This window comes from Gammaproteobacteria bacterium (assembly GCA_032250735.1).
Taxonomy (GTDB): Bacteria; Pseudomonadota; Gammaproteobacteria; order SZUA-152; family SZUA-152; genus SZUA-152.
In genome coordinates this window covers 56615-168384 of the sequence record JAVVEP010000005.1, presented here as the reverse complement: position 1 = coordinate 168384, position 111770 = coordinate 56615, and the positions used below count along the sequence as shown (strand labels likewise).

Sequence of the window (111770 nt, the reverse complement as noted above, 5' to 3'; positions counted from 1 at the left end):
CGCTTGGAATGATATGGGAAGAGCGAATGCTCTTGAGAAGTTACGGATTCAGGTTTCACTTATAGCGGCGGTTTTGGCCATCTAGGTTATTGGGGCGTGTGGACTGAAAATGGCGACGCACTTGCCGACGGCACCACAATCACCAAAGAAACCTTCGGCAACAGTGCGGCAGCCGAAAACTACACCGTGAATGTCTCGCCGGGTAAATTGTGGCGTCGTACACGCGTAGCCTCCAGCTTCGCTAACTTTATCGGCATGGAACTCAACTGGTGGGGAGATCCAAGTGATCCCTTCTGCATGAGTGGTTGCGCAAGCCAGGGTGACTACCGTGTAACAGTGTTGGACGAAACATCAGTCGGTGCCGGCGATTACAAGGTCGTTGCCACCAATTCCCTGACGTGGGGAGAGAGTGGTCCGCAGCTTGGAACGGCTTTATCACCGCAACCCAATATCACGCCAGCGAACAACTGGGAACAACTCTGGATGAACTCCGATGCCCTGGGCGGCAGTGTCGTGGTGAAAACCGCAGAGGTGGTCTTCTTCAAGGAAGAAATGGTTTCACCCAGCGAGACCACTCTTAACGGCCTCAACCTGACCTGTTTTGAACGCTGCCCACGCGGCGACATTGCCAGCTCTGCCACCCAGGAAACTGACCTGTTTCATGACCTGGACAGTGGGGCCGGCACCAATATCCAAAACCCCGATAGCAGCGGTACCGCAAGCAATCGTACGTACACCTTAGCGGTGGCAAACGGCAAGATGACCCTTACCGACGATACGCTCGCCGACCAATCTGTTGACGTGCCTGCCGACGTGGTTTGGACGAGTTTCACCGAAGACTGGTACCAGTGGGGCGTGCAAAGTGGTGACATGGTCACCACCACCGTTGCCGCTGGACTCACCGATTGGTATGAGGTGTACAACGCGACAACGACTTATCGTTGGGAAACCGGCAGCAACAACTGGAACCAGAATATTTCGGTATCAGGTACCGGCGGCATCGTCAGCTTTGATAAGCCACTACAAATGACCTATCAATATGTCCTGGGCGATGACCCCAATGGCGATAGCTTTCCCGCCGGCAGCACGTTCCTGCTGGAATACGGCGGTCCTGGTGAACTGTGGGGTTTCCCGTGGCAGGATGACGGTACTGGTCGCTGGTACTCAGCCCTGGCGCTGAAAGATGGCATCACCCTGACTGACGGCACCAACAGCTTCAAGCTACGCGGCATGGAAAAAGAGAAGACGATGCGTGATGTTGCCCTTACCCCTGATTGCGACGCGCTGAATGTTGATACCGTGCTTAGTCTGGAACTGCCTAGCGCGGTAGCCGCCTCACCCAGCTTTGCCTGGAGCGAGAAGCCAACGGTAACTGACGCGCCAGCTGTAATCGAAGGCGAACTTCAGTAATAGTGACTGTTAAGTAAAGCAACGAGGCCTCATCCCACATGGATGAGGCCTTTTTTTTAGGCGCAAACAAGCCTAGCCGACACAACTCAAAATATATCGCTTATAGTCCGGCATTAAACCCACCATATTCGATGCCCGTGAGTGCAGCCATATGCTGACTTTAGGTCGCCAGATTTGTGCGATTAACCTGCTGCAAGTGATCGTGTCCGCAGGCGCGGGCCATCACCTGCATCAGTTCGGTGGCGGCCTCGAAAAAGCGCGCCAGTTGCATGGCGGGTTTTTCCACGTCAAGCCTGGCGCGCAGATCCGATTTTTGTGTGACACATAGCGCAGACATCCCACCTGCGCTATGGTTGTAAGTGAGTCAAATCTTCTTACTGGAAAAACACTGGAACAATTCCTGCACCAAAAGGACAACGTATGCGACTACTCCACACCATGCTGCGCGTTGGCGACCTGGAACGCTCCATCGCCTTCTATACCGAAATTCTCGGCATGACATTATTACGCCGCAAAGACTACCCTGACGGGAAATTCACCCTGGCCTTTCTCGGCTACGGTGACGAAGCCACAAACACCGCGCTGGAACTGACCTACAACTGGGACACCGATCACTACCAGCTGGGCACCGGTTACGGCCACATCGCCATTGAAGTCGATGACGTCTACCAGGCCACGGATGCCATCAAACAACACGGCGGAAAAATTTTGCGTGAGGCAGGCCCGATGAACGCCGGCAGCACCATCATCGCCTTTGTCGCCGATCCCGATGGTTATCCCATTGAATTAATCGGCAGCCAATAACGCCGAGTTACCACGCAAATCATGCTAACCAAACTAGCTGCATTTCCCAAACCACAGAAGGTGCATGACAAGGAGAACGTCATGAACAGATCATCTTTCCCTCACCTGCCTCTTATCCTGCTAACGGCTTGGCTGATGATATGTACCACTGCCAGCGCGGATCACAGCTGCACGGATTGCCATACCAGCAACACCCCCAACAACACCGACCTCATCAAACCACTTTCCGCCCTCTGTGCTGACTGCCATGCCGAGCGCATCGCCGCCGGGGAACACGTGGTGGATGTCCCGGTGTTCGCCGCAAACACCCGCTTGCCGTTGCACAACGGGACAATAAGTTGTGCCACCTGTCATGACCCTCACCAGCCCTTCGCGGCATTGCGGATGGTGGATCCGGAGTTGTGTAGGCAATGCCATACCCGTTAAAACGTATCGCACCCGCCAACTCAGCCATGAACAACAAGCGAATCATGGAAACCAATGCCTTAGCCCACTACGACACAAGCGACAATCCAGCCAACTGCTGCCCAGGATTCAATCCCGAAGGTTGGGGTGAACAATAGACCGGCAATACCCTGCGCGCAGTAACGGGTAGTGATGTATGCGCTAGCGGTGTTTATCCCGCTGCTCGGTGCCGGCCGTGCCGTCCTGCGGCTCTAACCGTAAGTGCAAGGCCGCCTTGGCCAGCAGGTGGGCGCTGACCGGTGCGGTGATGAACAGGAACAGGGTTACCAGGATCTCGTGCAGGCTGATGCCGTCGTCCTGGGCGGAAAAGTACACTGCCGAGGCGATGAGGATGCAACCGACGCCCAGGGTGGTGGCCTTGGTCGGGCCGTGCAGGCGGGTATAGAAATCCCGCAGCCGCACCAGCCCCAGGGAACCGATGAAGGTGAACACCGCGCCGGTGATGATGAGTGTCGAAAGCAGAATATCCATGGGTCAGAGCCTGTGAAAAAATCGACGGCCGTAGCGAGGGCGTCGATTTGCGAGCGAAACAAGGCGCGCGACGTGAAAACAAGGGAGTTTGGTGAACCAAATGACCGCCGTTTTCATGGTGCGCAACGCCGTTGCAGCCGAAAAGTGACGTTCACAGTAGGTCGACGATTTTTTCACAGGCTCTCTGTCCTCATTCGATGATGTCGCCGCGCAACAGGTATTTGCACAACGCCACGGTGCCGACGAAGCCCATCAGGGCAATCAGCAGCGCGGCCTCGAAGTAGATGTTGTTGCCGAGATAGATGCCGAACAGCACCAGCAGGGCGATGGTGTTTACGTACAGGGTGTCGAGGGCGAGGATGCGGTCCGGCGCGCTGGGGCCGCGCAACAGCCGCCAGAAGGCGAACACCACGGCCAGCCCGACCAGGCTGAAGGCGATCAGCAGTGCGTTGTCGATCATGGCTCGAACACCTCCTTCAGTGGCGCCTCGTAACGCTGCTTGATGGTGCGCAGCACCGCCTCGGGATCATCGGTGCTGAGGGCGTGGATCAGTAGGTAGCGGCGATCGGCCGACAGCTCGGCCGAGACCGTGCCGGGGGTCAGACAGATGGTGTTAGACAGCAGGCTGATGGCCAGATCGGATTGCAGCTCCAGCGGCAGGCGCAGGAAGCACGGTCGCAGCCGCCGCGGGCCGCGCAGGATCAGGCCGGCGACAATAAAGTTGGCAGTGACGATATCGCTCAGCACCACGGCGATTAAGCGCAGCAGGGTCAGGGGGCGGCGGATCACCACCCGCTCGGGCCAAAATTGCCGCGTGAACAGCGGGATCAGCCAGCCCAGCAACAGCCCGAGGATGATGCTGGCGGCGGACAGCGCATTGCTCAGCAGCACCCACACCAGGACGAGGATCAGGCTCAGCAGCGGATGGGGTAACAGTCGTTTCATGGCCGGGACTCCAGCGCAAGCCCGGCGGCCGGACCCAGCACGGCGCGCACATAGTCGGCGGGTTGCAGCAGCTGGGCGGCGGTGGCGCGGGCGAATTCATCCACCGGCCCGGCGCCGATCACCAGCGCGCCGCACAGCAGGACCAGGGCCGTCGCCGGCAGCAGTTCGCCCACCGGCGATGCGCCGCGCTCGACGGCGGGACTCCCCTCCCCGGCCCGATAGAACAGCACGCTGCCGGACCGCGCCAGGGCGATGATGGCCAGCAGGCTGGTGACCAGGGTTACGCCGATGACCCAGGGCATCCACTGATGGTCGACCGCGGCCTGCAGGGTCAGCCACTTGCCGATGAAGCCCGACAGCGGCGGCAGCCCGGCGATGAGCAGGGCCACCACAAAAAACAGGCTGCCGATCAGCTGCCGATCGGCCAGGGCGACGCCCGGCTCGAGGCGGTCATCCGCCGCACCGCGCCGCCGGGTGATGGCGTCGGCCAGCAGGAAGAAGGCCCCGGCGGCGAAGGTGGCGTGCGGCAGATAATAGAGCCCGGCGGCGATGCCGGCGCTGGAGCCGAGCCCAAAGGCGGTCAGCAACGAGCCGACCGAGGCCACCACCAGGTAGGCGATCTGCTGGCGCAGGGCGGTGGACGCGAGCACGCCGAGCATGCCCACCAGCAGGGTAAGCAGGGCCAGCGGCAGCAGCCAGGCGGTGATCATGCCGGCCAGCGGACCGGCGCCGCCACCGAAGATCAGGGTATCCAGGCGCAGGATGCTGTAGGCCCCGACCTTGGTCATGATGGCGAACAGCGCCGCCACCGGGGCGCTGGTGTTGGCATAGGCGGCCGGCAGCCACAGGTGCAGCGGTAACAGCGCACCCTTCAGCGCAAACACCCCGAACAGCAGCAGCCCGGCGGCCTTCACCGGCCCCAGGTGTTCCGCCGGCAGCAGCGCCACCTGGCGGGCCAGGTCGGCCATGTTGAGGGTGCCCAGCACGCCATAGAGGGTGCCGGCGGCGAACAGGAACAGGGTCGAGCCGGCCAGGTTGATGACCACGAAGTGCAGCCCGGCGCGGGTCCGCAGGCGGCCGCCGCCGTGCAGCAACAGGCCATAGGAGGCCAGCAGCAGGACCTCGAAGAACACGAACAGGTTGAACAGGTCACCGGTCAGGAAGGCGCCGTTGAGGCCGAACAGCTGCAGCTGAAACAGCACGTGGAAATGCCGGCCCCGGGTGTCGTCGCCGCGCAGCGCGTGCAGCAGGGCGAAGCAGGCCAGCAGGCTGGTGATCAGCAGCATCCACACCGCCAGCCGATCCGCCACCAGCACGATGCCGAACGGCGGCGCCCAGCCGCCCAGGGCGTAGGTCAGGATCTCGCCGCCCTCGACCCGGGACAGTAGGGCCACGGCCAGGCCGATCTGGCCGAGTATCGCCAGCAGGCTCAGCAGCCGGCGCAGCTCGATGGCGAAGGGGCGCAGCAGCAACAGCAACACCCCGGCCAGCAGCGGCAGCAGCACGGGGGCGATCAGCAGGTGGCTCATGCGTCCTCCCGCCCGTCGACGTGGTCGTTACCCAGCTCGGCGCGGGCCTTCAGCGCCAGCATGATGACGAAGGCGGTCATGGCGAAGCCGATCACGATGGCGGTGAGCACCAGCGCCTGCGGCAGGGGGTCGGCATAGCCGGCGGCGGTCTGGGTGATGATGGGGGGCCGGCCGATGGTCAGCCGCCCCATGCTGAACAGGAACAGGTTCACCGCATAGGACAGAAAGGTCAGCCCCAGCACCACCGGAAAGGTGCGCGCGCGCAGGGTCAGGTAGACGCCGCAGGCGGTCAGCACGCCGATGATCAGGGCGATCAGGGCCTCCATCAGCGCGCCTCCTCGCCATCGGCCGGATCATGGCTGGCGCTGTGCATCAGCCCGAGGTGGATGAGGATCAGCAGGGTCGCGCCGACCACCACCAGGTAGACGCCGAGGTCGAAGGCCATGGCCGAGGCGACCTCGAATTTGCCGATCAGCGGCCAGTGGAGATAGGTAAAGGTGGAGGTCAAAAAGGGGTGGCCCACCAGCCAGCTGCCCAGCCCGGTGAGCGTGGCGATCAGCAGACCACTAGCGATCAGCGGGTGCATATTGGCCGGCAGGCGCGACTGGGTCCAGGCCACGCCGTTGGCCAGGTACTGCATGATCAGCGCCACGGCGGTGATCAGCCCGGCGATAAAGCCGCCGCCGGGCTGGTTGTGGCCGCGCAGCAGGATGAAGATCGACACCAGCAGGGCCAGCGGCAGCAGCAGCCGGGTCAGCGAGGCCATCACCGTCGGGTGCATATCCCAGTTCCAGGGGCGCCGGCCGTCGCTGTCCGGGCCCGGCAGCTGGAGCTGCTCCAGCAGGGCGAAGATGCCCAGCGCCGCCAGCGCCAGCACCGCAATCTCGCCGAGGGTGTCGTAGCCGCGAAAGTCCACCAGGATCACGTTCACCACGTTGTAGCCACCGCCGCCGGGCTTGGCGTTGTCGATGAAAAAATCGGCAATGCTCTGATAGGGCCGGCTCAGCACCGACCAGGCCAGCAGCGCCGCGCCCGCCCCGGCCACGCCGGCCAGCAGGCCGTCACGCCATACCCGCGCGTGGCTGGACTCGCGCTCGGGACGCTGGGGCATAAAGTACAGCGCCAGCAGCAACAGGACGATGGTGACGATCTCCACCGACAGCTGGGTCAGGGCCAGGTCCGGGGCGGAGAACTTGACGAAGATCAGCGCCACCACCAGCCCCACCGCGCCGATCAGCACCAGGGCGGTGAAACGCTGCCGGTGCAGCGCCACGGTGGCGATGGCGGCGAGCATCAGGCCGATGGCGGCGATCAGGCTGATGCCGTCCAGCGGCAGCGAGGCGCGCCCGCCGCTCAGAGGGCTGCCGCTGCTCAGAAAGCCGGCCACGCCCAGCACCAGGGCGGCGACAAACAGGCTCAGCATCAGGCGTTGCAGGCGGCCGGTGTCGAGCAGGCGGGTGACGCCACGCGCGGTGGCGAACAGCGCCTCCATCAGGGCATCGAACAGCGCCCTGCCCTGCAGGCGCTCGCCGTATTTCTCATGCAGGGCGTACAGCGGTGTGCGCATCGCGTACAGCGCGCCGCCGCCCAGCAGGGCCACCACGCTCATCAACAGCGCCGGGCTGAGGCCGTGCCAGATCGCCAGATCGAAGGCGGGCGGCGCGGTCTGCAACAGTCCGGCCGCCGCGATCCGCAGCATGGGCTCGACGGTGAGCGACGGCAGGATGCCCACCAGCAGGCACAGCGCCACCAGCACCTCCACCGGAATCTTCATCCAGCGCGGCGGTTCGTGCGGGATCCTGGGCAGGTCGATGGGCTCGCCGTTGAAAAACACGTCATGGATAAAGCGGAACGAATAGGCCACCGCGAAGATGCCGCCGAGGGTGATCAGGGTCGGCAGCAGCCAGCCCAACTGGAAATAGGTGCCGGCGCTGACCGCCTCGGCAAAGAACATCTCCTTGGAGAGAAAGCCGTTGAGCAGCGGCACCCCGGCCATGGAGGCGGCGGCCACCATCGCCAGCAGCGCGGTGTGCGGCATGTATTTCCACAGGCCGTTGAGCTTGCGCATATCGCGGCTACCGCTCTCGTGGTCGATGATGCCGGCGGCCATGAACAGCGAGGCCTTGAAGATGGCGTGGTTGATGATGTGGAACACGCCGGCCACCGCGGCCAGCGGCGTGCCGATGCCGAACAGCACGGTGATCAGGCCCAGGTGGCTGATGGTGGAATAGGCCAATAGGCCCTTGAGGTCATGCTGGAACAGGGCATAAAAGGCGCCCACCAGAAAGGTTACCAGGCCGACGCTGCCCACCAGCCACGACCACTCCGGCGTGCCCGACAGGGCCGGAAACAGCCGCGCCAGCAGGAACACCCCCGCCTTCACCATGGTGGCCGAGTGCAGGTAGGCGGACACCGGGGTGGGCGCGGCCATGGCGTTGGGTAGCCAGAAGTGGAACGGGAACTGCGCGGATTTGGTGAAGGCCCCCAGCAGCACCAGCACCAGCATGGGCAAATAAAGCGGGTGGGCGCGGATCAGGTCGCCGGCGTTGAGGATCACCGACAGCTCGTAGCTGCCGGCGATATGGCCCAGCAGGATGAAACCGCCGAGCAGGGCCAGCCCGCCGGCGCCGGTAATGGCCAGCGCCATGCGCGCCCCCTGACGGGCATCGGCGCGATGCTGCCAGTAGCTGATGAGCAGGAAGGAGGCGAGGCTGGTCAGCTCCCAGAAGATCAACAGCTGGATGATGTTTTCCGACAGCGCGATACCCAGCATCGCGCCCATGAACAACAGAAGGTAGCTGTAAAAGCGCCCCATGGAATCCTGCGCCGACAGGTAATAGCGGGCGTAGAAGATCACCAGCAGGCCGATGCCCAGAATCAGCAGGGCGAACAACAGCCCCAGACCATCGAGCCGGAATACCAGATCCATGCCTGCGCCCGGTATCCAGGTCCAGCGCTCGATCAGGGTCTCGCCGGCGAACACCGCCGGAATCTGTACCGCCAGTTGTAGCAGGGCCAACAGCGCCACCGCACCAGCGGTCCAGGCCGCGTACAGGCGGCCGAGGCGTGAAATCCAGGCGGTAAAGGCGCTGCCGGCGAACACCGTAAGCAGAAGGGATAGGGTCATCCCGCAAGCTTAACCGGCTTGGGTGTTTTGTGAAACCGGCGTAGCACGGGAAGATGCCGGGTTGACCCCCAATGGCCAGCAAAAGATCCGTGGCACTCATCCCGGCGGTTTGGGTACGGCTGTTGTGTCCCATAGTTGCAGTTATTGTTGTACGCCATTGCGGTAAGCCACCGACGCATAAAGCGACAGAATAACCGTCGAAAATAATGGTTGAATGGGAGAATAAATATTGCATTAATGCACTGAATTTTTGCCGCCGGACCGCTTCTTGCCGGCAGACCGACAGCTCACCCGCACACCCCTCGCGCACATGGACGCATCGACACCACGATCGACACCACAAGGAATGGACGTGAACAAGCCACCACACACTGAACCGGCCGACCTCGACGCGCTGGCCCCCGAGGTGTTCCGCCGCCTCACCGAGACCTCGGCCGACGGTATCGGTATCGCCCGGCTCGACAGCCACCTGCTGTATGCCAACGCCAGCCTACGACGGCTATTTGGGCTAACCGACCCGGCCACGCTGCACGAACAGCGCTTTTTTGACCATTACCCGCCGGCGGAGGCCGAGCGGCTGCGCTATGAGATCCTCCCCCAGGTGCTGGCCACGGGGGCGTGGGTTGGGCCGCTGGGGCTGATGCCGAAGAGTGGCGCGAGCCGGACCTTCATCCAGAGCCTCAGCCTGCTCCGCAGCGCGCACGGCGCGGCGGTGGGGTACACCACGGTCATCACCGACCTCAGCGAACGCGCCGCCACGGAGGCGAAGCTGGCCGGGTACCGCGAGTACCTCGAACAGCAGATGCAGGCACGCACCCAGGCGCTGGAACAACAGAGTCAGCGCAACCGTATGATCGTCAATGCCGCCTTCGACGGCTTCTTTGCCGCCGACCTGAAGGGTCGGCTATGCGACTGCAATCACGCCTATTGCGAGATGCTCGGCTACTCCCGGGAGGAGTTGTTGCAGCTGTCCGTCACCGATATCGAGGCCAATGAACAGCCTGCGGAGGTGGCCGCCCATATCCAGAAGGTCATCAAAACGGGGACGGACCGGTTCGACACCCGGCACCGGCGCAAGGACGGTAGCCTGATCGAGGTCAATATCAATGTGAGCCTGGAGACGGTGGGCGAGGCGGCGCAGTTTTTTGCCTTTGTGCACGACATCACCCCGCGCAAGCAGGTCGAGGCGGAGATCCTCAGGCGTCGCGACGAGGCCGAGCACGCCAACGCCGCCAAGTCCGACTTTCTGTCGCGCATGAGCCACGAGCTGCGCACCCCCCTGAATGCCATCCTCGGCTTTGGAGAGCTGCTGGAGACCGATCCGGAATCGCCGCTGAGCGCGACCCAGCTCGACAATGTGCGCGAGATCCGCCAGGCCGGAGACCATCTGCTGGCCCTGGTCAACGAGGTGCTGGATCTGTCCCGCGTCGAGAGCGGCCAGCTGCAGATCTGCCTGCAGGCGGTGGCCATCACCCCGATGATCGAGTCCTGTCTGGCCCAGCTACAGCCACAGGCCATGCAGCGCGGCCTGCGCATGACAGCCCTGCCTCTGGACACCCCCTGCGCGGTGCAGGCGGACCCTACCCGGCTCCGCGAGGTGTTGTTCAACCTGCTCACCAATGCCATCAAGTACAACCGGCCGGGCGGCGATATCCAGGTCAGCTGTACTCTTGAACCCATCCTCGCTCCCACCGTCGGTCCCGCTCTTAGTTCCACCGCCCGCTCCGGTCCGGCCGGAGAACAACGCCTGCGGATCTGCGTGCGCGACAGCGGTCGCGGCATCCCGGCCGAGGCCCTGCCCCGCCTGTTCCGGCCCTTTGAACGGCTGGAATCGGCCTACGAAGGGATCGAGGGCGCCGGCGTCGGGCTGGCCCTCAGCAAACAGCTGGTGGAGACCATGCAGGGCAGGATCGGGGTGGACAGCGTGCCGGGGGAGGGCAGCAACTTCTGGTTTGAATTGCCCATGGCCGATGCAGCCCCTGCCGCACCCGCTGTGGACCCCGCCCAGCTGACACCGCCGCGCGATGGCCAACGCAGGGTGCTGTGCATCGAGGACAATGCGGCCAACCTGCGCCTGATACGCAAGATCGTCGCCCCCCGCACGGACCTCGAACTGCTCGCCGCCACCAGCGCCGAGGCGGGACTGGAGATCGCCGTCACCCAGCGCCCGGCGCTGATCCTGCTGGACATCAACCTGCCGGGGATGGACGGTTTCGCGGCCCTCAGGCGGCTGCGCGAAAACCCCGCCACCCGGGACATCCCGGTGGTCGCCGTGACCGCCAACGCCATGACCACGGACATCGAACGCGGTCGGGCGGCCGGTTTTGCGGACTACCTCACCAAGCCGCTGGACCTGATGGCCTTCAACGCCGTGCTGGATCGATTGCTGGGCTAATGGAAACCGTCCTCAATCAAGAAGGGGGTATCGACCCACTGGCCGTCGACCTTGCCGGCCAGTGCCGCGCCAAACCTGCGCCAATGCTGGCGACCACTTCGGCAACGGTGACGGGCTGCTCGAATCTGCATTCGGAGCCATCGGGTAAACGGACAACAGGTATTGTGAGAACAAAAAAATATCAGCACCCGACCGGGTGCTGATATTAATGCGGTAGGCACGATTGGACTCGAACCAGCGACGACCCCTACCATGTCAGGCTAATGTTCTAATCAGCTGAGCAACCAGTTGAGCTATTAGTTGATCGATTAGTTGAGCTATGCGCCCCAAAGAGCCGGCATTGTAAGTAGTCGAAAATTCGGACGGTTCAATTTTTGCTCACGGCAGGGCCGTGCTGCCCAAACGTGCCACCCAAGAAAAAGGGGCGGAAACCGCCCCTTTTTCTTCGTTTCTTAAACTAAACAACTAAACGACCAAACTAGACACGACGCGCCATCTTGCGCTGACCGAAGACCATGCCCATGAGCCCCATACCGAACAGGAGAATGCTGCCGGGTTCGGGGACGGCTACTGCAAAGGTATCGGTGGTGTTGTTTAGGACACCATCCGCGCCGGCCACAAACGTTTCGTTGACACTAATATACTGGCCTGAGAGAGGGCTCGGGCCGTCTGGAGCGCCGGCCATGCTCTGCAGCGTGACAACAGTCCCATCACTTAGGGTAATTTCCTTGGTGACGTTGATATCAGAGGTATCTGCGGGAACATCGCTGTCCAGGCTGGCATGGATGAAACTTTCGTCATTCGGAAGGACGGCATTCGCGACATAATTCCAGAAGGAACTTTGGTTCGGGCCAAACCCGCTGAATGGCGATGCCACAAAGTTGAGCGAAACCTTATAGATGTCTTCACCGCCTACCTCATCTTCTGATAGCGTAACGACCGCCCAGCCAATGTCATCATAACCTCCAGTTCCATCACCATAGCTACCGAGATCCCACGTTGTGTCGCCATCAGCGTCTAATACCGGTCCAGCCGCCAGCCAGTTAGCGACAGTGTCCTGATAAAACACCACAGCCTGCGCCTGCCCCGCCATACCTAACCCCAACCCCAATGTAACGACGGATGTCGCCGCAAATTTTGTAAGCTTGTTCATGATTACTTTCTCCTTAGTTTCCATACAGTTGCAAAGTGGGCGAATCTATTCTTTTCACCGGCTTGCAATGCCCGTGATTACCACTCTGAGAAACAAACCGGCAAAATTCCGTGTTTCTGTGATTGCGTAAAGCACAAACTGAGCCACAATATCTTTATGCTTTAATATCAATATGTTACAAACTTCCCCTATCCGCAAATCCGCCTTTCTGTAAATTAATCCGACAAATCGCTGGACCTCACCGCGCCCTTGGCCGCGCGTTCTCACTGCCAGCGCTAAAATGGCGCCGAATATTCCATACATTATCTTTACAAACAAATAGTTATCATTAACGTAAAAATTCCCGACAACCCTGTTTCAGAAACCAGCTGAGCAATCAACTGAGCAATCAACTGAGCGATTAGTTGAGCGATTAGTTGAATTATCAGTTGAACTATCGCACCCAATTGAACCGGCATTGTAAGTAGCCGAAAATTCGGGACGGTTCAATTTTTGCTCACGGCAGGGCCGTGCTGCCCAATCGTGCTACCCAAACATGCCACCCAAGAAAAAGGGGCGGAAACCGCCCCTTTTTCTTCGTTTTTTAAACTAAACAACTAAGCGACCAAACTAGACACGACGCGCCATCTTGCGCTGACCGAAGACCATGCCCATGAGCCCGATGCCGAACAGGAGAATACTGCCGGGTTCGGGGATTGCTGCGAGTACAAAGGTATTGGTGGTGCTGTTGAGGATACCATCCTCACCGGCCACAAACGTTTCGTTCATGCTAATAGATTGGCCTGAGAGAGGACTCGGGCCGTCTGGAGCGCCGGCCATGCTCTGCAGCGTGACAACAGTCCCGTCACTGAGAGTAATTTCCTTGGTGACGTTGACAATAGAGGTATCTGCAGGAACATCGCTGTCCATACTGACATGGAGGAAATTTTCGTCACTCGGAAGGACGACATTCGCGACATAATTCCAGAAGGAACTTTGGCTCGGGCCAAACCCGCTGATTGGCGATTCCACAAAATTGAGCGAGACTTTATAGATGTCTTCACCGCCCACATCATCTTCTGATAGCGTGACGACCGCCCAGCCAATATCATCATAAGCTCCAGTCCCATCACTATAGCTGGCGAGATCCCACGTTGTGTCGCCATCAGCGTCTAGTACTGATCCAGCCGCCAGCCAGTTAGCGACAGTGTCCTGATAAAACACCACTGCCTGCGCCTGCCCCGCCATGCCTAATCCCAATCCTAGTGTAACGACAGATGCCGCCGCAATTTTTGTAAGCTTGTTCATGATTACTTTCTCCTAGTTTCCATACAGTTGCAAAGTGGGCGTATCCGCTTTCCATTGGCTTGCATTGCCCGTGATCACCACTCTGAGAAACAAACCGGCAAAATTCCGTGTTTCTGTAATTACATAAGGCATAAATTGGGCCACAATATCTTTCTATTTCAATATCAATATGTTATGGATTCAGCCTATCTGTAAATCCGCCATTCTGTAAACTAATCCGACGAATCGCTGGTTAATCCGATAAATCGCTAGTTAATCCGACAAATCGCTGGACCTCACCGCGCCCTTGGCCGCGAGCTCCTCAGTGCCGGCGCTAAATTGACGCCGAATATTCCATACATTATCTTTATAAACAAATAGTTATAACTAACGTAAAAATTCCCGACAACCCTGTTTCAGAGCCGCCTTGTTCAAGGCCTTGTTCAAGAAAGGTCCTCTCGGCCGCATAGCCCCGTTGCTTGCCGTCATTTCTCACGTACACCGAGCGTGGGATATTTAGGCTTTCGCCAGTTGTGGCGGACAGCCGACAGGATGATGTACTAGCAATTTTAAACCGCCCGCATATAATGGGAGTTGCTTGGGAAACTGCCGGTATCATTTGGTCTGGCACGGAAACTGCCTTAAGCCCTTCAAGCACATTCAACCATTCTGAAATTAAGGATGCTCATGACACAGCTCGATACTGAAAACCTTTACGATGCCAGGCGCGCCAGCGTCGCGGCGAAGTCGGCCAAAATCAAGCGCCTGACCCTGGACCTGTCCGAGGATCTGCATCGCGCCATCAAGAAGAACGCGGCAGATGAAGGCGTAACCATGGCCGAAAAGCTGCGGGCGCTGCTCATGGACTACTACGACCATAACAGCCGCGACCACGCCAGATAGACCGATTTACCCACCCCCGCCTAGCCCTCGCGCCCAGGCATGCCATTGTAGCGAAGGGTGGAATGCGCTCCCCGCATCTACTTGCTTTGTGGACAACTGCACCCGATATCCAGACTCATGTTCCCGCCTCGCGCGCCTCACGCCCCAACGTACTTCAGGCGCAGAAACGCCATGCCAAGGGCGACTACAAGGCCTCCATCATCCAGCTTAAGAATGCCTTGCAGGCAAGCCGCCAAGGTTTTATGAAATGGCTTATAGCACCCAAAAAAGCGGGGCGCTGGACCTGGTGGCCTTCAACGCCGCACTGGATCGACTGCCGGGGTCGCGGGCCCATTAAAGTTGTCGCCCCGCGCAACCGCAACATTACTGGGCTATAAGCGTCCGAATGGGAGATAGATCCCTGTCACATACCGAGAGGAACGAAGCATGAATCTGCTGGAACAACTAAAAACCATCACCACGGTCGTGGCGGACACCGGCGATATCGAGGCCATCGAGCGCTATCACCCCATCGACGCCACCACCAATCCCTCCCTGCTGCTGAAGGCGGCGCAGATGCCACAATACCGCGAGCACGTGGAATCGGCCATCCACTACGGCAAGACCCATGCCCACAACGAGCAGGAGCAAATCCGCCTGATCCTGGACAAAATCGCCGTCAACTTCGGCACCGAGATTTTGAAGATCGTCCCCGGCCGCGTCTCCACCGAGGTGGACGCGCGCCTGTCGTTCAACACCGAGGCCACCCTGCTGCGCGCCCAGCACCTCATCGACCTCTACGAGGAGGCCGGGGTGGACCGCGATCGCATCCTGATCAAGATCGCCTCCACCTGGGAGGGCATCCAGGCCGCCAAGCAACTGGAGCTGGACGGCATCCACTGCAACTGCACCCTGCTGTTCGATATGGCCCAGGCCGTGGCCGCCGCCGAGGCCGGCGTGACGCTGATCTCGCCCTTCGTGGGCCGCATCCTGGATTGGTATAAGAAGGTCGAGCACGTGGAAGGCTATGTGCCGATGGACGACCCGGGCGTGAAGTCCGTCACCGCCATCTACAACTACTTCAAGCACTTCGGCTACAAGACCCAGGTGATGGGCGCCAGCTTCCGCAACAAGGAAGAGATCCTGGAACTCGCCGGCTGCGACCTGCTCACCATCGCCCCGGACCTCATGGAACAACTGCAAAACCTCGACGGCGTGCTCACCCCCAGGCTCTCGGTGCAAGGCGCCAAGGGCCACAGCGTCGCGCCCATCGATGTCTCCGAACCCGGCTTCCGCTGGCTCATGAACAGCGACGCCATGGCCACGGAAAAACTCGCCGAAGGCATCCGCAACTTCACCGCCGACACCATCAAGCTGGAAGACTACGTGCGGGAACAGGCGCGGGCCGCCGCGGCATAGCGCCTGGGCTATACGCAAAGGGAGGACACACAGGTCCGCCCCTACATTCTTATCACCATCTCGAACCGGTAGGGGCAGGCCTGGGGGTCTGCCCACCTGACAACGCCGTTGTTTTTCGTGTGTAGATGTGTATCATCGGCGACGTGAACAGCAGGGAACTGATCAAAATATTGGAAGCCAACGGATGGTGCTTAACCCGAGTTCGCGGCAGCCATCATCAGTTCTCGCATCCGCACAAGCCGGGGAGCGTTACTGTTCCGCATCCGCGCAAAGACCTCGGTAAAGGTTTGGTCGCCGCCATCCTGCGGCAGACCGGTTTAAAATGAGGCAACCCACCATGCGTTTTCCCATCGCCATCGAACCCGGTAACGACACCCATGCGTATGGGGTGATCGTCCCCGATCTGCCCGGCTGCTACTCCGCGGGCGACACCCTTGACGAGGCCATCGCCAACGCCCCTGAGGCCATCCTCCTGTACCTGGAAGGTCTGCTTGAGGAAGATGCACCGCTGCCGGAGGCCCGCCCGCTGGAAGAACACCGCAAGAACCCTGACTTCGACGGCTGGCTTTGGGCCGTCGTTGACGTCGATCTTAACGCCCTTTCCGACAAGGTCGAGCGCGTCAACATCACCTTGCCGCATCGCGTGCTGCGCGCCCTGGATGTATTCGCCAAACGCCACGGTGAGAGTCGCTCGGGATTTCTGGCGCGGGCGGCGTTAATGGCGATGCGAGAAGACACCAATCACAAGGCATGAACCCGCCGCCCCTCCGCCCTTAGCAACCCAGCCCCGGGCATCGTGCGTTTAGCGCCCTTTGTTGATCTGTCGAGGCTGGTGCCCTGTTCGGTCCGGGCTATCAGCCCTTGCCGATTCCCCAGGGAGACTCTTGCAGCCACGCCTCTACCTGCGCCACCGGCATCGGCCTGCCCATGTAGTAGCCCTGTGCGGCGTCACAACCGTGCGCCCGCAGTCGCGCCCACACGGCCGCGTCCTCCACGCCTTCGGCCACCACGCTCAGGCCCAGCTCATGGGCCAGGGTGATGGTGGAGCGGACGATGCTCTCCGATTCGGCGTCGTCCAGCATGTCGTCGATAAAGGATTTGTCGATCTTCAGCGCCGTGACCGGCAGCTTCTTGAGATAACTCAGGGACGAATAACCGGTGCCGAAGTCGTCGATGTACAGCGGTATGCCCAGCGCCCTGAGGCGTAGCAGCACCGCCAGCGCCCCGGCTGGATCGGCCATCATGGCGCTCTCGGTGATCTCCATCTCCAGCAGGCCCGGCTCCAGCGCCCAGCTCGCACACAGGGCCTCGACCTTGTCGAGCAGCAGCGGGTCCTGCAGGTTATGGGCGGACAGATTGACCGCCACCGGCAGGCGGATACCCGCCTGTCCCCAGGCATGCAGCTGGCGCAGGGTGGTCTCCAGCACCCAGTCACTGAGGGCGCGGATCATGCCGGTGCGCTCCGCCAGGGGGATGAATTCATCCGGCGAGATCCAGCCATGCGTGGGGTGCGACCAGCGGGTCAGGGCCTCGAAACCAATCACGCGCCCTCTGACCATGGAGACCTTGGGCTGAAAATACAGCTCCAGGCCGCCGTCCTCCAGGGCACGGTTCAGGTCGGCGGCCAGCGCCAGATGCCGCTTCTTGTCGGCATCCAGCGCCGGGGAATAGACGGCATAACCGTTGCCGGTGGTCTTGGCCAGCTGCATCGCCACATCCGCGTGACGCAACAGATGTTCCGCATCACGGGCGTGCTCGGGGCAGAGCACAATCCCCGCATTCACCCTCAGCACCAGTGAAAAGCCGTCGATGCTAAACGGCTGGTTCAACAGTTTCAGGATACTCTGCGTCATCTGCTCGGCCTGCGCCAGATCGGCGCCCGGCAGCAGCATGGCGAATTCATCGCCGCGCATGCGGGCCACGTAACCCCCCTCGGGGCAGGCCCGGGTAAGGCGCGACGCGGTCTCCTGCATCACCTGGTTGCCGGCCTCAAAGCCCAGCGTGTCATTGATGTCACGCAACCGCGCCAGGTCAAACAACAGCAGCGCGAGCCGTTGCTGTGGCAGGGATTCCCGCGCCGCACAGCGCTCCAAAAATTCCTCCAGCGAGGTGTGGTTCGGCAGATCGGTCAGCTCGTCATAGTAGGCCATACGCTGGATGGTGGCCTGGGCCGCGGCATGCTGAATGCCGGTACGCAGGGTGCAGATGCCATAGGCCAGGTCACCTGCCATCTCCGACAGCAGGTCAAGCTCCGGGGCGTCAAAGGCCTGTCGATCCTCGGAGTACAGGGTGAAGGCCCCTATCACCGCATCATCCACCTGCAGGGGCAGGGACACGGCGGAGTCGATACCCTGCTCCCGCGCCAGCGCATGCCAGGGCTGGTAACGGGGATCGGTCTGCAGACCATGCACCGTGCAGGGCTGGCCTGTGCGGATCGCGATACCGGTGGGGCCAAGGCCGCGTTCGGTGTCGTCCCAGCTGATGCGTAGCCTGTCGGCCACGGCGCCGTCCATGCCCGCCCAGGCCATCGGCAGGACGGTCTTTTCGGCATCGTCCTGGGCGAAGCCGACCCAGACCATGCGATAGCCGCCGAGCTCCACCGCCACCCTGCACATCTCCTGCAGCAGCGCGGCCTCATCCTGGGTGCGCACCAGGGCATGGTTGCCGCCACTCAGGGTCTGCAGGGCCCGGTTGATGCGCTTCAGTTCCTGGTCCTGGCGCTGTGTCGCCTGCTCCCGCTGCTGCAGCGAGGCGGCCATCCGGTCAAAGGTCTGCGCCAGCTGCGAGAACTCTTTCGACCGATGCCGCAGCTCGGTGCGGGCGCCGAGATCGCCCCGCCCCAGGCGTTCGCTGGTGAGGGTCAGCACACTAAGCGGACGCAACACAAAGGCATTGCTGCCCGTCCAGCCCACGCTGATCACTACCAGCACGATCAGGCTCAGGGCCAGCAGATCCTGTTTGAAGCGGGCATCCACCTCGGCATAGGCGACGTTACGGGGGATGCCCACGCTGACATAGGCCCGCCTGCTTGCGTCCAGGGGGGTGAAGGCAAATAGCCGCTGCACGCCTTCGACATCGGTCGATTCGGCGATGCCCTCCGCGCCCCGTTCGAGGATCAGGCGTACAAAAGGCACATCGGCGATCGACCGGCCAAACCACTCCGCCGGATTGGGAATATGCGTCAGCACCGTACCGCGGACATCGAAGATGGTGATGGTGGTGCCGGCGGGCAGGGCGACGTCCCGCAGCTTGCGGCCCAGCCAGGCCAGGTCCAGCGCCGCGAAGATCACGCCATCGACACGGCCCTTCGCATCCCGTAGCGGGTAGCCCAGGTTGATCGCGCTCTTGCCGGTGATGCGGCCGATCTGATAGCCGCCGATGGTGAATTCATCGTTATTGATGGCGCCACGGAAATAGTCCCGATCCTCGATATGCACCGGCGAAGGCATGGGCAGGCCGCTGCAACGCATCACCCCGTCACGGCCGCTGACGCCAAAATTGGCATAGTAGGGATACTGTTCCAGCTGACGCACCAGCTCCCGCTGACAGGCGGGGCCGCCGTCCGTGGCCCGCACGCTTGGCAGCTGCGCCAGACTGGGCAACAGCTGCCGCGCCCCGGCGATGAGCTCGCGCTGCTCCAGCATCACCAGCCGGGCCAGTCTCAGGGCCAGGGCCTGGGTATGCAGGGTCTGGGTCTTGCGGGTCTCCACGGCATTGTGCAGCAGCAATGCAAATACCGGGACAATGATCAGGGCGAGCAGCAGCACGAGCCTTGCGCGCAGGCCAAAAAACCGATTTGAACTCATAAAAAAATTCCCTTTCCCGGCCCACTCCCCGCCTGTCGATGGGGATACGCCGAAGCACACACACTTTGCTAAAGATCCTTGCTGTGCGTATCAATATCTGACGATAGATAGCGGCGGCGGACATTTGCGGATGACGTACAGCACCCGGCATGTGCAGGTTACCTGTGACAGTAATTTGCGACCGATTCACCAGAAACTTGAATAGAACCTGTGGGTTGCATAGGCATTATCCACCCATCCTGGGTCGGCATGGCGCCCCAAGGATGTCCCGGACTTACCCAGCCCTGCCGCGCGCGCTTCTATTCGCCCGCCCATCGATCCTGCCCCAGGCAGAGGCCCTTGATCCATGGAAGAGATTAACCGGCGTGCGGCTGACGAGGCGGACGCGACAGGCCCGCATCGTGGGGTACAATCAGCGCCTTTCCACCGAAGGACACCCTTACTGATGAGCAACATGAGCAACGAGCTGGATCGGCTGCGACAGCAGCTGCGGGACTTCGCCGCCGAGCGGGACTGGGAGCAGTTCCATTCCCCCAAGAACCTGTCCATGGCGCTGATCGTCGAGGCCGCGGAGCTGGTGGAGCATTTCCAGTGGCTCACCGAGGCGCAGAGCAAGGCGCTGCCGGACGAGACGCGTGACAAGGTCGAGCAGGAGCTGGCGGACATCTTTCTCTATCTGATCCGCATCGCGGACATGCTCGACATGGATCTGCCCAGCGCCGCCCAGCGCAAGATCGAGATCAACCAGCAGAAATACCCCGCAAGCCAGGTACGCGGGCAGTCCAAGAAATACACCGAGTACTGACCGAGCACTGAAAGAACCGGCCATGAAAAAACCACCATGCTGAGCTATCGCCACGGCTTCCATGCCGGCAATTTTGCGGACGTGCAAAAACACGCCGTACTGACCCTGCTGGTGCAGGCACTGCTGCGCAAGGAGGCCCCCTTCTGTTATCTGGACACCCACGCCGGGGCCGCGGTCTACGACCTGCAATCGGCGCTGGCGCGCAAGACCGATGAGTATCAGGCGGGCATCGGCCGTCTCTGGGAACGCGACGACACGCCGCCCGAGGCGGCCGCCTACCTCGCGGCGGTGCGCGCCCTCAACCATGAACGCGGGGAAAACGGTCTGCGCTATTATCCCGGCTCGCCCTGGCTGGTAGACCATCTGCGCCGCGCCCAGGACCGCATGGTGCTCTCGGAGCTGCACACCACCGAGGCGCCGCTGCTGCAAGAGGCCTTCGCCAAACACCGGCGTCTTGCCGTGCATCACATGGACGGCTATCAGGCGCTCAGGGCCTTCCTGCCACCACAGGAGCGGCGCGGGCTGGTGCTGATCGACCCCGCCTATGAACGGGCCGACGAATTCCGGCGCGCGACCGAGGCCCTGGTCGCGGCCTGGCAGCGCTGGCCGACGGGGATCTTTGCGCTGTGGTATCCGATCGCCCGGCGCGACGCGCTGGCGGACTTTTACCGCCGGCTCACCGACAGCGGCATGCGCAAGGTGCTGCGCGCCGAGCTGGTCATCGCCCGCGACGACGTGCCCCACCGGCTCAACGGCTCGGGGCTGATCATCATCAACCCGCCCTGGCAGGTGGATGGGCAGATACGGGCATTGCAGGATTGGCTATGGAAGGTGCTGGCCGTGGACGGCGCGGGTGGACCGCGCCTCGACTGGCTGGTGCCGGAGTAACCTGTTCCGGTTAGCTGCGGCCAACCCGCGGCGGTTGCACGCACGGGCAACGCGCGCCCGGATCGGTTTATACAAACAGATACAGCAGCAGTGCGCCCAGGGCCAGGCGATAGATCACAAACGGCAGCATGCCGATGCGCTCCAGCAGTTGCAGAAACACGTGGATGCAGAGATAGGCGGCGATCGCCGAGGTGACCGTGCCGATGATGATTGCCCGCCAGTCCACCAGCGCCGGATCCTGCACCAGGTCAATCATCAACAGGCCGCCCGCCAGGGTGATGACCGGGATCGACAGCAGAAAAGAGAACCGGGCGGCGGCCTGGCGCGACAGCCCCAGCATCAGGCCGGCGGTCATGGTCACGCCGGAGCGGGAGGTGCCGGGGATCAGCGCCAGCGCCTGCGCCACGCCAATGATAAAGATGTCGCTGATGCGCAGGCTGTATTCATCGCGCTGGCCGCGACCCCTGGCATCCGCCCACCACAGCAGCAGACCAAAAAGGATCGTGGTCGCGGCGATCACCAGCTCCGAGCGCAGATGACCCTCGATAAGGCCCTTCAGCAACAGCCCGGCCAGCCCCACCGGCACCGTGCCCCACAACACCGCCCAGGCCAGCCGGCTGTTGACCGTATTCCTGCGGGTCCGCAGCGAGCCCAGCCAGTCCCGCGCCATCGGCACCAGCTCGCGGCGAAAATACAGTACCACCGCACTCAGGGTGCCCACGTGCACGGCCACATCGAAGGCCAGGCCCTGATCCTCCCAACCCAGCAGACGCGGCAACAGGATCAGGTGGGCCGAGCTGGAGATCGGCAGAAACTCGGTGAAGCCCTGTAACAGGGCGAGAAGAATCGCGTTCAGTGCGTCCATGTGCGGTTACTTTTTCCCGTTATGTTTGTGGTTATTTTTATCGGTTTTTGTCCGGCTTTCATGCCCGTCTAGACGGCGATCTTTTCCGCCACCAGCCGCGCCATCTGGCCGTTTTTCAGGGCGGTCTTTTCCACCACCCGAAAGCCGGTGTTCTCCAGCATGAAGGCCAGGTCATCGATACTGAAGCGATTGTGTTCGATGAAATGGATAAACAGGTCTTCCAGTTCATCGACCTTCGTTTGCCGGTCAAACACCGCCAGCTCGGTGTTTTGCAGATACTGCGCCAGGGGTGCGCGCACCCAGTCCAGCACATAGAAGATACCGCCGGGCTTCAGGCAGCGCTGCACCTCCTGCAGGGCGCGCACCGGCTGATGCATCTCGTGCAGCACCACCGAGGCCACCGCCGCATCGACACTGGCATCGGCTAACGGCAAATGGGGGTCATGCAGATCCGCCTCGATGATCTCACAGTTGTCCGGCAGGTCCTTGGTGGCATTCAGCATATATTCCGCACACTCGACGCCGATGGCCCTGATGTGCGGATGACGCTGCGCCACCTCCCGGAGAAACAGCGCCGGGCCGGTACCCAGATCGAGAATTAGCGGCTGCGCCGACAGGATCGGCTCAACCCGTTCGGCCCACACCGCCCAGAAATCATCATTAAACCGTCCGGCATGGGTATCTTTCATCGTCTGCACAAAGGCCTCGCCATCGCGATGATGTTTGGCCAGCATGGCCTGGGTCTGCTGTATCTTTTCGCTCATAATTTCATCTCCATAATTTCTAACTCAAAGCTGATGACGCAGATCCTGCAGGGCAAAGCCCCGCAGGGGATGGTCATAATTCCGGCTCAGGGCGATCACCTTGAAGCGCTCCCCCATCTCCCCGGGCAGGGTCAGGCGGCGGATCTGCTGCGCCTGGAGGATCTGCTGTCGTTCATTGTGTTCTGCGGTGGGGTCCTCGGAGCGCTGCGCCAGTTCCGCCAGCCCGCAGCCGAGTAGGAACAGCCCCTGGGTATTATACCCGCGCACCTCCAGCCCGGCCGCCACGGCGGCCTCGGCGATGGCGGTGAAGTCCACGTGGGCGGTGATGTCCTGCAGGCCGGGATAGACGAAGGGGTCGTCGTGGGCGCGATGCCGGTAGTGACACATCAGGGTGCCGCGACTGCGCTGCGGATGGTAATACTCATGGCGGGGGAAGCCGTAGTCGATGAGCAGCACCACACCGGCCGCCAGCCGCTCGGCGAGCGCCTCGACCCAGGCGCCGGCCGCCAGGTTCACTTCCGATTCATAGCCGTCGGGCAGGCCGCTGAGCTGGTCCAGCAGCGCGAGAGGCAGCTGTTGTTGTAGCACCGGCGCGGGTGCCAAGTCGTCACTGCGCCACTGAAAACGGCCCTGCTCAAAACCGACCCAGCGTTCCCGCAGGCCCGCCTCGCCCATGCCCCGCTTGTGCACCCGGAAGCAGTGCACGGGCAGCGCATCCAGCAGCTCGTTGGCCACCACCACCCCGCGAAAGCCCGACGCCGGCAGGGCGTTCAGCCACTGCACCCGGGGCAGCAGGTGGGGCACCCGTTCGCTGAGGGTCTGGTGTTGGCGGGCCTGCAGATCGGCGCTCAGCTCCAGGATGCTGTAGCGAGCCGGCAGGACGCCCAGGGTCTCCAGCTCGGCCAGCATGTCGGCGGCCATGCAGCCGGTGCCGCCACCGACCTCCAGCACCTCGCCACTGCCGGTCGCCTTCCCTGTTGGTTCCAGCGCCGTCAGCACCTCCGCCACCTGTTGCGCCAGGGCCCGCGAGAACAGCGGGGAGATCTCCGGGGCGGTGACAAAATCCCCCTGCTCGCCAAACTTGCTGGCCCCCGCCGAGTAATAGCCCAGCCCCGGCGCGAACAGCGCCAGCTCCATGTAACGGGCAAAGCTGATGCCACCACCCGCCGCGGCGATCTCGTCGGTGATCAGGCTGATGAGCCTTTCGCTGTGGGCCTGCGCCTCGGCATCGGGCGTGGGTAGCTGCAACAGGCTTTCGGGAGGACGTACGGGTGACATGACGAATCGACGCTCGGGTCAGGCCGGCATTGGACTATCGTCACCAATGGCGGGCAATAAATACAGAGTTACGTTACAGTGTGAGCACCCGTGTGGCGGGTGACTCGACCACCGGCGATTATTCGCTGACAGACTGGAAACAACGGCTTGAAGGATACCACACAACCCACTGACGACACGCCTGCCGCCGCCCCAGGGAGCCTGCAGGATCGTGTGATCCTGATCACCGGCGGCGTGCATCGCATCGGCGCCGTGATCGCCCGCACCCTGCATAAAGAGGGCGCGCGACTGGTGCTGCACTATCGCGCCTCGCGCAGCGCCGCCCAGGCCCTGCAGAAAGAGCTCAACGCCCTGCGCGCCGATTCCGTGGTGCTGGTGCGCGCCGACCTGCTGGACCAGGCCGCGCTGCCCGCGGTGATCGGCGATGCCCTCGCCACCTGGGGGCGGCTTGACGTGCTGATCAATAACGCCTCCAGCTTTTATCCCACCCCGCTGGGCTCGGTGAGCGAGACCGAATGGGACGACCTCATCGGCACCAATCTCAAGGCACCCTTCTTTCTGTCCCAGGCGGCGGCGCCGCACATCAAGCAGCAGCGCGGCTGCATTGTTAACATCGCCGACATCCATGCCGAGCGACCGCTGAAACGCTTTCCGGTCTATAGTATCGCCAAGGCCGGGCTGGTGATGCTGACCAAGTCGCTGGCCTGCGAGCTGGGCCCCGAGGTGCGCGTCAACGCCATCGCCCCCGGCGCCATCCTCTGGCCGGAACGGGAGCTTGATGAGGTCACCCAGCAACGCATCGTCTCGCGCACCTTCCTCAAGCGCCAGGGCAGCCCGCGCGACATTGCCCGCGCCGCGCTGTTCCTGATCCGCGATGCCGACTACACCAGCGGCCAGGTCATCACCGTCGATGGCGGCCGTTCACTCAACAGCTAGCCGGTAGCGAGGTCAGCATGAAACCCTACGCCGAATCCTGCGAGCAGAACAAGCACGCCATCCTGGCGGTGTTACGTCAGGAGCTGATGCACGCCCGGGAGCTGCTGGAGATCGGCAGCGGCACCGGCCAGCATGCAGTCTTTTTCGCCGTCGAGCTGCCCCACCTGCGCTGGCAGACCAGCGATGTGCGCGCACACCACGCCGGCATCGAGGCCTGGATCAGCGAACAGGGGCCGGACAATGTGCTCCCCCCGCTGGCGCTGGACGTGGCCACCGATCCCTGGCCCGACACCGACTACGACGCCGTGTTCAGCGCCAACACCGTGCACATCATGGGCTGGCCGGAGGTGGAAAGGCTATTTGCGGGTATCGGGCGGATATTGCGTCCGGGCGGGCGCTTCTGCCTCTACGGGCCATTCAACGTCGACGGCAGATTCACCTCGCCCAGCAATGCCGCATTCGAGCGCTGGCTGAAGTCGCGGGATGCCAGGAGCGGGATTCGGGACAAGGCCGAGCTGGATACGCTGGCGGCGCAGGCCGGACTCGAGCGCGCGGCCGATTACACCATGCCGGCCAACAACAATATTCTGGTGTGGGTGAAAGCCGGAGACTGAGACCGGACGCCCGTGAACATACCGGCCGACTGCGGTTGTTGTTATTTTTCCTGCCCAGGAGACTGTCGGGCATAGGGAGAACCGTCAAGAATAGTGTGTCCGCTTTAGTATCAAAAAGTCATTCACAGGGAATCTGGTTACTTCTGCAATGCAGCGTTTGCGGACCTTGGCGTTTTGTAACAACAAACGAGTAAATTTCCCGGTAGCAGACATTCAAGAACGTTTAGCATAAACGGTCGCCGTTTTTTGACGGCCCGAGTGAGTGATAGCGAACGATTTGATGCGTTTGTTAGGCATTTTACCAGCTCACCTTCCTGGGGTCTGTGACCTCAAGGAATTCACTTGAAAGCTTTTTAAGCAACTCTTGATCAGCTAAATTCTCTCCTCGTATAGCCAGCAGCTGTAAAGTGGCTTTTGATCTGCTGTGACTATCAAATAGTAGTGACATTTGTTTGTCTCTATTTATTACTATTCTGTAAAGTAGAGTATAGGCTTCTTCTGGTTTTGAATTTTTGTCTTTTATGATTTCATTGAATTCTTCTAATGCACGACTGCAAAAAAGCTTAATTGCTTTTTCTTTTATTTCTTTGAATATTTTCCAGTCTGATTCTTTCATTAGCTTTTTTGCGACTACCGTCGTCGTAAGACCGCCAGTTACCCGGCGGCCCCGACACAGATCCGGACGTGCGGAATTACCGCATCCGGCTCCTCAATCAAATTATTCGCCCGTGCAAGCACGACCCTAGTACCAATCCACTACTACGTGGGTACGCCTCCAGACGCGCAGAGGTTGAATACCGAAGTAATCCAACGCTGCTTGAGTCCTGCCCAGTTGTAGCTGTGACGTTGACTCCTGCGATTCAACCACTTATAGAGACTCCTGACAACATGGCCGTAGAGTCGCAAGGGGTCTGGGGTCATTGCTTGACTTTGGAGGGTCTGGGGTCATTGCTTGGAGGGTCTGGGGTCATTGCTTGACTTTGCACTCATCTGAAATGGAGGGTCTGCAGGGTCTGGGGTCATTGCTTGACTTTACACATCCACAATTCAGTATTTCAGAGGAGTGTAAAGTCAAGTGACCCCACTCCCGTCACTCATCGAGCAACCGGCAGAGTTAGCGTAAAACAAGACCCTTTACCGAACTCGCTCTCCACATCGATATCGCCCCCCATCAGTCGCGAAAGGCGCCGGCTGATGGCTAGACCAAGTCCCGTTCCGCCGTATTGATGGGTAATTGACGCGTCGGCTTGGGAGAAGGTTTCGAACAGGCGGCCCATCTGTTCTCGGGTCATGCCGATGCCGGTATCGAAAACGCAAAAACAGATGTGATCATCGAGGCGCTCGACCTCAAGACGGACTCTGCCCTGTTGCGTGAATTTGGCGCTGTTGCCGAGCAGATTGAGCAGTGTCTGTCGCAGGCGCATGGCATCGGCCTTGATATCTCCAATGTCGACGGGACAGTGGATTTCCAGACGATTATTGTTTTTTTCCACCAACGGGAGGGTCGTTGCGGCGACGCTGGCGATGAGCGTGCCAACTTCGACATCAGCTTCGACGAGTTCGAACTTACCCGCCTCGATTTTGGAGATGTCAAGAATGTCGTTGATCAGCGCCAACAGATGTTTGCCCGCGTTGGCGATTTTATCCAGGTCTTCCACGGCGCCCAGATAACCCTCGGCCTCCATGTCTTCCTTGAGTATTTCGCTGTAGCCCAAGATGGCATTGAGCGGCGTGCGCAACTCGTGGCTCATGCTGGCGAGAAACGCGCTCTTGGCGTGATTGGCCTGTTGCGATTGTTCTTTTGATACTTCGAGTTCTACTGTGCGATCCCGCACGAGTTTTTCAAGATTGTCGTGGTGTTTTTTGAGTTCATCTTCCACGCGTTTGCGTTCGCTCACGTCGCGTAGGCTCCCGATGAACACAGGCTGTTCCTTCTGTTCCATGTAGGTGACGGCAAGTTCGGCGGGAAAGACCGTGCCGTCCTTGCGCATCACCGGGACTTCACGGATGGTGCCCATAATTCGCGATGTGCGGCTTTGTTTAAACTGTTGCATGTTGCCATCGTGCTCCTCGGCGAGGTGCGCGGGCATAAGCATATTGATACTGCGTCCCAGAACTTCGGCACGAGTATAGCCGGTCATGCGCTCGGCGGCGGGATTGAAGATTTCGATAATACCGTAGGCATTGATGGAGATAATCCCATCCAGAACGTGTTCGAGTACGGTGCGCAGGTACGTCTCTTGGTTACGTGCGCCCTCTGTGCCGTGACATGCGGTGTTGGCCAAGTAGTAAGGACATTTAGCGGGTTGCATGGAAAACACAGATAATTCCTCATTGTTATTGTTATACAATCCATGTGGGTATCGGCCTGGTTTTTATTTTTCTTAAATTCCTTTTTGGGTAGGCACCTCATAAGCAATTTAGGGTCAGGATTCGGGTAGAGTAGCATCGACAGGGGGTCATCATCGACAGGGGGTCATTGCTTGACTTTACACTCCTCTGAAATGCTGAATTGTGGATGTGCAAAGTCAGGCAATGACCCCAATCCCCTGCAAGTATGATCAGTCTTTGACTTCTAACGCGGCGGTAGAAAAACCGGTGAATTCATGGAGCGGTCATTTTATGGTTTCGTCCACACTCTCTCTGCCATAACCAGCTCATCCTCAATCCGACACACCCTTGGCCTTCAGCGCGATGATCGCCGCGCGCACCTGATCCACATCGATCTCCACCGGCGACTCCTCGTTCACCAGCTCAAACAGGGGGATCAGCCTCTCCAGCAGGGTCGGCAGGTGCGGTATCAGCCGCTGCAGGTTGCCGTGACGGATCATGGAGACGGCCTCGTCCAGTTGCGGGCAGAGCATATCCACCCCCACAGCCGGCTCGCTGTGCTGTTTGTCGGCCGCACAGAATCGATTGCGGCCGGCATTTTTCGCCAGGTACAGGCGCTCGTCGGCGGCCGCCAGCAGGGTATCCAGGGCATCGCCATCCTGCGGCTGCAGGGCAATGCCGATGCTGATGGTGACCGGGATGTGGTTGCCCTCGAACTGCAGATCCAGCGATTCCACCGCCTTGCGCAGGCGCTCGGCGAGCACAATGGCCGCCAGCCGGTTGGTGTAGGGCGAACTGACCACAAACTCCTCGCCACCGATGCGCGCCACGGTATCCTCGGCGCGCACGGCCTTGCTCAGGGCCTGGGCCACCTGCACCAGTACGTAATCGCCAGCGGCGTGACCGAAGGTATCGTTGGTGTGCTTGAAGTGGTCGATGTCCATCATCAGCACCGCAAAATATTCCTTTTGCCGGCGCATCAGCGACAGTTCCTTGTCGGCGACATGGGTAAAAAAGCGCCGGTTGGCCAGCCGGGTCAGCATGTCGGTGTTGGCCTGCTCGCGCAGTGAGCGCTGACTCTCTTCCAGTTCGCGAATCGTTACCGCCAGCTTTCGGTGGGCGCGCAGGCGGGCCAGCAGCTCGACGCGATCGCTGGTCTTGGTGACGAAATCATTGACCCCCGCCTGGAAGGCCTTTTCCCGCACGTCGGTATCGTCACCTCCGGTGACCATGATCACCGGCACGTTGCGGATCCGCGACACCACGCTCTCCCGCATGCGCTTGACCAGCCCCAGACCATCCAGTTTTGGCATCGACAGATCGGTGATCACCACCTCGATGCGCTCATCGCTGCTGAGAAATTCCCAGGCCTCCTCGCCATCCACCGCCTCGACGGACCTGAATTCATCCTGCAACGCACGGCTCAGGGACAGGCGAATGGTGGGGGAATCGTCGACAATGAGGATCAACGGCCTGGCGCTGCCGGTGATTTCGCTAAAGCTGTTGGTATCGGGGCTGTGGTTAGTGCTGTCGGTCATTGCGGCGGTCGGTTTCAGGGTTTCCCAGGCGGTGATCGGCCTGGCGCGAAATGCGAGTCAGGCTACCATTTGAAAACTATCGGCCGCAGCGGCTGATTTCTTTTGTCGAATCGCGCCCACATGCTGGCGAAATCCTCGCCACTCTCGGGATGGCGCAGGGTCGGCGCCAGCTCGGCCAGCGGCCACAACACAAAGGCATAACGGGGAATCTCGTCACGCGGCAGGTGATAGTTTTCGGTGGCGATGACCGCGTCGCCATACAGCAGCAGGTCCAGATCCAGGGTCCGCGCCGCAAAGCGCTCGCCGCTACGCAGGCGCCCCTGCCGATCCTCGATGGCCGCCAGGGTGGCGACCACCTGGTCGACGCTGTCGTCGGTATCAAACGCCGCGACCAGGTTATAAAAGGCGTCGCCGTCGAAACCCACCGCCTCGCTTTCGTACACGGACGACAGCTGTACATCGCCATAGGCCTGCTGCAACTCGGCCACCCCGGCCCGCACGCTGCGCTCGCGATCGATATTACTGCCGATGCCGACAAACACCCTGGGCATGATTAACGCCGCTCGCCAGACCCGGCTGCCCGTTCGATAATCACCCCCACATCTCCGGCATAACGCACCGCGCCCTTTTTATTCACCCGCACCCGCACCCAGCCGACACCGAATTCCTTGATTACGATCTCCGCCACGCGCTCGGCCAGGGTCTCGACTAACTGAAACTGGCCATCCCCTACAAACTCGATCAGCCGCTTGGCCACGGCCTTGTAGTTAAGGGTGTCTTCGATGGCATCGGTGCGCGCGGCGGCAGGAATGTCCGCACTCATATCCAGATCGAGAATGATTGACTGCTTTTCCTTGCGCTCCCAGTCGTAGATGCCGATGATGGTTTCGATGGTGAGGTCGTGCAGAAAAATGATATCCATAATAATGGCTCAGCGGACTCCGGCAGAGGTGAAACAGTGACTGGATGCAATATCGCAATTGTGGCGAACTATACCGCGTTGCCTAAAGCCAGACCAGCAAGCGCCTTTTTCCTCATGACGCATTCTCATAAACGCACAGCGACTTACCCAATAAAGTGAGCGATAATGCCGGCATGCTCGACTACCTCCTGATCTTCGCCGCCTACCTCGCCGGCTCCCTCTCCGCCGCCATCATCAGCTGCCGGCTGATGGGCCTGCCCGATCCGCGCACCCAGGGCTCGCGCAACCCCGGCGCCACCAACGTATTACGCGTGGGCGGCAAGAAGGCCGCGGCTATCACCCTGGCGGGGGACGCCCTCAAGGGCGTGGTCCCGGTGCTGGTCGCGCAACTGCTGTCCGCTCCGCCACTGATCCTGGCGCTGGTCGCGCTGGCCGCCTTCCTCGGCCACCTGTATCCCGTCTTTTTTGGTTTTCGCGGCGGCAAGGGCGTCGCCACCGCCGGCGGTGTGTTGATCGCCCTGGCCTGGCCGGTCGGTCTGGCGGTGCTGGCTAGCTGGCTGGTGATGGCCAAACTATTCAACATTTCATCGCTGTCGGCGATCGTCGCCGCTACGCTCGCGCCCCTGTATATGTGGCTGCTTGCACCACAGCCCGAGTTCATCGCCGTCTCAGCGCTGATCAGTGTCATGCTGTTGTGGCGACACCGTTCCAATATCCGCAACCTGCTGGCCGGGACCGAGGGTACGATTCGCTAGCAGGCAAAGGCTGGAAAAATTTCTCCACCCTCCGACCGCTCAGAGCCTGTGAAAAAATCGACGGCCGTAGCAGGTCGGCGATTTTTTCACAGGCTCTCACTCTTCCCTCCTCCTTTCACTGACCATTAACCACGCTAAAGCCCTGCCTGCTACGCGCCGATAACCTGAATGTAAGGAGGTGCGTATGCGTGACATCGAGCTACAACCCACATCCACCGCTCACTGGCATGAACTGGTGTGCGAAGCGGAACACAGGTCCCATCGTCATCTGGGGGAAGAGGTTCAGAGCTATCTGGTTTTCCTGCTACAGCGATTCTTGTGCAAACCAGAAATAGCGGCTCGCATTCTGGCCCTGGATTATCTCAACGGGATTCGCAGCTCCGGTCACCGGCAGATCGAAAAGCTGCGCGAGGTCGGTGATATCTGTCTTTTGTACGCCGGCTTTTTTCCGCAACAGGCGCGCGCGCGACTGGTCAACAGCAACTACTTTATCGATCTCGGCATCGGTGCCTATTATCAGCTCCATCACAATACGCCACACCATCAGGGCCATCTGTATGAACACCTGTACGAGAGCTTTGTGCCGGCGATGGATGTATTGCAGAGCATAAGACAGCTGGGCGATGAACAGCCTTTGTATGACGCCTTGACCGCCTATGAACTATGGGAACACACGGGCAGCAGCCAGGCGGAAAATCGACTACAGCAGGTCACCCAGGCCACGCCAATCAAGGGCAGCGGGCGACAGCGTCACTAGACAGACAGTTTACCGATCCAGCCTTGCCGCGATCGCCTGCGCATCCCGCGCCAGATCGGCGGCATCCATCCTGTGCAGCAGTTGCGCATATTCCACCCGTCGTCCCAGCTTGAGCCGGGTCAGAAAAAAACACACCCGACGCAGAAACACCAGCACCACCACCATCATCACGCTGGTGATCACCTCAAACCAGATCAGTGAACTGGTGACCGAGTCCACCAGGGCGCCATAGGTGAAAAAATACACCACCAAAATGACGCCGATCAGGATGCCGATGCTGACCATAAAATTTTCATGGGTTTTCTTGATCTGCACAATCGCGTCGAGGGTATCTTGTGAGGACATAGCATCGCCTTAGTGGACTACGAAGCCGAGATTCTAGCAAATACCGCTGCGCACGGCGCTATGCCTGTCACCATCATCCCCCTTATAGCGCTCATAGACAGCATCAAAACAGGACCGTGGCGGCCAATTCAGCTATAATCGCCGCCCCTGGCCAGTCAACACTGCACAGCAGCCGGCCAACATATACCCTTAACCGGTTGCAGCCCGAAGCAAATCACCCTAACCCGAAAGCACCCACTCTCCATGACCAAGCAACGCAAAGCCATTTCCCTGATCTCCGGTGGCCTCGATTCCATGTTGGCCACCAGGGTTATGCTCGACCAGGGCATCCATGTGGAGGGGATCAATTTTTTCACCGGTTTCTGCGTGGAGGGTCACACCCACGCCATTCGCAAGAAGGACAGCACCCGGCCGAAGCGCAACAATTCACTGTGGGTGGCGGAAACGCTGGGCATCAAACTACACATCATTGATGTCATCGAAGAGTACAAGGATGTGGTGATCAATCCCGCCCACGGCTACGGCGCCAATCTGAATCCCTGCCTGGACTGCAAGTGTTTCATGGTGAAAAAGGCCTATCAGTGGATTCAGGAAAACGACTTCGACTTTATCATCACCGGCGAGGTGGTCGGCCAGCGGCCGATGTCGCAACGCCGCGATACCATGCCGGTGATCCAGCGCGAGTCCGGTGCAGAAGATCGGCTGCTACGCCCGCTATGCGCCAGGATCCTGCCCGAGACCCTGCCAGAGCGTGAGGGCTGGGTGGATCGCGAAAAGCTGTACGGTTTCAACGGCCGCGGCCGCAAGCCCCAGATCGCGCTGGCCCATGAAATGGGCATCGAAGACTTTGCCCAGCCCGCCGGCGGCTGTTGCTTCCTCACCGATGTCGCCTATTCCAGCAAACTGGCCGATCTGTGGGAGAGCCGTGGCGAACGGCGCTATGAGATCGACGACATCATGCTGCTCAAGGTCGGCCGACATCTGCGCCCGCGGCCTAACTTCAAGCTGATCATCAGTCGCGAAGAGGGTGAAAACCGCTTTATGGAAGGCTATCGCAAACAATTCACCCACCTGGTTCCGCTCAGCCACCCGGGGCCGCTGGTGCTGCTGGATGGCAGCGCCAGTCCGGACGACCTGCACATCGCCGCGCGGCTCGCCGCCCGTTTCAGCCAGGGCAAACACGCCGCTGCGGTGCGCATGGCGGTACATATAAAAGACGGAGACATGCACGAACTGGACGTCCCACCCTATCGCAACGATGAGATCCCCGTGGAGTGGTACCTGTGAGTCACCATACACTCGATGCACGCAATCTGCTGTGCCCCATGCCGGTGATCCGCACCCAGAACCTGGTACTCACCCTGTCCCCCGGCGATACCGTGGATGTCAGCTGCACCGACCCCGGTGCACTCTGCGACATCCCGGCCTGGTGTCGGATCAACGGCCATGAAATCGTGGAGGCCCGCGTGCTGGACCCGGCCACCAATGAGATCCTGATCACCGTGCGCGTCGGTAAGCGCTGAGACGGCGATGGCACACCATCACCCCCACCCACCCCGCACGCCCGCCCCCGGCGAACTGAATGGTGCGCGTTACCAGGAGACCCGCAAGGTCACCCTGATCGGCTCGGCCATCGACTTCATCCTCGGCGTTGCCAAGATCGTGGTGGGTTATATCGGCAATTCGCAGGCCCTGATCGCCGACGGCATCCACTCATTTTCCGATCTGCTCACCGATGGCCTGGTGCTGCTGGCGGTCAAGCACGGCAGCCGGGAGGCGGACGAAAAACACCCCTACGGCCACGGCCGCATCGAGACCCTCGCCACGGTGATCCTGGGCGGCGCGCTGATCGCCGTGGCCATCGGCATTGGCTACGATGCCACGCTGCGACTGCTGAACCCCGACCTGTTGCCGCACCCCGGCTGGCTGGCCCTGAGCGTGGCCTGTATTTCAGTGATCGCCAAGGAGGGTATCTACCACTACACCCTGCGCACCGCCGAAAAATTCAATTCCAACCTGCTGCGCGCCAACGCCTGGCATAGCCGCTCCGATGCCATTTCCTCGGTGATCGTGGTGGTCGGCGTACTGGGCAGCATGGGTGGCCTGTATTATCTCGACGCCGTGGCCGCCATCGGCGTTGGCCTGATGGTGGCGAAGATTGGCATGGACCTGGCCTGGCACAGCGTGCAGGAACTGATCGACACCGCCATGGAACCCGAGCAGATCCAGCAGATCGAGAGCGCCATCCGTTCGGTGGACGGCGTGCAGGCCCTGCACATGCTGCGCACCCGCCGGGTGGGGAGTGACGGCATGGTGGACGTGCATATCCTGGTCAATCCGCGGATCAGCGTGTCCGAAGGCCACCGCATTAGCGACACCGTGCGCGCCCAGATCATCCGCAGCGTGGCCGACGTCACCGACGTAACGGTGCACATCGACCCCGAGGACGATGAAAAGGCGGCGCCAAGCAGCGGCCTGCCACTGCGGCACGAGGTCCTGGCCCTGCTACAACAACGCTGGCAGGGGCTGGCTGCCGCCCAACATCTTGAAGATACTATGCTTCACTATCTAGACGGCAAAATTCATGTCGAGGTACTATTGCCGATTGCTGATGTAAGGGACGCGGCCGAGGCGCAATCCATCACCGAGGAACTCAACCGTCTCGCCCAGCAAGAAGAATGTATCGCTGACGTCCAGGTGCACTTCCACTAAGCACACGACTTTGCACTTGCGTGTCTATGGAGCCCCTGCTCATACCGATAAAATGGCCATAAACCCATACCAAAGCGCACCATTACTGTGCACAAAAGGTCAGAAAGCAACATATTGGTGCGATTCCGGGAGGGGAGTCACACCAGCAGGCTGATTAAAACGTACTAGCTATTTGTTTTTATTGATCAAATCACCCATGGCACAGATCCTGCAAATTTCCATGCCATTCGGTTGCTACAAACAGATTCCCTGTCCGTCGTGCAACACTGGGCTGACAGAAAATGCGCCGCAAAACGGTTCGACTATTTAATCATTACTTTAAAACATTACTTTTAACACCAGGAGAGTTCGACAATGTCCGCACAAGCCGTTCTTAAGATGATCGCAGATAACGAGGCGAAGTTCGTTGACTTCCGCTTCACCGATACCCACGGCAAGGAGCAGCATGTCACCGTTCCTTCTCATACAGTGGATGAAGATGTCTTCACCGAAGGCAAAATGTTCGATGGTTCCTCCATCGAGGGCTGGAAGGGCATCAACGAATCCGACATGATTCTCATGCCTGACACCTCTACCGCCGTAATGGATCTGTTCTCTGACGAAGCCATGCTGATCGTCACCTGCGACATCGTCGAGCCGGCGACCGGTCAAGGCTACGAGCGCGATCCTCGCTCCGTTGCCAACCGCGCCGAGGCCTACCTGAAGAGCACCGGGATCGCCGACGCCGCCTACTTCGGTCCTGAGCCCGAATTCTTCATTTTCGACGACGTCCGCTGGGGCGCCGACATGAGCGGCTGCTTTGTAAAGATCGACTCCGAAGAAGCTTCCTGGAACTCCGAAAAAGTCTACCCAGACGGCAACATCGGACACCGTCCGGGTGTCAAGGGCGGTTATTTCCCCGTACCACCGGTTGATAGCCTGCACGATATCCGTGCCGCCATGTGTCTGGCCATGGAAGAAATGGGTGTTCCCGTTGAAGTCCATCACCATGAAGTGGCGACGGCCGGCCAGTGCGAAATCGGCACCAAATTCAGCACCCTGACCCAACGTGCCGACTGGGTGCAGATCCAGAAATATTGCACCCACAACGTGGCCCACGCCTACGGCAAAACCGTTACCTTCATGCCTAAGCCCATCGTCGGCGACAACGGTTCCGGTATGCACGTGCACATGTCCCTGTTCAAGGGCGGCAACAATCTGTTTAGCGGTGACGGCTACGGTGGCCTGAGCGAAACTGCCTTGTTCTTCATCGGCGGCATCATCAAGCATGCCCGTGCGCTGAACGCCTTCACCAACCCTTCAACCAATTCTTACAAGCGTCTGGTGCCTGGCTTCGAAGCCCCGGTGATGCTGGCCTACTCCGCCCGCAACCGCTCTGCCTCGATTCGTATTCCCTTCATCAGCAATCCTAAGGGTCGCCGCATCGAGGTCCGTTTCCCGGACCCGACCGCCAATCCCTACCTGGCCTTTGCTGCCATGATGATGGCCGGCCTGGACGGCATCCAGAACAAGATCCATCCCGGCGAAGCCATGGACAAGGATCTGTACGACCTGCCCGCAGAAGAAGCCTTGGCCATTCCGACCGTGTGCCATGCCCTCGACCAGGCTCTGGATATGCTGAACGAAGACCGCGCCTTCCTCACCGCGGGTGGCGTGTTCACCGACGACATGATCGATGCCTACATCAAGCTGAAGATGGCCGATGTCACACGCATCCGCATGACCACTCATCCGGTCGAGTTCGATATGTATTACTCCTGCTAAACGGCAGATAAAAGCGCAAAAGGGGAAAGAGCAAAGGGGCGGTGCCCCGGCTCTTTCCCCTTTTTTTTGCCCGCAGTTAATCTTCCATTTCCCCCTTTTATCTTTCCCCTTTTTGACCCTTTCCGCTAGAGTAAGGGTATGCGCAAATTATTTATCCTGCTTTTCCTGTTCAGCACTGCCGCCAGCGCGGAGGTCTACAAACAGGTCAACCCCGATGGCAGCGTAACCTTCACCGATGCCCCCAGGGAAGGAGACGCAACACCCGTGCCCCTGCCACCTGCGAACACCTTCCGGCCACCCGCACCACCCCCCATGAGCAGCAGCCCCAGATCAAGGAAGGCCGACATCGGGGCCTACACCGGTATCAGTATCACCAGCCCGGCCAACGAGACGACACTGCGCGACAATGCGGGGAATCTCGCCGTTGCCGCCAGTGTCACGCCCGGCCTTCAGGCAGGCCATAAAATGGTGCTGATGGACAACGGCAAGGTACAGGCCGAATCGACCTCGGGCAGCTTCTCGCTCAGCAATCTTGACCGTGGCGCCCATCGCCTCACCGTGCAGGTGCAGGATGACTCGGGCAAGGTCCTCCTCTCCTCCGAACCGGTGACCGTTTACCTGCATCGACACTCCATCCGGCATTAATCCCACCCTGTCCCGACCTGTGCCTGCACCCTTTTCTAGCCGCTTCCTGCCGATGGGAGGAAGGCAACGCACCCAGCCAGACAGGCCGCACTAAATTGGTGCAGACCCACTCCGGATAGGCTATCTTTACAAATGGCAGCCGCCTCTCTGGCGGCCCGCAGCAGGTAGCCGTCCATATGCAAACCTCTGATAAATACCATTTTTTTAAATGCCCCGCAAAAAAATTAGCCCATTTTCCGGAATTCCTCCATTCTGGTTTGGTTCTTGCAGAGCGTTAATCCATGCAACCCACGCGGCCCAAAACCAAGCCTGGCACCCCCGAACTGCACCAGCGCATTCTGGACAATCTGACCCATGCGGTGTTGCTGTTTGATGCCAATCTGCGCCTGGACTACATCAATCCGGCGGGGGAAATGTTATTCACGGTCAGCGCCAAACGGCTGCTGCGTCAGCGTGCATCCGTCTTGCTGCCCACCAATAGCCACCTGCTGGAGGCCATTGAAAGGGGGCTGGAAAGCGGCCACCCCTTCACCGAGCACGAGGTGCAGATCACCCTTCCCGGTCATCGCGAGCTGACGGTGGATTGCACCATCACGCCACTGGCCTCGGCCAATGAGGGCGCCAGCCTGCTGGTGGAGCTACAACAGCTGGATCGACAGCTGCGCATCTCTCGCGAGGGCCAGCAACTGGCCCAGCAGGAGACCCTGCGCTCACTGGTGCGCGGTCTGGCGCACGAGATCAAGAATCCACTGGGTGGCCTGCGCGGTGCGGCCCAGTTACTGGAACGCGAGCTACCGGATCCGGAGCTGAAGGAATACACCAATATCATCATTGGCGAGGCCGACCGGCTACGCAATCTGGTCAACCGCCTACTGGGGCCCAATACCCTGCCCCACAAGGAACGGATCAATATTCACCAGGTGCTGGAACACGTGCGGCAGCTGATCAACATCGAAAAGCCGGGCGACATCAGTTTTGTGACCGACTATGACCCCAGCATCCCGGAGATCCTGGCGGATCGTGACCAGCTGGTGCAGGCGGTGCTGAATATCGTCGGCAACGCCGTGCAGGCCATCGGCGACCGCGGCGAGATCATCCTGCGCACCCGCACCCTGCGCCAGTTCACCATCGGCCAGACCCGCCACAAACTGGCCTGTCAGGTAGAGATCATCGACAACGGTCCAGGCATCCCGGCGGAGATGATGGAGAGCATCTTTTATCCCATGGTCACCGGCCGCGCCGACGGCACCGGGCTGGGGCTCTCTATCGCCCAGTCGCTGATCACCCAGCACGGCGGCTTGATTCAGTGCGAAAGCCGACCCGGCCGCACCCGTTTCCGCCTGCTACTACCCCTGGATAACGACTTACCCGCTACCCCCTCCGACTCTGTGAGACCAAATGCATGACCGACACACGCCATATCTGGGTTATCGACGACGACCATTCCATCCGCTGGGTGCTGGAGCGCGCCCTCAAGCAGGCCGGCATGGGCGTCCAGACCTTCGACAATGCCGACGGCATTCTCGAGCTGCTGGAAAAGGGGCGACCCGACGCCATCGTCTCCGACGTGCGCATGCCCGGCATCGACGGCCTACAACTGCTGGAACTGCTCGGCCAGCGTTATCCCGAGCTGCCGGTGATTATCATGACCGCCCACTCGGACCTGGACAGCGCCGTCTCCGCCTATCAGGGGGGGGCCTTCGAGTACCTGCCCAAGCCCTTTGACGTGGACGAGGCCATCGAGCTGGTCAACCGCGCTATTCAGCACAGTCGCGCCCAGCCCGGCAGCCACGCCGCCGCGAGCCCGGACAAGGCCCCGGATATCATCGGCGAGGCCGCCTCCATGCAGGAGGTGTTTCGGGCCATCGGCCGACTGGCGCGCTCCAAGATCACCGTGCTCATCACCGGCGAATCCGGTACCGGTAAGGAGTTGGTGGCCCACGCCCTGCACCGCCACAGCCCCCGCGCCGACAAGCCCTTCATTGCGCTCAACACCGCGGCCATCCCCCGCGACCTGCTGGAATCCGAGTTGTTCGGGCACGAACGGGGGGCCTTCACCGGCGCCCAGAGTGCCCGCAGCGGCCGCTTCGAACAGGCCGATGGCGGCACCCTGTTCCTCGACGAGATCGGCGACATGCCTGCGGAACTTCAGACCCGCCTGCTGCGAGTGCTGGCCGACGGCGAGTTTTACCGCGTCGGTGGCCACACCCCCACCAAGGTCGATGTGCGCATCGTGGCCGCCACCCACCAGAATCTGGAACAGCGCGTCAAGGACGGCCAGTTCCGAGAAGACCTGTTCCACCGCCTCAATGTAATTCGGGTACACATGCCGCCGCTGCGCGACCGCCAGGAGGACATCCCCCTGTTGGCCCGGCACTTTCTCGCCGAGGCAGCCAAAGAACTCAATATGGAGGCCAAGCAGCTGGATGCCGAGACCAGCGCCTATCTGGCCCAGCAGGAATGGCCCGGCAACGTGCGTGAACTGGAAAACATCTGTCGCTGGCTCACCGTGATGTCGCCGGGCAAGACCATCCACATGGACGACCTGCCCGCCGAGTTGAAAAAGACACCTCAGCCCCGCGACGGCAATGAAAACTGGGAGCACAGCCTGCGACGCTGGGCGGACGCCCGTCTGAGTCAGGGCGAGGCATCCCTGCTGGACGATGCCGTGCCCCGCTTTGAACGCATCATGATTGAGACCGCCCTCAAACACACCGCCGGCCGTCGTCAGGATGCGGCGAAATTGCTGGGCTGGGGGCGCAACACGCTGACCCGCAAGATCAAGGACCTGGGCATGGAGGAGTCGACGCCGGACGTCGCCTAGCCCGCAGTGCACCGCAGGCGGTGGTGAAGGTGTTTTTCAGCCCAACGCAAAACGTCATCCCCACCGACACCCTGTGAGTACCGGCGCCGGGATGACGTCTGTTTGAATTGCTGTTTTTACCCGTAGCGTGGTTACGCGCCGGGTATTGGCCGATTAACTGGCGATCGACCCCACACAGGCCACCGCCTCGTCCACCTTCCGGGTCGGCACCGTGCACAGGGCATTGGAATAGGTCGGCACCACATAGGTCGCACCGGAATGCTGCACCTGCACACCATCCGCCACCGCCACCACACTACCCAGCATCCCCGCCGCCAGATCGCTCACCGTCGGCATCGCGCCGTGAGTCATCAGAAGATCGTGGGTATTTTTTGCCTTAACACTGTGCTCCCACAGCGAATCGTCCTTGGCCTGCTGGGCGGCGTTCACATAACTGGGCACCGCAACGGCCCCCACCACGCCGATGAGGACCAGACCGATCATCAGCTCAATAAAGGTGAATCCGCCCGACTTTGAATAAGTGTTTGCATACGTGTTTGAAGAACTGTTCATCTCATCTCTCCCATGCCATGCGGAAGATCCGCACCTAACCCCAAACAGGGCCTCCACCCTGTTTAACGGCTTGTGGGTGGCGGGCATCAGGAAAAAGGTGAGAACTGTGACCGGCGTCACAGTATGGAGAGACGAAAATCGGCTTAACCGGGCGTCAGCACCGTAGGGCGCAATAACCGAAGGGCATTGCGCCGTATGAAATATCGCCCAAGGCAGAATCGTTTTGACTGGCCGGCGGGAAATGCCTCGCAGGGCAGATTTTTAGAGTTGCCCTGGCGTCACACATTGGCAGAGTATGTGCGAGTTTCCATAAAGGCACCTATGCGATTGTTTTTCCGGCTGGCCACATGCGGCGCAATGCCCTTCGGTTATTGCGCCCTACAGCACCACCGGCTCTTCGCGCAGGGCGGCGCCGATCGCGGCCAGACAGTGCGCCTGGTCGGCCATGGAAAGCGGGGGTTCGGCATCCACGATCTCGGCCAGATCCAGCTGGCGCACCGACAGCCCCAGGGCCTGATGTATGTATTCCGCCAGACCGGGCACCGGCTCCACCGTCGGCGCCAGCACCAGGGCGGCTACCGGGGGCTGGGCAAAATACCGGTCGTAATAATCCAGCGAACGCTGCACCTCCAGCACCAGGCTATCAAAGGCGGCATTGCTCTCCAGGCTTAGCCCCGAATCGCCGGTGGCGCCCTGATTGAGGTAGCGATAACCGATATCCAGGGTGCGGGCAAAATACAGGGTCGACTGACGGGCGACCACCACCACCCCGCGGTCACGGGTGAGATACACCATGGCCACGCCGGCCTCGTTTTCCGGCAGGCGGGCGGTGATGTTGCGCAGCACCAGCTCCGGGATGTCGATGGTGGTAAGGTTCACATCCGCCTCCTGCAACTGGTCCACCCGCTCGCGCACGGTGGAAGTCCGCGAGACCACTACATACAGTTTATTGAGCTGGCCATGGGCCCCGCTGGCGGGGGCATCAAACACATCGATAATGGCGTCGTCGACATGAAAGTCGATCAGGTCCTTGACCTGCCAGCGTACCGCAGCACGCAACTCGGCCGGCGGCACGTCCGGGGCGTCGACGCTGAGCACCGCGTATTCGCCCAGACCCATGACCGTGGTGCAGTCGTATTTTTTCAGGCCAAACTGTTTGGCCTTCCGGGCCAGCAACACCTCATGCCCGACGCCCTCTTCCCAGGGGGAAAAATCGCACAGTTGCAGACGGGGCCGGTCGGCATCATGACTGATGGCGGCGACGGTGAGACCCGCCTCGCCCGGCACGATGGCGACGATCGATTGCTTGTGGTTTTTTCCCAGCAGCGAAAACATAGACTCATTCCTTTTGTAGTACCTGGTTGTAGTACCTTTATGTAATACCTGAAGCCACGTCTTCAGGCGTAATCAGTCAGGCATGTACTGGACGACTATTTGTCGTTGTGTCCTCGGGCTGCCTGAGGTGCCACCCGCCTTGCCGGTGCTGGTGATGGTGTACAGGGTTTTACCACCGGCGTAAGGGATGCTCGCAACGCTCACATCAAACCAGGCGCGATTGGCCACCACCATCTGTCCCGTGCTCGAGGCGCCGCCGTTATAGACGCTCCATTCCACCCCGCTCTCCGCGGCGTACAGCGCCTGTGCGGAATACCAGTCATCGATGGTCTCCTCCGAGCCCAGCACCAGCAGCTGGGTCATCAGCCCACCCAACGCGGCCAGCGCGGTGATCACAAAAATCGCCGCGATCAGGGCGGCGCCGGTCTGGCGAACCGGGCCAGTCTTATTATGTAGCGGCATCGTCCGCGCAGGCTTTATCGGCCGGCTCATGGTGTGTTCCTCACCTGGATCTCGCGATACAGCCGGATGGGCTGCCCGGTGGTGGCATCGGTGAGTTGCAGGTCCACCCGCAGCACCCCAGTGGACTGCGGATTGCCCGGCGCATACACGAAGCTCACCGACGAGACGCCGTCCACCAGGGCCGGATCAGCACTACTCCAGTCCACGGCCCCGTCGTAATCGCTCAGGCCGCTGGCGCTGAACCAGCGCAGACGGTCGCCGCTCAGGCCGACCTCGATGGTCCTGTCGGCGATGGAAAAGTGCCGGCCGGGAGACTCCACTGCAAACTGGTGACTGCCAAAATTCAGGATCTGGCCATTGGCGGTACCGTCGTTGCCCGGCCCCACGGCGCTGGTCGCGGCAATCCCCGTGAGGGTCGTCGCCGTGTTGCCCGCCTGCAGGTCCGCGGGCGAGGTGTTGCCAATCACCAGCACCTCGTTGGCCGCGACAGTCAGTCCGGTGCCCACCACGTAGAGTTCGGTGAGGTTGGCGTTCTTGCGAAAGCGACGATTGATACGTGAAAACTCGGTGCCAAAATCATCAAAGCGTTCCACGTAACGCCCGCCCGCCCGGCTGCGTACAAACTCGATGCCCGTGCCGCCCGCCAACACCGACAGGCTGTTGGGCACGGCCTGATGCACCTCGCGCGCCAGGCGTTCCAGCGCCAGCCGGCCCTTGTCCACCAGACTGGCCCGCGCCTTGCTGTGGGTATAGGCCTGCATTGCCTTGCTGATAAAGGGGGTGAGGATCCCGGCGATGATGCCCAACAGAACGATCACCATGACCATCTCCACCAGGGTAAAACCGCCACTGTTGCTGCCTTTCTTAAAGCACTTAAAGGAGCACTTAAAGGGGTCACACTTAAGCTTCTTAAAGGGGTCAGACCCCTTATATCCACTTTGCGTCTTTTCATGCCCCGTTCTTTTAAAGGGGTCAGACCCCTTATAACCATAACCAGCCATCGTTCTTTTAAAGGGGTCAGACCCCTTATAACCATAACCAGCCATCAGATATTCACCCGATAGGTAGAGAGGCTGATGGTCTCATTACCCGGCGAGGTCACGCTGACGGTAATCAGCCGCACATCGGCTGCTGGCACGCCATTCCAGCTTGTCGCCGGTTGCACGACGCTGACGCTCACCGTGTAACCGCTGTAGTCCGGCATGTTGGTCGCCGAGGAATCCTGCGGCGGGCGTTGATTGAGGCCATGGTAGTCATCGATATCATCGTAGGTGGCGCGCGTATCACCATCGCTGCCGATCGCCACCACTGCCGGCCCGGCGGGACAGGAGGCGCCGGTATTTACGCAACCGCCGCCCAGCGGGGTCGCCTCGTTCCAGCGCTTGCGTTGAATCTCATCCATGAAGGCATTGGCCACCGACAGGGCCTTCTGCCGCAGATAGGGTCGGTGGCTGTTGCCGACATTGTTCATGAACAGGGTGGTCATGCCCGCCATCATCGCCCCCACCAGCACAATGACGATGATGGTCTCGATCAGGGTAAAGCCCGCCTGGCGCCGGTGGGCAGGCAGTTGCAGCGACCGCGCCGAAGTGTTTTTTAAATAAGGATTCATCGGGTAAAGCCCGTCACGTGCTCGACCGTCACGCTATCGCTCTCGCCACCCTTGCTGAGGGTAAACGTCAACGGCGCGGCCAGGCCCTGCGGACTGCCATAGGCATCAAACACGATGGTGGCGGCCGGCGCCACGGCGATATCGGACCAGGTGCGGGTGTAACTTGCCGAGCCATCAACCGGGTGGGCGATCGTGGTGCCACCCTGGCTGACCGTATAACCCGCGCCGTTGATCGCGATCTGGAAATAGGTGGCCCCGGAGTGGCTCATGGATTTTTCCTGGGCATAGCGGATCGCCTGCACCAGTTCGCCCGAGGCCGCGACCACATCAAAGGCATTGCGGTTGAATTTACTGATGGCCACGGCCGACAGCGCGCCCATGATCACGATCACCATGATCAGTTCGACGAGGGTAAAGCCGACCTGACGCCGTCGGTTCACATACCCGGTCATCAGGGCGCCTCGCGCCAGTAGAGATAACGGTCATCGCCACGGAAGATGCCGAAGGTGGCGGTGGCCGAAAAGTCATCATCGTAACTATTTCCGTCCAGCAGTTGATCGATGCCATCGACATCGTACTGCAACCAGCTTGGCCACACGGTATTCACCACGCTGGTACCGCCGGGACTACCGGCATCGGCGCTGACACTCAGCGTCAGGCTGCCCACGCCGCCGGTGAGGGTCAGTGGACTGGCGCTGGCGACCGGGATAGTGGTGGCGATACCGGCGTCCGTCTTTGTATAGGCATAACTGGAACAGGAGTCATCGGTGTTCAGCTGCCAGACGCCCGCGGCATTATAAAACCAGCTGCCAATCGGCATGCTCAGGCTGTCACCGGTCTGGCTCATGGTGCCATGCACATCCTGTGCATAACCGCGACCAAAACGCTGTGCATTGCCGATCGGGGTGATCGTCTTTGGCGGACTCAGGTCGGCGGCGCTGGCCTCGCCATCGTCCACTGCGGTCAGTTCAATGGTGAGGTCGCTGGTGAAAGGCATGACCTGCGCTGCATCCCGCACATAGGCAAAACTGTCGGCGCCGGCACCGCCCAGGGTAAAGGTGAGCGAGCCGTCGGAATTATCCGCCCGTGCCAGCGAACCTGGTGTGGATGTCACCGCGATCAGCGCCAGCCCACCTTCGTCTAACTGCGTGTTGTCTGCCGTTGGATAAGTAAGACTGACACCGGCCGTGCCCAGCCTGGCCCAGACGCCGGTGTAATTGGCGGTCGTTGCCCCTGCTAAATTTACTGCCGTTGCCTTCACCGTGGGATTACCCATACCCAGATAGCCGAAGCTCTGACCAAGGTAGTTAAACGTAGTACAGGCATTCGCAAAACTACCATCCGTTTTGGTCGTCACAAAATGATCCGGGTAAAAGCGCCCCACGTTTGACGACACCGTGCCGACGACATCGCCCGCACCCAAATAACTGCCCGGATTACCCGCGGTTGTTTCGGCAGCGGTGGGAGCCACTTGCGGGGTCAGCGTGATGATGCCCACCTCGTCCCAATGAAAATCGGTACCCGTGGCCACACCGTTAATAAAGCTGGCAAAGCCGGTGGTAAATCCCACAGCCGGATTATTGGCAGCGCCGGCGGCGACCAGCGTAGACGTCAACGACACGGACTCTGGCGTACTCTCCTGGCCATAATTGGGCGTCGTGTTACCCAGCGCATTTACCGCGGTCACGGTGACCGAAAAATTATCCCCCGCCGCCATAAACGCCGCGCCGCTTTCATCAACGGCCGTACCGGAATTGGGAAAGGCATCACTGGTGCGCCGAATATTGCTCAGCACAAAGCCCGCGGGCTTGACCACAAACGACTGACTGGTGCCGAAAATGCCCGTTGGTAGATCGGGGTTGCCGGTGCTGTCATCCCGCATGGCCAGGGCCATCGAGCCCACATCTGCATAGTTGACGGTAATCTGCGCCTGCCCCTGGGCAAAGGTGATGTTTTGCGCCACACGGGCAGCCTGACTGGTGGCGATGGCGGTACCGTCCACTGTCATTGCCTGCGCACCTGTCACCGGATTCATATAGGTGGACCAGAAACCGACACTCTGCACGCCGTCGTAGGACTCAATCACCCCACAGGTCGCATCGGTCGGTGTTTGTCCGTAAGCCGTGAGGTGTAAATTAAAATCACTGGCGGCGGTCTGTGCCGGGATACTGAGATCGATAGGCAGCGAGGGAGGATTTGTTAATACACCGGCCGTTACCGTAAAGCCGCTGGGCGAAAACAGCAGGTTAGGCTCGCTATCGTCGTCACGTATCGCGCCGTCATAAACGTCTACATCGATACTGCCGATCCCTGATTGGTAATCGAGATTGAAGCTCGCCGTGCCGTTGTCGGCGGCCACGAATTGATACGTGGCAAGCCCGTCGCCTGCGGTCGCGTCCGTGAACGTGCCGTTGCCCGTGGCCAGCGTCCAGGTGCCAGCGCCGGCTTGTGTATCGAGGGTGATGGTACCCGTGTAAGTCGTGTCCGTGGTGACGCCGTCAACCAGCATGGCCGTCACGCTCACTGGCTCTAACATACAGTTGATGCCCATGCCGTCGTGGCCGACAACAAAGTGATCGATACTCGCTCCACTACACGGATGACTGGCCTGCTTCACGATCGCCAGCGCGGCGGCATCCAAGGCATTATTGTAGACACGCACTTCGTCAATGTTGCCGTCGAAGCGCCAGTTGCTGCTGCCTTCGCTACCGCTCGCGCCGTTGTTCTCGCCGCCGATGCCGGCCGCGCCGCTGTCGCTGCCCCAGGTGCCGGTATAGGTGCCTTGCACGACCTGCGCGGGAGTGCCTGCGACACTGGCGACATATATACGCCGGGTCTTGCTTGTCGCGTCATGCACGGCGGCGACGAAGTACCAGGTGCCGGCCGCGATCACCGTCGGACTGTCGAGGCTCACCGGGCTGACATTGCGCGAGAAGAAACGCAGCTGGCCGTTCGCGTTGTCGCCGAGACTGAAGGCATAGCCGCCGGTGTTGTTATGGTCATCGGCGAAAATGCGCTGGTCCTTGTCGATGCGATCGGCGCGAATCCAGGCGGTGATGGTGAAGCTGCCGGTGAGATTGGGAAAGCCCGCCGGTAACGCGACGTAATCGTTGTTGCCGTCGAACACGCCATAACCGCAGGTGCCGGGGCTGCCCGTCAGCGCGGGCGTGGTCGTGTCCGTGGCGGGGCCGTTGACCGCGGTGCCGTGATAACCGTTGCCGCTCTGGTCTTCAACCTGGCCGGCTGCGCTGCTCCACGCGGCCTCGTCCATGCGCCAGTAGGCGAGCGGGCCGGCAAGAATGGTGACGGTGGGAAAGTGATTGGCCAGCGTGCCGTTGACGGGGTCATGCAGGTACACGTTGAAAGACACTTCGCCGGAACTGCTGGCGGCGGTGGTGTCGATATTGATGGTTGCCGAGGTGCTGCCCGTCGGAATGGTCGCCGTGCCGCTGGCGGCGGTGTAATCGGTGCCGGCGACGGCGCTGTCATCCTGCGTGTCGTAGCTCACGCTGATGTCGTAGCCCACGGCGCTGGCAAGACTCAGGGTGAGCGTGGCCGTGTCGCCCTTTTGCACGGTGACGCTGGTCACGCTCACCGTCGGCGCGGGCGTCCCGTCCGGGGCTTGGTCGTTGGTGCCGCCGGTGGTATCGCCGCCGGAGGCGCCGCCGCCGGTGTCGCGCCAGTCGCCGGTGCCGTCGGGAAAGCGTTCGATGGTCTGGGAAATCGTGCCGGTCATGGTGCCGTCATAGGCCGGCGCACAGCTCGCGTCCTGCAAGCGCGTGTTGCCCGCTATGCTCAGCCAATCGATGGTGTCGCCCGCCGCGTCACGCAGGCGCACCGATGTGCCGCTGCTCAGATTAATGAAGTTCTGGCTGGTGATATAGGGCTTGTCGATGACCAGCCACGGTGTGTTGTCGGTGGCGTTGGACAAACTGATCCAACCCGAGCAGGAGCCGGGCGAGGGGGGACACAGGCGCAGACTCCAGCCACTCCAGTTCGCGCTGGTGATGCTGGTGTCGAGCAATTTCACCTCGACAAAGCGCGTGGCATTGCCCTGCCGGTGCACCTCGTTGATGGTGGCGCGGCCATGGTAGGCGGCGGAACAGGCGCCATAGCTGTCGCCAATCGCGGCCAGCCACAGCAGGCAGGCTAACAGGGAGTAGATCGCGCGCAGAGTACGGCCTCGGGTTCCTGAGGCCCGACGCTGTGCATTTGCATGAATCACATCTTGTTTCATCATCGTCGCATCCAGCCCGACAGTCCTGATCCCAAAAAATAAGCCAGGTTGCTCACGCGACCTGGCTATATTATTTATTTCTTTCATCGCACTGAATTGCTAACAGTTCATTCAGGATGATTGTCCAGATCATTCACCAGCTTTAGACAGCGAACAACCTTTTACCAGTTTTTCGACAATGCAGCCTTATTCGTATTGGCAACCTCTGCGGTAGTCACGGTAATCATGTATGTATCACCAGCATTACAACTACCACTTGCATTCGTATCCATGCACAAACCAGATGCGTCTGCCATCCAGCCCTCGGGAATCCCGTCCAGGGCAGCTCCGAGCGACGTACCATTGGTAATCAACCCACCTGCGGGCTGAGTCGCGCCCACCAAACCGGCCGAATAATTGATTGCCGCGGCAGAATTGGCAGCACCAAATACACCGTTCGCCGCCGCAACCTCTGCTTCTGTTGAAAGATCCGCAAACTTCGGCAATGCCGTCGCCGCGAGGATGCCGAGGATCACGATCACCATCACCAGTTCAATCAGGGTAAAACCACTTTGTCTTTTCATTTTCTCTTCTCCAGGCTCGCGCCTTGTTTGTCACTGTCTATCAAATGGGTGGGGCGATTGACGCGCCGGCACTGAGGTAATTTTATTCATTGCCTATTCGCTGTAACTATCGGTACTGACTGAAAAAACCTTTAACCAATTACAATAAAAAAGAGAAAAGATACAAGAGTAAAGATACAAGGGATTGCTGGCGCCCTCTGGGCGCGCGATTCATAAAATCCGGTACAGCAGCTTCGCCGCAATTTCACGCGGTCTTTCTCACCTTTCATCTTTTCCCTTTCCTCTTTCCTCGGCCATCACTTAATCGCCACCTCGGCCAGGTTCCACATCGGCAGGAACACACCCAGGGCCAGCACCAGCACGATGCCGGCGATGAACACGGTCAGAATGGGTTCGATGCGGGCGCTGAGCTTGTCGATATCATTTTCCACCTCGGCCTCATAAAATTCCGCGACCTCGGCCAGCAGCGTATCGATGGAGCCGGTCTCCTCGCCCACCGCCATCATCTGCATCACCAGGGCATCAAACAGCCCGGTGGCCGCCGCCGTGCGGGTGATGGATTCACCGCGCTCGATGCCGGTCTGCATGCCCAGGATGCGCTCTTCCACATATTTATTGTCCAGCGCCCTGGCCACTACGGTGAGGGCGGTGATCAGGGGCACGCCGGCCCCGGTGGACATGGCGAACAGGCGTGAGAAGCGGGCCAGTGTGGCGCGATAGATGATCTCGCCGGCCAGCGGCAGCCTGAGTTTGAGCCGGTCCCAGCGATAGCGGCCCTCATCGGTGTTGATGTAACGGCTCACGCCAAAAAATCCCACGATGGTGACGCCCAGCAGCTCCGGCCAGTGGGCCACGGTAAAGTTGGAGGTCTCCAGCAGGATGCGCGTGGCGAAGGGCAGTTCCGAGCCGAACTTGGCAAACACGCCGGCAAAGGTGGGGATCACAAACAGATTGATGATGGCGATGGCGATGGTAATGGCGATCAACACAAAGCTGGGATAACGCAAGGCCGACTTGATCTGGCTGCGGGTGCGTTTGTCGCGTTCCATGTAGCGGGCGAGTTGCAGAAATATCGCGTCCAGCTGACCGGTGGTCTCACCGATGCGGATCATGGAAACATAAAACAGGGAAAAGATTTCCGGGTGTTCGCTGAACGAGGTGGCCAGATCCCGGCCAGCCTCCAGACTGGTGGTCACATTACGCACCGCCTCGGCCAGGGTGACATTCTTGGTGGACTGCGAGAGACCATGCAGGGCACTGAGCATCGGCACCCCGGCCTTGGTGAGGCTGTACATCTGGCGGGAGAACTGGATCACGTCGGTGTCCGTGACCTTCACCGCGAACAGCTTGCCGAAATTGATTTCGCTGGCGGCGCCGGTCTTCGCCACCGCGATCTCGATCGGCGTGATGCCGCCCTCCAGCAACTGGGTGGCCACCGCATCGGAACTCACCGCCTCGATGCTGCCCTCAATCGCATCGCCGCGCCGCCCCCTGGCCTTGTATTGATAGAGTGGCATGGGCTAGCTATTCGACCCAGCATGTAGGGTGAGCACGTCTTTTGTGCCCACGAATTGCTGCGGCGCTTGCACTACCATTTGTAGGCAAGCGGGCAAGCGAAATTCCGTGGGCACAAAAAGCGTGTCCACCCTACTCGCTTTGTATTGATACAGTGGCATGGGCTAGTCTATCCAGCCACTGATGCGAATCACCTCATCGATCGAGGTCACGCCCTGCTGGGTCAGCGCCAGGGCGCCTTCCACCAGCGGGATAAACTGTGGCTGCGCCAGGGCGCGCTGCTTGAAGGTAACGTAGTCCTCGTTGCGCAGGGCGTCGGCAAGCTCGGCGGTGATGTCCAGCATTTCATGCACGGCGGCGCGCCCCTTATAACCGCTGTGGCCGCAGGCGGGACAACCCGCGCCGTGCGAAAACTGCATAGTGGCCGCACGCTCCTCACCCACCGTGTTCTTCAGCCAGCTCAGCTGGCCGGCATCCAGCGCCTGGGGGGCGACACATTTCTCGCACACCCGTCGCACCAGTCGCTGCGCCACAATGGCGTGCACCGCGGAGGCCACCAGAAATCCCTGCACGCCCATGTCCACCAGGCGCAGGGCGGTACTGATCGCATCGTTGGTGTGCAGGGTGGACATCACCAGATGGCCGGTGATGGAGGCGCGCAGGGCGATCTCCGCCGTTTCCTGATCGCGGATCTCGCCCACCAGGATAATGTCCGGGTCCTGGCGCAGGGTGGTGCGCAGCACCCGCGCAAAATCCAGCCCCACCTTTTGATTGACCTGCACCTGGTTGATGCGCGGCAGGCGATACTCCACCGGATCCTCCACGGTGATGATCTTCTTTTCCGGCGTATTCAATTCATTGAGCGCCGCATACAGGGTGGTGGTCTTGCCACTTCCAGTTGGGCCGGTGACCAGCAGCAGGCCGTGCGGGCGATGGATCGCCTTTTGCAGGCGCGCCCGGATCACATCCGACAGGCCGATACGATCCAGCCCCTGCACGCCGTCGGAGTGATCCAGCAGACGCATCACCACTGCCTCGCCATACTGGGTCGGCAGGGTGGAAAAACGCACATCGATGGATTTGTTCTTGAGCTTGATATTAAAACGCCCGTCCTGCGGCAGGCGGCGTTCGGAGATATCCAGACTGGCCATCAGTTTCAGGCGCGAGACCAGCGCGGGCACGATGGCCTTTTCATCCATCACCTGTTCATGCAGCACCCCGTCGATACGGCGGCGAATCCGCAACACTGATTCGTCCGGCTCGATATGGATATCGGAGGCCTTGGCCGCCACGGCGTCTTCAAACACCGTCTCGATCAGCCGCACCACTGGCGCATCCGACTTGCTGACCGCCTGATTGAGGGCGCCCAGATCGAACACATTCTCGGCCATGTCCTCGCCGATTTCCGTGGCGAGACTTTGAATTTCCGAGCCGTGCTGATAAACACGATCAATGGCAGCCACCAGGTCGCCCTCTTTGACCACGGCCATCTTGATTGGACCTTTCACCACGCGAACCAAATCGTCGTAGGCAAAAATATTGGTCGGATCGGCCATGCCCACCAGCAGGCCATCGGGCGTGTCTTCCAGGGCAATCGCGCGGAAGCGACGCGCCGCTGTTTCAGGCAATTTGTTGACGACTTCCTGTCTGAACTGAAAGGTACTGAGATCCACAAAGGGCACATTCAGCTGTCGTGACAGAAGACCCAACACCTCGTCTTCCTTGACATAGCCGTTCTCGATCAGCACACGCCCCAGTTTGTGGCCGGACTTTTTCTGCTCATCCAGTGCCGCAGAGAGCTGCACTTCCGAAATCAGTTTGTGTTCAACCAGCAGATCACCCAGGCGAATACGTTGTGGCCGTTCCGACATAATCAGTCCCCGAATCCATCACTGTCATTGGCCGCAGGCGGCGCGGTCTCCGCCACGCGGGCGTCCAGCGCCGCAATGCGCGACTGCACATAGGCCAGCACCTCGGGCTTCAGGCCACCCGCGCGATGCGCGCGCCGATAGGCCTCCAGCGCCTGGGGCAGCGCACCCATGGCATCCTCCGACAGGGCCAGCCCCAGCCACCAGGCCGCCACACCCGGGCGCCCCTTCAAGAGTTGTTGATAGACCTGCGAGGCCTGTGCGTGCCGGCCGGCCGCGCGGTACAGGGCGGCCAGCAGGGCGTAATAGTCCGCATCGGCGGCCTGCGTGGGGGGCGCCTGTTCCAGCACGGCCACCGCCGCCTCGCTGTCGCCCTGATCCACCAGCACGCGGGCGTAGAGCTTGGCCAGGGCCGTGGCCGTGGGTTGCAGGCGCAGGCCCTCGCGCAGGCCGTCTGCCGCCTCGCTCACCCGCCCGGTATTCAATAACAGGGCGGACAGTGTCTCTCTGGCGCGCAGATGGGCGGGCTCCACGGCGAGGGTCTTGTGCAGGGCCTGTTCCGCGCCCGACTCATCCCCCCGGCCCAGCAGCAGCACCGCCTGCTGGAAGGTTTGCCGGGCCTGCTGCTCGCGGGTCAGCGGGCGCAGGGTCTTGTTCATCGGTTCCGGCTGTAGTTCCGACTGTAGTTCCGGCTGAAGCTCAGCCTGTAATTCCAACGCTGGTTCCGGCTGGGCTTCCAGCTTTGCTTCCGGTTGCGGTTGCGGTTGCGACTGTGTTTGCGACAAGCGCGGATTGGCGGATGACGTGGCGTCCGGTCCGGCCGTGACCCGTACCGCGCCGGCCTCCGCTGTCGTATCGCTATGGGGGGTTATGGCCAGCACCGGGGCACTCGCCGTGGCTGTAGTTGTGGCTGTAGTTGTGGCCATCGCGGGCCGGGCCTGGGTCGCCGGCGTTGGCGGTTGCGCAGCGGCGATGGGGGCCGCCTTCTCGCGCTGCGCGGCCACCACCGGTGGCGACACTGATTCGGGTTCCGCTACGGGCGCGACGGCCAGCGGCATGACGTTCCGGGTGGTTATATTTTGAGCCTCGGTATTCCGGGTCCCGGCCTTCTGGCTCATGGCCGGTTCCGCCGCCAGCGACGGCTCGCGCCCGAACAGATACACCAGCACAAACACGGCGGCGAAGATCAGCGCCAAGCTCGCGCCCAGCCATAGATAGTTGATCGATGCGCCGGACAGCACCCCGGCACCGCTGGCGCTCAGGCCACTCAGGGGCGACGCGCCGGCCTCCGCCGTGCGGCGCTGTTCCAGATCCTGCAGCATCTGATTCACCAGGCTCATGCCTCAGACCCCCAGGCTCATGGCCGCCGCGGCCGCCGCGGCGCCCATCACGCTGGCGACGGCGGCGCCGACGCGGGTGAGGCGTCCTGACAATCCGCCGGCAACGATCGGCACCACCGCCTCGGTATCGGCGGCGGCGATAGCGACATGCGGGGCATCGACGCAAAACACGCCCTTGCCGTAGGCCACCATCAGCGCCTTGTGGGCCAGCACATTGATCAGCCGGGGCACGCCGCGGCTGTCCCGGTGCAGGGCATCCATCGCCGCGCGGCTGAACAGGGGTCGGCCGTTATAGCCGGCCACCAGCAGGCGGTGGCCGAGATAGCCGTCGAGTCCGGCGCGATCGATCACGTCCAGGTCGTAGGAGAAGGTGATGCGCTGGCGCAGTTGGCGCAGCCGGCTTGCGGCCAGCCGATCATCCAGCTCGGGCTGGCCGAACAGCACCACCTGCAGCAGCTTGCTCTTTTCGGTTTCCAGATTGGTCAGCAGGCGCAGCGCCTCCATGCTGTCATCGGGCAAGGCCTGGGCCTCGTCCAGCAGCAACACCACCTGTTTTCCCTGAGCGTTGAGTTCGATCAGGCGCTCGTTGATGAGTTGCAGAATGCGGTGCTGGCCCATGTTGCGGGCATAGTGGATGGACAGCTCATCGGCCAGCGCCATGCGTAATCCGGCGGGGGTCAGGCAGGGGTTGGGCAGATAGGCGGTGACAAAACCGTCGCCGAGGGTGTTGAGCAGCTTGCGGCACAGCAGGGTCTTTCCCGTCCCCACCTCGCCGCTGATCTTGATAAAGCCCTCGCCGCTGCGCAGCGCCACCAGCAGCACGTTGAGGGCCTCCTGATAGACGCCGTAGCTGTAGAAATAGCTGGTATCCGGGGTGATGGCGAAGGGCATCTCGCGCAGTGCAAAGTGTTGCCGATACATGCCTAGTGGTCCTGGCTGAACTGGGTGATATTGCCGAAGTTGCCGGTGGTCTTGGCGATCTCATCGGCCCAGGTCTTATCGTTTTCCACCACGATGGGCCGCAGCAGGATCACCAGCTCGCTCTTGCGGGTGACCTGTTGCTTGTGACGGAACAGGCCGCCGATCAGCGGCAGGTCACCCAGCAGGGGCACGGATGAGGTGCTGTCCCGGGTCTGGTTCTGCATCAGGCCGCCGATCACCACCACCTGCCCGCTACGGGCGCGCACAATGCTGTCGGATTCGCGGATGGTGCTCAGCGCCAGCGGGATGGTCAGCTGGTTGCTGGCATTCAGGCTGATCTGTTTGATGCGTTCATTCACCTCGCTGACCGAGGGGTGGATATGCAGGGTCACCACGCCATCGGCGCTGATCTGCGGGATCACATCCAGGGCCACGCCGGAGAAGAACGGGGTCAGCTCGATATCCACTGACTGGTTGGTGGTGGTCGACCCCGCCGTAGTGTTGTCATTGGTGTCCACATCGGTGACGAAAAATTCATCCGAGCCTACCTTGATCACCGCCTTCTGATTATTCACCGTCGACACCCGTGGGCTGGACAGCACATGCACATCGCCCTGGGTCTCCAGAAATTCCAGAAACCCGGTGAAGTCGCCGAGATTCAGACTCATGGCAAACATGCCGCCGAAGGCCGAGGCGACATCGGAACGCACCGCGGCCAGATTGGCGGGATTGAGGGCGTTGACCTGGCCCTGTAGATTGCTATAGCCGGTATCAAACACCGTCGCGCCGCCGAACTGCCCTGCGAGCACCGTATCGCTGCCGCTGCCCTTGCCCAGCGCCGACCAGTTCACCCCCGACTGGAACCCGTCGCTCAGCTCCACCTCCAGGATCTTGGCCTCCAGGATCACCTGGCGCTCAATCACCGTTTGCGTGCTGTGCAGGTATTCCGATATCGCCCTCAGCTCCGCCGGCATGGCGCGCACCACCACGATGCCCGACTGCGGATTGACGATGACCTTGCGGCCCCCCTCGTTGCCGATAATGGCCTCCAGGGCCGCGGTCAGCTCGACCCAGAAATCGGACGATGAATGCGTGCTGATCTGGCTGCCGGAGACACTGGCGTTGCCGTTGTTACTACCTGAATTACTAGCTGAATTACTACCTGAGTTGCTACCGGAGTCGCCACTGCTACTACCTGAACCGGAGTTGCCGTTCTGGGCCGATGACACCTGGCCGGAGCTGACCTGCACATTGGACAGGCCGGAACGCCGCACATTGAGGTAATCGATACTGAACACATGCGAGCGCAGCGCGGCGGGCAGCACCTCGAAACCGTGCCGGGTGCGTTTGTATTCATAACCAAACACATTGCGCACCGTCTCCATCACCTCGTCGATGGTGACGTTTTTCAGGTTGAGTGAAATCCTGCCCTTGATGGCCGGGTGGGCGACCATATTGTAGGGCGTGCCCTCCACCAGGCTCATGAAAAAGCTTTTGGCACTGGCGTTATTGACCGCCACATCGAAGCGCCGCGCCACCGGCTCCTGGCGCACGCCGCTCAGCTCGACATTCAATGGCGGCAACAGCGCGGCATCCACCGCCGGCGGCGGCGTCAGCGGCTGGGCGGCGGTGGCGGCCGACTGTTGCGCACTGTGCTGCAGGCTCTGGTTGATGTCATCGGCAACACTCCCGCCGCGGGGCGGCTGACCGGCACAGGCCGTCAGCAGCAGGGTGGTCAGCAGCAGGGGCGTCAACAGGGGCACAGCCGGCGGCCGGCGGTCTTTTACAGGGGTGTTAATCGGCATCTTCATTTCCCTTGTACTACGGAAGGTACTGCGGAATGTCCCGCGGAATCGGTTCGCGACAATGATTTAATATTTTTCTTTTCCATCCCCAATCTCAGCTCACGACCGGCGACCCGCAGCAGCACCGCCGCCGGCTGAATGCTCACCACGGTCGCACCGTTAATGCGATCACCCTGACTCACCACGCGATCATTAATCACCGCCGTGCGCCTGGCCGAGGACACCAGGGTGGAATGCAGCGTCCAGCGGGGCGACGAGTTTTGCTGCACAGCCACCGCCCGGGCCGTTGCCTCGGCCACGGGCGGACGGGTGGGGTCCTGCATCGCCTGCACCGGCCACACTCCCAGCAGGACCAGCGACAACAGCGCGGGCGGCAGATATTTCTCTAGCTTTAAATAGCTACACACCGATCCAGCCCTCATGCAGGCTCAGGGTGTGTACCGTGATGGCGACCCGTGCGCGGGGATAATCGGTCACCAGATATTCCACGTTGTCCCAGTACAGGCGCCAGGGCATGGCCTCCAGTGCGCGCAGATAGGCCAGGGTCTTGAAATAGTCGCCCTCGAACACGATCCGCAGGCCGTGTTTAAAGACCTCCGGGCGATGCGACCGGGCGGTGGTTTTTAGCGCCGGGGCCGCTGCACTGGTGGCCGCGTTTTCGGTCTCTTCACGGGTCGGGGGGAACAGGGGTTGCGCGCCCAGGCTGGTCAACTGGGTCAGCTCCAGGCCGTTCTCCGCCGACAGCATGTCGCGCAATACCGCCGCCATCTGTCGGGGCTGAATAAACTGGACGGTCAGATCTTCCTGCTTCTGTGCGAGACCGGCCAACAGCGCCTGTAGCTCGGTGGTGCGCGCCTGGATATGCTGGGCCTCACCGCCGCGCAGGGCCGCCGACATCTCCTGAATCTGCAGATTGAGCGCCTCGGTCTGCTGATTCATCGCCTGCATCTGCGCCACGATCTGGGTCTGCCGCTGCTGTTCCGGGGTCATCAGCAGGCTGTCCCAGAGCATGAACAGCAGCACGATCACCCCCACGATCACCAGCCCGCGCTCGCGCAGGGAGAAGGCCTCGTAACGCTCGGCCCAGGCGCTGATTCTCTCTTTTACTGTCATTGTCTTATTGCCCTGTTCACGGGGTCAGCTCCAGCAGACGGCTGGCCTCCGGCGCCTCGGTGCCGGTGGTCACCGTGAAATCCACGGCCTGGGCATCGGCGCTGCTGCGCTGGATCTGCAACAGGCCAAACTGGGTGCCCAGCAGGGTGCTCTCGGTCGCCAGTTGCTCCAGAAAGGTCGGTACCAGCTCGGGCCGCAGCGAGCTGCCCCGAATCACCAGCCCCTCGCCACCGGCCTGTACGGTAAACCCGGTCAGCCAGACACCCTGGGGGGCCTGACGGGAAAAACTGTCCAGATAGGCCGAAACCCCCTGGGTATAGGTGTCACGCACACGGGTCAGGGCATCGACCACTTTTTGACGCGCCACCAGTTCGCGCTCCAGCTCGGCCAGCTGCCGCTGCGGGGCGGTATCGGTCCTCATCACCGCCAGGCGGGCGCTCACCTCGCCCAGCTGGCGGCTGAACAGCTGCTGCTGGGCCTGCTGTTTTTTTAGCTCGGCGCTCATCTGCGCGGTCTGTTGCAGGCCCCAGCCATACATCAGCATCAGCAACACCCCAACTGCCGCGCCGCCCTGCCACAGCACGCGGAACGACAGCAACTTGCGCTCCTTGCGGAACAGGGGCTGAAACAAATTGACCTGTTGTGTCATCACGGGGGCATCACGCCTTATGGCAATCCTTAAGCCCGGGCAGCGGCCCGGCTACGGTTAATTTTCTTTCTCGGTTTCAGCGCCAGGGTATTGATTCGCCCACGGTTTTTTCTGTCAATAAAATGGCGAAACCGGCGAAACCCTGATGCTGCTTTCGTATACAGCAATTTTTGTGCCTTAACCCGGCCTGGCACAGACTCACCGACTCATCACGCCGGCGGGATACCGGCCGCACCAACGATAACTGGCGTTATCGATGCCATACCCGGCTTGTCTCAATAACGACAGCCATTTGCCTGAACTTGAATGACTCCAGGATCCAGGCCTGGGCATGGATGCCCCGCAGCCCTGCGCCGCCTTTTTGTGCTAATCCGCTGAATCTCCTCGACTTCCTGCCGCTATTAGGAAAAACCGCGGCATGCTGCCGCAACACAGATCTCGCGCGATCCCGAAACCGAGCCGGGCCAACGAAGGAGTAGACATGTCGAACCCGCAGAGCCCCACCCGCCCAACGCAGGCCCGGGTGCTGGTGATTGATGATTCCAAGGTGGTACGCGTATCGCTGCGCAAGGTACTGGGCGAGGAGTTCGACATCGTCGAGGCCGAAGACGGCGAGGCCGGCTGGGAGGCGCTGCTGGCCGACCCCCGGATTCAGGTGGTGCTGACCGATGCGGGCATGCCCCGGCTCGACGGTTACGGGTTGATCGCCCGCATCCGCGCCCATGACGCGGCCCGCATTGCCCACATCCCCGTCAACATGGTGACTGCGGCCGACGATGACGCGGCCCGCCAAAAGGCCCTGGAACTGGGCGCTACGGATTTCATCACCAAACCTTTCGACAAGGCCCAGCTGCTGGCGCGGGTGCGCGCCCAGGCCCGCATGGATCAGACCAGCCGCGACCTGGCGGAGACCTCCGAGGCGCTAATCGAGCACGCCACCGACGATGCCCTCACCGGGGTGCGCAGTCGGCGCTATCTCCTCCGTCGTGGCGAACAGGACCTGGCCTTTACCCGCCGCCACCAGCAGGATCTGGCCGTGGTGGTGATCGGCATCGATGCCTTCGACCAGCTGAAGGCCCAGCACCCCGCCGCCGTCACCGACCGGATCCTGACCGCCATCGCCGCCAGCCTCGGCCAGGCGATCCGCCAGGAAGATACCCTGGCGCGCGCCGGTGAGGCGCGGTTCGCGATCCTCGCCCCCACCCTGGGCGGTGGCGAGGCGGACGATGTCTGTAACCGCATTCGTCAGCAGATTGCCGATACCCCCCTTGCCCTGGGTGAGTTGGGGGAGCCGGGTGAACGACGGATCTCGCTGACCGTCAGCCTCGGCCTGAGCCAGCGTAAAATCGACAGCGCCGAGCGCATCGAAGACTATCTCGCCCTGGCGGAGACCTATCTGGACCGGGCGCAGGCCGCCGGCGGCAACCGACTGGTGACCGCCGTGCGCGCCCCGGCGCCCCGGCAACGGATCAGCATCGATGCCGCGCTGCGCATCCTGGCCCGCGGCGACACGGAAAAGCTCGGCCCGCACATTGACACCATGATGGAACAGATCCTGCCGTTACTGGCCTTTTGCAACGAGCATCAACAATGGCAGATCGAACCGCATCTGGAGGCGATCAGCCAAAAACTCCGCCGGTAAGGCATGAGGCAAACCACAGAACAGAAACCGATAAGGGAGCGCCGGCTTATCCGGCATCACTGCATTTTGCGGCTCATCCTCCGTGCTGCCCCCTGCCGGATGTACGACAGACTGTGACCGGGTCGTCTATTTCCCCCACGGCTTTCCCTGAAAAGCCGATGGCCATGGGCTTCACGCCAGCTCATATGAAGGCTGACAGACCTAGAGTGAAATAGCGACAGCGCCAAGGAACCTTGCCATCACGCCAGACGTTATAGATCCGCATGTGATCAAAAAAGGGCGCAATATCAATAACAAACTCTGCATTCATCTCAAACCCGTGCAAGAATTGCAGAGGCTCTGTGACCACCATCACAGCATACAGGGTAGTTTTTCCGGAGCATCATAACGACACCGTGCGGCGAACCGAAACCCGGTGAATCTCCAGACTGTGCGATTCACCACATAACTAAACGCAGGACTGGCCGACACCAAGATACCGGCCCGCGAGAACAAGGATACCGAACATGAGTACCAAGACCTTTGCACACCGCCTCTCACCTTCCAGCGTCAGCCCTGCGCTCGCCCTGCTGCTATCGATGGCGCTGCTTGGCCCGGCCCTGGCCGGCGACCGCGAACAGGCCAAACGCATACATGACCGGCTGGTGGGCACCCCACCCAGCACCGCCTGCCTGGATCAGCTGCAAAACAAGCTCACTACCGTCAGTGCCGGCGCCGCGGCGATGGACGCCATCACCGATGATGGTGCTGGTGATAACTGTGTCGGCCAGGAGTTCTATCGGGTCACGCTGAAAAATTTCGTCACCCCCTGGACCAACGAAGAACAGACCGTGTTTGCGCCACTCAATGACTACACCGCGACGGTGATCGGCATCGTGCGCGACAATCATGACTTCCGCCGCATCCTGTGGGACGACATCCTCTATACCGGCCCAGCCCCTTCCAACCTCACTACCAGTAACGCTCACTATCAGGCCCTGGAAGACAGCGGTGCCGATCTGCAGGCGGTATTGACCGAAACCACCCAGACGGCCGCCATGAGTCTGCCGGTTGGCGCCGCCGCAGGGGTGATGACCACCCGCGCCGCGGCCAAGGCCTTCTTCGTGGACGGCACCAATCGCGCCATGTTCCGCTTCACCCTGCTCAATCACCTCTGTAATGATCTGGAACAGCTGAAAGACACCAGCTATACCCCGGACCGCATCCGTCAGGACGTGTCGCGCAGCCCGGGTGGCGACAGCCGCATCTACATGAACGCCTGCATCGGCTGCCACAACGGCATGGATCCCCTGACCCAGGCCTTCGCCTATTACAACTATGAATACCCTGTAGATGGCAACGGTGACCCGGACTACGATGCCGGACACATGGTCTATACCGCCGATACGGTGCAGGGGAAATACCTCATCAACGCCAACAACTTTGAATACGGCTACATCACCCCTAACGATAACTGGGATAACTACTGGCGCGCCGGCAGCAACAGTGCGCTGGGCTGGGATTCGGCCTTAACCGGCAGCGGCAGCGGCGCCTCCTCCATGGGTAAGGAACTGGCCCACAGCGAGGCCTTCGCCCGCTGCCAGGTCGAAAAAGTATTCAAGGCCGTGTGCCTGCGCGCACCGGTGGACGCCACCGACCGCAGCCAGATCGACGCCATGACCACCACCTTCAAGTCCAGCACCTACAAATTGAAACAGGTGTTTGCCGACAGCGCCGTGTACTGCAAAGGCAGTTGAACGGAACACCGCATAATCACCTACTCATAGTTGGACTATAAAAAGTTTTTTTGGAGCATTGCGATGAACAAGCCAAGCCGCCTCAACACCGACCATCAACGCCATCCCCTGCTGACAGGGATGCCGTCCCGGCTGCACTCATGCCTGCCTGCATGGCTATCCACCCTGCTGCCCATCGCCCTGCTCAGCCTGACCCTTGCCGCCTGCGACAGCGTGCCCACCGAGTCCACCGTCAACACCGGCAGTGGCGGAGGCTCGACACTCAGCTATACCGGTCCGGCCTGCGGCACCGGCGCCACCGATCCCGACACCATTGCCGACGCCTGCAGCTTCAAGGTGGAGTTCTGGGACAAGATGCCCAGCGTCAGTCAGTGCGCCAACTGCCACAACTCGGAAACCGGCAACGTAAGCCCTTTGTTCATGGATAGCGCCGATGTCAACAAGGCCTATGGGCAAATGATCAACGCCGGTCTTGTCAATGAAGCCGACATCGCCAGCTCCACTATTCTTAGCAAGATCAGCAATGGTCACAACTGCGGCAACACCACCGCCTGCGAAGCCCTCGCAACCACAGTAGAAGGCTATATCAACAACTGGTTGAGCGGCGGTACTACCGGCGGCGGTAGCGGCACCAGCAATGAGATCGTACTGGAAGTCCCCACCATCAAGGACGCGGGTTCGAGCAAGACCCTGCCAGCGGCACCGGGTAGCTTCAGCAGCACCGTATGGCCACTGCTGACCGCCAACTGCGCCAACTGCCATCGCGAGTCGGCCCCCATCCCCCAGGCCCCCTTCTTTGCCGAGGGCGATGTGGACGCGGCCTATGCCGCCATCCTCAGCAGCCAGAAAATCAATCTCGATATCCCAGCCAACTCCCGGCTGGTAGTGCGGCTGCGCGAGGAGTTCCATAACTGCTGGGATCCCCTTGCTACCGGCGACACCAATTGCACAGATTCCGCCGATGCAATGGAAGCCGCCATCACCGCCTTTGCCGGCACCATTTCTCTAAGCGCAGTGGACCCTGACTGGCAACTCAGCAAGGCCATGAATATCACCGACGGCCAGATCGCCAGTGGTGGCGTCCGCGATGACTCCAGCACCATCGCGCTGTACAAATTCAAGGACGGTCCAGGCGAGCGCACCATTCGCGACACCAGCGGTGTCGGCACCCAACTGGATCTCGACCTGTATGGCACCGAAGATGTCGACTACAAATGGGTCGGCGGCTGGGGCATTGAATTCGTCACCCCCGCCGGCAAGGCGCAGGGCACCACCCAGGCCAGCGCCAAGCTGCGCGACTACATAACAGCAAGTGGTGAGTATTCCATCGAGGCCTGGGTGGTGCCCGCCAATGTCACCCAGGGCGACGCCGACGATCCTGCCCGCATCATCAGCTACTCGGCCGGTCCGGATGAACGCAATTTCACCCTGGGGCAGGCCGAATACCGCTACTCCTTTATGAACCGCTCCACGTCCACCGATGACAACGGCGAGGCCGCCCTGTTGACCGACGACGGCGACGAAGACCTACAGGCCACCCAACAACACGTAGTGGTCACCTTCAGCCCCGCCACCGGCCGCAAGGTCTATGTCAACGGCGTGGATGTCTCCACCGTCGGTGCCGATGCGGGTAGCACCGACCCGGTGATGCCGGCAGGCAGCCTCTCCAACTGGGATAACACCTTCGCCTTCATCCTCGGTAATGAGGCCTCCAACAACCGGCCCTGGGCGGGCAAACTGCGGCTGGTCGCCATCCATGATCGCGCCATGACCCCGACACAGATCACGCAAAACTTCGATGCCGGGGTGGGCGAGAAATTCTTCGTCCTGTTCAGCGTCAGCGAACAGATGAACGCTTCCGATTGTATCGTGGCCGGGGTGCACCAGTGCTTCGTCTATTTTGTGGTCAGCCAGTTCGACAGCTACAGCTACCTGTTCGACCGGCCCACCTTCATCAGCCTGAACCCCGCCTTCGTGCCGAGCGACACGGTGATCAAGGGCCTGCGCATCGGCCTCAATGGCAAGGAACCCGCGGTGGGTCAGGCCTATACCAATCTCGACACCACCATCAACACCACGGACTACACCAGCACCGGTCAGTTGCTGACCCGGCTGGGCACCATCATCGCGCTGGAAAAGGGGGCGGATAGCGACGAGTTCTTCCTGACCTTCGAGGACATCAACGGCAACCAGAACACCCGCACCCCGAGCGTCTGCGGCATCAACATGACCTGCGTCAGCAATCCACAGGATGGCGACCCGCAACCCGAGATCGGCCTGCGCACCTTTGAGGAGATCCTGGCCTCCATGGGCGCGATGACCGGTGTCGACCCCTATCTGCCGGCCTTCTCCAACGTTCTGGAAACCTACGTCAGGCAGGATCCCGCTACCGGCATTATCAGCGGCATCAAACAGCAGCTGCCGTCGGTGGAGATGGCCGCGGGTTTCCTCTCGGCCCATCAGATGGCGGTCGCCCAGCTGGCCATCGCCTACTGTGATGCGCTGGTGGAAGACGCCAGCCTGCGCGCCAACTTCTTCGGCAGCTTTGACTTCACCAGCGACATGGCAACCGCCTTCGGCAGCGGCGATTCGGCGGCGAAAAACCAGATCGTCGATGCCCTATACGACCGGATGCTGGGCTACCCCGATGCCGGTAACGGCAATGCGACACTGATCGACATGCCCAGCCGTGCGGACATCAAACTGCAACTGATCGGCCCCGGTGGCAACAACCTATTTGATATTTTGGCCAGCAACTGTGCCGCCGCGACTACTCCTGCATGTGTCACAGATGCAGCCCGCACCCGCGCCGTCACCAAGGCCCTGTGTACCGCCGTGTTGGGCAGTGCCGGCATGCTGATTCAATAATTCGGACTACAAGAGATTTACCGAGGACAAGACCATGGCAAAACGCACAACGACACGACGCCAAGCGCTCTCCGCCGATGCGCCCCTGTTCCATCTGGATCACGGCCGCCCGGTGACCCGGCGCGACTTCCTGCGTCAGGGCTTCATTACCGGCACCGGTCTCACCATCGGCGGCTCCCTGTTCAGCCTGTTTGCCAATCCGCGTCTGGCGCGGGCGGCCCTCTCCGCGGACCTGCAAACCCTTGCCGCCAACAGCGGCTGCCCCCTCGGCTCCGCCCTGGCCGGCAAGATTCCCTTCATCTGTTTTGACCTGGCCGGCGGCGCCAACATGGTGGGTTCCAACGTCCTGGTCGGCGGACAAAACGGCTACATCAACTCCCCGCTCAGCACCGCGGGCTACAGCAAGATGGGGGTGCCGGGTGATATGGTGCCGGGCGGTGTCGAACCCGCCGGCTTCTCGGTCACCGGCACCAGCAATGGCGACTACACCGACACCACCCTGGGCCTGCCGTTCCACGCCGACAGCGCCTATCTGCGCGGCATCCTCGACAAGGTCGACCTGGCCCTGACCGCCCCGAAGGTGAACGGCGCCGTGATTCCGGCCCGCTCCGACAACGATACCGGCAACAATCCGCACAACCCCATGTACGGCATCGCCAGGGCCGGCGCCGGTGGCGACATCGTCACTCTGGTAGGCTCCCGCAATTCCGAATCGGGTGGTAACTCCATGGCGCCTGCCGCTCACCTCACCGACCCTCTGTTTAAAGCCGCTGAAATTCGCCCCACCAAAGTCGATCGTCCATCCGACGTGACTGGCCTGGTTGATACCGGCGATCTCACCGCCGTGCTCAGCGACCCGAGTGACGTCAAGGCGGTGATGGAATCCGTGGTGCGCCTCAGCGAGAGAAAGACGGCCAACATCAATGCCTCCACCGTCATTCAGGATCTTCTGAACTGCGGCTACATCAAGGCCGCCGATATCGCCGACCGCTTTGTCGGCAAAGAGATCAGCCCCGATGACCGGAATGCCATCCTTCCAGCTGACCGAATTATCGTCAATGATGCTGGCGGTATCTTCACCGAGGCCGAGTTCGATGGTGACGCCGAATTCCGCAAGACCGCCTCGGTGATGAAGATGGTCATCGACGGTCATGCCGGCGCCGGCACTATCCAGATGGGAGGGTTTGATTACCATACCGGTGACCGCGCTACCGGCGAGGTGCGCGATCTGCGTGCCGGCCGCTGCATCGGTGCCTGCCTGGAATATGCGCGGCGCATGGATAGCCCGGTGATGATCTACGTCTTCAGTGATGGCTCACTGGCCAGTAACGGCGCCATTGATGGCAGCGTGAACGGCCGCGGCAAGGGTGTATGGACGGGTGACAATTCCTCCACGGCGGCCGGCTTCTTCCTGGTCTTCAGCCCCAATGGCCGGGCCACCCACTTCAGTGACAGCGCCATCGCCACCGGCGCGCAAATCGGCTGGTTCAATGACGGAGGCTCGGTGGTGACCTCGTCCAGTCCGGCGGCCAACAACGTCAACCTGCTGGTGGATACGGTGTTACTGAACTACCTTGCCCTGAACGGCGAAGAGGCCCTGTTTGGCAGCCTGTTCGGCGACAGTCTCGGTAATGCCGCGATGCGTGACAGCCTTACCGCCTTCGGCTCGGTCTTGTAAGCAACCGATTTCCGTTTCCTTTCCCACATAACAACGGCGGCCCCTTTCCCTCATAACAAGGGAAAGGGGCCGCCGTTTTTTTTGCTCAAAGCCAGCGGCACAGCCTTCTCTTCACCGTCGATCAGAGCCCCGTAACACAGTCCCGTAACGTAGCCCGCACACGTCCCGCGACAACATCATCCCTGCCCACTGCTTTTAAACAGGCTCAACCCCGACTCGGTCACCACGCCGTCCAGCGGCACGTCCCACGGCTGGCGTGTCAGACCGGAGGGCGGAGCCACCTTCTGCCGATCAAAGGCCAGACCCAGCAGACGAGGTTTGCGCCAGGCTTGCCGCCGGCGCAAAAAGGCAAAACTGCGATCATAAAATCCACCGCCCATGCCCAGCCGATTTCCCTGCGCATCAAAACCCACCAGGGGCGTTAATACCAGATCCAGCCGCTGGAGCCTGACCATGCGCCGCCCACGGCTCACCGGTTCGGGGATGCCAAATCGATTGGGCAGCAGTTTGTCGCCGGGCGCGTAGGGCAGGAAGTGGAGATGATTGTGGTGATGGCGGCTGAGCACCGGCAGGTATACCGTCTTACCCATCTCCCAGGCCTTGAGCATGATGCCGGTGGGATCCAGCTCTGCGTCGTTGGGCAGGTAGGCGGCGATATGCCGGGCCGACTGAAACAGCCGATGGCGGGTGAGATGGAAGCCGGCCTTTGCACTGCGTCGGGCATGTTCTCGTGCATCCATTGCGCGACGACCCTGTCGCAGCGACTGACGCAGAGTGGGGCTAGCGGCGTTTTGCTTCACGCCGGGTGCAACAGGGGTTCACCACCGAGACGAACCAGGGCGTTGCCATGAGCAATGGTGAACAGACATAAAAAAGAGGCGCCCCCCGCCTGTGCCGGCCGTATCGTCACTCTTGGGACCGGAGCGATTGAGGTGGGAACAACAATCGGCATATCAGGCTTTCCGATGAACGGACATGCACACAACACCGATGTAATGCCCCCAACAGGGTTAAGCATAGGCCAAGAAAAATCCGATACAGTATCGAACACCGCAGGCGGCGCCATTCTTTAAAAAGGGTACTACTGATCAAAAAATCTACAGGGAAGTTTAATGAAAGGTTTCGAAAAGTGAAAGTGCCTGATTGTCCTGTTGGGCCGATCTGTTGTTTCACACTGAAGCCAATAACAAATAAGCCAATATCCGCTACAGCTCCAGCTGCCGACTCCGCGTAATCGCGGCCTCCACCTTGCTTTGCAGACTGCGCAGCTTGCCGTTGACGTTGCTCTCATCAGCGCCATCGCCCGATTGCAGACGCAATAAATCATGCGCCAGATTCAGGGCCGCCATCACCGCGACGCGGTCGGTGCCCACCATCTTGCGGGCGCTACGGATCTCGCGCATCTTCTCGTCCAGCAGGCGTGCCGATGCCATCAGGGCCGCCTCTTCATTCGCCGGGCAGGAGACCTGATACTCCTTTTCCAGCACGCGAATACTGATCGCCTTGCTCTGCACGGGTTTGTCGCTCATGACTCCGTCTCCATGGCCTTCAGTCGCACCAGCATGGACTCCACACGGGTGCGCGCCATTTCGGCCTTTTCGATCAGCCGGGCCCGTTCCTCCACCAGCATATTCTGCCGTTCACGCATGAGATGGTTTTCGCTGCTCAACTGATCGGCCAGGGCGATCAGCTCATCAATCCGCACTTCGAGTCTGGAAATTTCGGAATCGGCCATTATCGCTCAGCCTTCAATTTGTGGATCATCACCGCTAAACCTCGTAACGCACCTGTGCGCTGCACTATAAATCGGGCCACCAGACGGGTCAACGACTGTCGACCCTCCGCCAGCGGTGCTAAAATACCGGCTCCGCACACTCACATCGTCAGCACCTGCATCCGCACATCGAAGGACATCATGCAACGAGAACTGCCCGACTACCAGGCCATCGCCCTGGCCCTCAGCAAGCTCAATACCGAGGTCATGCCCAGCGAGGTGCACGGCACACTCTGCGGCCTGCTGTGCGCCAACACCAGCGCCGAGCCCGCGGTCTGGCAGCAGGCCCTGTGGCCGAATCAGCCCGCAGGCGACCTGCTGGCCGCCGAGGCCAACGAGGTCTTCAGGACCAGTCACGAGGTCACCCGACGCCAGCTCAACGACCCCAACTGTGAATTCCAGATGCTGCTGCCCGATGACAACGACAGCCTCGACCAGCGGGTGAATGCCCTGGGTGACTGGTGCCAGGGTTACCTGATCGGTCTCAGCCTCGGCGGCGTCAAAGACTTCGCCCCCCTGCCCGAAGACGCCCGCGAGATCGCCAAGGACATGCTGGAGATCGCCCGCGCCGGCACCTCGTACGACCTGGAAGGCAGCGAGGAGGATGAACACGCCTATGCCGAGCTGGTCGAATACCTGCGCGTCGGCGTGCTGCTGATCAATGAGGAGCTGCAACCGCTGCAGGGTTGACTGCTAAGCCATCGCCCTATGGCAGTGCGTAGGGCGCAATAACCGAAGGGCATTGCGCCGTATGGTCAGTCGCCACGGAAAAACAACGTAAATGCCTTCATGGACGCCGATACATACCCCAGCCAACGAATGACACCAAGGCAACTGTAAATGATTGCTCTGCGAGGCATTATCCATCGGTCAATCAAAACGATTCTGCCTTGGGAAATGTTTCATGCGGCGCAATGCCCTTCGGTTATTGCGCCCTACCCCGTTGCGCGCTGAGACGGAAGCTTTTCTCAGAGCCTGTGAAAAATTCGACGGCCGTAGCGAGGGCGTCGATTTGCGAGCGAAACAAGGCGCGCTATGCGAAAACAAGGGAGTTTGGTGAACCAAATGACCGCCGTTTTCGCGTAGCGCAACGCAGTTGCAGCCGCAAAGCGGTGCCCGCAGTAGGCCGGCGATTTTTTCACAGGCTCTCAGCACTGAAAATACCACTTGCCCTTTAATCGACCTTTTTCGTTACAATCGCGGCATGACGCCCAAACCGCATATCACACGTACCGAATTCGCCCGCCGCCGCAAACGCCTGATGCAGATGATGGGCAAGGCCTCGGTGGCTATCCTGCCCGCCGCACCCAATCGCATGCGCAACCGCGATGCCGAATATCCCTATCGACAGGACAGCGATTTCTACTACCTCTCCGGCTTCAATGAACCCGAGGCGGTGCTGGTGCTGATCCCCAAACGCAAACACGGTGAAGTGATCCTGTTCTGCCGCGAACGCGACCCGCAGATGGAGACCTGGCACGGCCGCCGCGCCGGCCTGGAAGGCGCGATGGAATTCTATGGCGCCGACGACGCCTTCCCCATCACCGATATCGACGACATCCTGCCCGGTCTGCTGGAAAGCAGTGAGCGGGTCTATTACGCCATGGGCCGCGACACCCAGTTTGATCAGCACGTCACCGGCTGGGTCAACCAGTTGCGGGAACAGTCCCGCGCCGGCGTGCATCCGCCGCAGGAATTCGTGGACCTCGATCATCTGCTGCACGATATGCGCCTGTATAAGAGTCCCGCCGAGATCGCCGCCATGCGCAAGGCGGCGATCGTCTCCGCCCAGGCCCATGTGCGTGCCATGCAGCAATGTCGCCCCGGCAAACGGGAATACGAGATCGAGGCGGAATTTCAGCACCACTTCAAACAACACAATATGGTCAATGCCTATACTCCCATCGTCGGCGGCGGAGAGAACGGCTGCATCCTGCACTACACGGAAAACAGTGCCGAGCTGAAAGATGGCGACCTGCTGCTCATCGATGCCGGTGCGGAAAACCAGCTCTATGCCGCCGACATCACCCGCACCTTCCCCGTCAACGGCCGCTTCAGCCCCGAACAGCGGGCCGTTTACGAGGTCGTGCTCGAGGCCCAGCTGGCGGCCATCGACAAGGTGCGGCCCGGCAACCACTGGAACGACCCGCACGAGGCGGCGGTGCGCGTGCTGACCCGGGGGCTGCTCTCACTCGGCCTGCTCAAGGGCAATCTGCGCAGCCTGATCAAGGAACAGGCCTATCGCACCTTCTACATGCATCGCACCGGCCACTGGCTGGGGCTCGACGTGCACGATGTCGGCGATTACAAGGTGGGCGAGGCCTGGCGTGAACTGGAACCGGGCATGGTGCTGACCGTCGAGCCCGGTCTGTACATCGCCCCCGGCTGCAAGGTCGGCAGGCGCAGCGTCGCCAAAAAATGGCAGGGCATCGGCATTCGTATCGAGGACGACATCCTGGTCACCCGGGAGGGCTGCGAGGTGCTGAGCAAGGACGCGCCCAAGGCCATCGCCGACATCGAACGACTGATGGCCGCACACCCGGCGTGAGCCCTTCCCTGCACAACAACGCCGATTACGATCTGCTCATTATCGGCGGCGGCATGGTGGGCGCCAGCCTTGCGCTCAGCCTGGCCGGGCAGCCGTTACGCATCGCGCTGGTGGAGGCGGCACCCCTGCCGGCCCAGGGACAGGGCGACACCGCCCCGCCCAGTTACGATGACCGCGCCATTGCCCTGTCGTTTGGCGCCCGACGCATCTTTGAGGGCATGGGGCTGTGGGCGGGGATCGCCCCGCACACCACCGCCATCGATCACATCCACGTCTCGGATCAGAGCCGCTTTGGCTTCACCCGGCTACACGCCGCGCAGGAAGGCGTCGAGGCCCTGGGCTATGTGGTCACCGCGCGGCAACTCGGCGCACAGCTGCTGGGCGCCCTCCAGCAGTGCAGCAATCTAACCCTGATCAGCCCGGCCACCGTGACCGGACTGGACCTCGATAGCGCCACGGCGACGATAACCGTCACCCACGTCGATGGCGGCACGCAGTCGCTCAGCAGCACACTGGTGGTCGCCGCCGATGGTGGCAGTTCACAGGTGCGCCAGCTGCTGGCGATCCGCACCGCCGAGCGCGACTACCGGCAGACCGCCATCATCGCCAACATCACGCCCGAAAAACCGCACCGGCACATCGCCTACGAACGCTTCACCCGTCACGGGCCGCTGGCCCTGCTACCCATGCCGGACAACCGCTGCGCGCTGGTCTGGACCCGCGCCCCGGAGGATGCCGAACGGCTGTTACAGGCGGGTGATGCCGATTTTCTCGCCGCGCTACAGGCCTGTTTCGGCCGGCGCCTGGGACGCCTCCTGACGGTGGGTAAACGCCACAGCTATCCCCTGCAATTGATCCAGGCGCAGGAACAGGTGCGCCCCCGTCTGGCGCTGATCGGCAATGCCGCGCATACCCTGCACCCCATCGCCGGGCAGGGTTTCAATCTGGGACTGCGCGACGTCGCCAGCCTGGCGCAGACCCTCGTCGATGCGCGCCGCGCCGGCCAGGATCCCGGCAGCCTTGAGACCCTGGAGAGCTATGCCCGCTGGCGTCAGCGCGACCACCAACAGGTGATCGGCTTTACCAATATCCTGGTGCAGACCTTTTCCAACCGTCTGCCCCCGCTGGCGCTGCTGCGCAATCTTGGCCTCATCGCCGCCGACATCCTGCCGCCGATCAAACACAGCATCGCGCGTCACTCCATGGGCATGGCCGGCACGCTGCCCCGCCTCTCACGGGGCCTGCCACTGTGAGCGCGCAGGCCGCCAATCGTACACGCCACTACGATCTCGTCATCGTCGGCGGCGGCATGGTCGGCACCGCCCTGGCCTGCGCGCTGCAGGACTGTCGGCTATCAGTCGCGCTCATCGAGGCCCACGAGCCTAACGATAACTGGCCAGACAATGAATACGACCTGCGCGTCAGCGCCATCACCCATGGCTCGCAACGCTTCCTCGAGACACTGGGCGTGTGGCAGGACATCATCGGCCAGCGCGCCTGCGCCTATCACGAGATGCAGGTGTGGGACGCGGGCGGTGGCGGCAGCATCCACTTTGATTGCGCCGAGATCGGCGAGCCCAACCTGGGCCACATTGTCGAAAATCGCATCCTCAACCGGGCGCTCATGCAGCAGGCCAGGGGCATCGACCATCTCGACATCTATTGCCCGGCAACCCCCAGCCAACTGTCGCTCGATGCGCACTGCGCCAAACTGCAATTAGCCGACGGCAGCGCACTCAGCGCCGAGCTGCTGGTGGGCGCCGACGGCGGCCAGTCCTGGGTGCGCCAGCAGGCCGGCATTGCCGTCAGCAGTCGCGATTATCAGCAGACCGCCATCGTCGCCACCGTCCGCACCGAGCGCTCGCACCAGCACACCGCCTGGCAGCGCTTCCTGCCCAGCGGGCCGCTGGCCTTTTTGCCGCTCGGCTTTTTACCACCAGGCAGTGATGCGGACGATCACCACCTCAGCTCCATCGTCTGGAGCACCAGCCCCGCCGAGGCCGAACGCCTGTGCCAGCTGGACGAGGCCGACTTCAACGCCGAACTGACCGCCGCCTTCGAGGCCAGGCTGGGCGCGGTATTGGGCAGCGGGCCACGCGCCAGTTTTGCGATCCGCGGCCAGCACGCTAGCCACTATGTCAGACCACACCTCGCCCTGATCGGCGACGCCGCCCACACCATTCATCCCCTCGCGGGACAGGGCGTCAATCTCGGCTTCGCGGACGCCCGCTGCCTCGCCGACATCCTCCTTACTACCCACGCCGCGCAACAGGCCATCGGCAGTCTCAAGCCCCTGCGCCGCTACGAACGCAGCCGGCGCGGTGACAATGCCGTGATGCTCGAGGCCATGGGGGTGTTCAAGCAGCTGTTCAGCAATAACACCCCGCTACTGCGCGAGCTGCGCAACAGCGGCCTGAATCTCACCGACCGCCTGACGCCGCTCAAGCGGCTGCTGATGTCCCGCGCGCTGGGCTGAGGGCAGGGGCACCCGCCCTCAATGCCACTTTTGAAGGCATACAAATTCCTGACATCCGCGGTTAAACCACAGATTCAGGAAATTTTCTGGGCATGCTTGGCTTGATTTATTAATGATAATCATTATCATTTGCAACAAGTCCGCAACCTACTGGAAACACTCACATGAAACGACTACTCATCTCCTCCCTGCTTGGCCTGACGGCACTGATTTCGGCCACCCCCCCTTCGGTGGCCGGTGACAGCCTGGTGATCTATTCCGGGCGCAGCGATAAATTCGTCAAGCCGGTGATTGCCGATTTTACCCGCCAGACCGGCATCGAGGTCACCCTGCACAACGGTGATTCCACCGCCCTGCTCAACAAACTGCGTATCGAGGGCGGGCGCACCGAGGCCGATCTGTTCCTCAGCAATGACGCCGGTAACCTGCAACAGGGTAGCGACTGGGGGCTGTTTCGACCCATCGACGGCCCGCTGCTGACGCCAATCGCCAAAAACTACCGGGCGGCGGACAACACCTGGGTGGGCCTGTCCGCCCGCGCCCGGGTGCTGGTGGTCAATACCCAGGGACCCTGGGCCGATAGCCTCGACTCGATCTTCGATCTCGCCGACCCCGCCCTTCGGGGCAAGCTGGGCATCACCAACAGCACCAATGGCAGCTATATCGCCGGGGTGACCGTGGTGATGCTGGCCGCCGGCGCGGACAAGACCCGCCAGTGGCTACAGGGCATGAAGGACAATGTCGACGGCAAGGTCTTCAACAAGCACAGCAAACTGGTGAGCGCGGTCGCCAGCGGCAAGCTGCAGGCGGGGCTGGTCAATCACTACTACATCTATCGCCACCTCGACGCACACCCCGACGCGCCCATCAGGATGGTCATGCCCGATCAGGGCCAGGGCGAGATGGGTATCGCCTGGAATGTGGCCGGCATCGCCATCACCGGGCACAGCCGCAAGGCCGCGCTGGCCGAAAAGCTGGTCGCCTTCCTGATCTCCGAGGCAGGCCAGCGGCAGTTTGCCGAGGTGAATCTCGAATACCCGACCCGCACCGGCGTCGCGGCCAGTGGGCAGCTCCCCCCGGCGGGCAGCTTCCGGGTCGCCGACGTGCCGATGTCGGCCCTGAGCACGCAACGTGATGTCACCCTGGATCTCATCGAACAGGTAGGTATGCCATAATCCCCCGCCGAAACCCATGGCATTGCGATGGGCCTGTTTCTCAACCCACATTTTTGTAGAGCCAGCACAGTCCCGGAATACGCATGACATCAGCGACCCTTATCCGAGCCTGCCGGGACTTTAACCCCGGCCGACGTTTTGCCTCCCTCGGCGGACTTGCCCTGCTGGTGGTGTTGATCGCCGTCATGCCGCTGCTGTATGTGGTCTACAACAGCCTGCAACTCTCCACCGACCAGTGGTTTCAGCTGTGGGGCAGCCGCCTGCCCGAACTGTTATGGAACACCCTGTCGCTGGCCGCCCTGGTGGCCATCGGCTGCGTGCTGCTGGGGGTCTCCAGCGCCTGGTGGATCGCCCGCCGGGACTTCCCCGGCCGCCGGCTCGCCACCTGGCTGATGATCCTGCCGCTCACGGTACCGACCTACGTGTTTGCGCACATCTACACCACCCTGCTGGAAGCGGAGGGCTGGCTGGGCCGGCTGTGGCTGGGGCTGTTCGGTGATACGGCCACCCTGCCCGATCTGTACAACATCTGGGGCGTGACCCTGATCTTGTCGCTGGCCGGCTTTTCCTACGTCTTCTTGCTGGCCCGCACCGCCCTCTCCCAGTCCACCCAATCCCTGGAGGAGGCCGCCCGCATCCAGGGCGCCCGTTCGGCGGAGGTCTTCTGGCGCATCAACCTCCCCCTGCTGCGCCCCGCCCTTGCCGCCGGGCTGGCGGTGGTGGTGCTGCACGTGCTGTCCGATTTCGGCGCCGTCAGCATGCTGCGCTTTCAGACCTTCACCCTCAGCATCTACCTGCAGATGAGCGGCCGCTTCGACTATCAGGCCGCCGCCGGCCTGGCGCTGATCCTGGTGCTGTTAAGCCTCACCTTTCTGGTGCTGGAACGCTTTTTCCGCAGCCGCCAGCGCTACTACTCCACCCGCCAGGGCCGCCAGCAGCCGCTGCGCCAGGCCACCCGCCTGGAAACCGGCCTCATCTGGCTGTGGCTGGGCGTCATCACCCTGCTCGCCTTCGGCCTGCCCCTGGCCTGGATGCTGAGCTGGAGCTGGCAGGCCTGGTCACAGGAGCTGATCAATCACGAATTCTGGGGCTACACCGCCAACTCGCTGCTGGTCGCCGTGATCGCCGCCAGCCTGGCGGTGATCGCCGCCTTTCCGGTGGCCTTTTACAATGCCCGCAAACGCTCCACTGGTAGCCAGGCCCTGCTGCAATTCTCCAGCGTCGGCTTTGTACTGCCCGGCCCCGTCATCGCCCTGGGCATCCTCAGCCTGCTGCTGGCCCAGCTGCCCTTTCTCTATGGCGGACTCGCCGCCCTGCTGATTGCCGTGGTGATCCGCTTCCTGCCGCTGGCGGTGCAGGCCCAGGATGCCGCCATGGCCCAGCTCACCCCCTCGCTGGAACAGGCCGGGCGCAGCCTCGGTGCCGGACCGCTGGAAAACCTGTGGCGCATCGTGCTGCCGATGATCCGTAACGGCCTGGCCACCGCCTGGGTGCTGGTGTTTATCGACACCCTCAAGGAACTGCCCGCCACCCTGATCCTGCGCCCCACCGGCTTCGACACCCTGCCGGTGCGCATCTGGATCGAGGCCAGCGAGGAGATGCTGGAACTGGCGGCGCCGGCCGCCCTGATGCTGGTCATCGGCACCCTGCCGGTGCTGTGGATCATGATGCGCAGCCACGGCAACGATGTCGGCTCCCGCCCTACCTGACCGAAACCGTCGGTTTTCTTTACAACTCCACCCCAAACCCACCGCCCGACCCATCCGATAAATCTCAACCCACTGTTCTTGTTGTGCTTTATTTTAATGGCACGACAATTGCTTAGGTCCTGCAAATCGATCATTTATTGATCATCTGGTTACCGTTTAGCCGTATGGGTGCATGATCGTCCCGCACCCGCACCGCACCTGTAACCGGTAGTTCACACATGCAGGAAACAGTAAACCCATGCCCAGACTCCCGTTCAGAAGGCTCCTTTTTACCGCTCTCCTCTACAGCGCCTTTGCCTCCGTCGGTCACGCCGATGCGACCAGCGCGGGACAGCGTGCCGACAATGCCGACAGCAACGCCGCCAAAGAGGCGCGCTGCCTGGCACTCAACATCTATTTTGAGGCTCGGGGAGAGGCCGCCGAAGGACAGCTGGCGGTGGCCATGGTGACGATGAATCGGGTGAAAAGCCGGCACTACCCTGATTCGGTCTGCGGCGTGGTGTGGCAGAAAAAACAGTTCAGCTGGACACATGACGGCAAGAGTGATCGCCCGACCGATGCCTACGCCTGGAAGCTGGCGCAAAAGATCGCCCGCTTTGCCTACCTGCGCTACGGCAGCCTCACCGAGCAGACCCGCAAGGCGCTGGACCTGACCAAGGGCGCATTACACTATTACGCCCCGCACCTTACCCTGCCCTACTGGGCGGAGTCTCACAACGTGACCCGCGAGATCGGCGGGCATATCTTTATGACGGGCCGCTCCTAGGTCTCTGTCGGGGTGTCTGTCAGGCTCAGGCCGAATCCTTCCAGCTGGTCTCCCCCTCGGGCTGCAGGGAGCGCGCGCTGAGGATATAGGGCCTGGTGTCGGAGGATTCGTAATAGGTGCGGGTGATCATCTCACTCATGATGCCGGTGGTAAAAAACTGGATGGAGACGACGATCATCAGCACCCCCAGCAGCAGCAGCGGCCGGTCGCCGATATCCTCGCCAAGAAACAGTTTCAGCAGCACCAGATAGGCCAGCAACAGCCCGCCGATGGCGCCGACCACCAGGCCGATCCGGCCGAAAAAGTGTCCCGGCCGCGCCCGAAAGCGCATAAAAAAGTACACGAACATCAGGTCCAGCAGCACTCGATAGGCGCGCGAAATGCCGTATTTGGACTCGCCGTACTGCCGGGCATGGTGGGTGACCACCTCCTCCTTGATCCGACCCGGCGAGGTATTGGAGGCCACCCAGGCCGGTATGAAGCGGTGCATCTCGCCATACAGCCGCACCCCCTTGATGATCGCCGCCCGGTAGACCTTGAGGCTGCAACCGTAATCGTGCAGGTGCACCCCGGTGATATTGCCGATCAGCCAGTTGGCCATGCGCGAGGGGATCTTGCGCATCAGCAGCTTGTCCTGCCGGTTCTTGCGCCAGCCCGACAGCAGGTCCAGATCATCGCTCAGCAGCCGTGACACCATGCGCGGGATATCGATGGGATCGTTCTGCAGGTCGCCGTCCATGGTGACGATCACCTCGCCGCGCGCGGCATCAATACCGGCCTGCATCGCCGCGGTCTGGCCGAAATTGCGCTGCAGCTCCAGCAGTCGCACATGTGTCAATCCCTGCTCCGCCAGCAGTCGCATGACCGTGGTGACCGTCGCGTCGCTGCTACCGTCATCCACCAGGATCAGCTCCCATTTGCTCGCGTAGTCGGCCAGCGCCGCATTGGTGCGTTCGATCAGCGGGCCGACGCTGTCTTGCTCATTGTAAAGCGGGATGACGATCGACAGGGGCGCTACCGCCGCTGACTCGGTGGCTGCTGTATGTGGTGTGGGGTCGGTCATAAAATATCCTTGCATCATTGGCCTGGGAGCCTGTCGGACTTGAGACTGATCTACTGCGCTGCAAAACGTGACGCAGAGTATAACGGATCACAGCGGGTGGGGGGCCGGTGATTTTGGCCGGACAGACGGACGAGGCGCATCCTTTGCCAGTGTCACAGCACTATTACAAAGAAGAAAATTGCGCAGCAGAAACCGCGCAGAGATAACCGACAATAGCGACTCTCGGTGGGCGCCGTCAGTCCCAGGGGCTGAGGGAAGGAAAGGCGCGTCGGCTACTGCGCCGCGGGCGTTTCGGCCGCGGAGCGGGTCATGTTGTGATACCGCACCTGGCGTCGAAACACATCCATGTCGATCGGTGCAAGCACCTCTTCCACCAGGCTGCGCATGGGCAGTGGACGCGGGTCCGGCTCGGTCTTTTTCCAGGGCACGATATACAGCACCTTGGGCAGTTCCCGCGCGCCGGTGATCTCGGTGGCCTCCAGTTCCAGTTTGGTCTCGGCCGTCGCCAACGACATGCCACCCACCATCAGCAAAAGCAGCACTATGACTATCGTCAGTCTATTCGATCGCATGATTCACCGGCTCACTCTTTTCATTCTTGGCATAACGGATCGGGCTCAGTTTCTCCAGCGCGGAAAAACTCTTTTTGACCCACTCATCATAAACATCGTCGATGGTGCGCGCCGCATTCAGGGCGTGCACCTCAATGGCCTTTTCCTCGAACGGATAGGCCTGCTCTTCCAGCAGGATGTCGTACTGCTCCAGCTCCTCGGCCGAGAGCCCCGCCGGCCGCTCAGAGGCAACCAGGTTGCGTCCAAAGTCATTATAGATTTCCGCAATCCGGAAGGTGGATGCGGTGGTGACCGCTTCCACACCGTAATCGGCCGCCGCCGTGAAGGCCTGGATCGTCTCCTGCATCAGGTCCTTTTTCTTCTTCAGGTTCTGCTGCAGGGGCTGCACCAGATGCACCTTTCGATAGTTCTCGAACATCGGCTCGGCCAGCTCCAGCTCCGCCGTTGCCGCCAGGTAGTGACTGCGATCCGTGGCCGGCCCGGCCTTGTGGGCCGCGATCAACTGGGCGAGCCAGTAATGGCGGGGCTGCACCTGCCCCTTTTGCTGATACATGCTGGCCAGGCGGAAGCGGGCCTCGATGGCATCATCAAACGGCGCGGGGAAGGCGGCGACATAGCGCTTGTAGACCTCGATCGCCTGATCCTGCTGTTGCGCCTTTTCATAGAACTCGGCCGTCTGCCACAGTAGCAGGCGTTTCTTGTTGGCGTCGGTTTCATTGCGATACAGCACCTCATAGGCCGCCGCAGCATGTTGCCAGTCACCGCTCTTCTCATAGGCCAGGGCCAGTTTTTCATCCGCGCCGGCCCGCAGTTGATGGGTGGGGAAGTTCTGCACAAAGGCCTTCAGCACGGGGATCGCCAGCGCCCAGTCGGCGTTGGCAAACAGGGCCGCCGCCGCATCAAAATCGGCATTGGCGCGAATGCCCGCCCGGGGGGTCAACTGTCCGACCCGCAGGAAGTGGCGGGCGGCCTCGCGCTGATCACCGGCGGCGCGGGCACTTTCACCCTGCTTATAGATGGCCGCGGCCAGGCGCTCTTCATGGTCCTGGCGATCCCGGTCATCGGCGGCCGCATACTGCAGGCGTTTGAGGCTGGCCTGTTCCGCCTGCGGATACAGCCCCAGCTCAAACTCACCCTGGGCGATGATCGCCCAGTTGATCTGCAGAAGCGCCCGCTCGGCGGCCGGCCGGTGGCCCACCACATGATGGGCGGTGGCCACCGCATTGCGATAATCCTTCAGCACAAGCAGCTCTTCCGCCGCCTTCGACATCACTTTCACTGCACGCGGGTCAGCGGGGAAGGTGCTCACAAACCGTTTGCTGCTGGCGATCAGGGTCTCCCGTTTGGCGTTCGCGGCCGAGCCCTGCAGCGCCTCCACCTGCTGCCGATGCGCCAGGATGGCGGCATAACCGGCCTCCGCACTCTGGCCAAACAGGGGGTAGTGATAGGCGGTGTACTCGAACTCCACCGCCGCGGCCTGCACCTCGCCACTGTCCAGCAGGCTCTCGGCCAGCAACATATGCTTGGCCGGGGTCTCTGCGTCATCCGGGAAGGCGCGCACATAGGTCCGGTACCAGTGGGCGGCGATACGGTAATCCGCCGGCGCCCGGCTGGTCTGGGCCTGGGCGTGGTAGTAGCGGGTCAGGTCATCCAGGTTGGCCTTCAGGTGCGGCAGCATCTGCGCCAGCAGGTCGGCATCGTGTCGTTTCCAGAAGGCCGTACCGACGCCATAGCCCATCACCAGGTCCGCCTTGGCGCGCAACAGCGCCTCTTTCTGGCCGGCCTGTTTGTAGATGTCGATCACCCGCACCAGGAACAGCGGCGCCTGGCCATGCTGCGGATAGCGCTGCACGAAGGCCATGAAGGTGTCTGAGGCATCGATGTTGCGTTGCTGACTGCGGTAGAGATCGGCCAGCCGCGCATAGATATGGAACTCATAGTCGCGCCGGCCGTAGTCCTCAAAAAAGGCGGTCACGCTCTCATGGCCCTGCAGATAGGAAAAGGACAGGCTGACGATGCGCAGGGTATCGTCCAGCAGCTCCCGTTCACTGCGGGAGAAATCCGCAATCTCGCGACCGCCGGCAAAACTGCGATCCAGCACGGCAAAATAGGATTTCAGTGAACGCTCGGTGGCGCCCTGTTTGAACACCGACCAACCGTGCTTGAACATCGAGCGCTCATAGTAGGGGCCGGTCTCGGACATGGACAGCACCTGGGCATAGGCCTGCTCCGCCGCCTCGAAGTCACGAAACGAAAACAGGATTTCGCCGCGACGGAACTGGATCTCGTCCTGATTGGCTTGCTCGGGGTACTGGGCCACCAGCCGGGTCAGCACGTCCAGGGTCTTTTCCAGATCACCGTTCAGTTCATAGCCGCGGGCCAGCTGATACATCACCCGGTCATTACCCGCATAGTCCGGGTACAGGGTTAACAGGCGCTCGTACTGATGGATGGCGCTCTGGATAGTGGCCTGCTCCGCATCGGCCTCGATGTCGGCCGGGGTCGCGCTTTCTGCTACCGGCTCGGTGAGCGTTTCCGTGACCGCTGCGGTCGATGGCGGTGCGAGCGTCACGGGGGTCGCGACCTTGTCCGTCTGGGCCTCACCCGCCAGCACCGCCTGCCTGTCTTCCAGGGCCAGATCCGCCAGCCGCTGCAGCGCAATCGCCTTCAGGGCATCATTGGTGGTGGTCTGCGCCAGCTGCCGATAGGTGCGCTGCACATCCGCCCGCGACAGCGGCGGCAGGGCCTGGGGCTCAATGCGGGCTGCCCGTTCCGCCAGCAGGGCGATGGTGGGATCCTGTTCAATGCTCGGTATGCCGGCGCAGGCGGACAGCATCACCAGCAAGGCCAACAACAGCGCCGTCCCAAAGACATAGGGGGGGAGGCGGCGCAACATCACTGCAACTCCCTACCCGAGGCCGCGGCATCGGTGGCCATATCCTGCAGATGCGCCAGCGAGAAGCGCGCCTGATCGAGGTAGTCCACCAGCCGGGCACGCAGCTCGTCGAACTCGACGTCCACCATCACCTGCAACTGACGCCGCTGCTCGTCGAAGGCGAGCTTGACCTGTTTGCGCAGACTCGCCACCCGCTGACGCTTGTCGTCAATGCGCCGGGCGTATGCCTCAAAATCCAGCGGCGCATTGGCGCGTGCCCGCTGTAGGGAATCCTGCTGCTGCAGGGTCGCCTGCAGTTCAGCATCCAGCGACTGCAGGCTCTTTTCCACCACCCGGTAACGGATGGCGTAGTTGGTCACCACGTCGTAGTCCAGCAGCCCCTTGAACAGGCGGTAGCGATCGCGGTAGTCCTCCATCTCGGCGGGGTCACTGTCCGGCTGTTTGGACAGGCGCCAGATGCGCTCCTCCACCTGCACCAGACGATCCTGCAATTTTTTCTCTTCCTGGGTCAGCAGGGCGAAGGCATCCTGGCGCTCGCCGATCCTTTTCAGTTCGGCGGCATAGATGTCGCGGCTGGTGCGCACATCCAGCACATGGTCCAGGGTCTGCTCCGGGGTCAGGGTATCCAGCTGGGTTTCATAGGTGCTGCGACGCAAGGCCAGCATCGCATCGAAAGCGGGGATCTCGGTTTGCCAGCGGCCCAGCTTGCCATCCAGAAACCACAGGTCGCGCAGATTCTTGATGGCCTCATGAAAGCCGTGCCCGGCGAGCACCATGGGCAGGTAGCGCGCCTCCGGCGTCCCCGGCAGCAGCTCCGCCTCCCAGAACCAGCCCATTTCGTTACGCGACACCTGGGCCAGCAGATCGGCCCACAGGCGGCCGGCCTTCACCGCCGCGACGGTATCATTCAGGCCCGCCAGCTCCTGCTCAAAAATGGTGATGGCATTGCTATAGGACTGTATCGCCTGGGGATAGGCACGCAAACGCTCCAGCGAATGACCGGTTGCCAGCAGCGCCTCAAACACCGCCAGATCGACCCTGTCCCGCTTTGCCAGTTCGGCCCAGGGCACCAGCGACTGCTCATAGCGCTGCAATTCCACCTCGGCCCAGCCCAGACCCAGCAGGGCCTTATTGGAATAGGGGCCATTGAGGCGCACCTTCTGCAGAAAATCCCTGGCCAGCACCGGGGCCGATTTCAGCAATGAATAGCCCAGCGCCAGATTGGCCCTGTCGCGCAACGCCTTCTGGTCGCTGTCGCCGGACTGGAGTTCGGCCACCTTGCGCAGCCACTCCGTGCCCTGCTTTTCATGCCCGGCGCGGATCAGGGCCACACCCAGGTTGAAACGTGCGTAATTCGCCTGCTGCTCGGTATCGCGGCCGCTGTGGCCTTGCGTCAGATCCTGCAGGGCCGCCGCCGCTGCAGGGTAGTCTTCCTGCGCCATCAACAGATTGGCCCTGAGGGTACGAAACTCCTCCACCAGGGACTCATCCAGCGCCTCGCCGACACGGGACAGGGCCGCCTCCGCCTCGGTAAACAGCTGCTTCTGGTAGCGTATCTTGCCCAGATAAAACCAGGCCCTGTCCCGCACCGCCGGCTCGGCGCTGTCGTCCAACAGGCGGTTAAAGATCGCCTCCGCCTCGCTGTGCAGCCCGTAGGAAAGATACATCCCACCCAGCAACAACTGGGCATCCGCCGCATGATGGCGAAGACGATTTTGCTCCTGCGCCGCCAACAGATTCACCGCCGCGGAAAAATAATTCTGCTGATAAAACTCATACAGCACGGTGCCGTAATACAGATCACGCACCTGTCCCGCGGGGACATCGGAGGGGGTCGGTTCGTCGGCGGGCGCAGTACCTGGCGAGGCAACAGACGGAACTACAGACGGAGCAACAGACGGTTCTGCCGGGCCATCCGCAGACCAGGCCAGTGATGACATCACCAGCAACAGCAGCCCGATCAGAAGTCGAAAGGTGATCACGATAAACATCCGTCAGCCGGGGCTTTCACTCCCACTGTTTGACGACAAATTCCGGTTGCAGCTTGCGCGAGACATCCAGAATCTTGAGTTCCATGAATTTCGCCGCCGAGCCCTTGGTGAACTTAACCGTGGTGGCCCGACGGTACTCCCGATTGTTGGGTCCGGGACCCCGAAAACTGGCCACCAGCTCGTGTTCGCCGGATTTCACGTTGCCGATATACAGGCGCTGTACACCGCCGCGCTCCAGGGCGCCCAGCTCACGCTGGGTGTACAGATGATTGGCCACCACCGTGTCATCAATCTTGACCTGCACCGAATCCAGCCGAAAAAACTCACCGACATCGATGGACAGGAACAGGGCCAGCTGGGTGCTGGCGGGAAACAGCAGCTCCTCCTCAAGAATGAACAGGTCGCGATTCAGGGCCTTCACCTCTTTTTTCAGCTCCTGTACACGCGCGTCCAGTGTCCGGGTGTCCGCTGGCTCCTCCCCGGCAGCCGGTGCCGCCAGACTCAGCGCGGTGGACATCAACAGTATGGCCAGCATAGCGATCAGATATTTGTATAGAGATTTCACAAAATGCTCCCGTTCATTATGGGGCGCGCCGCTGGCGCACCTTGCTCACGTTGACTAGTACCACAGCGAGACAAAAAACCGCACCACATCCGCCGTCTGGCTATACATCGGTTCGGTGCCGGGCGCATAGCCCTCGGCAAGCTCGTTACGGAAATTCAGATAATCAATCTGGTAACGGTCATACATCAGATTGACCGAGCCCTTATCAATAAACCGCCACGACTTGTCGCCGAACTCATAGCTGGCGCCCAGCCCGATGGAGCTGGTGTTCAGCGTGCTCAGCTCTTTGTCACGCGCATGGTAGTTAAATTCCGAGATCCGATTAAACATGTCGCTGTAAAAATCCGCCTGATCCTGTTGGTAGGCGCGATAGCGGAGCTCGAAGATCCAGTGCTGTTTCCACGGGTGCACGTAACCCAGCTCATACATGCTGGCATTGACGCCCCAGGTGTCGGTGAACAAACGGGTCTCGGCCTTTATCGCTGCACGATAGGGCAGATAATACAGGGCGCTGATGCTCAGCGCGTGACTGGTGCGGGTCTCGGGATATTCCTCACCCTGATAGGCCACCCCGGTGGCCGCCGAGGTATCCAGAAAGCGCACCCGACGATAGGGGCTCTCCAGATGACCCTCGTCGGTCACCGTTTCAAAGGTCATGCCCATCAGCATGTTTTTGGTCAGCACCTGGGAAATCCCCAGCCGGTATTTGGACCGCTCCGCGCTTTCGGAAAAGTTGGGATCCACTGAACTCGTCACGTCGTCCAGACCCCGGGTATAACCCAGCGACACGGTGGTGAGATCACCAAACAGGCTGTGACTGATGCCGAAGTTAACGGTGTTGGCCACAAAATCGTTTTCGGCGCTGTTGGTATAACCCAGACTCAGGGTGCTCTTGTCGTGCAGATAATCCACGCCGACGGATTTTTCTATGCGCTCTTCGTGATATTCACTGGCGGCGGAGACCACATCAATGGTGGCGCTGGTGAGTGAGTCGACATAGTACTTGCCCCACATCGACACCGACTTGCCGATCTTTTTTCGCGCCAGAATCGACGGACCATTCACCACCAGCCCACCACCACTATAGGAGTGATACAGGAAATCCGCCCGATCCTCCGGCAGCACCGCGGCCATCAGCGGCACACAGAAGCCGAGCACGCCGACCGCCAGCAGGCCCCACTGAAAACGGCCGGGGCGTTTGCCGGCCGGTTGGCCTGGGCTTATGGCTGAGAATATGGAGGAGGCCTTAGTTACAACCACAGCCGCCACCCTGTCCGCTCTCGGCACCGCGCGACGATTCCCGCGCCTCGTGCACATGATTGATATAGGAGGTCGCACTGGGATCGCGATCAAAGCTCATGATCGGGTCCGCCAGATTGGCGCGCTCATAGGGCTTCACCCAGGGCTCGATACTGCAGGCGGACAGACCCAACAACAGCAGCATGATGGACAGACAGGTTTTCATATCGGCGCACCGTTACCTAACATCATTTATTGGGCCTACTCCCTGACCAGTTCCTTGATCTGCCTGACATACTCTTCTTCATAGCCCGGCAAATAGCCGCGATGCAAATAACGCATATTGCCGTCGCGATCCACCATCACCGTGCTGGGCATGGCCACCACCTTGTACAGTTTGGTGACATCATTCCTGTTGTCATACAACACCGGGAAACTCACCGGCACCTCGCGTAACAGTTCGCCGGCCTTGGAGGAGTCTTCTTCCACATTGACGCCCAGCAGCACAAAACCCAGATCGCTGTATTTTTTATACATCGCATCCAGCAGCGGCATTTCCTGGCGACACGGCGCACACCACGAGGCCCAGAAGTTGATCATCACCACGTCGCCGCGCAACTCGCTGAGTTTGATATTTTCACCGCTACGGGACTTGAGGGTGAAGTCCGGCGCCTTGCCTTCCAGCACCTCGGCCTGGGCCACCGGCGCCAACAACAGGCCGAGCGTCATCCATAGCGTCATTGGTTTGCTTACGGTGTTTAACAATGTTTTAAACAGTGCTTTAAAACGTACTTTAAACTGCACTTTAAACCGCACTTTACAAAGAGACATCCTGATTACCTCGCTACAGCTACGAAACGTCATAAAAGCTTGTTGAATCTGCGCACCTAGAAAAACACGGTAATGCCGCCGTGGGTCTCCAGGTTGTGGGCGGTCTTGGCGTCACCCAGCAGATCGATGTCAAAAATGTGATCGCGCACATCCAGGTGCACCGCCAGCCAGTCCGTCAGCAGAAACCGGTAACCGGTGCCCAGGTTCATGGTGAAGCGGTCATCGCCGGCAAAGCGGGTATTGCCCACCCCGCCGATCACATACAGGGCGGTATTAAACGCCCAGCCCCTGCCGACAAAGGCCTCGCCATGAAACAGGTTGTAACCCACCGAGATATTGTAATAAGTCAGCTCGCGCTGGGCGTCGGTCAACAGCGGCGCGCCGCCGCTCAGGCGCTCGTAACTGGTTTCCGTGGTATCGGATTTGGCGTAGGCCGCCTCAAAAAACACATCCTCGGTGACGTGGTAGGCCGCGCGCGCCCCTACTACCAGATTTGTGCCAAAGTCCTCGACACTCAACAGGCCGCTGTACACGCCGATCTCGAAATCCTCGGTGTCGATCTTGTCGATATCGATGGTGCGACGCTCCACCTCAGGCTGGATCACCTGCTCCTGAGCGACCCCATCGGCCGACCAGGCCATGGCTGATGCACTGCACAGCAATGCGCCGGACAGCAGCCGGCCTAGAAAAAGAATGCGAAGCCTGCCTTCCATTCCTCAAACTCCTCGTTATCGTCATCACTGGAAAAGGCGACGTAGTTTTTGTATTCGGCGCGCAGGATAAAGCGGCGCGTGAGATAAATCTTTATGCCCAGGCCCATGTGCGCGGTCAGATCCTGGCTGTCCTGCGCCTGGATCAGGGTGACGTTCGGCTGGGTCTGGATCTGCCCCACGCCCAGCGTAAAGAACGGCGAATAACGCCATTCGGGAAAGGGGTGCGACACCAGGTTGAGGTTCGCCAGCACACTGCTCGCATATTCACCGCTCACCTGGGAGGCCGACACTTCCGCCGACAGGTTGGGGTTCAACACATAGGCGCCATACAGGGTAATCACCGGCGCGCCGTTAAAGGTCCCTCCCACCAGACCCGCCTCCCAGCGACGCTTGCTGAAATCACCGATCGCTGCATCGGCGAACTCGGTCAGCTCGCCACCCGGCATGACGGTCTGTTCCATCTGCGCCCGCTCCACCCATCCGGTTTTACCCTCGGCGGTGCGCACCTTGAACCAGTCCGTTTTGCGTTTGATGACCTCGACAAACTCGCCGCGATCGACCACATGAAAAATGGGAAACCCCTCGCCCGGACCGGTGTGCAGTTCAATATAGGCCTGCGCTACCTTAACCTCGGGATACAGCTCCTCGGCATTGACCGGGCCGGTGACAAGGCCCGTGATCAGCAACAGCAGCAGACACCATCCTGCGCGCACAGGCCTACGTCTCATCCACACAGGATGGTCGATCACACTTCAGGCTGCCTGTTTTCACACCGGGTTTCGCTATGGCTTTCACTATGGCTTTCACTATCAAATCAGCGGCGACGCATTCCATTTCTTGATTGTTATCTGGCTTGTATTACGTATTGATTCAACGGCCTGTGAGAGTGATCACAGGCCGGCCAATCATCGACCTGAATCCGAGGCTTAACCGCGGCGCCTGGCACAAGCTCTTGGTTTCACAGCGGATCAAAAAATGCCCGCTTAACCTAAGGGTGAAGCTGAGATTTTTTGAAACCCCTGTGAAACCAATATCTCGCACCATGCATCCACGTTTAAACCACGGATTCAGGTCATCGATTAAGGATTCAGAGGGGCCGGGGCCGGCCAGAGGGCGGCCCGGTTAAACATCACGCAACGCAGTCCGACAGGATTCCCTTCCAATCATGTCGCGACGACCCTAGCGGCGATTTGTGTCGGCTATCTTAGCGGCTCGATAGGCCTCCGGCCAGCACGGCGGTGTGTCGAGCCACACGCCTGTGCCGTTTCACCATCAGTCTTCGGGCGCCGCGAACGGGCTATTAAAATACTGGGCACCGATGTCCAGCCATTCGGCAATCAGGCGCATCTCTGCCGGCGTCAGGTCACCGGCATGGCTGCCGCCTGCCAGGAATTTGCCCATGAAACTGCCGGACCGCGAACCGTTCACCGACATGGCCGGGGCGGGCGCCGGTACCGGCACCTGTATGGTGACCAGCACCGGGATGGGATTTCCGCCGCCGTCCAGCAGCAAGGCCCCGGTCACCGGATCCACCTCAAACAGCGGGTCACCATTGGCATCGGTGCCCTGCACGAGCTGATCCACCGTGCTGTCGATCAGGGCGCCGGTGCCGTCCAGTTCCTGCTGGATATCCTGGAACAACAACTCCCGGTAGGACTCGTAATGGTCAGGCTCGTCGCTGGACGGGCCATCGCTCAGATCCAGCTGGCCATCCGGCACCCGCGGGGCCATCGCCAGGTCTGAGCGGGCGTGGCAAAGGGTACAGGTGCGATCATTCATCGAGGCATCGGTACGCGGCGTGCCCCACAGCGGGTGGATGTGGGTTTCATAATGGATGACGGTGCGACAGCGCGCGCTCCATTGCGCCTGACAGGCGGCGCTGGCCGGGATACTGGTCAGGGCCGGTGCGGTGGTGTCGTCGTAACGCTGGTTGGTCACATCGGGTATGGCGCCACTGGCCCACACGTCGCTAAACACCGGGTTTACGTTGGGGCTCAGTTGCGGACAGGCAATCTGCGCATAGTTGATGTCGCCCAGGCCCGGCGTCGATTCACAGAGGGTGCGGATGCGGGCCTGGGCCATGGTCTCGCCCATCACCTGTGTCACCGTACCCACCACCATCGGATCGGGATCCACATCGGAGGTGGCGCCGGGATATTCACCCCCGATGGTCGCCGCGCCGGCATTCAACGGCGTTGGCCCATCGCTGTAGCCATGCGGCAGGGGCAGGGCCGGGGCGGTCACCGTATGGGTGTGGCAGCCGGTGCATTGCAGGCTCTCGCCAGGCCGCAGCTGGATCCAGTTTTGATGCCGCCCGCCGATGCGACGGCCGTCCTTGTCCACCACGCTGATGGCCAGGGGCACGTTGGCCGGCACCTTGGTCAGCACCGAGCCGTCCGGTTCCACCGCCGCGTAACCGATGATCTCGCGCATCTTTTGTTGACGACTCACACCAAAGGCCGTGTTGTCAAAATCATAGACATCGTCATCGGGAATGGAGGCGGCCTTGACGATGCGCAGGAAACGGGCGGGGCGCGCATCCGCATCGGTGAGTGTGGGATTGGCCATCTCGGCCAGGTCGGCCGCCGCACCGCCCAGGGCGTTAAAGCTGCCATCAAAATCGTAAACGCTGCGGATATGCAGCAGGCCCACGCCTTCATCACCCAGGGTGGCGTTCAGCTCAAAACCCAGGGTCTTATCGTAGAGTACGACCGGCCGCTCACGCGGCGCCAGCACCACCGGCTCGTCGATCATCACACCCTCCTGCGGCACCACCACGGGCAGCTGGGTGTTGCTGTCCAGGTCATAGACATAAATGCCGTAGACGGGCAGGGCCTCGGCGGCGCCCGCCGAGATCGTGTCGGGACAGGGGGTGGGAGTGGCATCAGGCAGGCGCAGTCCGGTGAGCGGATCGGTCGGATGCAGACGGCACTGCGACCAGCTGACCAGGGCGCGGTTGGAACCGTCCCCCAGCGGATACACCGAGCGGAAACGTCCGGCGGGTGAGATGCTGCCATCGGTACGGACATCCTGCGCGATGGCCGGGACCTGGGCCGGGCCGCTCAGGCCGCTCGGCTGGTAGGGCCAGGTAGGCTGGGTGTTGTCGGCGTATTCCGCCACGTTGATCCGCGCGGGGGCGCCACCACCGGCCGAACCGGTGAAGGGTTTGATCATCACCAGGATCTGCCCGTCGGGCAATTCACGCGGCGCCATATACTGCACGGTGCTACCCGCGGTGCCCACGGCGTGATCATGCACCCCATACAGCGCCTTCAGCTCGGTGCCGTCGGGGCGCACCGTGTAGAGATTGATGGCATTGCGCCCACCCATGTGATCCCAGCGCGAAAAGATGATCTCGCCGCTGGCCAGCACACTGGCATCCAGGTCATGGCTCTGGTTAAAGGAGATCTGCTTGACGTTTTCGCCGTCGGCACTCATCACGTGCAGCACCACGGCGGGCTCGTTCTGGCTCTCGTCCAGCGGCTGAAACTGCTGATGGCCCTCGTCGAGCAGGATCGCGCCCGTGGCCCGTTGCAGACTGGAACTGAACACGATGCGGCCATCGGGCAGGTAGGCCGGCGCGACATCGTTACCCTTGTTCGCCAGGCTGTCGGAGGCCATCACCCGGGTCGGGCACCCTCCCACGGTGATGTCATATTCATAGATATTCCACTTCGGAATGTCATCGCCGTTGGTCAGGTCCTCCAGCCGCAGCGAGAAGATCAGCTTGCTGCCGTCATAGGAGGATTCCAGGTCACGCACATCACCGGTACCGATGCCATCACCATCGAGGTCGGTCAGACAAAGGGTGATATTCCGCTCGCTGGCCGAGGGCGAGGCGCGTTCCCGCAGGTACACGTCGCCACCCTCGTTGAACTCAATGGCCTCGCGCACATCGGGCTGGACCAGCACGAGCTCGTTGGTATCGGGATCCAGCTGTGTCGCAACCGGCCGCTTGATGTAGGCGATGGCATAATCGGCCACCGTCTGATCCTGGCCCTCGACGCCGCAGGCCGCCAGGCCGACCAGCACCAGCGCCGACAGCACCCGGCGCATGGCGAAAAATACCGGGCTGTCCTTCTGGTTGCTCTTCTGGTTGCTCTTATGATCCGTCAACACATCCGTCACCTATCTACCTATTTACCCACCACGTTACCCACCACGTTAGCCACCACGTTAGCCACCACATCCAGAGCCACGCCCCGACTAAAGACGCCAATGCCATTACCAATGCCATTAATAAACCCGCCGCCGGATTTTTACCGAGAAATCAGTCACAAACACTCTCTGAGATAGGCCTGACACAACCCTCCATGGCTATAGCGGGAACCACTCACATAAGCTTTATCTGCCTGATTCCGGATATCCTCACCTTCAACACGCCATCACCCGCAATTTCGTTCCGCCAATACTGCGATACACCCCTCGCCGACACCCGGCACGTCTTGGTTTTTCCCTTTCACTGGCAGTATAATCCGCGCTTCAGCTGAATATCGCTGCGGGAGAGTGTGGAACCCGATCCTCTGTTGGCGATAGACGTCGCAAGGGCCGAGACCACCGCCGAAGGCGCAACCGCCCGGAATCGCTCAGGCAAATGGACCGCAGACCGACAATAGCTGACTCTGGAGAGAGACTGAGGCCGCCCAGGCCAAACAGTCCGCCGAAGGGGCTCAAGCTCTCAGGCACCACGGACAGAGGGGTGGCAACACAGACAGACACCGCCACTTTTTTGTTTAAAAATCGTGCCACAACACCGTGCCACGACACCAGAGGTTAACCCGCATGTCCCAGGCACTATCAGCCGTCCAGCGCACGCCCCAACGCACGCCATTGTACGACCGGCATCTCGCCGCCAATGCCAAAATCGTGGATTTTGCCGGCTGGGAGATGCCCATCCATTACGGCTCCCAGCTTGAGGAACACCATCAGGTGCGCACGGACGCCGGCATGTTTGACGTCTCCCACATGGTGGTACTGGACCTCACCGGCGCCGGGGTCACCGCCTTCCTGCGCCATCTGCTTGCCAACGACGTGGCCCGCACCCAAACCCCCGGCAAGGCCCTGTATTCCTGCCTGCTCAACGAGCGGGGCGGGGTCATCGACGACCTGATCGTCTATTTTATGAATGACAGCTGGTATCGCATGGTGGTCAACGCCGCCACCCGCGACAAGGACCTGGCCTGGATTACCGCGCAGGCCATCAGTGCCAACAAAAAGGGCAGCGGGGTCGAGATCCGCGAGCGTGACGATCTGGCGATGATCGCGGTGCAGGGACCCAACGCCCGCGACAAGGCCCACGCCGCGCTCGGCGCAACGCTCGATCCCGCGCGGGAACTCAGGCCCTTTTTTGCCATCGAATGCGGCGAATGGTACGTCGCCCGCACCGGCTACACCGGCGAAGACGGTTATGAAATCATGGTGCCCGCCGAGCAGGCCGGCGCCACCTGGGACGCCCTGCTCGCCGCCGGCGTCCACCCCATCGGGCTAGGTGCACGCGACACCCTGCGCCTGGAGGCGGGCATGAACCTTTACGGCCAGGATATGAATGAAGACATCAGCCCACTGGAGGCCGGCCTTGGCTGGACGGTGGCCTTCGAACCTCAGGAGCGTGACTTCATCGGTCGCGCCGCCCTCGAAAAACAGCGGGCCGACGGACCCGCCTTCCGGCTCGTGGGCCTGATCCTCGAGGACCGCGGCGTGTTACGCGCCCACCAAAGGGTGGTCACCGGGCAGGGCGAGGGCGAAATCACCAGCGGCAGTTTTTCCCCCACCCTGGGCAAATCCATCGCCCTGGCCCGGGTCCCGGCGACCACGCAGGATCGCTGTCAGGTAGAGATCCGCGGCAAGCAACTGGCCGCCCGTATCGTAAAATATCCCTTTGCCCGCAATGGCAAGGCCTGCACAGAATAACCATTAATAAGCCAAACAAAACAAACAGGAGATTGCCATGAGCAACGTGCCAAATGAATTGAGATACACCAAAAGCCACGAGTGGGTACGCACCGAGGCCGATGGCAGCGTCACCGTCGGCATTACCGACCACGCCCAGGAGCTGCTGGGCGACATGGTGTTTATTGAACTGCCCGAGATCGAGGCCAATTACACCGCCGGCGACGAATGCGCCGTGGTGGAATCGGTAAAGGCCGCCTCCGATGTCTACAGCCCGATTTCGGGCGAGGTCATCGCCATCAATGAAGACCTGACCGAGACCCCTGAAACCATCAATCAGGATCCCTTTGACACCGGCTGGATGTTCAAAATGCAACCCGAGGACGCCGGTGAGGTCGACGAGCTGATGGATGCCGAGGCCTATGCCGAATTCATCGCCGACGAAGAGCATTAAGACATAGCTCAGCTAAATATAGTTTAGCTAGACAAAGCTCAGCAAGACACCAGCGCTCCGTCCTTTCCAAACTCCAACATAAAGTAGACACTGCAATGCCATTTATCCCCCACACCGACGATGATACCCGCGAAATGCTCGCAACGATTGGCGCCGACAGCATCGAAGACCTGTTCGATGAAATCCCGTCCGGGCTGCGCGCCACATCGCTGGACAGGATACCCGCCGGGCGCAACGAAATGGCCGTCAACCGCCTGCTGCAGGAGTGTGCCGCCAAAGACACGCAACCGCTGTCGTTTCTCGGCGCCGGCGCCTACGAGCACCACATCCCCGCCGCCGTATGGCAGCTCACCACCCGCGGTGAATTTTATACCGCCTATACGCCCTATCAGGCCGAGGCCAGCCAGGGCACCCTGCAGCTACTGTATGAATTCCAGACCATGATGGCCGAGCTGACCGCCATGGATGTCTCCAATGCCTCGCTATACGATGGCGCCTCCGCCCTGGCCGAGGCGGTACTGATGGCCGTGCGCGCCAACCGCAAATCAAAATCCAAACGCATCCTGATGCCCGCTACCGTGCATCCAACCTATCGCAGCGTGGTCAACACCATCGTGCGGCATCAGGGTATCAAACTGGAATTAGTGGATTATGACAGGCAGGGTGGCCATATCGACCCGGCCAGCCTGCCGGCCGAGCCCGGCGACATCACCGCGCTGGTGATTCCACAACCCAACTTTTTCGGCAGCCTGGAAGATGCCGATGCGCTCACCGACTGGGCGCAACAGCACGGCGCCCTGGTGATCGCGGTGGTCAATCCCACCGCCATGGCCCTGATCAAGCCGCCCGGTGAATGGGGTAACGGCGAGGGCGCCGACATCGTCTGTGGCGAAGGTCAGCCGCTGGGCGCGCCGCTGGCCTCCGGCGGGCCCTATTTCGGTTTCATGTGCTGCGCGCAGCAACATGTACGCCAGATGCCCGGCCGCATCATCGGACGCACCACCGACCTGGAAGGAAAAAGCGGTTACGTATTGACCCTGCAGGCCCGCGAACAACATATCCGCCGCTCCAAGGCCACCTCCAACATCTGTACCAACCAGGGCCTGCTGACCACCGCCGCCACCATCTATCTGGCGTTAGTCGGCCAGCAGGGATTGCAGCAGACCGCGGCCCACAGCCACGCCAACACCCGCAAGCTGGCCGAGGCCCTGGGCGCCATCGCTGGCGTCGAGCTGATATTCAATCGCCCGTATTTTCACGAGGCCGTACTCCGGCTGCCCAAACCGGCCGCCGAGGTGCTGGTCGAACTGGATCGCCTGGGCATTCTCGGCGGCTTCGACCTGGCAGCAGACTACCCGGAGCTAGGCAATGCGCTGCTGGTGTGTGCCACCGAGACCAAGACCGATGCCGATATCGAACAGTTTGCCGCCGCCTTACGCAAGGTGCTTGGCTAGTCCGCAGCGTGCCGGCAGTCATTCCACCGACACACGCCGCCTGAGCACCCATCGCCTAACTATCCGTTGCCTAACTATCAATTGCCAAACATGTCGTCTTCCGCAAAAACCCACATCATCAGTCCCGCCGCAACGCCACCAGGCCGCGGCGAGCTGCTGCGCTGGGCCGGCTGGTTTTTTCTCGCCAACAGCCTGATTGCCCTGTTGATTGCGCTGCGCTATCTGGGCGCGGTGCAGTTTCCCGCTGGCGAACACGCGATCACCTTCAGCATCCTGGCGTTTATCGGTCACTTTTCTTCCGTGGCCTTTGTCTGTGCCGCGCTGTTGTTCCTGCCCATTTTTTTGGTGCCGAAAAAGCCCTTCATCTTTGCGCTCGGCATCGGGCTGGCGCTGGTGCTGATCACCGGCATCACGCTGGATACCTTCATCTTCCATCAATACCGCTTCCACTTTAACGGCATGGTGATGAACCTGTTGCTGGGCGGCGCGGCGGAAGAGATCTTTACCTTCTCGGCATTCTTGTGGGCCATGCTGGGCCTGTTTGTAGTGGCGCTCATCGCCCTCCAGTTATGGTTAAGCCAGCGCATCTGGCGCTTTGTAATCGCCACCCCCGGCGGCTCACTGGGTTATATCGTCAGCCTGCCGTTGCTGGCCATCTTCCTCGCGCAAAATATCTTCTATGCCTGGGCCGATGCCAACAGCTACACGCCCATCACCAAACAGATCCGCTTCCTGCCCGCCTACAAACCGCTCACCGCGGATCGCTGGTTTATCGACAATGGCTGGGCCGATCCCAAGGCCGCCAGCCTGCTGGGCCAGGTCGACAGCAGCAGCGCGCTCGACTATCCCAAAAAACCGCTGCACTGCACGGCGGCGACTGCGCCACTCAACATCGTCTACATCGTGGTGGATTCGTGGCGCTTTGACACCCTGACCAGCGAGGCCACGCCCAACCTGCATCGCCTGGCGCAGGAGTCGCTGGTGTTCGACCAGCACTACAGCCCGGCCAATTCCACCCGCACCGGCATCTTCAGCCTGTTTTATGGCCTGCCCGGCACCTACTGGCACGCCATGCTCGCGGAACAGCGCGGCGCCGAATTCATCAACCAGCTCATCGCCCAGAATTATCAGCTGGGCATTTTCGCCAGCGCCAAGCTTTTCAGCCCCGAGTTTGATCGCACGGTATTTGCACAGGTCGACAAGCTGCGCCTGCAATCCAGCGGCAACTCGCCGCATCAGCGGGACCAGAATAGCCGCGATGAGTTTCTGGCCTTTCTCGATGCGCAAGACAGCCAGTCGCCATTCTTCGGCTTCCTGTTTTTTGACGCGCCCCACGCCTATGATTTTCCCAGTGACTACCCGCTGGCCTTTGAGCCCAGCCTGAAGACCGTCAATTACGTCGCCCTGAACAATGACTACGACCGCACGCCCTTTTTTAATCGTTACCGCAACTCCGTCCACTTCGTCGACAGCCTGATTGCCCCGGTCATCGACAAACTGAAATCCCGCAAGCTGCTGGACAATACCGTGCTGGTGATCACCGGAGACCACGCCCAGGAGTTCAACGACAACCGGCTCAACTACTGGGGGCATAACAGTAATTTCTCGCCCTGGCAGACCCATGTGCCACTGGTCATCCGCTGGCCCGGCAAGGCGCCACAGCGCTTCGATCGACAGACCAGCCACTTTGATCTCTCGCCCACTTTAATGAAGGAAGTGCTGGGTTGCGAGAACGATCTGCGCGACTACAGCAACGGTCGGCATCTACTCACCGGCACGCCCGGCCCTTATCTGTTACTCAGTAACTACAACCAGTTTGCGGTAATGGATGCTGAACGAATTACCGTGGTCGATGAATTCGGCAACGTGGATATTCTGGACCATCAATACCGCAGCATTCCCGACGCACAGCTACCCAATGCACAGATGCTCTCAGTTATGAACGAGATGAGCCGCTTTTACAGTAAATAGTTACATCCACATTCAATTTAGCAATCCAGCAGGCAAAACATATGCACGACAGCAAGCACAATCCCCTGATCTTTGAACTCTCCCGGCCCGGACGCGTCAACACCACACACACCCAGCGCAGCACGGCGCAGTTCAGCGATATCCCTGCCGCCTTGCTGCGCAACAGTCCGCCGCAACTGCCGGAGGTTTCCGAAATGGATGCGGTGCGCCACTACACCCGCCTGTCGCAGAAAAACTTTTCCATCGATACGCATTTTTATCCGCTCGGCTCCTGCACCATGAAGCATAATCCGCGCGCCTGTAACTCGCTGGCCATGCTGCCGGGCTTTCTGAACCGTCACCCCCTGTCGCCGGTGCAGCATGGCCAGGGCTACCTGAGCTGTCTGTGGGATCTGCAGGAAATTCTCAAGGACGTCACCGGCATGACCGCCGTATCACTTACGCCCATGGCCGGCGCACAGGGTGAATTTGCCGGCGTCGCCATGATTCGCGCCTATCATGACGCCAGACAGGACACCGCGCGCACCGAAATCCTGGTGCCAGACGCCGCCCACGGCACCAACCCCGCCACGGCCACTATGTGTGGTTATGTCGCGAGGGAAATTCCCACCGACGTCAACGGCGATGTCAACGTGGATGCGCTGAAGGCGGCGGTCGGTCCGCAGACCGCCGGCATCATGCTCACCAACCCCTCCACCCTCGGGGTGTTCGATCGCCGCATCAAGGAAATCGCGGGCATCGTGCATGAGGCCGGCGGCCTGCTCTACTACGACGGCGCCAATCTCAATGCGATTCTCGGCAAGGTCAAGCCCGGCGATATGGGCTTCGATGTCATCCACATGAATCTGCACAAAACCTTTTCCACCCCGCATGGCGGCGGCGGGCCCGGCGCTGGACCGGTCGGGGTCAGCCAGCGTCTGCAAGCCTTTATGCCGATCCCGGTGGTCGGGAAAAAGACCGGCGATGAGGGTGACAGCTATTACTGGCTTACCGAAAAGGATCTGCCGCAGAGCATCGGCCGCCTTTCCACCTTCATGGGCAACGCCGGGGTACTGTTACGCGCCTACATCTACGCCCTGCTGCTGGGCAAGGAGGGCATGACGCGGGTCGCGGATTACGCCACGCTGAACGCCAACTATCTGATGGCCTCGCTCAGCCAGGCCGGTTTTGACATGGCCCTGCCCCAGCGACGCGCCACCCATGAGTTCATTCTCACCCTCAAGCGTCAGGCCAAAGAGCAGGGCGTCACCGCCATGGACTTTGCCAAGCGTCTGCTGGACTACGGGATGCACGCCCCTACAACCTACTTTCCGTTAATCGTCCCGGAGTGTCTGCTCATCGAGCCCACCGAATCGGAATCCAAGCAGACACTGGACGGCTTTGTCGCCGCGATGATCGCCATCCAGCACGAGGCGGAGACCGACTCCGACACCCTCAAGGGCGCACCCTACACGCAACCCATGCGCCGCCTGGATGACGTCAAGGCCGCCCGCGAGCTCGATCTGCGTTACCGCCCGCCCGCCGCGGCCACCGAAGCCTGACATGGGCAAGCCCGGCAACACTGGACTCATGCGCATCTTCCGGGCTGCCGGCTATTCCTGGGCGGGACTGCGTGCCGCCTTCCGGCATGAGGCCGCCTTCCGTCAGGAGCTGGCGCTCTGCTGTCTGCTGATTCCGCTGGGCCTCTGGCTGGGCCAGACCGGTAGCGAACGCGCCCTGCTGATCGGCAGTCTGCTGCTGGTATTAATCGTCGAGCTCATCAACTCCGCGATCGAGGCCGTGGTGGATCGTTTCGGCGGTGAACAACACGAACTCTCGGGCCGCGCAAAGGATATCGGCTCCGCCGCGGTCTTCATTGCGCTGCTGAATGTCGTCATCGTGTGGGGACTGATCGTATTGACGCCCTCCACCGCGATCGGCTTTTAACATTTATTACATTCTCCATTACACTCTCGACTACGCTCACGATTTCGCTCTCCATGACATCTGCGCCAACCGATAACCGCAAAGGGAAATAACATGTCTGCACTCATCTGTGGTTCATATGCCTACGACACCATCATGGTGTTCCCCGATAAATTCAAGAACCACATCCTGCCGGACAAGGTGCACATGCTGAACGTCTCTTTTCTGGTGCCCGACATGCGCCGCGAATTCGGTGGCTGCGCCGGCAACATCGCCTACAACCTTAAACTGCTGGGCGGTGAACCGCTGCCCATGGCGACCGTCGGCCGTGACTTCGCCTCCTACGCCAAGTGGATGGACCAGTGCGGCATCTCCCGCCGGCATGTGGTCGAGCTCAACAACACCTTCACCGGCCAGGCCTTCATCACCACCGACATGGATGACAACCAGATCACCGCCTTTCATCCCGGCGCGATGGGTGAGTCACACCAGAACAGGGTGAGCGATGCACAAGGCGTCAGCATCGGCATCGTCTCGCCCGATGGTCGTGACGGCATGATCCAGCACGCCGAACAGTTCGCCGATGCCAACATCCCGTTCATCTTTGATCCCGGCCAGGGCATGCCCATGTTCGACGGTGTCGACCTGCTGCGTTTCGCCGAGCAGGCCACCTGGATCACCCTCAACGACTATGAGGCGCAGCTGTTCGAGGATCGCACTGGAAAATCCGCCCACGAGATCGCCGAGATGGTTGATGCCCTGATCATCACCCGTGGCGGCAAGGGTTCGCTCATTTATACCCGCGAGCATCGCCACGAGATTCCCGCCGCCACCCCCACCGCCCTGCACGACCCCACCGGTTGCGGCGACGCCTATCGCGCCGGACTGTTATACGGGCTGATGAATAACATGGACTGGGAGACCACCGGCCGCATCGCCTCGCTGATGGGCGCCATCAAGATTGAAGAATATGGTACGCAGAACCATCAATTCACCCGCGAGCTTTTTGACTGCCGTTTTCGTGACACCTTTGGGCGGACGATCTAGTGGTCGCTACGGGACCTTGTTCGCATCCGTTGATCACCGCATCAGGCTCTTAGGCCGCCGCAACGGCGTTTCTATCCCATGATGCGCCGACTGGTACACCGCCTTTCCCCGCTGGGCCCGCTCGCCGCGGCGTTGGGCTTTTTCGGGGTTTTTGTCGCCTTTTTCAGCCTCAACCGCGGGCTGCTCAGCGCCTTACACGCCGCCGAACTCAGCGCCGTTGATGGGGCACTGTGGCTGTTTCCGGTCGGCCTGCGGATGGATGTCATTCTGCTCAGCGCCCTGCTGATCCTCCCCGCCACACTGTTATTGCTGCTGCCCTCGGTGGGCAGGCGCTACTGGCAGCCCGCCCTCGCTGGCCTGTTCGGGGTAATCAGTTTTGCGCTCATCTATTTTGAGGCCGTCACCTACACCTTCATTTCGGTCTATAACGCACGGCCCAATCATCTGTTCGTCGAATACCTCGCGCACCCGGATACGGTGCTGGACATTGTGTGGCACAGCTACAAGCTGGAATTATTTCTCGGCCTGTTATTGATGCTGCTCGGCGCCGTGTGGATCACGCGCCTCAGCTATCGGCTGATGACCACGGCCAGGCCCTGGCCCTACTGGCAACGCCTCCTTGCATTGCCGCTGGTGCTGGCCTTACTGGTGCTCGGTGCCCGCTCATCGCTGACCGACAGCCCGGCCAACCTCGGCACTGCGGCATTCTCCGAAGACACCCTGACCAACGAGTTAGCCCTTAATTCCAGTTATGCCGTCGCCTATGCGATTTACAGCCGCTTCAGCCAGCAACAGGATCTGACCCGCCAGTATGGGCACATGGATAGCGCCGAGATCATCCGCCGGGTGCGCCGGCAGACCCTGCTGCCGCTGGCCGCGTTTGATGACCCGCACCTGCCGCTGGTGCACACGCAGCGGCCCAATACCCCATCAAGCGCCTCCCCGCCACCGCGGCCCCGCAATCTGGTGATCATCCTTGCCGAAAGCCTCAGCGCGGAATTCATCGGCAGCCTGGGCGGGCTACCGCTGTCGCCGCAGTTCGATGCCCTCAGCGAGCAGGGCATTCTGTTCAGCAATCTCTTCGCCACCGGCAAGCGCACCAATCGCGGCGTGGAGTCCGTCATCACCGGCGCCCTGCCCATCCCGCTGGTCAGCGCCATCAAGCTGCGCCTTGCCCAGTCCGATTTCTTTACCCTGCCGGCCCTGCTCAAGGCCCATGACTACCGCACCAGCTTCCTGTACGGCGGCGATGCCAATTTCGACAACATGCGCCGCTTCCTCAGCTACAACGGCGTTGAGCGGTTTATCGAAGGGGCCGACATCGACAAGCCGCGCTACCGCAATCACTGGGGGGTCTCCGACGGCGACCTGTTCGCCACCGCCAATGACCTGTTCCGCCAGCAGGCCGCCACCGGCCAGCCCTTCGCCAGCATCCTCCTCACCCTCTCCAATCACGAGCCCTTCGACTTCCCCGAGGGCGGCTTTGCGCTCTACGAGCAGCCGCCGTTTACGCAGAACAATGTGGCCAAATATGCCGATCATGCGCTGGGCGAGTTTTTCCGCCAGGCCCGCGAGGAGGCCTATTTCGACAACACGGTATTTCTCATCGTCGCCGACCACGGCATCGAGATCCGCGCCAGCGGCCTGATCCCCGCGGCCAAATACCACATCCCCGCGCTGATCATCGCCCCCGGCGCCGCCCCGCAACGCATCGACACCCTGGCCAGCCAGATCGACCTGCCGCCCACCGTGCTGGGACTGCTGGGCATCACCACGCGCCACCCCATGCCGGGCCGCAACCTGCTCGACCTGCCCGACGCTGCGCCCGGCCGCGCCATCTACCACCTCGGCACCACCTACGCCTACCAGGTGGACGACCAGGTACTGATTCAAGTACCGGAGCGTCCCGCCCGCCAGTATCGACTCGCGGCAGGCACGCTCCAGCCCGGCCCCCTCGACCCCGAACTGGCCAGCGACGCCCTCGCCCACCTGCTGTTACCGGACCTGCTACACCGCGAACAGCGCTACCAGCTACCGGCGCAGCCTAGCCGCTGATTCTCCCGCCCCGCCAACCAGCCCGCCACAAAAGCTCCCCTAATACCCGCATCAGCACATTGAACTTGTGGGCGGGCAGCGCGGGGCGTAGGTTCATATGACGGTAATTTGACGCATCAACCGTGATGTTTGTCGCCGAACCCTATACCTTACTGTCGCAATCCGGCATGATCGTTCGCCGTAGCGACCACAGGGAGTGGAGACGATTTCAGGAATCGATACCAGTACGGGCACCGATGCACGGCCAGGCCCACCCGTCCAGCACACGGGGCTTTCCATCAACACCCTGTTGGTGATCAGCTTTGTGGCCGTCTCCCTGCTCCCCATCAGCATTCTAGGCTTCAAGGTTTACGATGCGGCCTGGGAGAACGCCTGGCGGGAGGTGCAGGAGAAGCACCAATCGCTGGCCAAAAACCTGGCCGCCCCGCTGGCCCGCTATATCGATGACCGCCACCTCGCCCTCGCCTTGCTGGCCGAACAGTTCAGTCAACTCCCCGACCCCACCGACCGACGGCAGAGCACCCCCCTGCTCGAACAAAGCCTGCACCGGCTGAGCCGCTTCCACGCGGTATTTTTGCTGGACCGGGATCTGCAGGTGATCAACCACGCCAGCCCCTATGCGGTGGACAGCACACGGTCCCCCGGTTTTGATCTCGGCAGCGACCCCTTCCTGCAGACCGCCTTCAGCTCGCGCCTGGCCAGCCTCAGCCCGGTGGTGCGCAATCCGTTCAGCGGCAAAACCACCCTGTTTATCGCCCAGCCGATCCGCCCCGACGCCGCTGGCGCCGCCACCCAGCTGCTGGTGGCCGAACTGAAGATCTCGGTGATCGAGAAAATGCGCGCCGGCATCAGCTTTGGTGAACACGGCCACTCCGCCATCGTCGACCCGCTGGGCCGGGTGATTGCCCACCCCAACCCCGGCTGGATGCAGGACAGCGTAAAAAGCCTGGCCAGGCTGCACATCGTGCAGGCCATGCTTGACGGCAAAACCGGTGTCACCGAATTTTATTCCCCCTTCAAGAAGGAAAGCATGGTCGCCGGCTACACCGTGGTGCCGGTTTATGGTTGGGGGATCATGGTGCCGCAGCCCAAATCCGAGGTGGAGGCCCAGGTCGCGAGGGTGTTGCGCGCCGAACTCGAATGGGCCCTGGCGGGGCTCTGTGTCGCGGTTATCATCGGCCTTTCGCTGGCCCGCTGGATTACCCGGCCGATCAACCAGCTGGTGCTGGCCGGCCGTGGGCTACAGGAGAATAACTACGAATATCGCCTGCCCCATCCCCGCAGTTATGCGCCGCGTGAGATACAGCAACTGGGCCAGGCCTTCGGCGGTGCGGTGAAACGGCTCATCGGCTCACGCCAGGAGCTGGACCGGCTCAACCAGTCATTGCAGCGGCGCGTGGAGGCGGCCACCGCCGAACTGCGCGAGGCCAACAACAAACTGGAGGCCCTGGTAAAGGTGGATCACCTCACCCAGCTGGCCAACCGCCGCCATTTCGAGGAAGTGATGGCCGGACTCGCCTCGCGCCGCCAGAATGACCCCCAGTCGGTGTGCCTGTTGCTGCTCGACATCGACCAGTTCAAAACCATCAACGACCAGCAGGGCCATGCCGCCGGGGATGCCGTGCTGATCCAGATCGGTGAGCTGCTGCAACAGAATCTACGCGCCAGCGATGTCGCCGCCCGCTATGCCGGCGACGAATTTGTGGTGCTGCTGCGCGCCGATATCGAGATCGGCCGTCAATGCGCGCAGCAACTGCGCGAGGCCATCGACCGGCATCGTTTCGTGTATGCGGACAAGACCCTGCACGCCACGGTCAGCATCGGTCTGGTGAACTGCGACAACCACCAGCAATGCCACGACATCGAGGCACTGCTGCGGCGCGTGGATGACGCCATGTATGAGGCCAAGCGCCTGGGACGCAACCGCATCGCAGAGGCCCATCCAGTCTAGTCTCCCAAGCCCTTACCCCCGCAGGCTCTCCCGCAGTGCCGACAGCGCAGAGACCGGCGCCAGACACGCCCCCTGGCGACAGACGTAAGCACTCACTTCCGCGTCCTTGCCAACAGTGGCCTCATAGCCGGCCAGGGCTCCGGGCAGCGGGGCGGCATCGGCGGGGATCGCCAGCGTCAGGCGGCGGGGGGCGTAATCGGCGGCCAGCGCCGCGACCCATTCCGCCAGGGCCGGCCCGGCGCCACGCAGGATCACCGTTTCGGGCGGGTACAGGTATTCCTCCAGCGCGGTTAACAGGGCGTTGTGGGCCTGCGGGAAGCCCTGGATATCCCGCCAGCCGGCCCGCAGCGTCGCCTCGGCGGCGGCGAGATAGCGGGTCTCTCCCAGCAGCACGCCCAGCCGCAGCAGCACCTGTGCCGCGACGCCGTTGCCGGAGGGGGTGGCCTCGTCCATCCACGGGCGCGGCCGCTGGATCAGCCGCTCATGATCATCGGCGGTAAAATAGAAGCCGCCGTTTTGCGCCGCGAAATGCGTCAGCACCACCTCTATCAGCGCCTGCAACAGCGCGAAATCCTCATCCCTCCAGCGGGCCTCCAGCAGCGACAGGATCGCGTCGGCCAGAAACACATAGTCATCGAGATAGGCCATCAGGTGGGCCTTGCCGTCCTTGCAGGTCGCCAGCAGACGGCCGTCGACCCACAGCCTGTCACGCACAAAATCCAGCGCCCGCTCCGCCGACTGCAGGTACTGCGGGCAAGCCAGTCGACGCCCGGCCACCGCCATGCCCTTGATCATCAGGCCATTCCAGCTGGTGAGGATCTTTTCATCGCGCCCGGGGCGCACCCGCGACTCCCGCGCGGCGAAGAGTTTTTGCCGCGCGTCGGACAGGCGCTGTCGCACGTTCGCCACGTCTAACTGCAACTCGTCGGCGATATCCTCCACCCTGCGGGCCACGTGGAGATGCCAGCCCCCCTCAAAATTCGGCGGGCGATCCAGGCCGTAGTGACGCGTGGCGATGGCATATTCATCATCACTTAGCAGCTGCTGCACCTCGGGCAGATGCCAAGCGTAGAATTTTCCCTCCTCACCCTCGGAGTCGGCATCCAGGGTCGAATAGTATCCACCCTCAGGGGCCTGCATCTCCCGCATCACCCAGTCGGCGGTCTGCCCGGCGACCCGCCGAAACAGTTCATCACCGGTGGCCGCGGCGGCATCGGCATACAGCGCCAGCAGCGGCCCGTTGTCGTACAGCATCTTTTCGAAGTGCGGGATCATCCATTGCGCGTCGACCGAGTAACGACAGAAGCCCCCGCCCAGCTGATCGTAGATCCCGCCCGCGGCCATCGCCTGCAGGGTGCTGCGCGCCATCTCCAGGGCCTGCTGATCGCTGCGTCCGGTCGATGACCAGTGGCGCAGCAGGCGCTCGATATTGGTGGGATGGGGAAATTTGGGCGCCGCGCCAAACCCGGCATACTGCGCGTCGTAGTCCTTTTGCAGCTGGCGCCGGGCCTCGTCCAGCACCACGGCATCGAGCGCATCGGCGCCGCCGCCCTGCGCCGCACGCTGCAGATACTCCTGCACCGAGGCATTCTGCTGGCGGATATCGTCGGGATGCTGATCATAGAACTCGGCCACCCGCTGCAATATCTCACTGAAGGCCGGCAGATTATGGCGCGGCACCGGCGGAAAATAGGTGCCGCCGAAAAAGGCCGTGTGATCCTCCGGGCTGAGGAACATGTTCAGCGGCCAGCCGCCGCCGCGCTGATTCAGCAACTGATAGGAAAACTGATAGATCTTGTCCAGGTCCGGGCGCTCTTCCCGGTCCACTTTGATATTGATGAAGTGCCTGTTCATCAGCGCGGCGATGGCCTCGTCTTCAAACGACTCGTGCTCCATCACATGACACCAGTGGCAGGCCGAATAACCGATCGACAGCAAAATCGGTTTGTTCTCGGCGCGCGCGCGGCTCAGCGCCTCCTCGCCCCAGGGATACCAGTCCACCGGATTGTGGGCATGCTGTTGCAGATAGGGGCTGGTTTGATGGATGAGACGATTGGCCACAGAGACACTCCGGCAATAATGGGTACTTCACGTTTCATCGCTGAGTAAAACACGGTAGCAGACAGCCCTGCAAAGACAAGACGGTACAGATCACGTCCAGGCGGTTTGTATCCCGCGTACGCGAAGCGGATAATGGCCGCCCCGATCACCCACGAATCACCACCGGACAGCCAACGTGAGCACATCCCTACCCGCCTCGACACCCGCTAACCCGGCAGCCGCGACCCTGCCACCCCTGCGCCTGAAAAAGGACGAAGACCGCCGCCTCAAGGCGGGGCACCTGTGGGTCTACAGCAATGAGATTGATACCGGCCAGACACCGTTGACCGATTTTGAGCCCGGCGCGATGGCGAGCATCGAAGACCATCGCGGCCATGTGCTGGGGACGGGTTACGTCAATCCCCAGTCGCTGATCAGCGCGCGCCTGATCAGTCGCGACCCCCGTTATGTCCTCGACCAGTCGCTCATCACCCACCGCCTCAACATCGCCCTGTCCCTGCGTGAGCAGTGTTTTTCACAGCCCTATTACCGGCTGGTGCATGGCGAGGGCGACAATCTGCCCGGCCTGGTGGTGGACCGGTTTAATGATGTGCTGGTGGTGCAGATCAGCACCGCCGGCATGCAGCGCCAGCAACAGGCGGTGATTGCCGCGCTGGAAAAGACCCTCAGGCCCGCCGCCATCGTGCTGCGTAACGACAGCCCCTCACGCCTCACCGAGGGCCTGGAGACCGCAGTAGAAGTGGTCAGCGGCAGCCTGCCCGAGGCGGTGCTGGTGGAGGAGAACGGCACCCGGTTTGAGATCGACGTGCTCAGCGGCCAGAAGACCGGCTGGTTTTATGATCACCGCATGAACCGCGCCCGCATGCAGCACTACGTCAACGACAAGCGGGTGCTGGATGTGTTCAGCTACATTGGCGGCTGGGGGCTGCAGGCGCTCACCGCCGGCGCCAGTGAGGTGATGTGTGTCGACGCCTCCAAAAGCGCGGTGGACGCCATCCATCACAATGCCGCCCTCAACGGCGTTGAGGACAGGCTGGCCAGCGTCGAGGGCGATGCCTTTGAGGCGCTCAAATCGCTGCGTCAGGAGCGGCAACGCTTCGATGTGGTGATCGTGGATCCGCCCGCCTTCATCAAACGCAAAAAGGATTTCAAGGAAGGCCTCGCCGCCTACCGGCGCATCAACCAGATGGCCATGCAGGTGCTCAACAAGGGCGGCTACCTGATCAGCGCCTCCTGTTCCTTCCACCTCAAGCGGGAACAGCTGCACGACACCATCCTCAAGGCCAGCCGTCATGTGGACCGCAACGCCCAGCTGATCGAACAGGGACACCAGGGGCCGGACCACCCCGTGCACCCCGCGATCCCCGAAACCGATTACCTGAAATCGTTTACCGCCCGTATTCTGGCGAACTAACATCAGGCCGGGCAATCGACAAAGCACAAGCCCGAACATCGGCCGCACTGTGGCTACACTATTGCCGCACTATCACTTTTGGCCGGTGGGTCGCGCGGACAGATCGTGGGAAAATGCCCACCCAGGCATCACAGGCTCTCACTGCTGACACAACGCTTAACAGCTCACATAACAGGTCACACCTATGGACACTCTCATGGCGGTGACGCTCGATGGCGTCGCCCAACTGGAATACCACCGCAATCAGCCACTGCCGCCCCATCAGCAGCTCTATCTGGACAAGATGGATCAGAAGATGGACGACGGCATCCAGGTCGGTGACGCCTACATCGCCAATCCCGACCTCAATCAACGCACCCAGTTCGTCGCCGGCAATCTGGCCCACGCCATCCTCAGCGACGACGAGGCCATGTGTTCCGCGCTCACCGCCTATCTCGCCAGCCGCCTGCCCGAACTCAAGCAGGTGAAGATCACCAGGCTCCCGCCGGACAGCAGCGATGGCAACGATGGCGGTAACGAAGAGGCACAGGTCGACGCCATCTCCATCGAACTGGTGTTTGACGAGGACTACAGGAAACAGGTCGCGGTGCAGTTTCTGCACTAGGAGGCTACTTCTGCTGGGCGCGATGGGACCTTATAAACTCGCCCAGCAGACCAAACTCCGCCTGCCGCGCACTGCCCTGCCGCCACACCAGACCGATCTCCCGATAACTGCGATCATTCAACGGCCAGGTCTTGATGTGGGTGCTCTTCAGCAGGGGCGAGCCCTCCGCCATTTCCGGCAGGAAGGTGATGCCCAGATCCGCATCCACCATCTCGATCAGGGTCAACGGACTGCTGGCAGAAAAACGGCTTAGCTGTTCAGGCCTGCGCAATCGACAGGCGCTGATGGCGTGGTCACGCAGGCAGTGGCCGTCCTCCAGCAACAGAATACTCTCCGCCGCCAGCTTGCTGACGGCATAGTTTTCGGGATCCGCCAGTTTGCTGCCCCGGCGCATGGCCAGCCGAAACAGGTCTTTGAACAGCGGCAGCTGCTCGGTCTGCGCCAGCTCATACGGCAGGGCAATCAGGATCACATCCAGCTCACCCGACATCAGCCGTTGATACAGGCGCTGGGTCAGGTCCTCCTGCAGATAGAGCTGTAACTGCGGATAGGCCCTGCGCAACAGCGGCAACAGACGCGGCAACAAAAACGGGGCTATAGTAGGGATCACTCCCAGCCGCAATTTTCCGCACAGGGGACCATGGTCTCCGTGGGCGAGCTCGACCAGCTCCTCCGCCTCCCGCAGGCAACGCCGCGCCTTATCGGCCACCTCCAGCCCGTGGGCGGTAATGGTGACGCTTTTGTTGGTACGGTCGACCAGGCCCGTCTCCAGCAGGGTCTCCAGATCGCGAATGGCAACACTGAACGCCGACTGGGACACAAAGCAGGCCTTTGCCGCGCGACCGAAATGCCGGTATTCACACAGGGCCACGAAGTATCGCAACTGTTTAAGGGTGGGCAGCATGCACAGGACCTCGCTGGCTTCATGTTTATAAAAACGTTTATAAAAAATGTGCGGAAATAACGTTCGTAAAAAACGATCATAATGATGAAAATAAACCATTATACAAATAAGTCAACGTTGCCTAGAATCCTTCCCAACAGCCAAACACATTCACTACCAAGAGGAACCAGATATGATCGATAAGGCATTTCCCGTCAAAGAGGGACAACGTGTACCGGAGGTCACCTTCCATACCCGCCAGGGGCATGAATGGGTCAACCTCACCAGCAGCGACATATTTTCAGGGCGCACCGTCATCGTCTTCTCCCTGCCCGGGGCATTCACCCCCACCTGTTCCTCGTCGCATGTGCCACGCTTCAACCAGCTGGCGCCCGTGTTCAAGGAACACGGCGTGGACGAGATCATCTGCATGTCGGTCAACGATGCCTTTGTGATGAACAACTGGGCGGCCGATCAGCATGCGGAAAATGTGACCTTTCTGCCCGATGGCAATGGTGACTTCACCGACGGCATGGGCCTGCTGGTCGACAAGGAAGACCTCGGCTTCGGCAAACGCTCCTGGCGTTATTCCATGCTGGTGAAGAATGGCGTGATCGTGAAGCAGTTTAACGAGCCCAACGTGCCGGGCGACCCCTACGGGGTCTCCGATGCGGACACCATGCTCACCTACATGGCGCCCGATGCCAAACGTCCGCTTGACGTCAGCATCTTCACCCGCCCGGGCTGTGAATACTGCGCCCGCGCCAAGGAACTGCTGCGCGAACGCGGCATCGCCTACGAAGAGCTGGTGTTAAACCGCGACTACACCAGCCGCACCCTGCGCGCCGTGGCCGGTATCGACAGCGTGCCGCAGGTCTTCATCAACGGTGATTACGTGGGTGGAGCGGAGTCACTGGAAGAATGGTTCGCGGATGGCGGCGCCGGCAAATAGGGCCAAAGGCCGGTAACAATAACGTGTCTATACTTGCGGTATAACTTGCGGTATAGGCACGTTACCTTTTGACGCTGTTTCACACTGCCTGCTTATAGTTAACACCATTATCCCAGACACAAGTTCACACAGGAGAACAACCATCATGGCAAACGAAGGCTACCACGAACCCATCGGCGAACTGTCGGACGAAACCCGGGACATGCACCGGGCGATTACCTCACTGATGGAGGAGCTGGAGGCGGTGGACTGGTACAACCAGCGGGTTGACGTCTGCAAGGACAAGGAACTGAAGGCCATCCTGGCCCACAACCGCGATGAAGAAAAGGAACATGCGGCAATGGTGCTGGAATGGATACGCCGCCAGGATCCCTTCATGGATAAACAGCTGAAGGAATTTCTCTTCACGGATACACCCATTACACACGACTAGCACACGCCCCAGGCTGTATGAACGAACTGCTGGAAGCGTCGATCCATTGCCCCTATTGCGGGGAAAGGCTGCTGATCCTCATCGACCCCTCCGTTGACCAACAGCATTACATCGAAGATTGCCAGGTCTGCTGCAGGCCCATCGAGCTCGATGTCATGCTGGATCAGGAGGGCGAGGTCAGTGTCGTGGCGTCACACGAAAACGAATAGGACGATCGCCTCCGGCCCCGGTCACGCACAGAAGTCGCCACCATGAAACCGGAACTCATCAGCTTCAAGCTCTGCCCCTTTGTGCAGCGCTCGGTGATCATCCTGCTGGAGAAGGGCATCGCTTTCGATATCACCTATATCGACATCAAACAGCCGCCCGACTGGTTTCTCGCCCTCTCGCCGTTCGGCAAGGTGCCGGTGCTGCGCTGTGGCGAGACGACACTGCTGGAGTCTGCGGTGATCAACGAATACATTGACGAAACCCACCCGCCCCGCATGCATCCCGCCGACCCCCTGCGGCGTGCCCAGAACCGCGCCTGGATCGAGTTCGGCAGCCAGCTCAATATGGACATCCATGGCGTGATGATGGCAGCCGATGACGAGGCGTTCCGCACCGCCTGCGCGCGGGTCAAAAAGGAACTGGCCCGGGTGGAGTCCCAGCTGGGCGCGGGGCCCTACCTCAATGGCGCGGCCTTTTCCCTGGCCGATGCCGCCTACGCCCCTACCCTGATGCGGCTGCAACTGATCCACCGCCAGTACGGGCTCGACCTCATGGACGGACTACCCAGGCTCCAGGCCTGGGCGGGGACCCTGGCCGCCCGCGATTCCGTACAGCATTCCGTGGTGGACGATTTCGCCACGCTGTTCTGCGCCGCGATCGCCGCCGCCCATGGCCCGCTGGCCGCGCTGGCAACCTCACCGGCCTGAGCTACGCTGCAATGCCCCCCTGAAAGGGTGCCCGATCCCCTCGGCATGTTAAGATTCCCCCATGCTGACCTATCCCGATATCGATCCCGTCGCCCTCAGCCTGGGCCCCGTCAAAATCCACTGGTACGGCATCATGTACCTGGTCGCCTTCGGCGCCGCCTGGTGGCTGGGCCGGCGCCGCGCCCGACAGCCCGGCTCCGGCTGGAGCGCCGAACAGATCTCCGACGTAATCTTCTATGGCGCCATGGGCACGGTGCTGGGCGGGCGCATCGGCTATACCCTGTTTTACGGCTTCTCGAATTTCCTTGCCGACCCACTCTCCATCTTCCGCATCTGGGAGGGCGGCATGTCCTTCCACGGCGGCCTGCTGGGTGTGCTGGTGGCTATGTGGCTGTTCGGGCGCAGGACCCACAAGGGCTTTTTCGAGATCACCGACTTCATCGCGCCCCTGGTACCGCTGGGCATCGCGGCGGTGCGCTTCGCTAACTTCATCAACGGCGAGCTCTGGGGCCGAGTCACCACCTCATCCTGGGGCATGGTGTTTCCCAGCGGCGGCCCCCTGCCCCGTCACCCCTCACAGCTCTACGAGATGTTTCTCGAGGGCTTCGTGCTGTTTTTCATGGTCTGGTTTTACTCGGCCAGACCGCGCCCGCGGATGGCGGTATCCGGTCTGTTTGCCCTGGGTTATGGCGGCTTCCGCTTTCTGGTGGAGTTCTTCCGCCAACCCGACGCGCACATGGGCTTCGTCGCCTTCGGCTGGCTGTCCCAGGGGCAGCTGCTGTCGACCCCGCTGATCGCGCTGGGCATCACCCTGCTGGTGCTGGCCTATCGCAAACAGGCCGCCAATACCCCTATTCCGTCCACACCGACAAAAATTCCATCCGCACCGAAAAAAAAGGATCGCCGTAGATGAAGCAGTATCTGGAGTTAATGCGTCACGTTTACGACAACGGCACCACCAAGACCGACCGCACCGGCACCGGCACCCAGAGCGTGTTTGGTTACCAGATGCGCTTCGACCTGGCCGAGGGCTTTCCCATGGTCACCACCAAGAAGCTGCACCTGCGCTCCATCATCCATGAGCTGCTGTGGTTCCTCAAAGGCGACACCAATATCCAGTACCTGAAAGACAACGGCGTCTCCATCTGGGA

The 111770-nt window shown here is 61.2% G+C and carries 100 protein-coding genes, 1 other RNA gene, 1 pseudogene and 2 riboswitches (1 of these 104 cut by a window edge); of the genes and pseudogenes, 50 read left to right on the top strand and 52 right to left on the bottom strand.

Annotation, left to right across the window (positions count from 1 at the left end; all coding sequences use genetic code 11):
* Positions 1-96: 96 nt before the first annotated feature.
* Positions 97-1410 (top strand): hypothetical protein, encoded by a 1314-nt coding sequence (locus RRB22_05045; protein ID MDT8383762.1) that lies wholly within the window; start codon positions 97-99, stop codon positions 1408-1410.
* A gap of 160 nt (positions 1411-1570) precedes the next feature.
* Here RRB22_05045 and RRB22_05040 read toward each other — a convergent pair.
* Positions 1571-1729, bottom strand: a pseudogene (locus tag RRB22_05040) (glutamate synthase).
* Between the two features lie 101 nt (positions 1730-1830).
* Between RRB22_05040 and gloA the strand changes: the two are divergent.
* Both gloA and RRB22_05030 read left to right on the top strand, forming a co-directional pair.
* Positions 1831-2214 (top strand): lactoylglutathione lyase, encoded by a 384-nt coding sequence (gene gloA / locus RRB22_05035; GenBank protein ID MDT8383761.1) that lies wholly within the window; start codon positions 1831-1833, stop codon positions 2212-2214.
* Positions 2215-2295: 81 nt separating this feature from the next.
* A complete protein-coding gene (locus RRB22_05030) occupies positions 2296-2640 on the top strand; it encodes a cytochrome c3 family protein (GenBank protein ID MDT8383760.1) in 345 nt (114 codons plus the stop codon).
* A 180-nt stretch (positions 2641-2820) separates the two neighbouring features.
* On the opposite strand, the gene RRB22_05025 is transcribed toward RRB22_05030, so the two are convergent.
* The 6 genes from RRB22_05025 to RRB22_05000 form a co-directional block, all read right to left on the bottom strand.
* Positions 2821-3150, bottom strand: a complete 330-nt coding sequence (locus RRB22_05025; protein ID MDT8383759.1) for a Na+/H+ antiporter subunit G — start codon at positions 3148-3150, stop codon at positions 2821-2823.
* 190 nt (positions 3151-3340) lie between these two features.
* Positions 3341-3610: a K+/H+ antiporter subunit F gene (locus tag RRB22_05020; protein MDT8383758.1), complete on the bottom strand. Its 270-nt coding sequence runs from the start codon at positions 3608-3610 to the stop codon at positions 3341-3343.
* Entirely contained in the window at positions 3607-4095 is a 489-nt protein-coding gene (locus RRB22_05015; GenBank protein ID MDT8383757.1) for a Na+/H+ antiporter subunit E, read from the bottom strand. The genes RRB22_05020 and RRB22_05015 overlap by 4 nt, the downstream gene beginning before the upstream one ends.
* Positions 4092-5624, bottom strand: a complete 1533-nt coding sequence (locus tag RRB22_05010) for a monovalent cation/H+ antiporter subunit D (GenBank protein MDT8383756.1) — start codon at positions 5622-5624, stop codon at positions 4092-4094. The genes RRB22_05015 and RRB22_05010 overlap by 4 nt, the downstream gene beginning before the upstream one ends.
* Positions 5621-5950, bottom strand: a complete 330-nt coding sequence (locus RRB22_05005) for a Na+/H+ antiporter subunit C (protein MDT8383755.1) — start codon at positions 5948-5950, stop codon at positions 5621-5623. The genes RRB22_05010 and RRB22_05005 overlap by 4 nt, the downstream gene beginning before the upstream one ends.
* The gene (locus RRB22_05000) at positions 5950-8751 is read right to left on the bottom strand and encodes a monovalent cation/H+ antiporter subunit A (GenBank protein ID MDT8383754.1); all 2802 of its coding nucleotides are present in this window, start codon (positions 8749-8751) and stop codon (positions 5950-5952) included. The genes RRB22_05005 and RRB22_05000 overlap by 1 nt, the downstream gene beginning before the upstream one ends.
* A 352-nt stretch (positions 8752-9103) precedes the next feature.
* Here RRB22_05000 and RRB22_04995 point away from each other — a divergent pair, with 352 nt between their 5' ends.
* Positions 9104-11146, top strand: coding sequence for a PAS domain S-box protein (locus RRB22_04995; GenBank protein ID MDT8383753.1), 2043 nt, complete (start codon positions 9104-9106; stop codon positions 11144-11146).
* Entirely contained in the window at positions 11146-11349 is a 204-nt protein-coding gene (locus tag RRB22_04990) for a hypothetical protein (GenBank protein MDT8383752.1), read from the top strand. Before RRB22_04995 ends, RRB22_04990 begins: the two co-directional genes overlap by 1 nt.
* 275 nt (positions 11350-11624) lie before the next feature.
* Here RRB22_04990 and RRB22_04985 read toward each other — a convergent pair whose 3' ends face one another.
* Both RRB22_04985 and RRB22_04980 read right to left on the bottom strand, forming a co-directional pair.
* Positions 11625-12299, bottom strand: coding sequence for a PEP-CTERM sorting domain-containing protein (locus RRB22_04985; GenBank protein MDT8383751.1), 675 nt, complete (start codon positions 12297-12299; stop codon positions 11625-11627).
* 609 nt (positions 12300-12908) lie between these two features.
* A complete protein-coding gene (locus RRB22_04980; GenBank protein ID MDT8383750.1) occupies positions 12909-13586 on the bottom strand; it encodes a PEP-CTERM sorting domain-containing protein in 678 nt (225 codons plus the stop codon).
* 660 nt (positions 13587-14246) lie between these two features.
* On the opposite strand from RRB22_04980, the gene RRB22_04975 reads away from it, so the two are divergent.
* The 4 genes from RRB22_04975 to RRB22_04960 all read left to right on the top strand — a co-directional run bounded on the left by RRB22_04975 (position 14247) and on the right by RRB22_04960 (position 16620).
* Positions 14247-14468, top strand: coding sequence for a hypothetical protein (locus RRB22_04975; protein ID MDT8383749.1), 222 nt, complete (start codon positions 14247-14249; stop codon positions 14466-14468).
* Between the two features lie 426 nt (positions 14469-14894).
* Positions 14895-15866 carry a transaldolase gene (gene tal / locus RRB22_04970; protein ID MDT8383748.1) on the top strand — a complete coding sequence of 324 codons (972 nt, stop codon included), beginning with the start codon at positions 14895-14897 and terminating at the stop codon, positions 15864-15866.
* A 125-nt stretch (positions 15867-15991) separates the two neighbouring features.
* On the top strand, positions 15992-16192 hold the full coding sequence (locus tag RRB22_04965; GenBank protein ID MDT8383747.1) for a type II toxin-antitoxin system HicA family toxin: 201 nt from the start codon (positions 15992-15994) through the stop codon (positions 16190-16192).
* Entirely contained in the window at positions 16189-16620 is a 432-nt protein-coding gene (locus RRB22_04960; GenBank protein MDT8383746.1) for a type II toxin-antitoxin system HicB family antitoxin, read from the top strand. The genes RRB22_04965 and RRB22_04960 overlap by 4 nt, the downstream gene beginning before the upstream one ends.
* A 100-nt stretch (positions 16621-16720) precedes the next feature.
* On the opposite strand, the gene RRB22_04955 is transcribed toward RRB22_04960, so the two are convergent.
* Positions 16721-19672 (bottom strand): EAL domain-containing protein, encoded by a 2952-nt coding sequence (locus RRB22_04955; GenBank protein ID MDT8383745.1) that lies wholly within the window; start codon positions 19670-19672, stop codon positions 16721-16723.
* A 454-nt stretch (positions 19673-20126) separates the two neighbouring features.
* Between RRB22_04955 and RRB22_04950 the strand changes: the two genes are divergently transcribed.
* Both RRB22_04950 and rlmJ read left to right on the top strand, forming a co-directional pair.
* Positions 20127-20477 carry a nucleotide pyrophosphohydrolase gene (locus RRB22_04950; GenBank protein MDT8383744.1) on the top strand — a complete coding sequence of 117 codons (351 nt, stop codon included), beginning with the start codon at positions 20127-20129 and terminating at the stop codon, positions 20475-20477.
* 36 nt (positions 20478-20513) lie between these two features.
* Positions 20514-21365: a 23S rRNA (adenine(2030)-N(6))-methyltransferase RlmJ gene (gene rlmJ / locus RRB22_04945; GenBank protein MDT8383743.1), complete on the top strand. Its 852-nt coding sequence runs from the start codon at positions 20514-20516 to the stop codon at positions 21363-21365.
* A 67-nt stretch (positions 21366-21432) separates the two neighbouring features.
* Here rlmJ and RRB22_04940 read toward each other — a convergent pair whose 3' ends face one another.
* From RRB22_04940 to RRB22_04930, 3 genes are all read right to left on the bottom strand, one after another.
* On the bottom strand, positions 21433-22230 hold the full coding sequence (locus RRB22_04940; GenBank protein ID MDT8383742.1) for an undecaprenyl-diphosphate phosphatase: 798 nt from the start codon (positions 22228-22230) through the stop codon (positions 21433-21435).
* A 68-nt stretch (positions 22231-22298) separates the two neighbouring features.
* A complete protein-coding gene (locus RRB22_04935) occupies positions 22299-22994 on the bottom strand; it encodes a methyltransferase domain-containing protein (protein MDT8383741.1) in 696 nt (231 codons plus the stop codon).
* A gap of 24 nt (positions 22995-23018) precedes the next feature.
* On the bottom strand, positions 23019-24272 hold the full coding sequence (locus RRB22_04930) for an SAM-dependent methyltransferase (GenBank protein ID MDT8383740.1): 1254 nt from the start codon (positions 24270-24272) through the stop codon (positions 23019-23021).
* 201 nt (positions 24273-24473) lie between these two features.
* Between RRB22_04930 and RRB22_04925 the strand changes: the two genes are divergently transcribed.
* Together RRB22_04925 and RRB22_04920 are read left to right on the top strand one after the other, a co-directional pair.
* The gene (locus RRB22_04925; GenBank protein ID MDT8383739.1) at positions 24474-25208 is read left to right on the top strand and encodes a pteridine reductase; all 735 of its coding nucleotides are present in this window, start codon (positions 24474-24476) and stop codon (positions 25206-25208) included.
* A 17-nt stretch (positions 25209-25225) separates the two neighbouring features.
* Positions 25226-25822, top strand: coding sequence for a DUF938 domain-containing protein (locus RRB22_04920; protein ID MDT8383738.1), 597 nt, complete (start codon positions 25226-25228; stop codon positions 25820-25822).
* 298 nt (positions 25823-26120) lie between these two features.
* Here the strand turns inward: RRB22_04920 and RRB22_04915 are convergent, their stop codons facing one another.
* The 5 genes from RRB22_04915 to folB all read right to left on the bottom strand — a co-directional run bounded on the left by RRB22_04915 (position 26121) and on the right by folB (position 30613).
* On the bottom strand, positions 26121-26438 hold the full coding sequence (locus RRB22_04915) for a hypothetical protein (GenBank protein ID MDT8383737.1): 318 nt from the start codon (positions 26436-26438) through the stop codon (positions 26121-26123).
* Positions 26439-26916: 478 nt separating this feature from the next.
* Positions 26917-28134 carry a PAS domain S-box protein gene (locus RRB22_04910; GenBank protein ID MDT8383736.1) on the bottom strand — a complete coding sequence of 406 codons (1218 nt, stop codon included), beginning with the start codon at positions 28132-28134 and terminating at the stop codon, positions 26917-26919.
* Between the two features lie 351 nt (positions 28135-28485).
* The gene (locus tag RRB22_04905) at positions 28486-29691 is read right to left on the bottom strand and encodes a diguanylate cyclase (GenBank protein ID MDT8383735.1); all 1206 of its coding nucleotides are present in this window, start codon (positions 29689-29691) and stop codon (positions 28486-28488) included.
* Positions 29692-29753: 62 nt separating this feature from the next.
* Entirely contained in the window at positions 29754-30242 is a 489-nt protein-coding gene (gene folK / locus RRB22_04900; GenBank protein ID MDT8383734.1) for a 2-amino-4-hydroxy-6-hydroxymethyldihydropteridine diphosphokinase, read from the bottom strand.
* A 2-nt stretch (positions 30243-30244) separates the two neighbouring features.
* Positions 30245-30613: a dihydroneopterin aldolase gene (gene folB, locus RRB22_04895; protein ID MDT8383733.1), complete on the bottom strand. Its 369-nt coding sequence runs from the start codon at positions 30611-30613 to the stop codon at positions 30245-30247.
* A 173-nt stretch (positions 30614-30786) separates the two neighbouring features.
* Here folB and plsY point away from each other — a divergent pair, with 173 nt between their 5' ends.
* A complete protein-coding gene (gene plsY / locus RRB22_04890; GenBank protein MDT8383732.1) occupies positions 30787-31368 on the top strand; it encodes a glycerol-3-phosphate 1-O-acyltransferase PlsY in 582 nt (193 codons plus the stop codon).
* A gap of 184 nt (positions 31369-31552) precedes the next feature.
* Positions 31553-32125 carry a hypothetical protein gene (locus tag RRB22_04885; protein ID MDT8383731.1) on the top strand — a complete coding sequence of 191 codons (573 nt, stop codon included), beginning with the start codon at positions 31553-31555 and terminating at the stop codon, positions 32123-32125.
* Positions 32126-32134: 9 nt separating this feature from the next.
* Here the strand turns inward: RRB22_04885 and RRB22_04880 are convergent, their stop codons facing one another.
* Positions 32135-32470: a hypothetical protein gene (locus tag RRB22_04880; GenBank protein ID MDT8383730.1), complete on the bottom strand. Its 336-nt coding sequence runs from the start codon at positions 32468-32470 to the stop codon at positions 32135-32137.
* Positions 32471-32713: 243 nt separating this feature from the next.
* Between RRB22_04880 and RRB22_04875 the strand changes: the two genes are divergently transcribed.
* The 7 genes from RRB22_04875 to ntrC all read left to right on the top strand — a co-directional run bounded on the left by RRB22_04875 (position 32714) and on the right by ntrC (position 40415).
* The gene (locus RRB22_04875; protein ID MDT8383729.1) at positions 32714-33757 is read left to right on the top strand and encodes a tRNA (5-methylaminomethyl-2-thiouridylate)-methyltransferase; all 1044 of its coding nucleotides are present in this window, start codon (positions 32714-32716) and stop codon (positions 33755-33757) included.
* Positions 33754-33993: a sulfurtransferase TusA family protein gene (locus tag RRB22_04870; protein ID MDT8383728.1), complete on the top strand. Its 240-nt coding sequence runs from the start codon at positions 33754-33756 to the stop codon at positions 33991-33993. The genes RRB22_04875 and RRB22_04870 overlap by 4 nt, the downstream gene beginning before the upstream one ends.
* 7 nt (positions 33994-34000) lie before the next feature.
* Positions 34001-35182: a cation diffusion facilitator family transporter gene (locus RRB22_04865; protein ID MDT8383727.1), complete on the top strand. Its 1182-nt coding sequence runs from the start codon at positions 34001-34003 to the stop codon at positions 35180-35182.
* 354 nt (positions 35183-35536) lie between these two features.
* Complete coding sequence (glnA, locus tag RRB22_04860; GenBank protein MDT8383726.1) at positions 35537-36946, top strand: glutamate--ammonia ligase; 1410 nt, start codon at positions 35537-35539, stop codon at positions 36944-36946.
* 138 nt (positions 36947-37084) lie between these two features.
* The gene (locus tag RRB22_04855; GenBank protein ID MDT8383725.1) at positions 37085-37591 is read left to right on the top strand and encodes a DUF4124 domain-containing protein; all 507 of its coding nucleotides are present in this window, start codon (positions 37085-37087) and stop codon (positions 37589-37591) included.
* Between the two features lie 281 nt (positions 37592-37872).
* A complete protein-coding gene (glnL, locus tag RRB22_04850) occupies positions 37873-38997 on the top strand; it encodes a nitrogen regulation protein NR(II) (GenBank protein MDT8383724.1) in 1125 nt (374 codons plus the stop codon).
* Positions 38994-40415: a nitrogen regulation protein NR(I) gene (ntrC, locus tag RRB22_04845; protein MDT8383723.1), complete on the top strand. Its 1422-nt coding sequence runs from the start codon at positions 38994-38996 to the stop codon at positions 40413-40415. The genes glnL and ntrC overlap by 4 nt, the downstream gene beginning before the upstream one ends.
* Positions 40416-40568: 153 nt before the next feature.
* Here ntrC and RRB22_04840 read toward each other — a convergent pair whose 3' ends face one another.
* The 16 genes from RRB22_04840 to RRB22_04765 form a co-directional block, all read right to left on the bottom strand.
* Positions 40569-40967, bottom strand: coding sequence for a type II secretion system protein (locus tag RRB22_04840; GenBank protein MDT8383722.1), 399 nt, complete (start codon positions 40965-40967; stop codon positions 40569-40571).
* A 378-nt stretch (positions 40968-41345) separates the two neighbouring features.
* A complete protein-coding gene (pilM, locus tag RRB22_04835; protein MDT8383721.1) occupies positions 41346-42302 on the bottom strand; it encodes a pilus assembly protein PilM in 957 nt (318 codons plus the stop codon).
* A gap of 72 nt (positions 42303-42374) precedes the next feature.
* Positions 42375-42794 carry a hypothetical protein gene (locus tag RRB22_04830; protein MDT8383720.1) on the bottom strand — a complete coding sequence of 140 codons (420 nt, stop codon included), beginning with the start codon at positions 42792-42794 and terminating at the stop codon, positions 42375-42377.
* Complete coding sequence (locus RRB22_04825) at positions 42791-43765, bottom strand: type II secretion system protein (protein ID MDT8383719.1); 975 nt, start codon at positions 43763-43765, stop codon at positions 42791-42793. Before RRB22_04825 ends, RRB22_04830 begins: the two co-directional genes overlap by 4 nt.
* Before the next feature lie 44 nt (positions 43766-43809).
* Positions 43810-44376 (bottom strand): prepilin-type N-terminal cleavage/methylation domain-containing protein, encoded by a 567-nt coding sequence (locus RRB22_04820; protein ID MDT8383718.1) that lies wholly within the window; start codon positions 44374-44376, stop codon positions 43810-43812.
* Positions 44373-44828 (bottom strand): type II secretion system protein, encoded by a 456-nt coding sequence (locus tag RRB22_04815; GenBank protein MDT8383717.1) that lies wholly within the window; start codon positions 44826-44828, stop codon positions 44373-44375. The genes RRB22_04820 and RRB22_04815 overlap by 4 nt, the downstream gene beginning before the upstream one ends.
* Positions 44828-48616: a LamG-like jellyroll fold domain-containing protein gene (locus RRB22_04810; protein ID MDT8383716.1), complete on the bottom strand. Its 3789-nt coding sequence runs from the start codon at positions 48614-48616 to the stop codon at positions 44828-44830. The genes RRB22_04815 and RRB22_04810 overlap by 1 nt, the downstream gene beginning before the upstream one ends.
* Positions 48617-48774: 158 nt before the next feature.
* Positions 48775-49176: a type II secretion system protein gene (locus RRB22_04805; GenBank protein ID MDT8383715.1), complete on the bottom strand. Its 402-nt coding sequence runs from the start codon at positions 49174-49176 to the stop codon at positions 48775-48777.
* 296 nt (positions 49177-49472) lie between these two features.
* A complete protein-coding gene (locus RRB22_04800; GenBank protein MDT8383714.1) occupies positions 49473-50693 on the bottom strand; it encodes a type II secretion system F family protein in 1221 nt (406 codons plus the stop codon).
* A gap of 162 nt (positions 50694-50855) precedes the next feature.
* On the bottom strand, positions 50856-52562 hold the full coding sequence (locus RRB22_04795) for an ATPase, T2SS/T4P/T4SS family (GenBank protein ID MDT8383713.1): 1707 nt from the start codon (positions 52560-52562) through the stop codon (positions 50856-50858).
* A 2-nt stretch (positions 52563-52564) separates the two neighbouring features.
* Positions 52565-53899 (bottom strand): tetratricopeptide repeat protein, encoded by a 1335-nt coding sequence (locus RRB22_04790; GenBank protein MDT8383712.1) that lies wholly within the window; start codon positions 53897-53899, stop codon positions 52565-52567.
* Positions 53900-53902: 3 nt separating this feature from the next.
* The gene (locus RRB22_04785; protein MDT8383711.1) at positions 53903-54820 is read right to left on the bottom strand and encodes an AAA family ATPase; all 918 of its coding nucleotides are present in this window, start codon (positions 54818-54820) and stop codon (positions 53903-53905) included.
* Between the two features lie 2 nt (positions 54821-54822).
* On the bottom strand, positions 54823-56625 hold the full coding sequence (gene mshL / locus RRB22_04780; GenBank protein MDT8383710.1) for a pilus (MSHA type) biogenesis protein MshL: 1803 nt from the start codon (positions 56623-56625) through the stop codon (positions 54823-54825).
* Between the two features lie 2 nt (positions 56626-56627).
* A complete protein-coding gene (locus RRB22_04775) occupies positions 56628-57032 on the bottom strand; it encodes a hypothetical protein (GenBank protein MDT8383709.1) in 405 nt (134 codons plus the stop codon).
* On the bottom strand, positions 57025-57738 hold the full coding sequence (gspM, locus tag RRB22_04770; protein MDT8383708.1) for a type II secretion system protein GspM: 714 nt from the start codon (positions 57736-57738) through the stop codon (positions 57025-57027). Before gspM ends, RRB22_04775 begins: the two co-directional genes overlap by 8 nt.
* Before the next feature lie 16 nt (positions 57739-57754).
* Positions 57755-58387 carry a PilN domain-containing protein gene (locus RRB22_04765; protein ID MDT8383707.1) on the bottom strand — a complete coding sequence of 211 codons (633 nt, stop codon included), beginning with the start codon at positions 58385-58387 and terminating at the stop codon, positions 57755-57757.
* Positions 58388-58868: 481 nt separating this feature from the next.
* Here RRB22_04765 and RRB22_04760 point away from each other — a divergent pair, with 481 nt between their 5' ends.
* The 4 genes from RRB22_04760 (at position 58869) to RRB22_04745 (ending at position 66311) form a co-directional block, all read left to right on the top strand.
* Positions 58869-60029 (top strand): response regulator, encoded by a 1161-nt coding sequence (locus RRB22_04760; GenBank protein MDT8383706.1) that lies wholly within the window; start codon positions 58869-58871, stop codon positions 60027-60029.
* A gap of 506 nt (positions 60030-60535) precedes the next feature.
* Entirely contained in the window at positions 60536-61765 is a 1230-nt protein-coding gene (locus RRB22_04755; protein MDT8383705.1) for a hypothetical protein, read from the top strand.
* Between the two features lie 63 nt (positions 61766-61828).
* Entirely contained in the window at positions 61829-64633 is a 2805-nt protein-coding gene (locus RRB22_04750; GenBank protein MDT8383704.1) for a LamG domain-containing protein, read from the top strand.
* A 34-nt stretch (positions 64634-64667) separates the two neighbouring features.
* Positions 64668-66311, top strand: a complete 1644-nt coding sequence (locus RRB22_04745) for a hypothetical protein (protein MDT8383703.1) — start codon at positions 64668-64670, stop codon at positions 66309-66311.
* Positions 66312-66487: 176 nt separating this feature from the next.
* On the opposite strand, the gene RRB22_04740 is transcribed toward RRB22_04745, so the two are convergent.
* The 4 genes from RRB22_04740 to RRB22_04725 all read right to left on the bottom strand — a co-directional run bounded on the left by RRB22_04740 (position 66488) and on the right by RRB22_04725 (position 68046).
* Positions 66488-67111 carry a 5-formyltetrahydrofolate cyclo-ligase gene (locus RRB22_04740; protein ID MDT8383702.1) on the bottom strand — a complete coding sequence of 208 codons (624 nt, stop codon included), beginning with the start codon at positions 67109-67111 and terminating at the stop codon, positions 66488-66490.
* Positions 67112-67189: 78 nt separating this feature from the next.
* A non-coding RNA gene (ssrS, locus tag RRB22_04735) (6S RNA) lies at positions 67190-67373 on the bottom strand.
* Positions 67374-67516: 143 nt separating this feature from the next.
* Positions 67517-67840: a cell division protein ZapA gene (locus tag RRB22_04730; GenBank protein MDT8383701.1), complete on the bottom strand. Its 324-nt coding sequence runs from the start codon at positions 67838-67840 to the stop codon at positions 67517-67519.
* Complete coding sequence (locus RRB22_04725) at positions 67837-68046, bottom strand: TIGR02449 family protein (GenBank protein MDT8383700.1); 210 nt, start codon at positions 68044-68046, stop codon at positions 67837-67839. Before RRB22_04725 ends, RRB22_04730 begins: the two co-directional genes overlap by 4 nt.
* 180 nt (positions 68047-68226) lie before the next feature.
* Here RRB22_04725 and RRB22_04720 point away from each other — a divergent pair, with 180 nt between their 5' ends.
* The 7 genes from RRB22_04720 (at position 68227) to RRB22_04690 (ending at position 76759) form a co-directional block, all read left to right on the top strand.
* A complete protein-coding gene (locus RRB22_04720) occupies positions 68227-68775 on the top strand; it encodes a UPF0149 family protein (protein MDT8383699.1) in 549 nt (182 codons plus the stop codon).
* A gap of 514 nt (positions 68776-69289) precedes the next feature.
* Positions 69290-70633, top strand: coding sequence for a Xaa-Pro aminopeptidase (gene pepP / locus RRB22_04715; GenBank protein ID MDT8383698.1), 1344 nt, complete (start codon positions 69290-69292; stop codon positions 70631-70633).
* Positions 70630-71886: a 2-octaprenyl-6-methoxyphenyl hydroxylase gene (ubiH, locus tag RRB22_04710; protein ID MDT8383697.1), complete on the top strand. Its 1257-nt coding sequence runs from the start codon at positions 70630-70632 to the stop codon at positions 71884-71886. Before pepP ends, ubiH begins: the two co-directional genes overlap by 4 nt.
* Complete coding sequence (locus RRB22_04705; GenBank protein MDT8383696.1) at positions 71883-73109, top strand: UbiH/UbiF/VisC/COQ6 family ubiquinone biosynthesis hydroxylase; 1227 nt, start codon at positions 71883-71885, stop codon at positions 73107-73109. Before ubiH ends, RRB22_04705 begins: the two co-directional genes overlap by 4 nt.
* Before the next feature lie 164 nt (positions 73110-73273).
* Positions 73274-74284 carry an extracellular solute-binding protein gene (locus RRB22_04700; GenBank protein MDT8383695.1) on the top strand — a complete coding sequence of 337 codons (1011 nt, stop codon included), beginning with the start codon at positions 73274-73276 and terminating at the stop codon, positions 74282-74284.
* A gap of 83 nt (positions 74285-74367) precedes the next feature.
* Positions 74368-75993: an iron ABC transporter permease gene (locus RRB22_04695; protein ID MDT8383694.1), complete on the top strand. Its 1626-nt coding sequence runs from the start codon at positions 74368-74370 to the stop codon at positions 75991-75993.
* Positions 75994-76231: 238 nt separating this feature from the next.
* The gene (locus tag RRB22_04690; protein MDT8383693.1) at positions 76232-76759 is read left to right on the top strand and encodes a cell wall hydrolase; all 528 of its coding nucleotides are present in this window, start codon (positions 76232-76234) and stop codon (positions 76757-76759) included.
* A gap of 25 nt (positions 76760-76784) precedes the next feature.
* Here RRB22_04690 and RRB22_04685 read toward each other — a convergent pair whose 3' ends face one another.
* The 11 genes from RRB22_04685 to RRB22_04635 form a co-directional block, all read right to left on the bottom strand.
* Positions 76785-77822 (bottom strand): glycosyltransferase family 2 protein, encoded by a 1038-nt coding sequence (locus tag RRB22_04685; GenBank protein MDT8383692.1) that lies wholly within the window; start codon positions 77820-77822, stop codon positions 76785-76787.
* Between the two features lie 272 nt (positions 77823-78094).
* Positions 78095-78364, bottom strand: coding sequence for a hypothetical protein (locus RRB22_04680; GenBank protein MDT8383691.1), 270 nt, complete (start codon positions 78362-78364; stop codon positions 78095-78097).
* Between the two features lie 16 nt (positions 78365-78380).
* Positions 78381-81290, bottom strand: coding sequence for a tetratricopeptide repeat protein (locus tag RRB22_04675; GenBank protein ID MDT8383690.1), 2910 nt, complete (start codon positions 81288-81290; stop codon positions 78381-78383).
* Complete coding sequence (locus tag RRB22_04670; GenBank protein MDT8383689.1) at positions 81290-83272, bottom strand: tetratricopeptide repeat protein; 1983 nt, start codon at positions 83270-83272, stop codon at positions 81290-81292. Before RRB22_04670 ends, RRB22_04675 begins: the two co-directional genes overlap by 1 nt.
* A gap of 25 nt (positions 83273-83297) precedes the next feature.
* Positions 83298-83846 (bottom strand): AraC family transcriptional regulator, encoded by a 549-nt coding sequence (locus tag RRB22_04665; protein MDT8383688.1) that lies wholly within the window; start codon positions 83844-83846, stop codon positions 83298-83300.
* Between the two features lie 54 nt (positions 83847-83900).
* The gene (locus RRB22_04660; GenBank protein MDT8383687.1) at positions 83901-85106 is read right to left on the bottom strand and encodes a DUF3570 domain-containing protein; all 1206 of its coding nucleotides are present in this window, start codon (positions 85104-85106) and stop codon (positions 83901-83903) included.
* The gene (locus RRB22_04655) at positions 85093-85311 is read right to left on the bottom strand and encodes a DUF4266 domain-containing protein (GenBank protein MDT8383686.1); all 219 of its coding nucleotides are present in this window, start codon (positions 85309-85311) and stop codon (positions 85093-85095) included. Before RRB22_04655 ends, RRB22_04660 begins: the two co-directional genes overlap by 14 nt.
* Positions 85312-85346: 35 nt before the next feature.
* Positions 85347-85826 carry a TlpA disulfide reductase family protein gene (locus tag RRB22_04650; GenBank protein MDT8383685.1) on the bottom strand — a complete coding sequence of 160 codons (480 nt, stop codon included), beginning with the start codon at positions 85824-85826 and terminating at the stop codon, positions 85347-85349.
* A 146-nt stretch (positions 85827-85972) separates the two neighbouring features.
* Positions 85973-86629 (bottom strand): outer membrane beta-barrel domain-containing protein, encoded by a 657-nt coding sequence (locus RRB22_04645; GenBank protein ID MDT8383684.1) that lies wholly within the window; start codon positions 86627-86629, stop codon positions 85973-85975.
* Positions 86599-87357: an SH3 domain-containing protein gene (locus RRB22_04640; protein MDT8383683.1), complete on the bottom strand. Its 759-nt coding sequence runs from the start codon at positions 87355-87357 to the stop codon at positions 86599-86601. Before RRB22_04640 ends, RRB22_04645 begins: the two co-directional genes overlap by 31 nt.
* A 544-nt stretch (positions 87358-87901) precedes the next feature.
* Positions 87902-90748, bottom strand: a complete 2847-nt coding sequence (locus RRB22_04635) for a hypothetical protein (GenBank protein MDT8383682.1) — start codon at positions 90746-90748, stop codon at positions 87902-87904.
* A 370-nt stretch (positions 90749-91118) separates the two neighbouring features.
* Positions 91119-91241: riboswitch (glycine riboswitch) on the top strand.
* Positions 91242-91334, top strand: a riboswitch (glycine riboswitch).
* 77 nt (positions 91335-91411) lie between these two features.
* Here RRB22_04635 and gcvT point away from each other — a divergent pair.
* From gcvT to RRB22_04590, 9 genes are all read left to right on the top strand, one after another.
* Positions 91412-92539, top strand: a complete 1128-nt coding sequence (gene gcvT / locus RRB22_04630; GenBank protein ID MDT8383681.1) for a glycine cleavage system aminomethyltransferase GcvT — start codon at positions 91412-91414, stop codon at positions 92537-92539.
* A 37-nt stretch (positions 92540-92576) separates the two neighbouring features.
* Positions 92577-92972 carry a glycine cleavage system protein GcvH gene (gcvH, locus tag RRB22_04625; protein MDT8383680.1) on the top strand — a complete coding sequence of 132 codons (396 nt, stop codon included), beginning with the start codon at positions 92577-92579 and terminating at the stop codon, positions 92970-92972.
* Between the two features lie 95 nt (positions 92973-93067).
* A complete protein-coding gene (gene gcvPA / locus RRB22_04620; protein ID MDT8383679.1) occupies positions 93068-94426 on the top strand; it encodes an aminomethyl-transferring glycine dehydrogenase subunit GcvPA in 1359 nt (452 codons plus the stop codon).
* 90 nt (positions 94427-94516) lie between these two features.
* Entirely contained in the window at positions 94517-96397 is a 1881-nt protein-coding gene (locus RRB22_04615; protein ID MDT8383678.1) for a DUF3413 domain-containing protein, read from the top strand.
* 41 nt (positions 96398-96438) lie between these two features.
* Complete coding sequence (gcvPB, locus tag RRB22_04610) at positions 96439-97938, top strand: aminomethyl-transferring glycine dehydrogenase subunit GcvPB (protein MDT8383677.1); 1500 nt, start codon at positions 96439-96441, stop codon at positions 97936-97938.
* A 1-nt stretch (position 97939) separates the two neighbouring features.
* Positions 97940-98323 (top strand): diacylglycerol kinase, encoded by a 384-nt coding sequence (locus tag RRB22_04605; protein MDT8383676.1) that lies wholly within the window; start codon positions 97940-97942, stop codon positions 98321-98323.
* 93 nt (positions 98324-98416) lie between these two features.
* Complete coding sequence (locus tag RRB22_04600) at positions 98417-99349, top strand: carbohydrate kinase family protein (GenBank protein MDT8383675.1); 933 nt, start codon at positions 98417-98419, stop codon at positions 99347-99349.
* A gap of 78 nt (positions 99350-99427) precedes the next feature.
* Positions 99428-101404, top strand: a complete 1977-nt coding sequence (locus RRB22_04595) for an LTA synthase family protein (GenBank protein ID MDT8383674.1) — start codon at positions 99428-99430, stop codon at positions 101402-101404.
* A 196-nt stretch (positions 101405-101600) separates the two neighbouring features.
* On the top strand, positions 101601-103355 hold the full coding sequence (locus tag RRB22_04590) for a diguanylate cyclase (protein ID MDT8383673.1): 1755 nt from the start codon (positions 101601-101603) through the stop codon (positions 103353-103355).
* A gap of 12 nt (positions 103356-103367) precedes the next feature.
* On the opposite strand, the gene RRB22_04585 is transcribed toward RRB22_04590, so the two are convergent.
* On the bottom strand, positions 103368-105416 hold the full coding sequence (locus RRB22_04585; GenBank protein ID MDT8383672.1) for a thioredoxin domain-containing protein: 2049 nt from the start codon (positions 105414-105416) through the stop codon (positions 103368-103370).
* A gap of 175 nt (positions 105417-105591) precedes the next feature.
* On the opposite strand from RRB22_04585, the gene RRB22_04580 reads away from it, so the two are divergent.
* The gene (locus RRB22_04580) at positions 105592-106830 is read left to right on the top strand and encodes a class I SAM-dependent rRNA methyltransferase (GenBank protein MDT8383671.1); all 1239 of its coding nucleotides are present in this window, start codon (positions 105592-105594) and stop codon (positions 106828-106830) included.
* Between the two features lie 184 nt (positions 106831-107014).
* Complete coding sequence (locus RRB22_04575) at positions 107015-107434, top strand: hypothetical protein (GenBank protein ID MDT8383670.1); 420 nt, start codon at positions 107015-107017, stop codon at positions 107432-107434.
* A 4-nt stretch (positions 107435-107438) separates the two neighbouring features.
* Here RRB22_04575 and RRB22_04570 read toward each other — a convergent pair whose 3' ends face one another.
* Positions 107439-108338: a hydrogen peroxide-inducible genes activator gene (locus tag RRB22_04570; protein ID MDT8383669.1), complete on the bottom strand. Its 900-nt coding sequence runs from the start codon at positions 108336-108338 to the stop codon at positions 107439-107441.
* A 172-nt stretch (positions 108339-108510) separates the two neighbouring features.
* On the opposite strand from RRB22_04570, the gene RRB22_04565 reads away from it, so the two are divergent.
* From RRB22_04565 to RRB22_04540, 6 genes are all read left to right on the top strand, one after another.
* Positions 108511-109269 carry a glutathione peroxidase gene (locus RRB22_04565; GenBank protein MDT8383668.1) on the top strand — a complete coding sequence of 253 codons (759 nt, stop codon included), beginning with the start codon at positions 108511-108513 and terminating at the stop codon, positions 109267-109269.
* A 145-nt stretch (positions 109270-109414) separates the two neighbouring features.
* Entirely contained in the window at positions 109415-109702 is a 288-nt protein-coding gene (locus tag RRB22_04560; protein ID MDT8383667.1) for a ferritin-like domain-containing protein, read from the top strand.
* 17 nt (positions 109703-109719) lie between these two features.
* Entirely contained in the window at positions 109720-109911 is a 192-nt protein-coding gene (locus RRB22_04555; protein ID MDT8383666.1) for a CPXCG motif-containing cysteine-rich protein, read from the top strand.
* 42 nt (positions 109912-109953) lie between these two features.
* Positions 109954-110619: a glutathione S-transferase family protein gene (locus RRB22_04550; GenBank protein MDT8383665.1), complete on the top strand. Its 666-nt coding sequence runs from the start codon at positions 109954-109956 to the stop codon at positions 110617-110619.
* Positions 110620-110680: 61 nt separating this feature from the next.
* Positions 110681-111532, top strand: a complete 852-nt coding sequence (gene lgt, locus RRB22_04545; GenBank protein MDT8383664.1) for a prolipoprotein diacylglyceryl transferase — start codon at positions 110681-110683, stop codon at positions 111530-111532.
* On the top strand, positions 111529-111770 hold the 5' portion of the coding sequence (locus RRB22_04540) for a thymidylate synthase (protein ID MDT8383663.1). 553 nt of this gene lie beyond the right edge of the window; 242 of the gene's 795 nt are visible here — the first part of the coding sequence; it begins with the start codon at positions 111529-111531; the stop codon falls past the right edge of the window. Before lgt ends, RRB22_04540 begins: the two co-directional genes overlap by 4 nt.

Excerpts from the sequence above, each read along its gene's own strand:
- gloA (MDT8383761.1), top strand. The coding sequence starts at position 1,831 with ATGCGACTACTCCACACCATGCTGCGCGTTGGCGACCTGGAACGCTCC.
- RRB22_05030 (MDT8383760.1), top strand. The coding sequence starts at position 2,296 with ATGAACAGATCATCTTTCCCTCACCTGCCTCTTATCCTGCTAACGGCT.
- RRB22_05025 (MDT8383759.1), bottom strand. The coding sequence starts at position 3,150 with ATGGATATTCTGCTTTCGACACTCATCATCACCGGCGCGGTGTTCACC.
- RRB22_05020 (MDT8383758.1), bottom strand. The coding sequence starts at position 3,610 with ATGATCGACAACGCACTGCTGATCGCCTTCAGCCTGGTCGGGCTGGCC.
- RRB22_05015 (MDT8383757.1), bottom strand. The coding sequence starts at position 4,095 with ATGAAACGACTGTTACCCCATCCGCTGCTGAGCCTGATCCTCGTCCTG.
- RRB22_05010 (MDT8383756.1), bottom strand. The coding sequence starts at position 5,624 with ATGAGCCACCTGCTGATCGCCCCCGTGCTGCTGCCGCTGCTGGCCGGG.
- RRB22_05005 (MDT8383755.1), bottom strand. The coding sequence starts at position 5,950 with ATGGAGGCCCTGATCGCCCTGATCATCGGCGTGCTGACCGCCTGCGGC.
- RRB22_05000 (MDT8383754.1), bottom strand. The coding sequence starts at position 8,751 with ATGACCCTATCCCTTCTGCTTACGGTGTTCGCCGGCAGCGCCTTTACC.
- RRB22_04990 (MDT8383752.1), top strand. The coding sequence starts at position 11,146 with ATGGAAACCGTCCTCAATCAAGAAGGGGGTATCGACCCACTGGCCGTC.
- RRB22_04985 (MDT8383751.1), bottom strand. The coding sequence starts at position 12,299 with ATGAACAAGCTTACAAAATTTGCGGCGACATCCGTCGTTACATTGGGG.
- RRB22_04980 (MDT8383750.1), bottom strand. The coding sequence starts at position 13,586 with ATGAACAAGCTTACAAAAATTGCGGCGGCATCTGTCGTTACACTAGGA.
- RRB22_04975 (MDT8383749.1), top strand. The coding sequence starts at position 14,247 with ATGCTCATGACACAGCTCGATACTGAAAACCTTTACGATGCCAGGCGC.
- tal (MDT8383748.1), top strand. The coding sequence starts at position 14,895 with ATGAATCTGCTGGAACAACTAAAAACCATCACCACGGTCGTGGCGGAC.
- RRB22_04965 (MDT8383747.1), top strand. The coding sequence starts at position 15,992 with ATGTGTATCATCGGCGACGTGAACAGCAGGGAACTGATCAAAATATTG.
- RRB22_04960 (MDT8383746.1), top strand. The coding sequence starts at position 16,189 with ATGAGGCAACCCACCATGCGTTTTCCCATCGCCATCGAACCCGGTAAC.
- RRB22_04955 (MDT8383745.1), bottom strand. The coding sequence starts at position 19,672 with ATGAGTTCAAATCGGTTTTTTGGCCTGCGCGCAAGGCTCGTGCTGCTG.
- RRB22_04950 (MDT8383744.1), top strand. The coding sequence starts at position 20,127 with ATGAGCAACGAGCTGGATCGGCTGCGACAGCAGCTGCGGGACTTCGCC.
- rlmJ (MDT8383743.1), top strand. The coding sequence starts at position 20,514 with ATGCTGAGCTATCGCCACGGCTTCCATGCCGGCAATTTTGCGGACGTG.
- RRB22_04940 (MDT8383742.1), bottom strand. The coding sequence starts at position 22,230 with ATGGACGCACTGAACGCGATTCTTCTCGCCCTGTTACAGGGCTTCACC.
- RRB22_04935 (MDT8383741.1), bottom strand. The coding sequence starts at position 22,994 with ATGAGCGAAAAGATACAGCAGACCCAGGCCATGCTGGCCAAACATCAT.
- RRB22_04930 (MDT8383740.1), bottom strand. The coding sequence starts at position 24,272 with ATGTCACCCGTACGTCCTCCCGAAAGCCTGTTGCAGCTACCCACGCCC.
- RRB22_04920 (MDT8383738.1), top strand. The coding sequence starts at position 25,226 with ATGAAACCCTACGCCGAATCCTGCGAGCAGAACAAGCACGCCATCCTG.
- RRB22_04915 (MDT8383737.1), bottom strand. The coding sequence starts at position 26,438 with ATGAAAGAATCAGACTGGAAAATATTCAAAGAAATAAAAGAAAAAGCA.
- RRB22_04910 (MDT8383736.1), bottom strand. The coding sequence starts at position 28,134 with ATGCAACCCGCTAAATGTCCTTACTACTTGGCCAACACCGCATGTCAC.
- RRB22_04905 (MDT8383735.1), bottom strand. The coding sequence starts at position 29,691 with ATGACCGACAGCACTAACCACAGCCCCGATACCAACAGCTTTAGCGAA.
- folK (MDT8383734.1), bottom strand. The coding sequence starts at position 30,242 with ATGCCCAGGGTGTTTGTCGGCATCGGCAGTAATATCGATCGCGAGCGC.
- folB (MDT8383733.1), bottom strand. The coding sequence starts at position 30,613 with ATGGATATCATTTTTCTGCACGACCTCACCATCGAAACCATCATCGGC.
- plsY (MDT8383732.1), top strand. The coding sequence starts at position 30,787 with ATGCTCGACTACCTCCTGATCTTCGCCGCCTACCTCGCCGGCTCCCTC.
- RRB22_04885 (MDT8383731.1), top strand. The coding sequence starts at position 31,553 with ATGCGTGACATCGAGCTACAACCCACATCCACCGCTCACTGGCATGAA.
- RRB22_04880 (MDT8383730.1), bottom strand. The coding sequence starts at position 32,470 with ATGTCCTCACAAGATACCCTCGACGCGATTGTGCAGATCAAGAAAACC.
- RRB22_04875 (MDT8383729.1), top strand. The coding sequence starts at position 32,714 with ATGACCAAGCAACGCAAAGCCATTTCCCTGATCTCCGGTGGCCTCGAT.
- RRB22_04865 (MDT8383727.1), top strand. The coding sequence starts at position 34,001 with ATGGCACACCATCACCCCCACCCACCCCGCACGCCCGCCCCCGGCGAA.
- glnA (MDT8383726.1), top strand. The coding sequence starts at position 35,537 with ATGTCCGCACAAGCCGTTCTTAAGATGATCGCAGATAACGAGGCGAAG.
- RRB22_04855 (MDT8383725.1), top strand. The coding sequence starts at position 37,085 with ATGCGCAAATTATTTATCCTGCTTTTCCTGTTCAGCACTGCCGCCAGC.
- glnL (MDT8383724.1), top strand. The coding sequence starts at position 37,873 with ATGCAACCCACGCGGCCCAAAACCAAGCCTGGCACCCCCGAACTGCAC.
- ntrC (MDT8383723.1), top strand. The coding sequence starts at position 38,994 with ATGACCGACACACGCCATATCTGGGTTATCGACGACGACCATTCCATC.
- RRB22_04840 (MDT8383722.1), bottom strand. The coding sequence starts at position 40,967 with ATGAACAGTTCTTCAAACACGTATGCAAACACTTATTCAAAGTCGGGC.
- pilM (MDT8383721.1), bottom strand. The coding sequence starts at position 42,302 with ATGTTTTCGCTGCTGGGAAAAAACCACAAGCAATCGATCGTCGCCATC.
- RRB22_04830 (MDT8383720.1), bottom strand. The coding sequence starts at position 42,794 with ATGAGCCGGCCGATAAAGCCTGCGCGGACGATGCCGCTACATAATAAG.
- RRB22_04825 (MDT8383719.1), bottom strand. The coding sequence starts at position 43,765 with ATGGCTGGTTATGGTTATAAGGGGTCTGACCCCTTTAAAAGAACGGGG.
- RRB22_04820 (MDT8383718.1), bottom strand. The coding sequence starts at position 44,376 with ATGAATCCTTATTTAAAAAACACTTCGGCGCGGTCGCTGCAACTGCCT.
- RRB22_04815 (MDT8383717.1), bottom strand. The coding sequence starts at position 44,828 with ATGACCGGGTATGTGAACCGACGGCGTCAGGTCGGCTTTACCCTCGTC.
- RRB22_04810 (MDT8383716.1), bottom strand. The coding sequence starts at position 48,616 with ATGATGAAACAAGATGTGATTCATGCAAATGCACAGCGTCGGGCCTCA.
- RRB22_04805 (MDT8383715.1), bottom strand. The coding sequence starts at position 49,176 with ATGAAAAGACAAAGTGGTTTTACCCTGATTGAACTGGTGATGGTGATC.
- RRB22_04800 (MDT8383714.1), bottom strand. The coding sequence starts at position 50,693 with ATGCCACTCTATCAATACAAGGCCAGGGGGCGGCGCGGCGATGCGATT.
- RRB22_04795 (MDT8383713.1), bottom strand. The coding sequence starts at position 52,562 with ATGTCGGAACGGCCACAACGTATTCGCCTGGGTGATCTGCTGGTTGAA.
- RRB22_04790 (MDT8383712.1), bottom strand. The coding sequence starts at position 53,899 with ATGAGCCTGGTGAATCAGATGCTGCAGGATCTGGAACAGCGCCGCACG.
- RRB22_04785 (MDT8383711.1), bottom strand. The coding sequence starts at position 54,820 with ATGTATCGGCAACACTTTGCACTGCGCGAGATGCCCTTCGCCATCACC.
- mshL (MDT8383710.1), bottom strand. The coding sequence starts at position 56,625 with ATGCCGATTAACACCCCTGTAAAAGACCGCCGGCCGCCGGCTGTGCCC.
- gspM (MDT8383708.1), bottom strand. The coding sequence starts at position 57,738 with ATGACAGTAAAAGAGAGAATCAGCGCCTGGGCCGAGCGTTACGAGGCC.
- RRB22_04765 (MDT8383707.1), bottom strand. The coding sequence starts at position 58,387 with ATGACACAACAGGTCAATTTGTTTCAGCCCCTGTTCCGCAAGGAGCGC.
- RRB22_04760 (MDT8383706.1), top strand. The coding sequence starts at position 58,869 with ATGTCGAACCCGCAGAGCCCCACCCGCCCAACGCAGGCCCGGGTGCTG.
- RRB22_04755 (MDT8383705.1), top strand. The coding sequence starts at position 60,536 with ATGAGTACCAAGACCTTTGCACACCGCCTCTCACCTTCCAGCGTCAGC.
- RRB22_04750 (MDT8383704.1), top strand. The coding sequence starts at position 61,829 with ATGAACAAGCCAAGCCGCCTCAACACCGACCATCAACGCCATCCCCTG.
- RRB22_04745 (MDT8383703.1), top strand. The coding sequence starts at position 64,668 with ATGGCAAAACGCACAACGACACGACGCCAAGCGCTCTCCGCCGATGCG.
- RRB22_04730 (MDT8383701.1), bottom strand. The coding sequence starts at position 67,840 with ATGAGCGACAAACCCGTGCAGAGCAAGGCGATCAGTATTCGCGTGCTG.
- RRB22_04725 (MDT8383700.1), bottom strand. The coding sequence starts at position 68,046 with ATGGCCGATTCCGAAATTTCCAGACTCGAAGTGCGGATTGATGAGCTG.
- RRB22_04720 (MDT8383699.1), top strand. The coding sequence starts at position 68,227 with ATGCAACGAGAACTGCCCGACTACCAGGCCATCGCCCTGGCCCTCAGC.
- pepP (MDT8383698.1), top strand. The coding sequence starts at position 69,290 with ATGACGCCCAAACCGCATATCACACGTACCGAATTCGCCCGCCGCCGC.
- RRB22_04700 (MDT8383695.1), top strand. The coding sequence starts at position 73,274 with ATGAAACGACTACTCATCTCCTCCCTGCTTGGCCTGACGGCACTGATT.
- RRB22_04695 (MDT8383694.1), top strand. The coding sequence starts at position 74,368 with ATGACATCAGCGACCCTTATCCGAGCCTGCCGGGACTTTAACCCCGGC.
- RRB22_04690 (MDT8383693.1), top strand. The coding sequence starts at position 76,232 with ATGCCCAGACTCCCGTTCAGAAGGCTCCTTTTTACCGCTCTCCTCTAC.
- RRB22_04685 (MDT8383692.1), bottom strand. The coding sequence starts at position 77,822 with ATGACCGACCCCACACCACATACAGCAGCCACCGAGTCAGCGGCGGTA.
- RRB22_04675 (MDT8383690.1), bottom strand. The coding sequence starts at position 81,290 with ATGTTGCGCCGCCTCCCCCCCTATGTCTTTGGGACGGCGCTGTTGTTG.
- RRB22_04655 (MDT8383686.1), bottom strand. The coding sequence starts at position 85,311 with ATGAAAACCTGTCTGTCCATCATGCTGCTGTTGTTGGGTCTGTCCGCC.
- RRB22_04650 (MDT8383685.1), bottom strand. The coding sequence starts at position 85,826 with ATGACGCTATGGATGACGCTCGGCCTGTTGTTGGCGCCGGTGGCCCAG.
- RRB22_04645 (MDT8383684.1), bottom strand. The coding sequence starts at position 86,629 with ATGGAAGGCAGGCTTCGCATTCTTTTTCTAGGCCGGCTGCTGTCCGGC.
- RRB22_04640 (MDT8383683.1), bottom strand. The coding sequence starts at position 87,357 with ATGAGACGTAGGCCTGTGCGCGCAGGATGGTGTCTGCTGCTGTTGCTG.
- gcvT (MDT8383681.1), top strand. The coding sequence starts at position 91,412 with ATGTCCCAGGCACTATCAGCCGTCCAGCGCACGCCCCAACGCACGCCA.
- gcvH (MDT8383680.1), top strand. The coding sequence starts at position 92,577 with ATGAGCAACGTGCCAAATGAATTGAGATACACCAAAAGCCACGAGTGG.
- gcvPA (MDT8383679.1), top strand. The coding sequence starts at position 93,068 with ATGCCATTTATCCCCCACACCGACGATGATACCCGCGAAATGCTCGCA.
- RRB22_04615 (MDT8383678.1), top strand. The coding sequence starts at position 94,517 with ATGTCGTCTTCCGCAAAAACCCACATCATCAGTCCCGCCGCAACGCCA.
- gcvPB (MDT8383677.1), top strand. The coding sequence starts at position 96,439 with ATGCACGACAGCAAGCACAATCCCCTGATCTTTGAACTCTCCCGGCCC.
- RRB22_04605 (MDT8383676.1), top strand. The coding sequence starts at position 97,940 with ATGGGCAAGCCCGGCAACACTGGACTCATGCGCATCTTCCGGGCTGCC.
- RRB22_04600 (MDT8383675.1), top strand. The coding sequence starts at position 98,417 with ATGTCTGCACTCATCTGTGGTTCATATGCCTACGACACCATCATGGTG.
- RRB22_04595 (MDT8383674.1), top strand. The coding sequence starts at position 99,428 with ATGATGCGCCGACTGGTACACCGCCTTTCCCCGCTGGGCCCGCTCGCC.
- RRB22_04575 (MDT8383670.1), top strand. The coding sequence starts at position 107,015 with ATGGACACTCTCATGGCGGTGACGCTCGATGGCGTCGCCCAACTGGAA.
- RRB22_04570 (MDT8383669.1), bottom strand. The coding sequence starts at position 108,338 with ATGCTGCCCACCCTTAAACAGTTGCGATACTTCGTGGCCCTGTGTGAA.
- RRB22_04565 (MDT8383668.1), top strand. The coding sequence starts at position 108,511 with ATGATCGATAAGGCATTTCCCGTCAAAGAGGGACAACGTGTACCGGAG.
- RRB22_04560 (MDT8383667.1), top strand. The coding sequence starts at position 109,415 with ATGGCAAACGAAGGCTACCACGAACCCATCGGCGAACTGTCGGACGAA.
- RRB22_04555 (MDT8383666.1), top strand. The coding sequence starts at position 109,720 with ATGAACGAACTGCTGGAAGCGTCGATCCATTGCCCCTATTGCGGGGAA.
- RRB22_04550 (MDT8383665.1), top strand. The coding sequence starts at position 109,954 with ATGAAACCGGAACTCATCAGCTTCAAGCTCTGCCCCTTTGTGCAGCGC.
- lgt (MDT8383664.1), top strand. The coding sequence starts at position 110,681 with ATGCTGACCTATCCCGATATCGATCCCGTCGCCCTCAGCCTGGGCCCC.